97 protein-coding genes and 2 tRNA genes (1 of these 99 cut by a window edge) are annotated in these 114,446 nt (G+C 62.2%); 53 read left to right on the top strand and 46 right to left on the bottom strand.

Going from position 1 to position 114,446, the window contains the following annotated elements; genetic code table 11:
- Window positions 1-71: 71 nt before the first annotated feature.
- The gene (gene lysM / locus P0Y58_00990; protein WEK30795.1) at window positions 72-512 is read left to right on the top strand and encodes a peptidoglycan-binding protein LysM; all 441 of its coding nucleotides are present in this window, start codon (window positions 72-74) and stop codon (window positions 510-512) included.
- Between the two features lie 114 nt (window positions 513-626).
- On the opposite strand, the gene yrfG is transcribed toward lysM, so the two are convergent.
- The gene (gene yrfG, locus P0Y58_00985) at window positions 627-1,289 is read right to left on the bottom strand and encodes a GMP/IMP nucleotidase (protein ID WEK30794.1); all 663 of its coding nucleotides are present in this window, start codon (window positions 1,287-1,289) and stop codon (window positions 627-629) included.
- Between the two features lie 64 nt (window positions 1,290-1,353).
- Here yrfG and nudE point away from each other — a divergent pair, with 64 nt between their 5' ends.
- Both nudE and cysQ read left to right on the top strand, forming a co-directional pair.
- Window positions 1,354-1,920 (top strand): ADP compounds hydrolase NudE, encoded by a 567-nt coding sequence (nudE, locus tag P0Y58_00980; GenBank protein WEK30793.1) that lies wholly within the window; start codon window positions 1,354-1,356, stop codon window positions 1,918-1,920.
- Window positions 1,917-2,735: a 3'(2'),5'-bisphosphate nucleotidase CysQ gene (gene cysQ, locus P0Y58_00975; GenBank protein ID WEK30792.1), complete on the top strand. Its 819-nt coding sequence runs from the start codon at window positions 1,917-1,919 to the stop codon at window positions 2,733-2,735. Before nudE ends, cysQ begins: the two co-directional genes overlap by 4 nt.
- Window positions 2,736-2,885: 150 nt before the next feature.
- Here the strand turns inward: cysQ and P0Y58_00970 are convergent, their stop codons facing one another.
- From P0Y58_00970 to rfbC, 4 genes are read right to left on the bottom strand one after another with little or no spacing between them, the layout of a single operon-like run.
- Window positions 2,886-3,341 (bottom strand): YiiD C-terminal domain-containing protein, encoded by a 456-nt coding sequence (locus P0Y58_00970; protein WEK30791.1) that lies wholly within the window; start codon window positions 3,339-3,341, stop codon window positions 2,886-2,888.
- Window positions 3,341-4,747 carry a sigma-54 dependent transcriptional regulator gene (locus P0Y58_00965; GenBank protein WEK30790.1) on the bottom strand — a complete coding sequence of 469 codons (1,407 nt, stop codon included), beginning with the start codon at window positions 4,745-4,747 and terminating at the stop codon, window positions 3,341-3,343. Before P0Y58_00965 ends, P0Y58_00970 begins: the two co-directional genes overlap by 1 nt.
- On the bottom strand, window positions 4,744-6,558 hold the full coding sequence (locus tag P0Y58_00960; protein ID WEK33251.1) for an ATP-binding protein: 1,815 nt from the start codon (window positions 6,556-6,558) through the stop codon (window positions 4,744-4,746). Before P0Y58_00960 ends, P0Y58_00965 begins: the two co-directional genes overlap by 4 nt.
- A gap of 42 nt (window positions 6,559-6,600) precedes the next feature.
- On the bottom strand, window positions 6,601-7,146 hold the full coding sequence (gene rfbC, locus P0Y58_00955; GenBank protein ID WEK30789.1) for a dTDP-4-dehydrorhamnose 3,5-epimerase: 546 nt from the start codon (window positions 7,144-7,146) through the stop codon (window positions 6,601-6,603).
- Between the two features lie 278 nt (window positions 7,147-7,424).
- On the opposite strand from rfbC, the gene aguA reads away from it, so the two are divergent.
- Together aguA and P0Y58_00945 are read left to right on the top strand one after the other, a co-directional pair.
- The gene (aguA, locus tag P0Y58_00950) at window positions 7,425-8,531 is read left to right on the top strand and encodes an agmatine deiminase (protein WEK30788.1); all 1,107 of its coding nucleotides are present in this window, start codon (window positions 7,425-7,427) and stop codon (window positions 8,529-8,531) included.
- A gap of 184 nt (window positions 8,532-8,715) precedes the next feature.
- Window positions 8,716-8,913 (top strand): hypothetical protein, encoded by a 198-nt coding sequence (locus tag P0Y58_00945; GenBank protein ID WEK33250.1) that lies wholly within the window; start codon window positions 8,716-8,718, stop codon window positions 8,911-8,913.
- A 134-nt stretch (window positions 8,914-9,047) separates the two neighbouring features.
- On the opposite strand, the gene P0Y58_00940 is transcribed toward P0Y58_00945, so the two are convergent.
- Window positions 9,048-11,120: a TonB-dependent siderophore receptor gene (locus tag P0Y58_00940; protein ID WEK30787.1), complete on the bottom strand. Its 2,073-nt coding sequence runs from the start codon at window positions 11,118-11,120 to the stop codon at window positions 9,048-9,050.
- Window positions 11,121-11,548: 428 nt separating this feature from the next.
- Here P0Y58_00940 and P0Y58_00935 point away from each other — a divergent pair, with 428 nt between their 5' ends.
- Window positions 11,549-12,868, top strand: coding sequence for an OprD family porin (locus tag P0Y58_00935; GenBank protein WEK30786.1), 1,320 nt, complete (start codon window positions 11,549-11,551; stop codon window positions 12,866-12,868).
- A gap of 30 nt (window positions 12,869-12,898) precedes the next feature.
- Here P0Y58_00935 and P0Y58_00930 read toward each other — a convergent pair whose 3' ends face one another.
- From P0Y58_00930 to P0Y58_00920, 3 genes are all read right to left on the bottom strand, one after another.
- Window positions 12,899-14,566: an FMN-binding glutamate synthase family protein gene (locus tag P0Y58_00930; protein ID WEK30785.1), complete on the bottom strand. Its 1,668-nt coding sequence runs from the start codon at window positions 14,564-14,566 to the stop codon at window positions 12,899-12,901.
- Between the two features lie 89 nt (window positions 14,567-14,655).
- Window positions 14,656-16,032, bottom strand: a complete 1,377-nt coding sequence (locus tag P0Y58_00925) for an ATP-binding protein (GenBank protein ID WEK30784.1) — start codon at window positions 16,030-16,032, stop codon at window positions 14,656-14,658.
- The gene (locus tag P0Y58_00920; GenBank protein ID WEK30783.1) at window positions 16,025-16,744 is read right to left on the bottom strand and encodes a response regulator; all 720 of its coding nucleotides are present in this window, start codon (window positions 16,742-16,744) and stop codon (window positions 16,025-16,027) included. Before P0Y58_00920 ends, P0Y58_00925 begins: the two co-directional genes overlap by 8 nt.
- 140 nt (window positions 16,745-16,884) lie before the next feature.
- Between P0Y58_00920 and P0Y58_00915 the strand changes: the two genes are divergently transcribed.
- Window positions 16,885-19,182 (top strand): TonB-dependent receptor, encoded by a 2,298-nt coding sequence (locus tag P0Y58_00915; protein WEK30782.1) that lies wholly within the window; start codon window positions 16,885-16,887, stop codon window positions 19,180-19,182.
- Between the two features lie 229 nt (window positions 19,183-19,411).
- Here the strand turns inward: P0Y58_00915 and P0Y58_00910 are convergent, their stop codons facing one another.
- The 10 genes from P0Y58_00910 to P0Y58_00865 all read right to left on the bottom strand — a co-directional run bounded on the left by P0Y58_00910 (window position 19,412) and on the right by P0Y58_00865 (window position 26,306).
- Window positions 19,412-20,338: an ImmA/IrrE family metallo-endopeptidase gene (locus P0Y58_00910; protein WEK30781.1), complete on the bottom strand. Its 927-nt coding sequence runs from the start codon at window positions 20,336-20,338 to the stop codon at window positions 19,412-19,414.
- On the bottom strand, window positions 20,338-20,649 hold the full coding sequence (locus tag P0Y58_00905; protein WEK30780.1) for a hypothetical protein: 312 nt from the start codon (window positions 20,647-20,649) through the stop codon (window positions 20,338-20,340). Before P0Y58_00905 ends, P0Y58_00910 begins: the two co-directional genes overlap by 1 nt.
- 9 nt (window positions 20,650-20,658) lie before the next feature.
- A complete protein-coding gene (locus P0Y58_00900; GenBank protein ID WEK33249.1) occupies window positions 20,659-20,853 on the bottom strand; it encodes a colicin E3/pyocin S6 family cytotoxin in 195 nt (64 codons plus the stop codon).
- Between the two features lie 255 nt (window positions 20,854-21,108).
- Window positions 21,109-21,184 (bottom strand) — tRNA-Thr (locus P0Y58_00895).
- Window positions 21,185-21,282: 98 nt separating this feature from the next.
- Window positions 21,283-21,531 carry a hypothetical protein gene (locus P0Y58_00890; protein ID WEK30779.1) on the bottom strand — a complete coding sequence of 83 codons (249 nt, stop codon included), beginning with the start codon at window positions 21,529-21,531 and terminating at the stop codon, window positions 21,283-21,285.
- 461 nt (window positions 21,532-21,992) lie between these two features.
- Window positions 21,993-23,198 (bottom strand): methyltransferase, encoded by a 1,206-nt coding sequence (locus tag P0Y58_00885; GenBank protein WEK30778.1) that lies wholly within the window; start codon window positions 23,196-23,198, stop codon window positions 21,993-21,995.
- Between the two features lie 128 nt (window positions 23,199-23,326).
- Complete coding sequence (locus P0Y58_00880) at window positions 23,327-24,016, bottom strand: ABC transporter permease (protein WEK30777.1); 690 nt, start codon at window positions 24,014-24,016, stop codon at window positions 23,327-23,329.
- Window positions 24,016-24,708 carry an ABC transporter permease gene (locus tag P0Y58_00875; protein ID WEK30776.1) on the bottom strand — a complete coding sequence of 231 codons (693 nt, stop codon included), beginning with the start codon at window positions 24,706-24,708 and terminating at the stop codon, window positions 24,016-24,018. Before P0Y58_00875 ends, P0Y58_00880 begins: the two co-directional genes overlap by 1 nt.
- 54 nt (window positions 24,709-24,762) lie before the next feature.
- Window positions 24,763-25,521 (bottom strand): ABC transporter substrate-binding protein, encoded by a 759-nt coding sequence (locus P0Y58_00870; protein WEK30775.1) that lies wholly within the window; start codon window positions 25,519-25,521, stop codon window positions 24,763-24,765.
- Window positions 25,522-25,532: 11 nt separating this feature from the next.
- Window positions 25,533-26,306, bottom strand: coding sequence for an ABC transporter ATP-binding protein (locus P0Y58_00865; protein ID WEK30774.1), 774 nt, complete (start codon window positions 26,304-26,306; stop codon window positions 25,533-25,535).
- 640 nt (window positions 26,307-26,946) lie between these two features.
- On the opposite strand from P0Y58_00865, the gene gabP reads away from it, so the two are divergent.
- Window positions 26,947-28,332 (top strand): GABA permease, encoded by a 1,386-nt coding sequence (gene gabP, locus P0Y58_00860; protein ID WEK30773.1) that lies wholly within the window; start codon window positions 26,947-26,949, stop codon window positions 28,330-28,332.
- Window positions 28,333-28,513: 181 nt separating this feature from the next.
- Here the strand turns inward: gabP and P0Y58_00855 are convergent, their stop codons facing one another.
- Window positions 28,514-28,957 carry a hypothetical protein gene (locus P0Y58_00855; GenBank protein WEK30772.1) on the bottom strand — a complete coding sequence of 148 codons (444 nt, stop codon included), beginning with the start codon at window positions 28,955-28,957 and terminating at the stop codon, window positions 28,514-28,516.
- Window positions 28,958-29,086: 129 nt separating this feature from the next.
- Between P0Y58_00855 and P0Y58_00850 the strand changes: the two genes are divergently transcribed.
- The 3 genes from P0Y58_00850 (at window position 29,087) to P0Y58_00840 (ending at window position 30,331) form a co-directional block, all read left to right on the top strand.
- On the top strand, window positions 29,087-29,620 hold the full coding sequence (locus P0Y58_00850) for a hypothetical protein (protein ID WEK30771.1): 534 nt from the start codon (window positions 29,087-29,089) through the stop codon (window positions 29,618-29,620).
- A 105-nt stretch (window positions 29,621-29,725) separates the two neighbouring features.
- Window positions 29,726-30,016 (top strand): type II toxin-antitoxin system RelE/ParE family toxin, encoded by a 291-nt coding sequence (locus P0Y58_00845; GenBank protein ID WEK30770.1) that lies wholly within the window; start codon window positions 29,726-29,728, stop codon window positions 30,014-30,016.
- 9 nt (window positions 30,017-30,025) lie between these two features.
- The gene (locus P0Y58_00840) at window positions 30,026-30,331 is read left to right on the top strand and encodes a putative addiction module antidote protein (protein WEK30769.1); all 306 of its coding nucleotides are present in this window, start codon (window positions 30,026-30,028) and stop codon (window positions 30,329-30,331) included.
- A 139-nt stretch (window positions 30,332-30,470) separates the two neighbouring features.
- Here P0Y58_00840 and P0Y58_00835 read toward each other — a convergent pair.
- The 4 genes from P0Y58_00835 to P0Y58_00820 all read right to left on the bottom strand — a co-directional run bounded on the left by P0Y58_00835 (window position 30,471) and on the right by P0Y58_00820 (window position 34,228).
- Window positions 30,471-30,546 (bottom strand) — tRNA-Phe (locus P0Y58_00835).
- A 90-nt stretch (window positions 30,547-30,636) separates the two neighbouring features.
- Complete coding sequence (locus P0Y58_00830; GenBank protein WEK30768.1) at window positions 30,637-30,909, bottom strand: oxidative damage protection protein; 273 nt, start codon at window positions 30,907-30,909, stop codon at window positions 30,637-30,639.
- On the bottom strand, window positions 30,906-31,973 hold the full coding sequence (gene mutY / locus P0Y58_00825) for an A/G-specific adenine glycosylase (protein WEK30767.1): 1,068 nt from the start codon (window positions 31,971-31,973) through the stop codon (window positions 30,906-30,908). Before mutY ends, P0Y58_00830 begins: the two co-directional genes overlap by 4 nt.
- Window positions 31,970-34,228, bottom strand: coding sequence for an AsmA family protein (locus P0Y58_00820; GenBank protein ID WEK30766.1), 2,259 nt, complete (start codon window positions 34,226-34,228; stop codon window positions 31,970-31,972). The genes mutY and P0Y58_00820 overlap by 4 nt, the downstream gene beginning before the upstream one ends.
- A 249-nt stretch (window positions 34,229-34,477) precedes the next feature.
- Here P0Y58_00820 and P0Y58_00815 point away from each other — a divergent pair, with 249 nt between their 5' ends.
- The 6 genes from P0Y58_00815 (at window position 34,478) to hisF (ending at window position 39,349) form a co-directional block, all read left to right on the top strand.
- Complete coding sequence (locus tag P0Y58_00815) at window positions 34,478-36,139, top strand: OFA family MFS transporter (protein ID WEK30765.1); 1,662 nt, start codon at window positions 34,478-34,480, stop codon at window positions 36,137-36,139.
- Between the two features lie 170 nt (window positions 36,140-36,309).
- Window positions 36,310-36,903 (top strand): imidazoleglycerol-phosphate dehydratase HisB, encoded by a 594-nt coding sequence (gene hisB, locus P0Y58_00810; GenBank protein ID WEK30764.1) that lies wholly within the window; start codon window positions 36,310-36,312, stop codon window positions 36,901-36,903.
- Window positions 36,904-37,542: an imidazole glycerol phosphate synthase subunit HisH gene (gene hisH, locus P0Y58_00805; protein WEK30763.1), complete on the top strand. Its 639-nt coding sequence runs from the start codon at window positions 36,904-36,906 to the stop codon at window positions 37,540-37,542. It begins immediately after the preceding gene.
- Window positions 37,543-37,803, top strand: coding sequence for a DUF2164 domain-containing protein (locus tag P0Y58_00800; protein ID WEK30762.1), 261 nt, complete (start codon window positions 37,543-37,545; stop codon window positions 37,801-37,803). It begins immediately after the preceding gene.
- A 27-nt stretch (window positions 37,804-37,830) separates the two neighbouring features.
- A complete protein-coding gene (hisA, locus tag P0Y58_00795; GenBank protein ID WEK30761.1) occupies window positions 37,831-38,568 on the top strand; it encodes a 1-(5-phosphoribosyl)-5-[(5-phosphoribosylamino)methylideneamino]imidazole-4-carboxamide isomerase in 738 nt (245 codons plus the stop codon).
- Window positions 38,569-38,578: 10 nt separating this feature from the next.
- Window positions 38,579-39,349, top strand: a complete 771-nt coding sequence (hisF, locus tag P0Y58_00790; protein WEK30760.1) for an imidazole glycerol phosphate synthase subunit HisF — start codon at window positions 38,579-38,581, stop codon at window positions 39,347-39,349.
- A gap of 135 nt (window positions 39,350-39,484) precedes the next feature.
- Here hisF and choV read toward each other — a convergent pair whose 3' ends face one another.
- From choV to P0Y58_00775, 3 genes are all read right to left on the bottom strand, one after another.
- Window positions 39,485-40,663: a choline ABC transporter ATP-binding protein gene (gene choV / locus P0Y58_00785; protein WEK30759.1), complete on the bottom strand. Its 1,179-nt coding sequence runs from the start codon at window positions 40,661-40,663 to the stop codon at window positions 39,485-39,487.
- Window positions 40,660-41,508: a choline ABC transporter permease subunit gene (gene choW / locus P0Y58_00780; protein ID WEK33248.1), complete on the bottom strand. Its 849-nt coding sequence runs from the start codon at window positions 41,506-41,508 to the stop codon at window positions 40,660-40,662. Before choW ends, choV begins: the two co-directional genes overlap by 4 nt.
- 81 nt (window positions 41,509-41,589) lie before the next feature.
- Entirely contained in the window at window positions 41,590-42,537 is a 948-nt protein-coding gene (locus tag P0Y58_00775; GenBank protein ID WEK30758.1) for a choline ABC transporter substrate-binding protein, read from the bottom strand.
- 464 nt (window positions 42,538-43,001) lie between these two features.
- On the opposite strand from P0Y58_00775, the gene P0Y58_00770 reads away from it, so the two are divergent.
- The 7 genes from P0Y58_00770 (at window position 43,002) to P0Y58_00740 (ending at window position 55,203) form a co-directional block, all read left to right on the top strand.
- A complete protein-coding gene (locus P0Y58_00770) occupies window positions 43,002-44,378 on the top strand; it encodes an L-serine ammonia-lyase (protein ID WEK30757.1) in 1,377 nt (458 codons plus the stop codon).
- Between the two features lie 512 nt (window positions 44,379-44,890).
- A complete protein-coding gene (locus P0Y58_00765; protein WEK30756.1) occupies window positions 44,891-45,997 on the top strand; it encodes a GlxA family transcriptional regulator in 1,107 nt (368 codons plus the stop codon).
- Window positions 45,998-46,188: 191 nt separating this feature from the next.
- Window positions 46,189-46,689: a sigma-70 family RNA polymerase sigma factor gene (locus P0Y58_00760; GenBank protein ID WEK30755.1), complete on the top strand. Its 501-nt coding sequence runs from the start codon at window positions 46,189-46,191 to the stop codon at window positions 46,687-46,689.
- Between the two features lie 88 nt (window positions 46,690-46,777).
- Window positions 46,778-47,731 carry a FecR family protein gene (locus P0Y58_00755; protein WEK30754.1) on the top strand — a complete coding sequence of 318 codons (954 nt, stop codon included), beginning with the start codon at window positions 46,778-46,780 and terminating at the stop codon, window positions 47,729-47,731.
- 166 nt (window positions 47,732-47,897) lie between these two features.
- Entirely contained in the window at window positions 47,898-50,726 is a 2,829-nt protein-coding gene (locus P0Y58_00750; protein ID WEK30753.1) for a TonB-dependent receptor, read from the top strand.
- Between the two features lie 29 nt (window positions 50,727-50,755).
- Window positions 50,756-53,539, top strand: a complete 2,784-nt coding sequence (locus tag P0Y58_00745; protein ID WEK30752.1) for an insulinase family protein — start codon at window positions 50,756-50,758, stop codon at window positions 53,537-53,539.
- Complete coding sequence (locus P0Y58_00740) at window positions 53,536-55,203, top strand: ABC transporter ATP-binding protein/permease (protein WEK30751.1); 1,668 nt, start codon at window positions 53,536-53,538, stop codon at window positions 55,201-55,203. The genes P0Y58_00745 and P0Y58_00740 overlap by 4 nt, the downstream gene beginning before the upstream one ends.
- 66 nt (window positions 55,204-55,269) lie before the next feature.
- On the opposite strand, the gene P0Y58_00735 is transcribed toward P0Y58_00740, so the two are convergent.
- From P0Y58_00735 to choX, 5 genes are all read right to left on the bottom strand, one after another.
- Window positions 55,270-55,527, bottom strand: coding sequence for a hypothetical protein (locus P0Y58_00735; protein ID WEK30750.1), 258 nt, complete (start codon window positions 55,525-55,527; stop codon window positions 55,270-55,272).
- A gap of 255 nt (window positions 55,528-55,782) precedes the next feature.
- Window positions 55,783-56,259 (bottom strand): thioesterase family protein, encoded by a 477-nt coding sequence (locus tag P0Y58_00730; protein WEK30749.1) that lies wholly within the window; start codon window positions 56,257-56,259, stop codon window positions 55,783-55,785.
- A gap of 10 nt (window positions 56,260-56,269) precedes the next feature.
- On the bottom strand, window positions 56,270-57,235 hold the full coding sequence (locus P0Y58_00725; protein WEK30748.1) for an L-carnitine dehydrogenase: 966 nt from the start codon (window positions 57,233-57,235) through the stop codon (window positions 56,270-56,272).
- A gap of 18 nt (window positions 57,236-57,253) precedes the next feature.
- Window positions 57,254-58,138, bottom strand: a complete 885-nt coding sequence (locus tag P0Y58_00720) for a 3-keto-5-aminohexanoate cleavage protein (protein WEK30747.1) — start codon at window positions 58,136-58,138, stop codon at window positions 57,254-57,256.
- Window positions 58,139-58,258: 120 nt separating this feature from the next.
- The gene (gene choX, locus P0Y58_00715) at window positions 58,259-59,203 is read right to left on the bottom strand and encodes a choline ABC transporter substrate-binding protein (GenBank protein WEK30746.1); all 945 of its coding nucleotides are present in this window, start codon (window positions 59,201-59,203) and stop codon (window positions 58,259-58,261) included.
- Between the two features lie 147 nt (window positions 59,204-59,350).
- On the opposite strand from choX, the gene P0Y58_00710 reads away from it, so the two are divergent.
- On the top strand, window positions 59,351-60,295 hold the full coding sequence (locus tag P0Y58_00710; GenBank protein WEK30745.1) for a GlxA family transcriptional regulator: 945 nt from the start codon (window positions 59,351-59,353) through the stop codon (window positions 60,293-60,295).
- Window positions 60,296-60,411: 116 nt separating this feature from the next.
- Here the strand turns inward: P0Y58_00710 and P0Y58_00705 are convergent, their stop codons facing one another.
- Complete coding sequence (locus P0Y58_00705; protein ID WEK30744.1) at window positions 60,412-60,813, bottom strand: DUF1311 domain-containing protein; 402 nt, start codon at window positions 60,811-60,813, stop codon at window positions 60,412-60,414.
- A gap of 284 nt (window positions 60,814-61,097) precedes the next feature.
- On the opposite strand from P0Y58_00705, the gene P0Y58_00700 reads away from it, so the two are divergent.
- The 6 genes from P0Y58_00700 to P0Y58_00675 all read left to right on the top strand — a co-directional run bounded on the left by P0Y58_00700 (window position 61,098) and on the right by P0Y58_00675 (window position 68,898).
- A complete protein-coding gene (locus P0Y58_00700) occupies window positions 61,098-62,075 on the top strand; it encodes a dipeptidase (GenBank protein ID WEK30743.1) in 978 nt (325 codons plus the stop codon).
- A 77-nt stretch (window positions 62,076-62,152) separates the two neighbouring features.
- On the top strand, window positions 62,153-62,683 hold the full coding sequence (locus P0Y58_00695; protein ID WEK30742.1) for a DUF5943 domain-containing protein: 531 nt from the start codon (window positions 62,153-62,155) through the stop codon (window positions 62,681-62,683).
- Between the two features lie 15 nt (window positions 62,684-62,698).
- Window positions 62,699-64,759 (top strand): dimethylglycine demethylation protein DgcA, encoded by a 2,061-nt coding sequence (dgcA, locus tag P0Y58_00690; protein ID WEK30741.1) that lies wholly within the window; start codon window positions 62,699-62,701, stop codon window positions 64,757-64,759.
- A 173-nt stretch (window positions 64,760-64,932) separates the two neighbouring features.
- Window positions 64,933-66,885 carry a dimethylglycine demethylation protein DgcB gene (gene dgcB / locus P0Y58_00685; protein WEK30740.1) on the top strand — a complete coding sequence of 651 codons (1,953 nt, stop codon included), beginning with the start codon at window positions 64,933-64,935 and terminating at the stop codon, window positions 66,883-66,885.
- Window positions 66,885-68,117, top strand: a complete 1,233-nt coding sequence (locus P0Y58_00680; GenBank protein WEK30739.1) for an electron transfer flavoprotein subunit alpha/FixB family protein — start codon at window positions 66,885-66,887, stop codon at window positions 68,115-68,117. The genes dgcB and P0Y58_00680 overlap by 1 nt, the downstream gene beginning before the upstream one ends.
- A gap of 10 nt (window positions 68,118-68,127) precedes the next feature.
- The gene (locus tag P0Y58_00675; GenBank protein WEK30738.1) at window positions 68,128-68,898 is read left to right on the top strand and encodes an electron transfer flavoprotein subunit beta; all 771 of its coding nucleotides are present in this window, start codon (window positions 68,128-68,130) and stop codon (window positions 68,896-68,898) included.
- A gap of 60 nt (window positions 68,899-68,958) precedes the next feature.
- Here P0Y58_00675 and P0Y58_00670 read toward each other — a convergent pair whose 3' ends face one another.
- Window positions 68,959-69,174 (bottom strand): cold shock domain-containing protein, encoded by a 216-nt coding sequence (locus P0Y58_00670; protein ID WEK30737.1) that lies wholly within the window; start codon window positions 69,172-69,174, stop codon window positions 68,959-68,961.
- A gap of 612 nt (window positions 69,175-69,786) precedes the next feature.
- Here P0Y58_00670 and P0Y58_00665 point away from each other — a divergent pair.
- Window positions 69,787-70,617 carry an RHS repeat-associated core domain-containing protein gene (locus P0Y58_00665; GenBank protein WEK30736.1) on the top strand — a complete coding sequence of 277 codons (831 nt, stop codon included), beginning with the start codon at window positions 69,787-69,789 and terminating at the stop codon, window positions 70,615-70,617.
- 78 nt (window positions 70,618-70,695) lie between these two features.
- Here the strand turns inward: P0Y58_00665 and gbcA are convergent, their stop codons facing one another.
- Window positions 70,696-71,988 (bottom strand): glycine-betaine demethylase subunit GbcA, encoded by a 1,293-nt coding sequence (gene gbcA, locus P0Y58_00660; GenBank protein ID WEK30735.1) that lies wholly within the window; start codon window positions 71,986-71,988, stop codon window positions 70,696-70,698.
- 294 nt (window positions 71,989-72,282) lie between these two features.
- Between gbcA and gbcB the strand changes: the two genes are divergently transcribed.
- The gene (gene gbcB / locus P0Y58_00655; GenBank protein WEK30734.1) at window positions 72,283-73,383 is read left to right on the top strand and encodes a glycine-betaine demethylase subunit GbcB; all 1,101 of its coding nucleotides are present in this window, start codon (window positions 72,283-72,285) and stop codon (window positions 73,381-73,383) included.
- 146 nt (window positions 73,384-73,529) lie between these two features.
- Here gbcB and P0Y58_00650 read toward each other — a convergent pair whose 3' ends face one another.
- Complete coding sequence (locus tag P0Y58_00650; protein ID WEK30733.1) at window positions 73,530-75,155, bottom strand: methyl-accepting chemotaxis protein; 1,626 nt, start codon at window positions 75,153-75,155, stop codon at window positions 73,530-73,532.
- 275 nt (window positions 75,156-75,430) lie between these two features.
- Between P0Y58_00650 and P0Y58_00645 the strand changes: the two genes are divergently transcribed.
- From P0Y58_00645 to mcpH, 3 genes are all read left to right on the top strand, one after another.
- Entirely contained in the window at window positions 75,431-75,661 is a 231-nt protein-coding gene (locus P0Y58_00645; protein WEK30732.1) for a hypothetical protein, read from the top strand.
- Entirely contained in the window at window positions 75,658-75,960 is a 303-nt protein-coding gene (locus P0Y58_00640; GenBank protein ID WEK30731.1) for a cell division protein ZapA, read from the top strand. The genes P0Y58_00645 and P0Y58_00640 overlap by 4 nt, the downstream gene beginning before the upstream one ends.
- 136 nt (window positions 75,961-76,096) lie before the next feature.
- Window positions 76,097-78,034 (top strand): methyl-accepting chemotaxis protein McpH, encoded by a 1,938-nt coding sequence (gene mcpH / locus P0Y58_00635; GenBank protein WEK30730.1) that lies wholly within the window; start codon window positions 76,097-76,099, stop codon window positions 78,032-78,034.
- A gap of 137 nt (window positions 78,035-78,171) precedes the next feature.
- Here the strand turns inward: mcpH and P0Y58_00630 are convergent, their stop codons facing one another.
- Window positions 78,172-79,212 (bottom strand): low specificity L-threonine aldolase, encoded by a 1,041-nt coding sequence (locus P0Y58_00630; protein WEK30729.1) that lies wholly within the window; start codon window positions 79,210-79,212, stop codon window positions 78,172-78,174.
- A 327-nt stretch (window positions 79,213-79,539) separates the two neighbouring features.
- Between P0Y58_00630 and P0Y58_00625 the strand changes: the two genes are divergently transcribed.
- From P0Y58_00625 to fdhA, 7 genes are all read left to right on the top strand, one after another.
- Entirely contained in the window at window positions 79,540-80,793 is a 1,254-nt protein-coding gene (locus P0Y58_00625; GenBank protein WEK30728.1) for a serine hydroxymethyltransferase, read from the top strand.
- A gap of 15 nt (window positions 80,794-80,808) precedes the next feature.
- Complete coding sequence (locus tag P0Y58_00620; protein ID WEK30727.1) at window positions 80,809-82,059, top strand: sarcosine oxidase subunit beta family protein; 1,251 nt, start codon at window positions 80,809-80,811, stop codon at window positions 82,057-82,059.
- A gap of 14 nt (window positions 82,060-82,073) precedes the next feature.
- Window positions 82,074-82,409, top strand: coding sequence for a sarcosine oxidase subunit delta (locus P0Y58_00615; GenBank protein ID WEK30726.1), 336 nt, complete (start codon window positions 82,074-82,076; stop codon window positions 82,407-82,409).
- The gene (locus tag P0Y58_00610; protein WEK30725.1) at window positions 82,406-85,420 is read left to right on the top strand and encodes a sarcosine oxidase subunit alpha; all 3,015 of its coding nucleotides are present in this window, start codon (window positions 82,406-82,408) and stop codon (window positions 85,418-85,420) included. The genes P0Y58_00615 and P0Y58_00610 overlap by 4 nt, the downstream gene beginning before the upstream one ends.
- 74 nt (window positions 85,421-85,494) lie before the next feature.
- Window positions 85,495-86,127 carry a sarcosine oxidase subunit gamma family protein gene (gene soxG, locus P0Y58_00605; GenBank protein WEK30724.1) on the top strand — a complete coding sequence of 211 codons (633 nt, stop codon included), beginning with the start codon at window positions 85,495-85,497 and terminating at the stop codon, window positions 86,125-86,127.
- 12 nt (window positions 86,128-86,139) lie between these two features.
- On the top strand, window positions 86,140-86,997 hold the full coding sequence (purU, locus tag P0Y58_00600) for a formyltetrahydrofolate deformylase (GenBank protein WEK30723.1): 858 nt from the start codon (window positions 86,140-86,142) through the stop codon (window positions 86,995-86,997).
- 270 nt (window positions 86,998-87,267) lie between these two features.
- Complete coding sequence (gene fdhA / locus P0Y58_00595) at window positions 87,268-88,467, top strand: formaldehyde dehydrogenase, glutathione-independent (GenBank protein WEK30722.1); 1,200 nt, start codon at window positions 87,268-87,270, stop codon at window positions 88,465-88,467.
- A gap of 377 nt (window positions 88,468-88,844) precedes the next feature.
- Here the strand turns inward: fdhA and P0Y58_00590 are convergent, their stop codons facing one another.
- Window positions 88,845-89,285: an RHS repeat-associated core domain-containing protein gene (locus P0Y58_00590; GenBank protein WEK30721.1), complete on the bottom strand. Its 441-nt coding sequence runs from the start codon at window positions 89,283-89,285 to the stop codon at window positions 88,845-88,847.
- A gap of 203 nt (window positions 89,286-89,488) precedes the next feature.
- On the opposite strand from P0Y58_00590, the gene P0Y58_00585 reads away from it, so the two are divergent.
- Window positions 89,489-90,055: a DUF2780 domain-containing protein gene (locus P0Y58_00585; GenBank protein ID WEK30720.1), complete on the top strand. Its 567-nt coding sequence runs from the start codon at window positions 89,489-89,491 to the stop codon at window positions 90,053-90,055.
- A gap of 199 nt (window positions 90,056-90,254) precedes the next feature.
- On the opposite strand, the gene P0Y58_00580 is transcribed toward P0Y58_00585, so the two are convergent.
- The 3 genes from P0Y58_00580 to P0Y58_00570 form a co-directional block, all read right to left on the bottom strand.
- The gene (locus tag P0Y58_00580; GenBank protein ID WEK30719.1) at window positions 90,255-91,151 is read right to left on the bottom strand and encodes an RHS repeat-associated core domain-containing protein; all 897 of its coding nucleotides are present in this window, start codon (window positions 91,149-91,151) and stop codon (window positions 90,255-90,257) included.
- Window positions 91,152-91,269: 118 nt separating this feature from the next.
- Window positions 91,270-92,619: an APC family permease gene (locus P0Y58_00575; GenBank protein ID WEK30718.1), complete on the bottom strand. Its 1,350-nt coding sequence runs from the start codon at window positions 92,617-92,619 to the stop codon at window positions 91,270-91,272.
- A gap of 244 nt (window positions 92,620-92,863) precedes the next feature.
- Window positions 92,864-93,751: an acyltransferase gene (locus P0Y58_00570; GenBank protein WEK30717.1), complete on the bottom strand. Its 888-nt coding sequence runs from the start codon at window positions 93,749-93,751 to the stop codon at window positions 92,864-92,866.
- A 185-nt stretch (window positions 93,752-93,936) separates the two neighbouring features.
- On the opposite strand from P0Y58_00570, the gene P0Y58_00565 reads away from it, so the two are divergent.
- The 4 genes from P0Y58_00565 (at window position 93,937) to creD (ending at window position 98,267) form a co-directional block, all read left to right on the top strand.
- Window positions 93,937-94,437, top strand: coding sequence for an ATP-dependent zinc protease (locus P0Y58_00565; GenBank protein ID WEK30716.1), 501 nt, complete (start codon window positions 93,937-93,939; stop codon window positions 94,435-94,437).
- 182 nt (window positions 94,438-94,619) lie between these two features.
- Window positions 94,620-95,300 carry a two-component system response regulator CreB gene (gene creB, locus P0Y58_00560; protein ID WEK30715.1) on the top strand — a complete coding sequence of 227 codons (681 nt, stop codon included), beginning with the start codon at window positions 94,620-94,622 and terminating at the stop codon, window positions 95,298-95,300.
- On the top strand, window positions 95,300-96,733 hold the full coding sequence (gene creC / locus P0Y58_00555; GenBank protein WEK30714.1) for a two-component system sensor histidine kinase CreC: 1,434 nt from the start codon (window positions 95,300-95,302) through the stop codon (window positions 96,731-96,733). The genes creB and creC overlap by 1 nt, the downstream gene beginning before the upstream one ends.
- 205 nt (window positions 96,734-96,938) lie before the next feature.
- On the top strand, window positions 96,939-98,267 hold the full coding sequence (gene creD / locus P0Y58_00550; protein WEK30713.1) for a cell envelope integrity protein CreD: 1,329 nt from the start codon (window positions 96,939-96,941) through the stop codon (window positions 98,265-98,267).
- 187 nt (window positions 98,268-98,454) lie between these two features.
- On the opposite strand, the gene P0Y58_00545 is transcribed toward creD, so the two are convergent.
- From P0Y58_00545 to aceE, 5 genes are all read right to left on the bottom strand, one after another.
- Entirely contained in the window at window positions 98,455-99,078 is a 624-nt protein-coding gene (locus P0Y58_00545; GenBank protein WEK30712.1) for a glutathione S-transferase, read from the bottom strand.
- 3 nt (window positions 99,079-99,081) lie between these two features.
- Window positions 99,082-99,750 carry a peptide-methionine (S)-S-oxide reductase MsrA gene (gene msrA / locus P0Y58_00540; protein ID WEK30711.1) on the bottom strand — a complete coding sequence of 223 codons (669 nt, stop codon included), beginning with the start codon at window positions 99,748-99,750 and terminating at the stop codon, window positions 99,082-99,084.
- A gap of 167 nt (window positions 99,751-99,917) precedes the next feature.
- The gene (locus tag P0Y58_00535; protein ID WEK30710.1) at window positions 99,918-102,605 is read right to left on the bottom strand and encodes an EAL domain-containing protein; all 2,688 of its coding nucleotides are present in this window, start codon (window positions 102,603-102,605) and stop codon (window positions 99,918-99,920) included.
- 267 nt (window positions 102,606-102,872) lie between these two features.
- The gene (gene aceF, locus P0Y58_00530) at window positions 102,873-104,510 is read right to left on the bottom strand and encodes a dihydrolipoyllysine-residue acetyltransferase (protein ID WEK30709.1); all 1,638 of its coding nucleotides are present in this window, start codon (window positions 104,508-104,510) and stop codon (window positions 102,873-102,875) included.
- Window positions 104,511-104,523: 13 nt separating this feature from the next.
- Window positions 104,524-107,169: a pyruvate dehydrogenase (acetyl-transferring), homodimeric type gene (aceE, locus tag P0Y58_00525; protein WEK30708.1), complete on the bottom strand. Its 2,646-nt coding sequence runs from the start codon at window positions 107,167-107,169 to the stop codon at window positions 104,524-104,526.
- Window positions 107,170-107,552: 383 nt separating this feature from the next.
- Between aceE and glnE the strand changes: the two genes are divergently transcribed.
- The 5 genes from glnE to rfaP all read left to right on the top strand — a co-directional run.
- Complete coding sequence (glnE, locus tag P0Y58_00520; GenBank protein WEK30707.1) at window positions 107,553-110,486, top strand: bifunctional [glutamate--ammonia ligase]-adenylyl-L-tyrosine phosphorylase/[glutamate--ammonia-ligase] adenylyltransferase; 2,934 nt, start codon at window positions 107,553-107,555, stop codon at window positions 110,484-110,486.
- A 226-nt stretch (window positions 110,487-110,712) separates the two neighbouring features.
- Window positions 110,713-111,762: a lipopolysaccharide heptosyltransferase II gene (gene waaF, locus P0Y58_00515; protein ID WEK30706.1), complete on the top strand. Its 1,050-nt coding sequence runs from the start codon at window positions 110,713-110,715 to the stop codon at window positions 111,760-111,762.
- The gene (waaC, locus tag P0Y58_00510; protein ID WEK30705.1) at window positions 111,763-112,821 is read left to right on the top strand and encodes a lipopolysaccharide heptosyltransferase I; all 1,059 of its coding nucleotides are present in this window, start codon (window positions 111,763-111,765) and stop codon (window positions 112,819-112,821) included. It begins immediately after the preceding gene.
- Window positions 112,821-113,945: a glycosyltransferase family 4 protein gene (locus tag P0Y58_00505; protein WEK30704.1), complete on the top strand. Its 1,125-nt coding sequence runs from the start codon at window positions 112,821-112,823 to the stop codon at window positions 113,943-113,945. The genes waaC and P0Y58_00505 overlap by 1 nt, the downstream gene beginning before the upstream one ends.
- On the top strand, window positions 113,942-114,446 hold the 5' portion of the coding sequence (gene rfaP, locus P0Y58_00500) for a lipopolysaccharide core heptose(I) kinase RfaP (protein ID WEK30703.1). Its footprint extends 302 nt past the window's final position; the window shows 505 of its 807 coding nt (coding positions 1-505); the start codon lies at window positions 113,942-113,944; its stop codon lies beyond the right edge, outside the window. The genes P0Y58_00505 and rfaP overlap by 4 nt, the downstream gene beginning before the upstream one ends.

Here is a 114,446-nt window from a genome sequence, read left to right as displayed (position 1 = left end):
GCACAGGGGGCGCGGGTGGAAAAGCTGACCTAGACTCGTGTGTCCGAGGTTTCATCAACAAGGAGAACGCAATGAGCCTGTTCAGTTTCGTGAAAGAAGCCGGCGAGAAGTTGATCGACCTACTGACCCCCGGTAATGCCAATGCCGAGGAGCAACTGAAGAAACACGTGGAAAGTGTTGGCCTGGGCAACCCGAACATCACCGCCACTGTCGAGGGAGACAAGATCATCCTCAAGGGTGAAGTGGCCAGCCAGGAAGAGAAGGAAAAGATCATCCTTGCAGCGGGCAACATCAACGGTGTGGCCAGCGTCGATGACCAGATCACCGTGACCGGGCCGGTGGTGGCAGCGGCACGGTTCGTCACCGTGAAGAAGGGCGACACCCTGTCGGCCATCTCTGTGGTGGTTTACGGCAATGCCAACCAGTACAACAAGATTTTCGAGGCCAACAAACCGATGCTCTCGCACCCGGACAAGATCTATCCGGGGCAGGTGCTGCGTATTCCTGACTGATCTTCACAGCCTGTGCCGGCCTCTTCGCGGGACAAGCCCGCTCCCACAGATTTACCGCTGAACCAGAACCCAGCGGCCGACTTGTGGGAGCGGGCTTGTCCCGCGAAGAGGGCCTCACAGGCCTTCCAGTAACTCCCGGTAATCCTCGACCGCCGCAAACTCTTCGGTATCCCGCGGCCCGGCCTTGCTATCCGGCTGGCGCACCGCCAGCAAATGACCCACGCCAAACTCCCGCGCGCTGCGCAGAATCGCCAGCGTGTCATCGATAAACAAGCTGCGCCTCGGCTCAAAGCCGATGTCTGCCTGCAAGGCATCCCAGAACTGCGGGCTTTCCTTCGGGTAGCCATAGTCATGCGAGCTGATCAGCCGCTCGAAATACGGCGCCAGCTCTACCCGCTCCAGCTTCAACGACAGCGAGTCGCGGTGAGCATTGGTGATCATTATCACCCGTTTGCCCGCCTTGCGGATTGCCGCCAGGAACGTATCGGCGTCCGGGCGCAGGGCGATCAGGTCGGCGATTTCCTGTTTCAGCTCACGGATCGGCAGGCGCAACTCGCGGCTCCAGAAGTCCAGGCAATACCAGTTCAGGGTGCCGGCATTGCGCTCGAACAGCGGCTGCAGCTCCATTTCCGCCATGGCCCGGCTCACCCCGTGCAGCTCGGCATAGCGCTGGGGCAGGTGCTCCAGCCAGAAACGGTTGTCGTAATGCAGGTCGAGCAGGGTGCCGTCCATGTCCAGCAGGACGGTATCGATGGCAGACCAGGGAATAACAGGCATGGGAAACTCTCGATCAGTCGGCTAGCCACGGTATAGTAACCCGTTCACGCCAAGGAGCCGCCCCATGCGCCAGAAACCCACCGTCCTCAATCGCGAAATCGTCGCCAGCAGCCGCCTGTTCCGCGTCGAGGCCGTGCAATTGCGCTTCAGCAATGGTGCCGAGCGCACTTACGAGCGTCTGGTCGGCCGTGGCAATGGTTACGGGGCAGTGATGATCGTTGCCATGCTCGACAGCGAGCATGCTGTGCTGGTGGAGGAGTATTGCGGCGGCACCGATGAATACGAGCTGTCGTTGCCCAAGGGCCTGATCGAACCGGGCGAAGACGTGCTGGCGGCAGCCGACCGGGAGCTCAAGGAAGAAGCCGGTTTTGGTGCCCGCCAGCTGGAGCACCTGACCGAGCTGTCGCTGTCGCCGGGCTACATGAGCCAGAAGATCCAGGTCGTGCTGGCCACCGAGCTGTACGAAGAGCGCCTGGAAGGCGATGAGCCAGAACCGATGCGGGTCGACAAGGTCAACCTGCGCGAGTTGTCGGCATTGGCCATGCACCCGCAGTTCACCGAGGGTCGCGCCCTGGCGGCGCTTTACCTGACGCGTGACCTGCTGATCCAGCGGGGGCTGCTGGAGCTATGAACGACCTGCAACTGATGCACGAAGTGGTCAAGCTGGCTTTGACGGCGGGTGATGCGATCCTGCCGTTCTGGCGTGCCGATGTGGCCGTCACCAGCAAGGCTGACGATTCGCCGGTTACCGCCGCCGACCTGGCCGCGCACCGGGTGATTGCCGATGGCCTGCTGGCGCTGGCGCCGCACATTCCGGTGCTGTCTGAAGAGGACTGCAACATACCGCTGGCCGAGCGGCAGGGTTGGAGCCGCTGGTGGCTGGTCGACCCGCTGGATGGCACCAAGGAGTTCATTGCCGGCAGCGAAGAGTTCACGGTCAACATCGCCCTGATTGAGAACGGTGTGGTGGTGTTTGGCGTAGTGTCGATGCCGACCAACGGGCGCTGCTATTTCGGTGGGCGCGGTTTCGGGGCCTGGCGCGCGGATGCCGGTGAGGCAGCTCGACCGATCCAGGTCCGCAACGCGCCAGCAGAGGGCGAGCGGTTTACCGTGGTGGCCAGCCGTCGGCACTCCAGCCCGGAGCAGGAAGCAATGTTGGCTGGGTTGGGGGCTGCGGTGGGTGAGCTGGAGCTGGCCAATATCGGTAGCTCGTTGAAGTTCTGCCTGCTGGCTGAAGGTAGCGCCGATTGCTATCCGCGCCTGGCGCCGACCTCGCAGTGGGACACTGCGGCGGCGCAGGGTGTGGTGGAAGGGGCGGGTGGCGAGCTGATCGGGCTGGATCGTCTACCGTTCCGGTACCCGGCGCGGGAGTCGTTGCTTAACCCGTACTTCCTGGCGTTGCCCGCAAATGCTGCATGGCGTCAGGCCTTCCTGAAACTGATCTGACAGCTATCGCGGACCCTGTAGGAGCGGCCTTGTGTCGCGAAAGGGCTGCGAAGCGGCCCCAGTTCTCAGCTTCGCCGCATACATTGCCGGGGCCGCTTTGCGGCCCTTTCGCGACACAAGGCCGCTCCTACAGGAACCGCGATAACTATGTTAGCGGTGCAGGACGTACTGGCCGCTGAAGGTGACGGCAGGCTGTTCACTGCCGGCATTGCTCACGGTGGTCTCCAGCGTCAACCGCGCCCGGCCACGCCGCTGGTATAGGGTCAGGAATCGCTCCCAGGTTTTCTCGTCCGGTGCCGAACACCGCGCCACCGCCGTGCCGGTAACCGGCAGCGGATAACTGATCTGCCCTTCCTGAATGACGATGTGCCCGTCATCAATCCCCAGTTCGCGCAGGCGCAGGTGCAGCCAGCCCCAGCCCACCAGCACTGCCGCGCAGTACAGGCTTCCGCCGAACATGGTGCTCTTGTGGTTGACGTTGGCCGCCAGCGGCAGTTGCAGGCGTAGGGTGTGCTGTTGCCAATCGATCACCTCCAGGCCCATCTCACGGGTCAGGGGGATGTCGCCATGCAGTACGGACTGCAAGTACTGGCTATCGGTGTTCATCAACGGTGGTCCTCTTGATCGTCGTGCCCGCCGCTGGCGCCGTCAAAGCTCAAGCCGTGCTTGCGCAGCTTGTCGTGCAGGGTTTTGCGGGGGATGCCCAGCGCCTCGGCCAGGCTGCGCATGGAGCCGTGTGGCTGGGCCAGTTCGGCAGCGATCAGCGAGCGTTCGAAGTGTTCGACCTGGTCGCTGAGATTCCCACTCGGTACCGGCACTGCAGATGCTGTCGCAGGCGGCGCCTGGCCGTCCAGAGCCAGCTCCAGGCCGAGGGCGAAACGCTCGGCAGCATTTTGCAGCTCGCGTACGTTGCCTGGCCAGGCGTGGCGCAGCAGCATGGCTCGCTGGTCCGGTTGCAGGGTGTGCGGCGCCAAGCCATGGCGCTGGCTGGCGGCGTCGGCGAAGTGCTGGAACAGCACCAGGATGTCATCGCCTCGTTCGCGCAGCGGTGGAATACGCAGCGGCGCCACGTTCAGGCGGTAGTACAGGTCGGCACGGAAACGCCCCTGGTCGGCGGACTGGCGCAGGTCTTCCTTGGTCGCGGCAATGATGCGGATATCCAGCGGGATCAGCTGGTTGCCGCCCAGGCGCTCGACGACGCGCTCCTGCAACATGCGCAGCAGTTTGACCTGTACATCCAGGCTCATGCTTTCGATTTCGTCGAGGAACAGCGTGCCGCCGTTGGCGAACTCGAACTTGCCGATACGGCGTTTCTGCGCGCCGGTGAAAGCACCGGGCTCATGGCCGAACAGCTCGCTCTCGACAACCGATTCGGCCAGCGCGCCGGCGTTGATCGCCACGAACGGCCCGTCGCGACGGCTGGACAGGTCGTGCAGGGCCCGGGCCACCACCTCTTTGCCAGCGCCGGTTTCACCCAGAATCAGCACGTCGGCCCGGGTTCCAGCCAAGGCGCCAATCTGCTCGCGCAGGCGCTGCATGGCCGGTGAGTGGCCCACCAGGCGGGTGGTCAGCTGCTGGCGGTCGCTCAGCGCCAGGCGCAGGCTGCGGTTGTCCAGCACCAGGCGGCGCAGCGCCAGGGCCCGGCGCACGCTGTCGAGCAGGGCGTCTGTAGCAAAAGGTTTTTCCAGAAAGTCATAAGCCCCGGCGCGCATCGCCTGCACTGCCAGCGGCACATCGCCATGGCCGGTAATCAGCAGCACCGGCAGCTCGCTGTCGCGGCCGTGCAGTTGCTCCAACAGCTGCAGGCCATCGATGCCGGGCATGCGGATATCGCTGACCACCACACCGGGCCAGTCGGCCTCGATACGGTCTGCCAGGCCCTGGGCATCCGCCAGGGCGACCACCTTGAGCCCGGCCAGGTCGAGGGTCTGGCTCAGCGCCTGGCGCAGGTGCGGGTCATCGTCGACCAGGATGACCTGGGCTTGGCTGTCGATCGTTGTCTCGGTGGTCATGCCGAGGGGTCCTCCGAATTGGGCAAAGTAGCGCCAGGTGCGGCCACACGCAGCTGCAGGGTCAGCAGTGCGCCACCTTCCGGGTGGTTGGCCAGCAGCAACTCACCACCCAGGGCACGCATCAGGCTTTCGCAGATGGCCAGGCCCAGGCCCAGGCCCTGAGTGCGGGTCTTGGTGGTGAAGAATGGCTCCTTGGCATGCTCCAGAGCCTGGCGGCTGAAACCGGGGCCATTGTCGCGGATGTACAGGTAGACGCAGCCATCACGTTGCTCGGCACTTAGCCACAAGCGACGCGGGTTGGCCTTTTCGGTCAAGGCGTCGAGGGCATTGGCCAGCAGGTTGCCGAGCACCTGGCGCAGGCGGGTTTCACCGGCTTGTACCCACAAGGTTGCCTCCGGCAGGTCGCGGATCAGTTCCACGGCCATTGCCCGGCGGCGCTTGGCCAGCAGTGCCAGGGCATCGTCCAGTGCCGGCTGCAGGGCCACGCTTTCCGGGGCATGCCGGTCGCGGCGGGCAAAGGCGCGCAGGTGGGCGATGATTGAGGCCATGCGCCCGGTCAGCTCGCCGATCAGCTTGAGGTTGCCGCGGGCGTCATCGGTGCGCTGATGGTCCAGGAGGATTTCGGCGTTTTCTGCGTAGCTGCGGATGGCGGCCAGCGGCTGATTGAGTTCGTGGCTGATGCTGGCCGACATGGTGCCAAGCACCGACAGCTTGCCGGCCTGCACCAGTTCATCCTGGGCGCGCACCGCTTCTTGCTGGGCGTTCTCGCGTTCCAGCACGGCATTTTTCAGCCGGGTGTTCAGGCCTTCAAGGTCGGCGGTACGTTCGGCCACGCGATTTTCCAGCTGCTGGCGGCCACGGGCTTCGAAGTCGATGCGGTCGATGTAGTGGCGCCGCCGCTGCATGACCAGGCCGGCCAGCAGCATCAGTACCAGCAGCGTACCGGCACCGATGGCCATCACCGTTTGTACCGAGCGATCGACCAGCATGCGCGGGGCGAGGATGCTGACTTGCCAGCCGGTTTCCTTGATGTCGCGGGTCTGGCTGATCCAGGCGTCCGGGTTGAGCGCCAGCGGTTGCGGGGCCTGGGTCGGGTAGGGCTGGATAGCGATGATGGCCTGGCGCTCGGCCTCGGTCAGCGTGCGGGTAGCACGGAAGCGCCAGTCGGGACGCGAAGTGAGGATGACCACGCCATTGTGGTCGGTCAGCAGCAGCTGCTCGGGGGTGCGGCCCCAGAGGGTTTCGGTGTGGTCGAGGTCAACTTTCACCACCAGCACGCCGACGATCCGCTCGCGGTCCCGCACGGCTGCGGCAAAGAAGTAGCCGCGCTTGGCCGAGGTGGTGCCCTGGCCGAAGAAGCGCCCGAGGTGGCCGGCCATGGCTTCGTTGAAGTAGGGGCGGAAGGCAAAATTGCGGCCGACGAAGCTGTCGTGCTTGTCCCAGTTGGACGCGGCCAGGGTGTTGCCGCTGACGTCCATCAGGTACATCACCTCGGCACCGGTCTGCTGCACGATGTCCTTGAGCAGGCGGTTGGCGTTGGTCACCGCTTCCAGGCGCAACGGGTCGGCCAGCACGCCACGCAGTGCCGGCAGGTCGCCGAGGATCTGTGGCAAGGTTTCGTAGCGGTGCAGGGTGCCGAGCAGGTTGGCGACGTACAGGTCGAGGGTCTGGCGGTTCTGCGAGGCCAGCTCTTCCTGATAGTAGCGTTCGGCCAAGTGATGCAGCGGCCACAACAACGGGGCCAGGCACAGGGCCAACAAGGCCAGGCTGCGCCAGCGAGGACGGCGTGGGGGCGTGGGTTTTGCAATCATCACGTAAATGCGCCAGAAAAGTCTGGCGCAATTATGCGCTAGTTAAGGCAGCAGTTCCGCCTCTGCCAGTGGCACACCGACCTTGTCCTTGTCCGACAGCACCGGTGGTTGCTGCAGGCCCCAGTCGATTGCCAGCTGCGGGTCGTCCCAGCGGATGCAGCGGTCGGCGGCGGGGTTGTAGTAGTCGGTGGTCTTGTAGAGGAACTCGGCCGATTCGCTCATCACCGCAAAACCGTGGGCGAAACCGGGGGGTACCCACAGCTGGCGGTGGTTGTCGGCCGACAGGTGCACCGCGACCCATTGGCCGAACGTTGGCGAGCTTTTGCGCACGTCCACGGCAATGTCACGGATTTCCCCGTGCACCACCCGCACCAGCTTGCCTTGGGTGTTTGCCACCTGATAGTGCAGCCCGCGCAGTACACCCTTGATGGAGCGTGAGTGGTTGTCCTGGACGAACTCGGCCTTCACGCCTGTTTGCTGTGCGAACTCACGTGCGTTGAATGCCTCGAAGAAAAAACCACGGCTGTCACCGAAAACCTTCGGCTCGATGATCAGTACTTCAGGGATTGCGGTAGGAATGATGTTCATAGTGGCTCGCTGGCCCGTTGCCCAAGTATTGACCCTAGTCGGCCTTGCTGGAATTTTCCGCATGCCGATGCAACAGGATGCATAAGGTGTGGCTATGGTAGACGTCAGGCCGGTAGCGGCACCAGGCAAGGGTTCGCTCGGCTCGATTGTTATCGATTTAATTCGCCAGGTTGTGCGTGAAAATCCCGACTGTCGGGCTTCATATATCGATATATATCGGTTATAAATTGACAAACGCCCCAGCACACTCCGGCTCAGGGCCATCATAGAGGTCACCCATGAAAACCCTCAACTCCACGCCACGTGCCGATGGTTTCCACATGCCCGCCGAATGGGCGCCGCAAACCCAGGTGTGGATGGTCTGGCCGGAGCGCCCGGACAACTGGCGCCTGGGTGGCAAGCCGGCGCAGGCCGCACATGTGACCCTGGCCAAGGCCATTGCCCGCTTTGAACCTGTGACCGTCGCGGCCTCTGCTGGCCAGTACGAAAATGTCCGTCGCCAACTCGATCAGCCGAACATTCGTGTGGTTGAAATCAGCAACGATGACGCCTGGGTGCGTGACACCGGCCCAACCTTCGTCATCAACGACCAAGGTGAAGTACGTGGCGTGGACTGGGGCTTCAATGCCTGGGGCGGCTTCGACGGCGGCCTGTACGCGCCGTGGAACCGCGACGAGGAGTTGGCCGCCAAGGTGCTTGAAATGGAGCGCTGCCAGCGCTACCACACCGAAGGTTTCGTACTTGAGGGCGGTTCGATCCACGTGGACGGTGAAGGCACCGTGATCACCACTGAGGAATGCCTGCTCAACCGTAACCGCAACCCGCACCTGAACCGCGAGCAGATCGAAGCCGTGCTGCGTGATCATCTGGCGGTCGATACCGTGGTGTGGCTGCCGGATGGCCTGTTCAACGACGAAACCGACGGCCACGTCGACAACTTCTGCTGTTACGTGCGCCCGGGTGAAGTGTTACTGGCCTGGACCGATGATTCCAACGACCCCAACTATGCGCGTTGCCACGCGGCCATGGAGGTGTTGAAGAACACCCGCGATGCCAAGGGCCGTGAGTTCATCGTGCACAAGATGCCGATCCCTGGCCCGCTGTTCGCCACCGCCGAAGAGTGCGCCGGTGTCGATCAGGTGGCCGGCAGCCAGGAGCGCGACCCGTCGGTGCGCCTGGCCGGCTCGTACGTGAACTTCCTGATCGTCAATGGCGGCATCATCGCGCCAAGCTTCGACGACCCCGCAGATGCCCAAGCCAGAGCGATTCTGGCGAAGATCTTCCCTGATCACGAGGTGGTGATGATCCCTGGTCGCGAGTTGCTGCTCGGTGGCGGCAACATCCACTGCCTGACCCAGCAGCAGCCGGCGCCGGTCAAGCGCTGACAGCCTGCTGAATGAAAAAAGGCCCGTCTTGTGACGGGCCTTTTTTTCGCGCGACGCCCGGTGGCCCAGAATGGCATATGTTTTGTATTGTTTTTCAACAAGATAGCTCGGCCAGGCTGCGCTCTCCTATCTGTAACAATACTTACGTAAATTGCCGTTCACGGGCCAGGGAGTACGTGTGGAAATGAACGCAGCAAGTGAGTCGGCTTTGCGCCCATCGGCAGTGAATCACCAATCGCTCAGGGTTGTGGCGAATTGGTTGAGACACCATGGAAGCATCAGGGTCAGGATGACCGACCCGCGACGTCTGCTTGCCGGACGATACCCCCAAGGGCTGATCAGCGAAGCAGAGATGCAGGCGCTGATGGCGGTGTGGCACTGATCGAATCGGTTTTACCTGTGCCGGCCTCTTCGCGGGTAAACCCGCTCCCACAGGGAAATGCACAGTCCTGAGGGATTGCGCGGTCTCTGTGGGAGCGGGGTTACCCGCGAAAGGGCCGGTACAGGCAATAAAGATCAGAAGCTGTAACTACCCGTCACCACCAGGCTACGCGGGTCACCTACCATGATCTGCGCTGCACTGGTCGCCGAACTGTAATAGGTCTTGTCGGCAATGTTGCTCAATGCCGCCCGCACATCCCAGTCATGGGTGCGGTAACCCGCCAGCGCATCCCAACGGCCATACCCCGGCAACACCGTGGTGTTCTGGTTGTCCGCGTAACGCTCACCGACCAGCGTCAGGCCGGTTTCGGCGTACCAGCCCAGCTCCGGTTTCCAGGTCACGAACAGGCTGGCGTTGCGCTTGGCCACGTCGTTGATGCGGTTGCCTTCCTGGCCGTTGTTGTCCTTGACGATGATCGCGTCCTGCAAGCCGATGCCGCCGCGCACGTACCAGTTGCCGACGACATTGCCGGTAGCGGTCAACTCGATACCCCGCGAACGTTGCAAGCCGCTGAGCAAGATGACGTTCGGGTCGATCGGGTCGCGCGTACGGCGGTTGTACAACTCCAGCTCGTAGATGGCCAGCGTGGTGGTCAGACGCTGGTCGAGCCAGTCGCTTTTCACCCCGATTTCCTTTTGCCGGGTCTCTTCCGGGTCGGTTTCATTGCTGTTGCCCGGCGCACCAGGGGTAATGCCGATCAGGCCACCGCCCACCGGCGAGAAGGTCTTGCTCCACGAGGCGTAGAACGAATGGTCGCGCCACGGGGTGTAAACCACGCCCAGGCGTGGGCTGGTGCTGTTGCTGTCCTGTGTTTCGGACAGGCTGCGCACCTTGTTGGTGGTTTCCACTTCGAACTGGTCGAAGCGCACGCCGGCGAGAATCTGCCATTGATCGTTGAGGCGGATCTGGTCCTGCAGATAAACGCCGCGGCTGTCGACCACGGTGTGGTTGTTGCTCGATACCGCCAACGTACCATTGTGCGGCCGGCTGGGCTTGCCCAGGCCTGTCAGGTTTTGACTGCCGGCGCTGTACAACAGTGGGTCACGCTTCTGATTGCCAAACTCCAGGCCCAGCAGCAGCTTGTGTTCAAGGCCCAGGGTGTTCAAGTCGCCCTCGGCCTCCAGGTTGTTGAACAGGTTGCGGGTGTTCAGGTCTTGCTGCCAGCGCTGGCGGGTCAGGGTATTGGTGCCGGCGTTGTAGCCCGTGACATAGGTGTTGTCGAACTCGCTGTCGAGCTTGAACAGGCCCAGGGTGTGGCGCAGCTGCCAGGTTTCATTGAGCTGGTAGTTCAAGCGTGAGCGCAGGGACTGGGCGCGATCGTCGATGTAGTCGCGCTGGTCGCCATAGGTGGTGCTGCGACTTACGTCGGCCGGGCGGCCGTTGACCCCTGGGATGCCACGGTCCGGCGTGCGGTTGTAGCGGCTGTATTCGTACTGCACCAGCCAGTTCAGGTCAGGGTTGATCTGCCAACTGACCGATGGGGCGAACAACTGCCGGCTGCCGTCGATGCCGTCGCGGAAGTTGTTGTTGTCCTGGTTGCCCATGTTCAGGCGCAGGCTGACGGTGTCGCTGGGGTCGGCGCTGAGGTCGGCATACAGGCTGCGCAGGTCTTCACTTCCGGCTTGCGCTTCGATGCTGGAGCGGCGGCCCGGTTCTGGCGCCTTGCTGACCCGGTTGACGATACCGCCTTGGCTGCCACGGCCATACAGCACCGCCGCAGGCCCCTTCAGTACTTCTACCCGCTCGATGTTGTGCAGGTCGCGGATGTACTGGCTGTCGTCGCGAATGCCGTCCAGGTAGAAGTCGTTGCTGGCCTCGAAGCCGCGGATGCGTACGCTGTCGAAGCGGGTATCGGCACCGCTGCTGACGTTGGGAATGCCCTCCAGTGCCTTGCCCAGGGTGTTGCTGCCGTAATCCAGCACGTTGGCAGTTTTCACCGTGTCGATGGCCTGGGGTACATAGCGCACCGGCGTCGAGGTGCGGGTGGCGGTGCTCACCTCTTTGACTCGCGGGTTGTCTTTCTCGCGCTCGCTGTCGGCGGTAACCGACGACTCTGGCAGCGTGGTGGTGGCGGCACTGGCCAGGCTGGCGCTGAACAGCAGCGACAAACCAAGCGTTAAAGGGGAAAGGCGGCAGGGTACAAGCATGAGCACATCCGGACCGGGCAGGTGAAAAGAAGGTGCGAATGGTAATGCTTGCTATTTACTCTTGCTTGAGTATTTGTAAAGGGTTGTCTTTACATATGTGTCCGTTTGTAACAGCCTCTGCCCCCACGCGTTTGCGTGCTCAGGGAAACTGTCCGTTCGATCAAAAGGCAATTTCCTACATAAGATAAATTGCCCACTGATGGCGCCAGCCTGCATGGAAATGCACCAGACACGCCGGTGATTTTGGTTATATCAACCTGCATTTCACGTTTTTTTGACATTTGTAATCGCGCGCGGCTAGGATTCGGCCACGGCCTGCCGTGCAGGCCCGCCAGTCTGGATCCGCATAGCGTCGAACCTACGAAGGGGCGTTGGTTCCTGGCGTCATAATTGCGCAGCGTTTTTGATTAAGAAATAAGGAAAACAACATGTTGAAAACCAGGATCAGCCTGGTCGCTCTGGCGATGATCGCCGCGACCCAGGCCCAGGCCAATGACCAGGCCGACAGCAAGGGCTTCATCGAGGACAGCCACGCCAACGTCCTTCTGCGCAACGCCTACATCAACCGTGACAAGAAGCACGGCACCGACGACCAGATCGAATGGGGCCAGGCGTTCATCGCCAACTTCAACTCCGGCTTCACCCAGGGCACCGTCGGTGTCGGCGTTGACGCATTCGGCCTCTACGCCGTGCGTCTGGACGGCGGCAAAGGCCACAACGGTGGTGGCGGCGTCGACTTCTTCAAACCGCACGAAACCACCAATGCCGAAGGCAACGCCAGCTCGCCGCACAACCTGGCCCGTGGTGGTGCTGCAGTGAAATTCCGCATCTCCAACACCGTGCTGAAGTACGGCGACCAGATGCCAGCACTGCCAGTGCTGCAGTACGACGACGCGCGTCTGCTGCCAGAAAGCTTCACCGGTACCCTGATCACCTCGAAAGAGATCGAGGGCCTGGAGCTGAACGCCGGCCGCTTCACCCAGGAAGCGCGCAAAAGCGCCGAGCGCCGTGACGGTGGCGGCCTGAAGTCGATCAACGTCTTCGGTGGTAGCTACAAGTTCACCGACAACTTCACCGCTTCGCTGTACACCGCCGACAACGAAGACGTGATGAAGAAGCACTACCTGGGCTTGAACTACGTCTTCCCGATCGCCAGCGACCAGTCCCTGACCCTGGACTTCAACGGCTACAAGTCGGACATCGACCGCAAGTACGTAGAAGCTGCTGGCCTGAACGGCGACTCCAACACCATCTGGAGCCTGGCAGCCACTTACGCGTACGGTGCGCACTCGTTCACCCTCGCGCATCAGCGCAGCACCGGCAGCACCGGCTACAACTACGGCTTCTACCAGAACGCTGGCGGCGTGGGTGACGGTGGTTCGACCATCTACCTGGCCAACTCGTACTGGTCCGACTTCAACGCCGAAGACGAGCGTTCCTGGCAGCTGGGCTACGGCCTGGACTTCGGTGCCTACGGCATCCCGGGCCTGACCTACAAGCTGGCTTACGTGGTGGGTGACAACATCAATACCCGTAACGTTGCCAACCCGCAGGGCTTCGGCGAAGGTAAAGAGCGCGAGATCTTCAACCAGATCCGTTACGTGGTGCAGGACGGCCCGGCCAAGGACCTGTCCATCAAGCTGCGTAGCTCGTTCCTGCGTACCAACAACGCCGTGCAGCAGAACGGTTACAACGACGACGGCAACGAAGTCCGCGTATTCGTCGAGTACCCGATCAGCATCTTCTGATTCTGGTCTGATGTATCGAACAGCCCTGGCTTATGCCGGGGCTGTTTCTTTTCGGGGTACAGTTTTTGCCAATACGGGCATCATGTCTCCACTCTCCGGCGCAAAACTGTCACTACGTGCCATCCGCCACATCCGCGCATAGAACTCGCTTTCAATCGAGCCGCTGAGCAACTCGCCTGGCTTGAGGAACGTGTGCAGGTCCGAGAACAGCCCGATTTCGCTGGGGCTGATGCGCCGCGCCAGGTGCTTGGGCTTAAGCTCCGAAGGGTGCTCCAGGCCCGCAGCCGCCAGCATTTCGGCCAGTGCGTGCAGCGTGTTGCGATGGAAGCTGGCCACCCGCTCGGCCTTGTCAGGCACCACCAGGGCGCGCTGGCGCAGTGGGTCTTGCGTGGCCACGCCGGTCGGGCATTTATTGGTGTGGCAGCTCTGCGACTGAATGCAGCCAATGGCAAACATGAAGCCGCGTGCCGAGTTGACCCAATCCGCGCCGATAGCCAGTACGCTGGCGATGTCGAAGGCACTGACGATCTTGCCCGCAGCGCCGATCCGGATGCTGGAGCGCAGGTTCAGGCCCACCAGGGTGTTGTGCACGAACATCAAGCCTTCGCGCATGGGCACGCCCATGTTGTCGCTGAATTCGCGTGGTGCCGCGCCGGTACCGCCTTCCTTGCCATCGACCACGATGAAGTCCGGGGTGATGCCGGTGGCCAGCATGGCCTTGGCAATGCCCATGAACTCCCACGGGTGGCCCAGGCAGAATTTGAAGCCCACAGGCTTGCCGCCCGACAGTTCGCGCAGGCTGGCGACGAAATGCAGCAACTCGACCGGCGTGCGGAAGGCGCTGTGGGCGGCCGGCGAGATGCAGTCCTCGCCTGCGCGTACGCCACGGGTCTCGGCAATTTCGGCGCTCACCTTGTGCCCCGGCAAGATGCCGCCGTGGCCCGGCTTGGCGCCCTGGCTGAGCTTGATCTCGATCATTTTCACCTGTGGCGCGCGGGCCTGTTCGGCGAAGCGATGCATGTCGAAACGACCGTCTGCGGTACGGCAACCGAAGTAGCCACTGCCGATTTCCCAGATCAGGTCACCACCCTGTTCGCGGTGGTACGGGCTGATGCTGCCCTCACCGGTGTCATGGGCAAAACGCCCCATGCGCGCGCCGCGGTTGAGGGCGGCGATGGCATTGGCGCTGAGGGCACCAAAGCTCATGGCCGAGATGTTGAAGATCGAGGCCGAATAGGGCTGACGGCATTGTGGCCCGCCAATGGCGATGCGAAACGATGCCGGGTCTGGCGTGGCCACTGGCAGCATTGAATGGCTGATGAATTCGAAACCGGGCTTGTAGGCGTCGTTCAGGGTGCCGAAGGCTTTCTCGGCGCTTTCGTTCTTGGCGCGGGCGTACACCAGCGAGCGCTGCGAACGGGAGAACGGCAGCTTGTCGTCGTCACCTTCGATCAGGTACTGGCGGATTTCCGGGCGTATGGTTTCGATCAGGTAGCGGATATTGCCCAGGATCGGGTAGTTGCGGCGCACGGCGTGGTGGCTCTGACGCAGGTCGTTGAGCCCGACCAGGCTGAGCAGTGCAGTGACCAGTGTTATTGGCCATAGCCAGGCATGCTGGGGCAGCAGCGGCAGGCTGGCGAAGGTGAACAGCAGGCAGATGGCGAGGCAGGCGTAGCGGCTGGGCAGAGAGTGATTCATGGGTCCATCGCAGGCAGGATGACCGGGCATAGGATAGGCAAAGGCGGGGGAGGGAAAACCTGGGTAATCGGTAAAAGACTCTTACCTGATCAGAGAGGGAGCAGCACGCTGACCCTCAATCCGCCGCCTTCGCGGTTCAACAGTACTAGATCCCCGCCATGGCTTGCGGCGATCCGCTGAGCAATGCTCAACCCCAACCCATACCCGCCAGATGACTGATTACGCGACCCTTCACCGCGCACGAACGGGTCGGTGATTGTCGCCAGCAGCTCCGGCGCAATCCCGGGCCCGCGGTCGTCGATGTGGATGAATACGCCCGTGGTTGCGCGCTCCAGTGTGACCGAAACGTCCTTGGCATAACGCAACGCATTGACCAGCAGGTTCTGCAGGCAGCGCTGCAGCAGCAGGGCATCGACCTGCGAACAACCCGCCTGGCCATGCACCGGTAGTGGTTCTTCAGCGCTAGCCAGTTCGGCGCACTGGCGTGCCACCAGCCGGTCCAGGTCCACCTGCTGCAAATTCAGTTGCTCCCCCGCGCGCAGGTAATCGAGCACCTGGCCGATCATGTCGTCCATCTGCGCAATGTTCTGCCGCAGGCGCTGGCGGTGTTCGTCGTCCGGCAAGCGCTCCAGGCGCAGGCGCATGCGCGTTAGCGGGGTGCGCAGGTCGTGGGATACGGCGGCCAGGAAGTAGGCCTTGTCATTGACCATGGCAATCAGCCGCTGCTGCATGGCGTTGAACGCCTGGGCGGCCTGGCGCACTTCCTCCGGGCCATCCAGTGCCAAAGGCGGTTGTTCGAGGTTGCCACCCAGGCCCCGTGCGGCATCGGCCAGCCGCCGCAAAGGGCGCAGACACAGGCGCACGGCAACCAGGCACACCAGCAGCACCGCGAAGATGCGCAGCGCATACACCCGCAGCAGGTAATCGCTGATCAGCACCCAGGCCGACTCGCCGCTCCAGCCCTGCAGTTCCTGGCCATCGATGGTCAGCCAGTGGCCATCGGCCAACGGCACCGCGAACTGGATATGCGCCTGGGCCGTGCGCAGGCCGAACAGGCTGCGCCACACGATCGGCTGGCCCAGTTCATTGGTCAGTTGCACCTTCATCAGGCGCACTTCCCGCGCCTGCCCCAATTCATACGTGAGGGCCTGCTGCAACAGCAGTTCGACGCGCCTGCGCCCGCGAGGCTCGTCATCCTCAGGCGTGGGCAGCGTTTCGGCGCAGCGCAGCTGGTAGTGGGCTGGCACTTTCAGCGTACCGGCGTGGCAGCTGGCCTGGGCAATCAGTGGTGCACTGCGCGCGGCGATCAACCGAACGGGTGCCTCTAGTACCTGGGCGAAACGCACATCGAACCAGATGCTGCTCGACATCAACTGGATCACCAACGTGCCGCTGACCATGATCAGCAGCAGCTGACCAAACAAGGTGCGCGGCCACAGCCGGCGAAGCCAGCGCAAGTCAGGCATCCGTCTCGCGGCTGGCGATGCTCAGCAGGTAGCCTTCGTTGCGGATGGTGAGGATTTGCGCCGCACCCGCCGGCGCACGTCGTAGTTGCTGGCGCAGGCGGCTGACGCACATGTCCACCGAACGGTCGTCGGGCAGGTGGTCGCGGCCGAACGCACTGCGGGTCAGCTGGTCGCGTGAAACCACCCGGTTGTTGGCTTCCAGCAGTTCGCGCAGCACGCGGTAGTCGGAGCGCGGCAGGGTCAGGGTTTCGCCATCAGGGCGGGTGAGCAGGCGTTTCACGTGTTCCAGGCGAAAGCCCGCGAACAGCTGGGCATTCGCAGCCGGTTCCTCGGCCGGTGTCTCCAGGCGTTGCGGGCGACGCAGCACGGCCTTGATCCGGGCGATCAGCTCGCGTGGCTCGAAAGGCTTGGCCAGGTAGTCGTCGGCACCCACTTCCAGGCCGATGATGCGGTCCAGCGTGCTGCCCTTGGCCGACAGCATGATCACTGCCAGCCCTGGCGTCGCTTGTAACTGGCGGCACAGGCTAAGACCATCTTCACCCGGCAGCATCAGGTCGAGCACCACCAGGTCCACTTTCTGCCGCGCCAGCTGTTCGCGCATTTGCTCGCCGTCGGCAGCAGCCAGCACGATATAGCCGGCATCTGTCAGGTAATCACAAAGAAGTTCGCGGATCTCGTCGTCATCGTCGACAACCAGCAGGGTCGTGCTCATGCGGAAAAAACACCTGTGCGGTGAGGGCCGGGGCGCTCATTACGTTCAATTACATCCCCGTACATGTCGGGTCTGGAGCTTGGAGGGCCGATCCATAGAATCCTAACAAAAAATCATCTGCAAATACGAAGTCTTCCCAAATGAATCCAATAAGCATCCCGAACGCCTTCACCTCTAACAGCCAAAATGGCAATCGCCTCAAGCCGTTGGCCTTCTTCGTTGCCGTCGCTATCAGTGGCGGGGCCATGGCTGCCGACGGCCAAACCCTGGAGCTGGATGCCACCCAGATCGAGGACAGTGCGCTGCTTTCCGCCGACGACGCCGGCCAGTTGGGCTACACGGTCGAGAGCACCCGCAGCTCTACCGGCCTGGCGCTGACGCCACGGCAGACGCCGCAATCGGTCACCACCATCACCCGCCAGCAGATGGATGACCGCGACATCCACACCATCGAGCAGGCGCTGGAAACCGCCCCGGGCGTGACAGCGAGCAAATCCGAGGTGGGCGGGCGTACCGATTACCGTGCCCGTGGCTACTCCATCACCAACTGGAAGATCGACGGCCTGCAGACTCAGGGCGGCTCCGATTTCAGCGGCAGCGGCAACGCGCTCAACATGGACCTGTACGAGCGCATCGATATCGTGCGTGGCGCCAACGGCCTGCTGGGTGGCACCGGCGACCCTTCGGCCACCGTCAACCTGATCCGCAAGGCCCCAACCAAAACCTTCGGCGGCAGCGCCTATGCCACCTACGGCAGCTGGGACAAACGCCGGCTGGGTGCCGACCTGAACCTGCCGTTGTCCGAAGACGGCCGCCTGCGCTCGCGTTTCGTGATGACCCAGCAGGACGCCAACTCGTTCCGCGACAACCAGTCCGAGCGCTCCCGCGCCGCGCTGGCCAATTTCGAATTCGACCTGGACGACGCCACCACCCTCGGTGCCGGCTATCAGTACGAGTACAACAAGGTGGTGGGTGGCGGCTGGGGTGCGAACATCCCGCTGTGGTACCGCGACGGCAGCAAGACCGACCTGCCGCGCAGCACCAACGTGGTGCCCAGTTGGAGCTTTGGCGAGTACACCACCCGCACCGCATTCGGCTCGCTGCAGCACCGCTTCGACAACGACTGGGCTTTGGACCTGAAAGCAGCTCAAAGCACCACCGAAACCCTCAATCACCGCGGCCTGGCCAAGGTCAACTCGGCCGGGCGCGGCACCTATGGCGGCTACTGGGACCAGGACGGCAGCGGTGCTGTGCTGAACGGCCTGCACAGCTCCAGCGACACCACCCAGCAATCGGCGCAAATTGACCTGTCAGGCCCGTTCCAGATGTTCGGCCGCACCCACCAGGCGATGGTCGGCTACAACGACAGCCGTACCGTGGGCTGGTCACCTGAATACAGCTGCACCATGGTTGGCGACGGCCTGGCCAGTGCGCCCTCGGTGGGCTGCCTGTTCCGCGCCAACAACGGCTTGCCGGTGACGGACTGGCGTAACGGTGTGGACGACGATTACAACATGCTCGCCTCGCGTACCGGCCGCCACAGCAAGACCACCACTCGCCTGCAGGGCATGTACGCCGCTACCCGCCTGAGCATCACCGACCCGCTGTCGGTGATCGTCGGCGTGCGCACCAGCAACTACTCCACCACCACCCGCAGCGTGGCAGGCGCGCGTACCAGCCAGGAAGAGAACGGCATCGTCACCCCATACCTGGGCGCGATCTACGACCTCAACGACAACTACTCGCTGTACGCCAGCTACACCGACATCTTCACCCCACAAACCTCTGAAACCAGCAGCGGCAGCAAGGTTGAGCCAATTCGCGGGCAAAGTTACGAGACGGGTATCAAGGGTGAGTGGTTCGACGGCCGCCTGAATGCCTCGGCGGCGTACTTCCGCACCAAGCAGGAAAACAAGGCGGTGCTGGACGGCGACCTGACCACACCGACCGGTGGCGACGCCTACAAGGCCGGCTCCGGCCAGGAGACTGACGGTATCGACCTGGAAGTCGCCGGTGCGTTGACCCCCAACTGGAACGTGTACGCCGGTTATACCTACCTGCACTTCCGTCGCGTCGACAGCGATGGCCGCAGCGACCCGTCGCACCTGTTCAAGGCTTCGACCACCTACCGCCTGAGCGGCCCGCTCGACCGCCTGACCCTGGGTGCAGGTGTGACGGCGCAGACCAACATCCGCGCAATTTCCAGCCCGGCAGGCCAGCCCACCAATGGTGTGAGCAATGGTGCCACCGATGTGAACTGGTCCGGTTATGCCATCTGGAATGCCATGGCCAAGTACCAGTTGACCGACGACACCAGCGTCAGCCTCAACGCCAACAACCTGTTCGACAAGCACTACTACACCCAGTACGGGTTCTATGCCGGGGGCATCTATGGAGACCCGCGTAACCTGTCGTTGACGGTGAGTACCGCGTTCTGATCAAGGCCGCCGAGGGGCTGCTTTGCAGTCCATCGGCGGCAAGCCGGGCTCCCACAGGTACAGCTCAGGCCTCAGAGACACCGGCTTCTATTGGGAGCTGCTGTCATGTATAAAATCCAGAAACTACGCAATCACTGTGGGAGCGGCTTCAGCCGCGAACACCGGGACAGGTCATCTGGGTTATCCCCGAGCCTCGCTCGCTCCCATAGGATGAGGGTGATGAATCGAATCAATCACGTAACTTCAATTCCCTGACTCGTTTGATCACGTATTGCTCAAACAGCGGATGTTTCACTACCGGTCCGTACCGCTCATAATTAGCGAAAGCCCGAAATACCGCGCCGCAGGTATCGTGCTCGCTTTGCGCTCGGTTCTTGTTGCACGCACTGGCCAATATCGCGGTGATGCTCTGAAAGTTTGCTTGCATCCCGGTGTCATCCAGAATTTCCTGGTAAATCGCGCGCCAAGGGCGAGGGTCGATTTCTTCAATCTCCCGGCCGATGAAAGACCAGCTGATGTAGCGCTGCCCATCTATATCGAATTCTTCGTAGCGGTTGTCTGCGTGGAAGTATTCCCGGTCGACGTGGGTACCTCTATGAGGGAGTGAAGGTGCGGAAGGGGAGCGTTTCCCGTTCAACACGTGGTTGCTGATATCGACCTGAACGCAAATGATGGGGCTGGGTAATGAGCTAAAGAGCTTGTAGAAGGTAGCCTCCCTTGATGCACCCACTGTGCTCTGTACTGCACGAAAGTAGGCTTCCACGGTACCTGCGCCTTCGTACTGATCGGCCAGCCAGTCGGACGGCATAAGTAGCTCGGCGGCAAAACGATTAGCTTCGGCCTCCATTTGCATGTACGCCGTGTCGGCCTGGTGTGGGCTGAGATGGGAGATGATGGTGCCGGTGTGCCAAGGAATGACGATGTGGCCGAGCTCATGGGCCAAGGTGAATTTGCGACGGGTGGCCGGAGCTGAGGCGTTAACCAGTACTCGGGGCCTTTGGCTGCCTCCTATCCCGATGGTGATGCCGTCAACGTCGTAGGGGAGGTTGAGGTATTCGAGTTCGCCGTATTCGGTTGCCAACGAGTCGAGGTCAAAGGGAGGAAGCAAATTGCGAATGGCGAGCACGCGGCGTGCCATTTTTTCCTCAGGTGCCATCAGATCTTGCCGACGCTGCGCAACCAGGCTTCTACTTTGGTCGCTTCAGCGATTGACCCTGCGCGAGCCGCCATTGCGTGTCTGTCCTGCGCCAACTCCTGGTCAAGCGTGATGCCGCGTTTCCTGGCTGTAAGCACGAACGGAAGTACGGAGGGGGTGGTTGCCCAAAGTTGGTATTCTTCCCAGCTCATGCCGAGGTACTCGTGCAGCTCCATGTCTAAACCTTGGCGCCCTTCGTGCCAGTCCTCGACAAAACGCTCGATTTCTTCTTCCAGCACGCTGCCTTCCAGGCATAGCTCGACAAAACTCATGTGAACCTCTCAGTTCGGTTTGATCCGTCGCCCGCGGACCGGGGGCTTCAGTGCAATGCCAGTATCAGGGCAGACCGAGCCTAGATGAAAGCCGCGTCGGTCGAAGACTTCGAATTCACCGTGTAGCGAGTCCCATGAATAGTATCGTTGCGCCACGGTATCAAAGTAGTACTTGCGGCCGCCCTCTACAAACGCGACGGTCATACCGCTGACGATAGAGGGATTGGGCCTGGGTTTGCCGCCCATCCAGCATTCCTTATCCAGATTTGAAATCGGCATCACTGCCGTTGAGGGGCAAAAGTCTACAACAATTACTTTCGGTGTATGCGCAACCGCCGGGCACAATTCGTATCAGGCTATGGCAGCCTGATTTTTGCCGCTGTATAACGAAAAAACCCGCCAGAAGGCGGGTTTTTTGGGGGTTCCAGAGATTTTGAAAACTTTCTATGGAACCTTGAATGGTGCCGGCACCAGGAATCGAACCCGGGACCTACTGATTACAAGTCAGTTGCTCTACCATCTGAGCTATACCGGCAATGGGGCGTCATTATAACGATCGTTTGACGCCTGTAAACCACTTCTTTTCAAATCTTTGAAAATGACCTAAGTCACCGGCCCAAAAGAAGAATTTTCTTACCAGCCGCGGTGGATGGTGTTGACGTTTGGCTCGCTTTTGCTCGGGTTGAAGAACAGCTTGTCGTTGTCGCAGCCCCGCTTGCGGCAAGGGCTTTCGGTGCGCAGGGGCAGGCCGTTGTCGCCGCCCAGTTGCATGCCGGGGTGGTTCCAGCCCAGGTTGCGGTTGGGGTGGGGCGCGGTGTTGCTGGCGCAGGCGGTCAGGCCCAGGGCGAGGGTCAACAGGGCGAGGGTTTTGGCTTGGGTCACGATGGTTGGGTCCGTTAGTCCATTGTCGGTTCTGGCGCGACGCCAGAAGGTCGCGGGGCTGGCGGGCAGCGCGCGACGTCACTTTTTAATGATTTGGGGGTGGATGATACACCGTTGCGGAGGTTGCGCATTAGCCTTGTGTTGGCTGATAGGCTCTCTTCGCGGGTAAACCCGTTTCCACAGGGATAGCGTCAGCTTTTAGATTTTGAGCAAGACAGTTGCTTCCACAAGGCACGCATAAAGGCCTATTGCACCAACCACAAGAAATGTTTATGCACAAGTGGCATTACCCTCTTGCGCGAAAGGCATGCCGGAACGCTACGCCGCTGGTCTTTGCGCAAATGCCTGTTTTTACTGGCGTGTAGCTGCGGGCAGGCATAAGCCAAGCGTTTGAAATAGCGCTCGGATCCAACAGGTAATCAAAAGCTTGTTCACAGACTTATCCACAGGTTGTGCTGCGGCTAACCGTCGCGTTCTGCGAGGATGAGCAGGTTGCGCGGGGTGAGTGGATAGTCACAAAACAGGCCCAGGCGCACTTCGTAGCCTTGTTCTTCGAGGAACAGGGCGCGATCGAGCACCAGCCACAGCTCCAGCGGCCGGCGGAACAGGTTGCGTACGCGCTCCAGGTTGCGTACCTCGGCCAGGCGTTGCCAGCCGGCAGCTTCCAGTGCAGCCCAGTCCGGGTTGCCGCTCAGGGGCAGTTGCTTGAGTTCGGCCAAGTCGCGGCAGTACTGCGCGAAGGGCTTCTCCAGCCAGGCTACCGGCAGCGATGGCGTTGGCAGGTATTCGCTGCTCTGGCGTTGCTGGCGTTGCAGCAGGTCGAAGCCCAGGCGTCGGGCCATCGAGGTGTCGCGCTGACGTCGCACACGGGCGCCTGCGGTGACGGTTTCGCTCAGGGACAGGCCCAGGTCATCCAGCGACAATTGTAAGCTGGACGCTTGCCCCTTTGTGGATAACGCCTGGTACTGCTGCGCCGCAATGCGGTTGTAGCAGCAAGGTGCAACGGCCAGTTGCCGGCAACCTTGCTCGCTGGCCAGTTGCATCAGGCGCACATGCAGATCGCCACAGGCATGCAGGGCAACCACGCTTTTCTCACCAACCAGGTGGCGGGCGCTGTCGCTGGCCATTACATCCTGATGTACGTGCTGCGCTGACAAGTGATGGTGGGCGCTCAGGGCTTGGCCGGCAGCGACCAGTTCGGCGTCGTACTCCAGGCAGGTCAGTTGCTGGCCGGGTTGCAGCAGGCGGCGGCCGAGGTGGCCTTTGCCAGCGCACCAGTCCAGCCAGTGGTGCGGCTGGGTACGGAAAGCCAGGTGGCTGGCGAAGGCTTCGATCTGCTGCCATTTGCGGCCGGGGACGGCGACGTCCAGGCGATGGGGGGCGGCAGGGAGCTCAGTTTCCGGGAGGTTGCCCAGGGCGGATAGCTGTTGGGCTTGCTGGGCCAGTTGCGGGAACGGGGCCGGCAACGAATCAGCAGCGTCGGGGTTTTCTGCATCTGCCAGGGAGGCTTGGCGCAAGTGAGCGGCGAGCTCGGGGTGTGTGGTTTCCCAGTCCAGTTGCAGGGTGGTGAAGGGGCGCGGTTTCCACAGCTGTTGGTGCTCGATCAGGAACTGGTCGAGGGCCTGGAAGCGGGTGCTTAGTTGGTGGCTGTGGAGATGGCTGGGCATGAGAAGGATGTGTGTCGAGTTTGAGGGCCTCTTCGCGGGTGAACCCGCTCCCACAGGATTAGCACAGGTTTCAAGGCTTGTGATGTACCTGTGGGAGCGGGTTTACCCGCGAAATGGCCAGTAAGGTCTCAGCGACCCTGGCAGGCGTCTACGCGCAGCCAGCGTTCCAGCAGCTTGAAGCCCTGTACCAGCATGAACGAGATCACCAGGTAGAACACGCCTGCAGCAAAGAAGATCTCCACCGGCAGGTAGGTACGGGCAATGATGGTACGGGCCATGCCGGTCAGTTCCAGCAGGGTCACGGTACTGGCCAGGGCGCTGGCCTTGAGCATCAGGATCACTTCGTTGCTGTACGCCGGCAGACCGATGCGCGCAGCGCGCGGCAGCATGATGTAGAACAGCGCCTTGCCCCGCGACATGCCCAGCGCCCGTGCTGCTTCGATCTCACCTTTGGGGATCGACTGCAGCGCGCCGCGCAGGATCTCGGCAATGTAGGCGGCGGTGTGCAGGGTCATGGTCAGTACCGTGCACCAGAACGGATCGCGCAGGTACGGCCACAGCGCGCTGGCGCGCACTGCATCGAACTGCGCCAGGCCGTAGTAGACCAGAAACAGCTGCACCAGCAGCGGCGTACCACGGAAGAAGAAAATGTAGCTGAATGGCACCGCGCGCACGTACCAGTGGCGCGAAGAGCGGGCGATGCCCAGCGGGATGGCCAGGATCAACCCGGCAACCACCGCAATGGCCACCAGCTCCAGGGTCAGGACCGCGCCCTCGGCCAGGCGTGGCAGCCATTTGAAGATGACTTCCCAATTCATTATTCAGCCCTCGCAAAGCCGCGAGCGGCGCGTTTTTCCATGAAGTACATGCCGGTCATGGCAACGACGGTCAGGCTCAGGTAAATACAGGCGGCGACCATGTAGAAAGTGAACGGCTCTTTGGTCACGGTCACACCGATTTGCGAGTGACGCATGATTTCTTCCAGGCCGATCACCGATACCAGCGCGGTGTCTTTCATCAGGATCATGAACAGGTTGCCAAGGCCGGGCAGGGCGATGCGCCACATCTGCGGGAGGATGATCCGCGACAGGATGCGGCCTTTGGACAGGCCCAGCGCCATGCCCGCTTCACGGTGGCCCTTGGGGATCGCCAGGATAGCGCCACGGAACACTTCGGTGGCGTATGCGCCAAAGCACAGGCCCAGGGCAATTACGCCCGCAGCGAAGGCGCTGAGCTCCAGGCCCGGCATGTTCAGGGCTTCGCCGAGGCTGTTCATCAGCCCGACGGTGCCGAAGTAGATAAGCAGCACCCACAGCAGTTCGGGCACGCCGCGAACCAGGGTCGAGTAAAAGCCGCCAAGCCATTGCAGCGGCTTGGCCGGGGAGGTCTTGGCCAGGGCGCCGAGCAAGCCCAGCACCAGCCCCAGCAGCAAGGCGCAAAGCGCCAGTTTTACGGTCATCAGGGTGCCGGCCATCATGGCCGGACCGAATCCGTGCAGGTCGATATTCATGGGCAGGTCATTCTAGGGACTGGCGCGCCGCAAGGGCGCGCCAATCGGGGCGGGTCATTCGATGCTGAACGGGAAGTACTTGTCGTTGATTTTTTTGTACGTGCCGTCGGCTTTGATTTCGGCCAGGGCTTTGTTCAGGTCATCGCGCAGCTTGGTGTCACCTTTGCGCACGGCAATGCCGATCTTGTCGCTGTCTACTACAGGCTCGCCCTTGAACTCATAATTCTTGCCTGCGTCGGACTTGAGCCATTCGTACTGCACGTACTTATCGGCCAAGATGCCGTCAACTCGGCCTGAGGTCAGGTCCAGATAGGCGTTTTCCTGAGTGTCATAAAGCTGGATGGACTTCAGGATGTCCTTGTAGTTGTCTTCAAGCCAGGTGCCGGCCAGCGTGGCACGTTGAGTGCCGATGACCTTACCCTTCAAGTAGTCCTTGTCGGTCTTGAAGTCGACGTTTTTCGGCGCAATGAACTGCAGCTTGTTGGAGTAGTACGGGTCGGTGAAGTCCACGGCCTGCTTGCGCTCGTCGGTGATCGACAGCGACGACACCAGGAAGTCGAACTTCTTGGCGTTCAGGGCCGGGATGATGCCGTCCCAGTCGGAGGTAACAACCGAGCACTCGACCTTCATCTTGGCGCACAGGGCGTCGCCGATGTCTTTGTCGAAACCAACCACGTTACCGCTGGCATCCTTGTTGTTGAACGGTGGGTAGGCGGCTTCGATGCCCATGCGCAGTTTTTCTGCGGCCATGGCGTTTGCCGACATCACCAGCGTGGCAGCAGCTGCCAGGAGAAACTTCTTGTAAGTGTGCATGTATTGCTCCGTTAGCGGTGGCTTGACATGAATTGCTTGCAACGCGCCGAGGTCGGGTTTTCGAAGACCTGCTGCGGCGATCCCTGCTCTTCGACCAGGCCCTGGTGCAGGAAGACGACTTCACTGGACACATGGCGGGCAAAGCTCATCTCGTGCGTTACCAGCAGCATGGTACGGCCTTCATCGGCCAATGCGCGGATAACGTTTAGCACTTCCTGGACCATTTCCGGGTCGAGCGCCGAAGTAGGCTCGTCGAACAGGATGACTTTAGGCTTCATGGCCAGGGTACGGGCAATGGCGGCACGCTGTTGCTGGCCACCGGATAGTTGGGCGGGGTAGCTGTGGCGTTTGTCGTAGATGCCCACCTTGTTCAGCAGCGCTTCGGCGGCTTCTGTTGCTTCGGCTTTGCTTTGGCCAAGCACGCGGCGTGGCGCCTCGATGATGTTGTCGAGGACCGACATGTGCGGCCACAGGTTGAAGTTCTGGAAGACAAAGCCGATTTCGCTGCGCAGGCGGTTGATCTGGCGGTTGTCGGCGGCAATCAGGTCGCCGTTTTTGGCAGCCTTGAGCTTGAGCGCTTCGCCGGCAACCAGGATTTCGCCCTGGTGCGGGTTTTCTAGCAGGTTGATGCAACGCAGCAAGGTGGACTTGCCGGAGCCGGACGACCCCAGGATGGAGATCACGTCACCGTCGCGTGCGGTCAGCGAAATGCCCTTGAGAATTTCCTGCTCGCCGTAGCGTTTGTGCAAGTTGCGGATTTCCAGCGCGGGCGTGGCCTGAGCCATGTGCGGTCCTCTTGTGTTCGGGTGCGTTCCCAGCTGTTGGCGGCCTTCCTGGCGTGCGCCAAGCTAGCATAGCGGCATTATGACGGCCAACAGGCTCGCCGGGGACTGTGGGCACTGGTGGGGCAGTTTGTCGCATCGCTACAGCGTAACGTCGCGCAGATGTCCGCGAAGGTGTCGCCCAGCACCAGAGCCTTGATGAAAAAAGGCGCGATGGTGCCAGCTTTAGCCCGCTCATGGAAGCGGTTTTGGCCCATCCGCGGGGTAAACCCGACCTTTAGGTCAAACGTCTTCAATGTGAGCGGGGTTACCCACAAATACGTCAGCGGGTTAAAAGGTTGTACCTCAAGGTTGCACTTTTCTGCATTGCGCTGGTGCACAGGTGTTACCGGGGAGCACCTTTGGTGCGTTTGTAAGTGGGTATTTCAGTAATCCGATGTTTTGGCGTCCATTCGGTCAAGGCTTGGCCGAAAGCCCTCCAAACCGCGTCCTGAAAGGCCCGCAGAATTTTCTGACGAATGCATTCAGCACATGGCGCGCTAATTGCCATAGGAAACCGCCGATTGCAGCGACGCCTAGGTCAACCCCAGGCGCGCTCCGTACCCGCAGTCGGCGTGGTCCACTCCTTACAAAGGTAGTTTTAATGAGCGGTAACAATTCCAATGACCTCGCTCAGGGGCTCAAACAACGGCATGTGACCATGCTGTCCATCGCTGGCGTCATCGGTGCCGGCCTGTTCGTAGGCTCCGGCCACGCCATCGCCGCTGCCGGCCCGGCCGTGCTGCTGGCTTACGCCGCCGCCGGTACGCTGGTCGTGCTGGTGATGCGCATGCTGGGTGAAATGGCGGTCGCCTCGCCTGACACTGGTTCTTTCTCTACTTATGCCGACCGCGCCATCGGGCGTTGGGCCGGTTTTACCATTGGCTGGCTGTACTGGTGGTTCTGGGTGCTGGTGATTCCGCTGGAGGCCAACGCCGCCGCGGCCATTCTGCATGCCTGGTTCCCTGCGGTTGACCTGTGGGCGTTCTCTCTGATCATTACCTTGGCGCTGACCCTGACCAACCTGTGCAGCGTGAAGAACTACGGTGAGTTCGAGTTCTGGTTCGCCCTGCTCAAGGTGCTGGCGATCATCGGCTTCATCGCCGTGGGTTGTGCTGCGCTGTTCGGCTTTGTGCCAAACAGCCAGGTAAGCGGTGCCAGCCACCTGTTCGATACCCAAGGTTTCATGCCTAACGGCTTGGGCGCAGTGCTGGCAGCCATGCTGACCACCATGTTCTCGTTCATGGGTACCGAAATTGTCACCATCGCCGCTGCCGAGTCGAAGGACCCGGGCAAGCAGATCAGCCGCGCGACCAACTCGGTCATCTGGCGTATCTGCCTGTTCTACCTGGTGTCGATCTTCCTGGTCGTGGCCCTGGTGCCGTGGAACGACCCGGCCCTGGCTGAGCTGGGCTCCTACCAGACCGTGCTGAGTCGTATCGGTGTGCCGAATGCCAAGCTGATCGTCGACATCGTCGTGCTGATTGCCGTGACCAGCTGCCTGAACTCGGCGCTGTACACCTCTTCGCGCATGCTGTTCTCGTTGAGCAAGCGTGGCGACGCCCCGGCTATTGCCCAGCGCACCACCAAGGCGGCGACCCCGCATGTGGCGGTACTGATGTCCACCGCAGCGGCGTTCCTCTGCGTGTTCGCCAACTTCCTGGCTCCGGCCCAGGTGTTCGAGTTCCTGCTGGCAAGCTCTGGCGCCATTGCGCTGCTGGTTTATCTGGTGATTGCCGTGTCGCAACTGCGCATGCGTGCCCAGCGTGAAGCCCGCGGCGAGAAGATCTCGTTCAAGATGTGGCTGTTCCCGGGCCTGACCTGGGCGACCATTGCCTTCATCGTCGCCGTGTTGGTGGTGATGGCGCTGGGTGAAGATCACCGCGTCGAAATCATGGCGACCGCGCTGTTGAGCATTGGTGTGGTGGCGGCTGGCTTGCTGGTGCACCGCAAGCGTGAGGCTGCAGGGCGGGTGGCGCTGGATAACTGATCCGCGCTGGCTGCAATGAAAAGGCCGCGTCCTGAGAGGGGCGCGGCCTTTTTTGTTGCCTGTACCGGCCTCTTCGCGGGTGAACCCGCTCCCACAGGGATGTCACAGCACTTGAGGTGTGTGGTGTCTCTGTGGGAGCGGGTTCACCCGCGAAAGGGCCGGCACAGGTTAGATCTACCTGTCAGCCAAACTGCTTCTGCAGTTGCTGTTGCTTGGCCACCACTTCGGACGCGGCAACATAGGCTTCCTGGAACTCATCGCTTTCCAGCCAGGCCATGGTGGCCTCTTCGTCGGCGCCATCGAGCCAGCTGCGGTAGGCGTTGAACACCAGCACGATGTAGTCGGTGGCGTGCTCTTCGTTATGCCCTTTCAGTACCAGTGCCAGCAGTGGTTCGGCCAGGAACACCGAAATCATCGCGACCAGGCCGGTTTCCTGTGCGGCTTTCATTCTTTCAAACAGATCGTCGTAGCTGTTCGATTCCAGTGCCTTGTTGAACACCTGCTCGATGCTGGCGCTGTCGCCTGCACTGGCCTTGACTGCCTGGCCGCTGCGTACCATGCGGTTCTGCTTGGCCTTGCTGGCGGCGCGCTTGGCGCGTTTTTGTTGCTTGGTTGGGGTGGCCATCGAGTGAGTCCTTGGGTGTGTCTGAAAAGTGCGTGCATTGAATCGCACTTGCCTGCGAAACCCAAGCGGCATGCGACGGTCTCAGTCACGCTGCCGGATGCCCGGTACCTGCTCATGAGGAATTCACGGATGAAAACATCGCTCGCGCTTTGCCTGCTGACTGTGGCGCTAGGCGGCTGCGGCAACATCGCCGCAGTCAAGTCGTTCAACACCCCGTATGGCTCTCCGACCTCTGGTGATACCGCGCGTCTGCGGGTCATCGCCGATGGGATGGTACGTGCCGTACCGGGCAAGGACTGCGTCGACTGGTACAGCCCGGGGGCAGGGGTGATTGCCGTTCCGCAAAAGGGCTTCGCCGACCGTAATGGCGAAAGCCTGGGTATGCCCGAGGGCGCTAGTGCCATGCAGGGTGATGTGGTCAGTGAGGTGCTTGTCCCGGCCGGCAAGCCGTTCACCCTGCACTTTCTTGATGGCGGCCGTGGCAGCTACAACAGCGTCACCAACTGCCTGGGCATGTTCTACTTCGTGCCGCAGAAGGGCGCCGACTACGAAGTGGTGGTCCATGGCTACAGTGCCTGCGGCGTGAAGCTACAGCAACTGGGGGCAGAGGCGCCGGTGCAGGTCACAAAAGCTGAATACTGCAGCGTCATGGCCAACTTCTGATGCCTCCTGCCTGGCTGGTTCGTGCCTGCGGCTGAGCAGGGTTGGTTCAACAGTTTGAAACAGGTGCAAATTGATGTAATGTGAACTGTGGTTTACATTTTTCTAATGCCCACAATCATTCAAACTGAGACATATAGAAGGTGGTTCGCTGCACTGCGGGATGATCGCGCGCGGGCTCGAATCAATGTGAGGTTGCGTCGAATCGAGCTTGGGGCGTTGGGTGACTGTAAGCCGATCGGTGAAGGAGTATCCGAGGCTCGGATCGACTTTGGTCCAGGCTATCGGGTTTATTTCGTTCGACGTGGCTATGAAGTGATCATTCTGTTAGCAGGTGGCGACAAAGCCACGCAGGCCAGAGATATCAAATCTGCGCTCAAATTGGCACGCGATCTTTAGGAGGCCGCCATGACGGGTAACAAACTCACCAAATGGGACGTTGTTGACCATTTGAAGACCGAGCAAGACATGCTCTTGTACCTTGAGGCCTGTCTTGAGGAGAACGACCCAACGCTGCTTGCAGCCGCTTTGGGAGATATCGCTCGGGCCCGTGGTATGGCTCAGCTGGCTCGCGACACGGGTCTCACTCGAGAAGGCTTGTACAAGGCCTTGTCCGCAGAGGGTAACCCCAGCCTGGCGACCATCATGAAGGTCATGGCGGCGCTAGGCATAAGGCTTCATGCTGAAGCAGTGCCCCCTCAGGCCGCTGGGTAGCGGTATGGGTTGTCGGTAAAACGCAAGGGGCAGCTTGATGCTGCCTCAGACAGAGAAATCACAGACAACAAAAAACCCGCACTAGGCGGGTTTCTTGTTGTCGCTTCGGGTAACTTTGCAACCACCAGAAGCTTGAAGGTGGTGCCCAGAGACGGAGTCGAACCGCCGACACGAGGATTTTCAATCCTCTGCTCTACCGACTGAGCTATCTGGGCGACGAGGTGAATTAAATAGATTTCCGGACCGCTCGTCAACGACTTTTTGAAAAAATTTTAAATTAATTCCGTCGCTTACGATTTTTGGGGTCATTCGGCCGGTGGAACGTAGCCGTCTGCCTGGGCGTAGTCTTCGCCAGCGAAAAACTTGTCCATCTCGCCCTGGATGAACCTGCGGTCCTCGGCGTTCATCATGTTCAGGCGTTTTTCGTTGATCAGCAGTGTCTGGTGCTTCTGCCAGTCGGCCCAGGCTTTCTGCGAGACGTGTTCGAAGATTTCCAGGCCCTTGGCGCCGGGGTAGGGCGGGCGCTCCAGGCCTGGCAGTTCTTCTTTGTACTTGCGGCACATCACGGTGCGGGTCATCGGGCGTCTCCTGCAATCAGTTCGTCGGCCGCGCGTTCAAGCAGCTTTTTCACCGGGGCGGCAAGGCCCAGGCGCGGCGGGGTGGCGAGGTTATACCAGAGCCAGTCGGCCTCGGCCACGTGCTCGCCGACCAAGTCGACGTGCACCAGCCAGGGCTCGATTGCCAGCTGGAAGTGGCTGAAGGTATGGGTCAGGCCGTCCATGGCGCGCCTGTCAGCCAGGCGCAGGCCGTGCTGGTAGGCCAGGTCGTCGAGCTGGGCGATGTCGTCCAGTTCCGGCAGGCTCCACAAACCACCCCACAGGCCGCTGGAAGGGCGGCGATAAAGCAAGATGGCGCCTTCGTGGTTGGCCAGCAGTGGCATCAGCGTGCGCCGTTGCGGCAGCGCCTTGCGCGGTTTGGGCTCCGGGTAGCGGGTTTCTTCACCGTGCAGGTGCGCCTCGCAGCCGCGCTGCAATGGGCAGATCAGGCAACTGGGCTTGCTGCGGGTGCACAGCGTGGCACCCATGTCCATCATGGCCTGGGTGTAGTGGTTGGCGCGTTGCTGCGGGGTAAAACGCTCGGCCGTGGCCCACAGCTGGTTGGCCACCTTGGGCTCGCCGGGGTAGCCGGCCTGGGCGGTGTAGCGGGCCAGCACGCGCTTGACGTTACCGTCGAGGATCGGCGCGCGAATGCCCATGCTGATGCTGGCAATGGCGCCGGCCGTGGAGCGGCCGATGCCGGGCAGCTCGGTAAGCTGCTCGACACTGCGCGGAAACTCGCCGCCATGTTGCTCGACGACGATCTTTGCGGCCTTTTGCAGGTTACGTGCGCGGGTGTAGTAGCCCAGCCCCGTCCACAAGTGCAGCACTTCGTCCTCCGGCGCCTCGGCCAGGGCCTGCACGGTCGGCAGGGCCTGCATGAACCGGTCGAAGTAGTTGAGCACGGTGCTGACCTGGGTCTGCTGCAACATGATTTCCGACACCCACACCCGGTATGGGGTAATGCCCTGTTGCCAGGGCAGTTCGTGCCGGCCGTGCTCGTCATACCAGTCCAGCACAGCGCTGGAGAACTGCTCGGGGCTCATCGCTTGAACAGCCCCTTGAGTGCGTCTTTTACTTCCGGGCTCACTTTGTCTCCGAGTTTCTCTTCAAGCTTTTCATCAATCTTGTCTTTCAGGCGGTTGCCGGCCAGCTTCGCGGCTACCTTGCCCATGCCGCCCTGGTCCAGGCGACAGGCCTTGGCGCCGAGTTCCAGCGGGCCGCGGCAGCGCAGCGGCACTTCAACGCCCACATAGCGTTCGTTGACCTGGCAGGCCGGGTCCGGCATGGCGCGCTGGTCGCCTTCGACAATCACGCCGACGTTGTAGTCCATGCCCAGCACGCGCAGGTCGAGGTCGCCGTGGCCGTTGACGGTCAGGCCCGGGATGCGCGCCTTGAGGTCCGGGTTGCTGGCAACGCCATTGCGCACCACCAGGCTGCCGCGCAGTTCCTGGAACGGGGTGTCCTTGCCACGTGGCTCGCCGCTCAAGGTTTTGCGGTTGAGTGTGGCGATGGCCTGGCACAGCTGCTGTTCCAGATTGGCGTTGACCAGCACGCCATCATTGATGGTGAAGTTGGCGCTGCCGTTGAGGGTGTCGACCAGGGCTTTCTGGCTGTTGCCAGTAGCGGTGAGGTCGCTGGTCAGGGTCAGCAGGCCTTTGACCGGTGGCACCTGGTCCTTCCCTTCGGTCTTGATGAAGTGCTCTACCGGCACCCGCTGGATGTTGGTGTTCACACCCAACTGCGGTACGGCAGGGCGCACGTCGACCGTGCCTTTGGCTTCGAAGGTGCCGTTGTACAGCTCGCCACGCAAGGTTTGCAGGGTCAGCAGGCCGCCTTGGCCGATGGCCTTGAGCTGGGCATCTTCGATCGGCAGCTTGTCGACGGTCAGCGAGCCAAAGGCCAGGTCGGCCTGCAGGTCGAGGGCACGCAGGCGGTCGACCGGCAGCAGCTTGTCGTCGCTCCAGGCTACCTGGGTCGGGGCGTTGGGCAGTGGTGTGGTACCGGCACCGGCTACGGCGCTGGCTTCTTGCTGCTTGACCTCGGCCTGGCGCGCGGCAGTGGCGCCCTTGGCCTCTTCGCTCTTGGCTGGCAGGTAGCGGTCAGCGTCGAAGGTGTCGCCCTTGAGCTGCAGGCGCAGGGCCTGCTTGGCGAAGTCTTCCACGGCCACACGGCCACTGAAGGTACTGTCATCCAGCTTCACCGCCAGGTCTTCCAGGGCCAGGCTGTTTGCTGTGCCCTGCAGGCGGGTGACCAGCTCCAGTTTGGCGAAGGCTGCCGAGTCGTTGGTGGCCGGCAGCGGGCGGCCAATGCTGTCGAGGAAGGTGCGCAGGTTGAACTGCGCGATGGAAAGGCCACCGCTCAGTTGTGGCGCCTTGTCCAGGTCACGCACATTCAGCTCGCCCAGGGCACGCAGCTGGTTGGCCGAAACTTTCAGGCCGTTCCACGAAGCGACATTGGCGGCCATGTCGACCAGTAGTTGGCCCTGGGCGGCGAAGGTCACGGTCTTGCCGCCGGTTGGCTCACCCGAGGTTTCGCCTGACAGGCGCATGTCCTCGAAGTTGTAGCGCTTGAGCTTGCGGTCGAAGCGCAGTTCGCCGGCCAGCTCGGTGCGGGCCTTGATGTTCGGCTCGCTGGCGCTGATAAAGGCACTGGCCTTGAGCGGAATGTTCGCGCCTTCGTGAACCGGGCCGGTGCTCAGCTGGATGCTCTCGGCGCTGTAGGTCTGGCCAGTCTTGGCATCGGTGTACTGCACGCGGGCGTTGTTCACGGTCAGGCTGTCGATGTCCAGCTTGACGGCACGCTCGTTGCCATCGGCAGGCGCCGGCTTCGGTTCGGCGGGGGCCTGAGCGGGGGCATTCGCTTGCGCATCGGCAGGGGTGCCGTTCTGCGCGGGCAGCGGCTTGCCGATGTCTTCCCAGTTGCCATGGCCGTGTTCGTCGCGGGCCAGGGTCAGATTAAGGCCTTCGACGCGCACGTCGCTCATCTGCACTTCGCGGCGCAGCAACGGCAGCACGCGCACGGACAGGCCGAGCATTTGCAGGTCGGCGAACGGCTCCTTGGGTTTGGCCAAGGTGGCGATGCTTGCTTCGTGCAGCTCCAGGCCCAGCCACGGGAACAGGCTCCAGCCAATGTCACCGTTGAGGGTCAGCTCGACGTGAGCCTTGTCGCGCGCCAGCTGGCGAATCTCGTCTTTGTAGTCGTTGGGATCAAAGAGGTGGGTCAGGGCGAAGCCCAGCGCCACGATGATCAGCAGCAACCCGAGAAGCCCCAGTCCCAGGATTTTGCCGAACGCTTTCATGGGCGAGTCCTTGTAGTCCGTTAGTGAATTCAGGCGGCAGAGTATAACGCCGCGGTGGTTGTCCCTGCTTATTCGGCTAGAGATACAGGGCATTTCCTACACTTGCAGCAGATGGTACGGCTTTCCACAGGCAAACAGGACCGTTTCAGCAGAGCAAAAAATCACGATATCAGATTGCTTTCACGCCACTTGGCTCTGCTAATCTTGCGCCGCTTTGCGAGCACCCACCCTATAAGAAGGATCAGATCCATGACCAGTACCGTCGCGGCAGGGACCTCGGCCACTGCGCCAGGCTTCCTGACCAAGGAACGCATCATCGCCCGCCCGGGCTTCAACCGCTGGCTGGTCCCGCCCGCGGCCCTTGCCATTCATCTGTGCATCGGCATGGCCTATGGTTTCTCGGTGTTCTGGCTGCCCCTGTCGCAAGCACTTGGGATCACCGCCCCTGTCGCCTGCGCGGCGGACATGGGCTTTGTTGCCCGCCTGTTCAGCGCTGAGTGCGACTGGCCTATCTCGATGTTGAGCTGGATCTACACCCTGTTCTTCGTCTTCCTCGGATGCTCGGCGGCAGTGCTTGGCGGTTGGCTGGAGCACGCTGGCCCACGCAAGGCCGGGCTTGTATCGGCACTGTGCTGGTGCGGTGGCATGCTGATCTCGGCCATTGGCGTGAAAACCCACCAGCTTTGGTTGATGTGGCTGGGCTCCGGGGTGATCGGCGGTATCGGCCTGGGCCTGGGCTATATTTCGCCCGTGTCGACCCTGATCAAATGGTTCCCGGACAAACGTGGCATGGCCACCGGTATGGCAATCATGGGTTTCGGCGGCGGGGCCATGGTGGGTGCGCCGCTGGCCACCGCGCTGATGGGGCACTTTGGCAACGAGCACGAAGTGGGCGTATGGCAGAGCTTTGTCGCGATGGCGGCGATCTACTTCGTGTTCATGACGGCTGGCGCGCTGGCTTACCGTGTGCCGCCGACCGGCTGGAAGCCTGAAGGCTGGACCGCCCCGGCGAAGAAAGCCGGCAACGCCATGGTGACCGACCGCCATGTGCACGTCAGCGTGGCCTGGAAAACCCCTCAGTTCGCCCTGATCTGGCTGGTGCTGTGCCTGAATGTGTCGGCGGGCATCGGTATTCTGGGCATGGCTTCGCCCCTGCTGCAGGAAGTATTCGCCGGCAAATTGCTGGGCAACGAACTGACCTTCAACCAGCTGAACGCTGCCCAGCTGGCGCAGATTGCCGCGATCGCCGCCGGCTTCACCGGCCTGCTGAGCCTGTTCAACATCGGTGGGCGGTTCTTCTGGGCGTCGTTCTCCGACTACATCGGCCGCAAGAACACCTACTTCGCCTTCTTCGCCTTGGGTGTTGGCCTGTACAGCCTGGTGCCGAACATGGGGCACCTGGGGAATGTGGCGCTGTTCGTGGCCGCGTTCTGCATCATCCTTTCGATGTATGGCGGCGGTTTCGCGACCGTGCCGGCCTACCTGGCTGACCTGTTTGGCACTCAGATGGTCGGCGCAATTCATGGTCGCCTGCTGACCGCTTGGGCGGCTGCCGGGGTACTTGGGCCGGTGCTGATCACCTACCTGCGCGAGTCTCAGTTGGCAGCGGGCGTGGAGCGTGCGGCAGCTTATGACATGACCTTGTACATCCTCGCCGGCCTGCTGGTGCTGGGCTTTATCTGCAACATGCTGGTTCGTCCGGTGGCCGACAAGCACTTCATGAGCGATGCCGAGCTGGCTGCCGAACGGGCCTTGAGCCATGACAAGGGTGCTGATGAGGCGCGCTCGCTGGAGTGGAAGGCCGCGCCGGGTAGCCTGCCGCTGGTGGTGTTGGCCTGGGCAGTGGTGGTCGTGCCGTTGGCCTGGGGGGTCTGGGTTACCTTGCAAAAGACCGCAGTACTGTTCCATTGATCCAAGTGCCGGGGCTGCAACGCGGCCCCGGCATGTTCGGTTGTATAGACCTGTAGCAGCATCCCACCCCCGTAATTGCTTGCGTTGCCATATGTCATCCGCGTTTCAAGCTGGCGCGTTCTGGGCCTATAATGGAGCCCTTTTCGCCCAATGATTTTGCGGAGCTGGTGATGGTCGAACGTAAGGCTTCCGTCGAGCGCAATACCCTGGAAACCCAGGTCAAGTGCTCGATCAACCTCGATGGCAGTGGCAAGGCCCGATTCGATATCGGTGTGCCTTTCCTTGAACACATGCTGGACCAGATTGCCCGCCATGGGCTGATCGACCTGGATATCGAGTGCAAGGGTGACACGCATATCGACGATCACCATACCGTCGAAGACGTCGGTATCACCCTGGGCATGGCATTCGCCCAAGCCATCGGTGACAAGAAAGGCATCTTCCGCTACGGCCACGCCTATGTGCCGCTGGACGAAGCGCTGTCGCGCGTGGTCATCGACTTCTCCGGCCGCCCAGGCCTGCAGATGCATGTGCCGTATACCCGTGCCAGCGTTGGCGGCTTTGATGTCGACCTGTTCCAGGAGTTCTTCCAAGGCTTCGTCAACCACGCCCTGGTAACCCTGCACATCGACAACCTGCGTGGCCACAACACCCACCACCAGATCGAAACCGTGTTCAAGGCTTTCGGCCGCGCCCTGCGCATGGCCACCACCCTCGACGAGCGCATGGCAGGCCAGATGCCGTCTACCAAAGGGTGCCTGTAAATGCAGACGGTAGCCGTAATCGACTATGGCATGGGCAACCTGCACTCGGTGGCCAAGGCGCTTGAGCATGTGGGCGCCGGCAAGGTGCTGGTCACCAGCGATGCCGCAGTGATCCGTGAGGCCGACCGCGTGGTGTTCCCGGGCGTAGGCGCGATTCGCGACTGCATGGCCGAAATCCGCCGCCTGGGCTTCGACAGCCTGGTGCGTGAGGTCAGCCAGGACCGCCCGTTCCTCGGCATCTGCGTTGGCATGCAGGCGCTGCTGGACAGCAGCGAAGAAAACAACGGCGTTGACTGCATCGGCCTGTTCCCCGGCCAGGTGCGTTTCTTCGGCAAAGGCCTGCAAGAAGACGGCGAGCACCTGAAGGTGCCGCACATGGGCTGGAATGAAGTAAGCCAGACCATCCACCACCCGTTGTGGCACGACATCCCTGATCTTGCCCGCTTCTACTTCGTGCACAGCTACTACATCAATGCCGGCAAGCCGGGCCAGGTCGTGGGTCGCGGTCATTACGGTGTCGATTTCGCCGCCGCGCTGGCCGAAGGCTCGCGCTTTGCCGTGCAGTTCCACCCGGAGAAGAGCCATACCCATGGCCTGCAGTTGCTGCAGAACTTCGTCGCCTGGGACGGGCGCTGGTAAATGAGCAGGTCGAAGGCCAAGGCCCCGGTCATCACGCTGGCCCCCGAGCAGGAGCGCGATGCGCTCGACACGCTCAAGCGCTTTCTCGAAGACCGTTTCGAGCTGGAGCTGGGCTCGTTCGAGGTGGCCGAAGTCCTTGAGCTGTTCAGCAAAGAAATTGCACCCCTTTACTACAACAGGGCGATTGCCGATGTTCAACTGCACCTCAAGGAGCGGTTCGAGAGCATTGAAAGCGATCTGTGGGCGCTAGAGAAGCCCTGAAACCCCAAGAACAGACAGGTTCCCAAGATGCTGATTATCCCCGCTATCGATCTGAAGGACGGTGCCTGCGTGCGCCTGCGCCAGGGCCGTATGGAAGACTCCACGGTATTTTCCGACGACCCGGTGAGCATGGCCGCCAAGTGGGTCGAGGGTGGCTGCCGCCGCCTGCACCTGGTCGACCTTAACGGTGCCTTTGAAGGCCAGCCGGTCAACGGTGAAGTGGTGACCGCCATCGCCAGGCGCTACCCGACCCTGCCGATCCAGATCGGCGGTGGCATCCGTTCGCTGGAAACCATCGAGCACTACGTCAAGGCTGGCGTCAGCTACGTGATCATCGGCACGAAGGCGGTCAAAGAGCCTGAGTTCGTGGCCGAGGCGTGCAAAGCCTTCCCGGGCAAGGTCATCGTTGGCCTGGATGCCAAGGACGGCTTCGTGGCCACCGATGGCTGGGCCGAAGTCAGCGCGGTACAGGTCATCGATCTGGCCAGGCGTTTCGAAGCGGATGGCGTGTCGTCGATCGTCTACACCGACATCGCCAAGGACGGCATGATGCAGGGCTGCAACGTGCCGTTCACCCAGGCACTGGCTGAAGCCACCCGCATCCCGGTGATCGCTTCGGGCGGCATCCACAACCTGGGCGACATCAAGGCCCTGCTGGACGCCAAGGCCCCCGGCATCATCGGCGCCATCACCGGCCGTGCCATCTACGAAGGCACCCTCGATGTTGCCGAGGCCCAGGCCTTCTGCGACAACTACCAAGGCTGAGGACTGAACCATGGCACTGGCCAAGCGCATCATCCCCTGCCTGGACGTGGACAACGGCCGGGTGGTCAAGGGCGTCAAGTTCGAGAACATCCGTGATGCCGGCGACCCGGTGGAAATCGCCCGTCGCTACAACGAGCAGGGTGCCGACGAAATCACCTTCCTCGACATCACCGCCAGCGTCGATGGCCGCGACACTACCCTGCATACCGTCGAGCGCATGGCCAGCCAGGTGTTCATCCCGCTGACCGTCGGCGGTGGCGTGCGCACCGTGCAGGACATCCGCAACCTGCTCAATGCCGGTGCCGACAAGGTTTCGATCAACACGGCTGCGGTGTTCAACCCGGAGTTCGTGGGTGAGGCGGCGGACCGTTTTGGCTCGCAGTGCATCGTTGTTGCCATCGATGCCAAGAAAGTCTCCGGGCCCGGCGAAACGCCGCGCTGGGAAATCTTCACCCACGGCGGGCGCAAGCCGACCGGGCTGGATGCTGTCGAGTGGGCGAAGAAGATGGAAGGCCTGGGCGCTGGCGAGATCCTGCTGACCAGCATGGACCAGGACGGCATGAAGAACGGTTTCGACCTGGGTGTTACCCGCGCCATCAGCGATGCGCTGGGTATTCCGGTGATTGCCTCGGGTGGGGTGGGTAACCTGCAGCACCTGGCCGACGGCATTCTGGAAGGGCATGCCAGCGCGGTGCTGGCGGCCAGTATCTTCCACTTTGGCGAGTACACGGTGCCTGAGGCCAAGGCCTACATGGCTTCGCGCGGCATCGTCGTTCGCTGATAGCTTGATTGGGGCTGCTTTGCAGCCCTTCGCGGGCACGCCCGCTCCCACAGGGATAGCGTATAGCCCAGGGCTTGCGCGGTACCTGTGGGAGCGGGCGTGCCCGCGAAGGGCCGCAAGGCGGCCCCAGTTGCGTCACCCGTGATTTTTGCCGAGCAGCGCGTGATAAAGCTCGGTATCCCCAAGAATCCCCACCACCCGGTCGTTATCCTGCAACACCAGCTTGTTGCCGGTCTGGTAACGAATCTGCAGCGCCTCGCGCATGCCGATGTCGGCGTGCACCACGGTCGGCCTGCGCTCCAGCAGCTCCACATTTTGCCCCGGTGCCCAGTTCTGCATGTCCAGCCCGTTCTGGCCTTGGCGTGCACGCTTGAGCGCGCCACCTTCGCCAAGGTCCAGCCACGAGTCGATACCCGGGTCCAGGCACACCGAGCCATTCACTCGCTTGCAGTTGTCCAGGCTGCGCATCAGGCTGCGGCCGCACAGCACGTTCAGCGGGTTGGTGTGGGCGACGAAGGTCCGCACGTATTCGTCTGCCGGGTTCAGCACGATCTCTTCCGGCTTGCTGTACTGAATGATCCGCCCGTCTTTCATGATCGCAATGCGGCTACCCAGTTTCAGTGCCTCGTCCAGGTCGTGGCTGACGAACACGATGGTCTTGCTCAGCTTGGCCTGCAGGCCCAGCAGCTCGTCTTGCAGGCCCTGGCGGATCAGCGGGTCGAGGGCCGAGAACGGTTCGTCCATCAGCAGGATGTCGGCATCCATCGCCAGCGCCCGGGCCAGGCCCACGCGCTGCTGCATGCCGCCAGACAGCTCGTCCGGCTTCTTGTTGCGCCATTGGGTCAGGCCCACCAGCTCAAGCTTCTCGTCGACCAGCTTGCGCCGTTCCTTTTCCGGGCGGCCCTGCATTTCCAGGCCAAAGCTGATGTTCTCGCGCACCGTCAGCCAAGGCATCAGGGCGAACTTCTGGAATACCATGGCAATGCGCTTGGTGCGCATCATCTTCAGCTCGGCCGGGGTGCAGTGGGCAATGTCGATGTGCTTGCCTTCGTGCTCGACAAACAGCTTGCCGCGGCTGACGGTGTTCAGGCCATTGATGCAGCGCAGCAGGCTCGACTTGCCCGAACCGGACAGGCCCATCAGCACGCAGATTTCGCCTTTCTCGATATCCAGGTTGGCCTTTTCAACGCCGACCACCAGGCCGGTCTGCTTGAGGATCTGCTCGCGGGTCTGGCCTTTGTCCAGCAGCGACAGCGCCTCGCGTGGCTTGTTGGAGAAAATGACGTCGACGTCTTCAAAACGAATGATGCTCATGCCTCACCCCTTACCGGCAGTTCCGGTTGCTTGCAGATACGGTCGAGCATGATTGCCAGCAACACGATCGCCAGGCCCGCTTCGAAGCCCAGGGAAATATCGGCGGTGTTCAGTGCGTTGACCACAGGTTTGCCCAGGCCGTCAGCGCCCACCAGGGCGGCGATCACCACCATCGACAGCGACAGCATGATGCACTGGGTGACGCCGGCAGCGATGCTTGGCATGGCATGCGGCAGTTCGATACGGGTGAGCAGCTGGCGCCGCGAGCAGCCAAAGGCCTTGCCGGCGTCCATCAACTCCTGCGGAACGTCGCAGATGCCCAGGTAGGTGAGGCGGATTGGCGCCGCGATGGCGAACACCACGGTAGAGATCAGCCCCGGTACCACGCCCAGGCCGAACAGGGTCAGGGTAGGGATCAGGTAGACGAAAGTGGGCACCGTCTGCATCAGGTCAAGTACCGGGCGCATGGCGGTATAGAACATCGGTTTGTGCGCAGCAAGAATGCCCAGCGGCACGCCGATCACCACACACACCACCGTGGCGAAGGTCACCTGCGCCAGGGTTTCCATGGTTTCTTGCCAATAACCCAGGTTGAAAATCAGTAGGAACGACAGGGCAACGAACGCGGTCAGGCCTACTTTGCGCTGAATAAAGTGCGCCAGGGCGGCGAACAGGGCGATGAGGACGAACGGGTTGAACCAGGTCAGGGCGCTGGTGACGCCATGGATCATGAACTCCAGGCCTTGCGCGATGGCGTCGAAGTAATTCGCGCCGTTCTGGGTCAGCCACTCGACGAACGACGCGATGTACTGCCCCAGGGGTATTTTCTGATCGATAAGCATGATAGCGAGCTTCCACCTGCATAGATTGAAATCAACCCGGGGCAGGCACGGTCCTGCCCCGAGGTAGCGCTATTGCGTATTTCGTTATTGCGCCAGCTTCGCCTTGGCCGCCTCCAGGCCTGGTTTGCCGTCCACAGTGCTAACGCCAGCCAGCCAGGCGTCCAGTTTGCCTGGGTTGTCCTTGAGCCATTTCTTGGCGGCGGCCTCGGGCTTCATCTTGTCGTCCAGGACATAGCCCATCATGGTGCTTTCATCCTTGAGCTCGAACGACAGGTTCTTCAACAGCTGGCCAACGTTGCTGCACTCCTGCGCATAGCCCTTGCGGGTGTTGGTCAATACGGTCGCCTTGCCGAAGTCGGGGCCGAAGTAATCGTCCCCGCCGGTCAGGTACTGCATTTTGAAGCGGGTGTTCATCGGGTGTGGTTCCCAGCCCAGGAACACCAGCGCCTCACCACGCTTCTGCGCGCGGTCGACCTGCGACAGCATGCCGGCCTCGCTCGATTGCACGATCTTGAAACCGGCGTCCTTCAGGCCGAAGGCGTTCTTGTCGATCATGCTCTGGATGGTGCGGTTGCCATCGTTGCCGGGCTCGATGCCGTAGATCTTGCTGTCCAGTTCCTTCTTGAACTTGGGAATGTCGGCGAAATCTTTCAGGCCCTTGTCGTACAGCGCCTGGGGCACGGCCAAGGTGTACTTGGCGTTTTCCAGGTTGGCGCGCACCGTTTCCACGGTGCCGGCGTCGCGGTACTGCTTGATGTCGTTCTCCATGGTCGGCATCCAGTTGCCGAGAAACACGTCCAGGTCCTTGCCGGTGGCCAGCGACTTGTAGGTCACCGGTACCGAGATCATGGTGGTGTGGGTTTTGTAACCCAGGGCTTCGAGCACAACGCTGGTGGTCGCAGTCGTGACTGTGATGTCGGTCCAGCCGACATCGGAGAAACGTACCGTCTGACACTGCTCGGGTTCGGCGGCCTGGGCCAGCAAGGGCGTGGACAGCAACGCAACCAGCAACAGCGAGGGTGAACCTTTCATGGATGGACTCCTGAGATTTTGTCTTCGGGTTCGCGTGGGTCGCCGGGCTTTCTGAAGGTCCGGTCGACCAGGCCTGCAGAGGGCAGGATGCGTGGCCGTGCTTTACGAGTCGCTTTCGATAATCCTCCAGCGCCGGGCAATCGCCTACTGGTAGGGTCGTATCCAGTACGGAACGGGTCGCATCCAGTAAGGGCGATGTCGCTTATGGGTTTATCCACCCCCTCGGCCGCATTTTTGCGTCACCAGGCCGCTGGAAAGCGGCGTGGTGAGGGCCGCTCCCAGGTAGCACCTGAGGTAAAAACCGCGCGGCGCTGCTGGACAAAAGTACGTCGGTTGCAGACGGCGAAGGGTGCGGTAAAAGCCCGATGATGCTGGCATTCAAGGCGGCCCGCTGTTTGAGCCTAGCAGTTGCCCCGCCCTGCGCATGGCGCGCAGAGACAAGCCCAGCAAGAGGTGATTCGACAATGGCCATCAGCGTGTTCGACCTGTTCAAGATTGGTGTCGGCCCCTCCAGTTCCCACACCGTCGGCCCCATGCGTGCGGGCGCCCTGTTCGTTCAGGGCCTGCGCGAACGTGGCGAGCTGGAGCGTGTAAAACGGATCGAAGTGCGCCTGTATGGCTCGCTGTCGGCCACCGGTATCGGTCACGGCACCGACAACGCCACCATCATGGGCCTGATGGGTGAGTGGCCTGACGCCATTGACCCGACCCGGATCGTGCCGCGTATCGCCGACCTGCGCGAAACCAACACCCTGCAGCTCGATAGTCGCCTGCCCATCGAGTTCGTCTGGGCCCGCGACATGTTGCTGCTGGACGAGAACCTGCCGTACCACCCCAACGCCATGACCCTGATTGCCGAAGGCGAGCAGGGCGAGTTGCACCGCGACACCTATTACTCGGTGGGTGGCGGCTTTGTGGTCGATGCCGCCCAGGCCGCCAGCGGTGTGCTGGATGCCGACCAGACGGTGCTGCCGTACGACTTCAACAGCGCTGCCGAACTGCTGCGCCTGTGCAAGCAAAACGACCTCAGCGTGTCGCAATTGATGATGGCCAACGAGAGGGTCTGGCGCAGCGACGAAGAGATCCGCGCCGGCCTGTACAAGCTCTGGGAAGCCATGCAGGAATGCGTCAACAATGGCCTTAAATACGAAGGCACGTTACCCGGCGGTCTGAACGTGCGCCGACGCGCTGCCAAGCTGCACCGCAGCCTGCAGGAAATCGGCAAGCCCAACGTGATCGGCTCGACCATGAGCGCCATGGAGTGGGTCAACCTGTTCGCCCTGGCGGTCAACGAAGAGAACGCTGCTGGCGGACGCATGGTCACGGCGCCCACCAATGGCGCGGCCGGTATCATCCCTGCCGTGTTGCACTACTACATGCGCTTCAGCGATGAAGTGAATGAGTCCAACGTGGTCGACTACTTCCTGGCGGCTGCTGCAGTGGGCATCTTGTGCAAGAAGAACGCTTCCATCTCCGGTGCCGAAGTCGGCTGCCAGGGTGAAGTCGGCTCGGCTTGCGCCATGGCCGCTGCGGGCCTTGCCGAAGTGCTCGGTGCCACCCCGCCGCAGGTGGAGAACGCTGCCGAAATCGCCCTGGAGCACAACCTTGGCCTGACCTGCGACCCGGTGGGCGGGTTGGTGCAGGTGCCGTGCATCGAGCGCAACGCGATTGCGGCAGTAAAGGCCATCAACGCGGTGCAGATGGCCCTGCGCGGTGACGGCGAGCATTTCATTTCCCTCGACCAGGTGATCCGCACCATGCGTGATACCGGGGCTGACATGCACGACAAATACAAAGAGACCTCGCGCGGTGGCCTAGCGGTCAGCGCCATCGAATGCTGAGGTTCTAGGCTGGCTTCAAGGGCCTCTTCGCGGGCTCGCCCGCTCCCACAGGTATTGCGTTGCTCTTAAGGGCAGCGCTGTACCTGTGGGAGCGGGCGAGCCCGCGAAGAGGCCCTTGAGTTTGAAGCAGGTGCAACTGAGCTGTCGGTGCACTCTTGTGGTGCGGCTGGGCGCCTACCGATCGTCGGGTGTCGTTATCAGTGCAGGCATTGTCGGTGACACTCAAGAGTGTCGTTTCTGGGCAACCTACACTGCACCTGTCACCAAATTGCTCAGCCGTTACACGCACTGCGCCTAGCACGGCGGTTTTGCGATGTTTGGCCAACTCTACCGAAGCACCTGATTTGCCGAACAAAGGCGTCGTTTTCAGGTTTTTTTGGACAGCCGTTCAATTTCAGGCACGGCGTTTGCGTAGAGATTGGCAACCAAGCCCCGGCACATGAACCGGGGCAATAACAATAAATCAGTGCCCGCCTGAGGCACGCCCTGCATTTGTGTGAGGAGAAATCGCGATGACGTCGTACACCTCCGGGACCCCAACCCAGAACCGCACAGCACCCCAGTCCATCGGGTTTCTTCTACTGGACAACTTCACCCTGATTTCCCTGGCATCGGCCGTCGAGCCGCTGCGCATGGCCAACCAGCTGTCCGGCCGTGAGCTGTACCGCTGGCACACCCTGACCGTCGACGGCGGCCAGGTCTGGGCCAGCGACGGCCTGCAGATCACCCCGGACGCCGCCATGCACAGCGCTCCGCCCATCGATACCGTGATTGTCTGCGGTGGCGTCGGCATCCAGCGTACCGTTACTCGTGAACATGTCACCTGGCTACAGGCCCAGGCGCGTCAGTCGCGCCGCCTGGGTGCCGTGTGCACCGGCAGCTGGGCCCTGGCCTGCGCCGGCCTGCTCGATGGCTTCGATTGCAGCGTGCACTGGGAATGCCTGGCGGCCATGCAAGAGGCGTATCCGCGGGTCAATATGAGCACCCGCCTGTTCACCCTCGACCGTAACCGCTTCACCAGCTCCGGGGGCACTGCGCCGCTGGACATGATGCTGCACCTGATCAGCCGCGACCACGGCCGTGAACTGTCGGCGGCGATCTCCGAAATGTTCGTTTATGAGCGCATCCGCAACGAGCAAGACCATCAGCGCGTGCCACTCAAGCACATGCTCGGCACCAACCAGCCGAAGCTGCAGGAAATCGTCGCGCTGATGGAGGCCAACCTCGAAGAGCCGATCGACCTCGACGAACTGGCGGTGTACGTGGCGGTATCGCGACGTCAGCTCGAACGGCTGTTCCAGAAGTACCTGCACTGCTCGCCGTCGCGCTATTACCTGAAGCTTCGCCTGATCCGCGCGCGGCAGCTGTTGAAGCAGACACCGATGTCGATCATCGAAGTGGCTTCGGTGTGCGGATTTGTGTCGACCCCGCACTTCTCCAAGTGCTACCGCGAGTACTTTGGCATTCCACCGCGTGACGAGCGTGTTGGTTCCAACACCGCGCAGCAGGTGGCGATGTTGCCGATCCCGCAGGCCATGACCTTGTCGCCGCACAGCGGGCCGATGGCGGCCCTGAGCCAGGCGCGCAACGAATCGACCTTTGCCAGTGTAAGGCTCTGACACCGCGTCGCCTGCTTCGCGGCTAAAGCCGCTCCCACAGGTACGGCGCAGCCCTTTAAGTTTGCGCATTCCCTGTGGGAGCGGGTTCACCCGCGAAGAGGCCAGCACAAGTAACACACTTGCAATGGTTGATAATGATTCTCGACAACAGGTAACATCGCCGCCCCCGAAACACTCTGGCATTCCACCCCGTGGCGGACGACAAACTCCAGCTCTACCTGGCCCACCGGGCGGCATTGCTTGACTATGCCGCGCCGATCGTTGGCTGCCGCGCGCGCGCCGAGGATGTGGTGCAGGAAGCCTGGCTGCGCTTCAGCCGCCAGCAGGACGATGCCGACATCCGCCACCCGGCCAGCTACCTGTACCGCATCGTGCGCAACCTGGCACTCGACCAGACCCGCCGCACTGCCACTGAAAAAGTCCAACCCGGCGGTGACGAAATACTCGCCGAGCTGCCCTCCAGCAGCGCCTCTCCCGAGCAGGCAGTCACCCAGCAAGATGAACTCAGCGCCATCAACCGTGCGCTTGAGGAATTGCCCCTGCGCACGCGCACCGCATTCGAGATGCATCGCCTGGGCGGCCACACTCTGCAAGAGGTAGCCACCCACCTGAATGTTTCCGTGAGCCTGGTGCACCAGCTGGTGCGCGACGCGCTCAGCCATTGCATGGCGCGCCTGGAGGACAACCTGTGAAAATTCGCCAGGCTGCTGCGTCTTTTGCCGAACAGGGCGACATTGTGCGACCCTTCGCGCCCCCGATTTACCAGGAACCATGCCCGACATGACGTCAGCAGACCTCATCAGCCGCCGCCGCGAGCAGGCCATGGACTGGCTCCTGCGCCTGCAGCAGGCCCCGCACGACGCGCAGTTGCGTGACGCGTTCGAGCAGTGGTGCGCCTGCGATTCGGCCAACGCCGATGCCTATGGCAAGGCGCAGCGGGTGTGGCAGCTGACGGGGCAGCTGGCGCCGACCACCACCGAGCTCTGGCCCAAGGCCGCTGTGGTGCAACTGCCTGTGCGCCGTCGCCGCTGGTGGCTGGGCGCTGCTGTGGCCGCCTGCCTGATGATTGCGGTGGCCCCGTCCTTGAGCGTGCGCCTGCAGGCCGACTACCGGACTGCCCAAGGTGAGACCCGCGACATCACCCTGGCCGATGGCAGCGTGGTGCAGATGGACAGCGATACCGCGATTGCCGTGGACTACAGCGGCGAGCACCGGGATGTGAAGCTGCTGGTTGGCCAAGCGTTTTTCGAGGTCAAGCCAGACAAGGCCAAGCCCTTCCACGTGCGTGCCGATGACGTGAAGGTCACGGTGACCGGCACCGCGTTCAACGTCGAGTTGCGCCCAGGCAGGGTAGGGGTGGATGTGCAGCATGGTTCGGTACGGGTCGAGGACACTGCCGATGCGCAGGTGCTGGCCAATGCACTGACGGCTGGGCAGCGCTTGCGATATGCCGATGGGCAGGTGCAGCTGCGCGCCTTTGTGCCGTCGCAAGCGGCTGCCTGGCGGCAGGGGCAGTTGATTGCAGACGACCAGACGGTGGCCGAGGTGGTGCAGGCGCTGGCGCGCTATGTACCGGGCAAGGTGGTACTGCGTGACGATGCCCTGGGTGCCAAGCGGGTGACCGGTGTATATGACCTGCGTCGGCCCGAGGCGGCCGTGCGTGCGGTGATCCGGCCGCATGGTGGTGAGGTGCGCAGTTATGGGCCGTGGCTGCTGGTACTGAGTAAGCCTTGAAATCGCTGGGGCTGCGCAGCAGCCCCAAAATCCCCGCCCCAAAAATAATTTCAGAATTTTCTGAAAAATCCCCGCACTGCCCCGTCTTCTCCCCCGCGCGCATCAACTGATACCGATTCTTATTAAAATTTGCATCCCGGCGATTGCCCGGGGGCGGGGATGTGGGATGACTGAAACATCAAGCCGAAAGCCGCGCAGCGCGCGGGGTTGGTCGTTGCGCCTGAAAAACGTACTGGGCTGCGGCCTGCTGGGCCTGGGCTGCGTGCTGCCGGCGCCATTGCTGTGGGCCGCCGAGGCACCCGCGCAAACGGCCCAGGTGCATGCCTTCAGCATCCCGGCGCAAAGCCTGGCAGCCGCGCTGATCGCCTTCGGCCAACAGAGCGGCTTGCAGGTCAGTGTCGATGCGCAAATGCTCGAGGGCGCCCAGAGCAACCCGGTACAAGGCAACTTCAGCAGCGAGGCGGCACTGTCGCGTCTGCTTTCCGGCAGCGGCCTTACCTGGGACGCAGACGGCGAGGTGATCAGCCTGCGCCTGCTGCACAGCGAAGCCGATGCCGGCCCGCTGGAATTGCACGACACCCTGGTGCTGGGCGATACCGAAGGCAACGGCTACCTGGGCGCCACGGTCATCAGCGGCAAGGCCATCCGTGCGTTTCCCGGTGCCAACGGCGACATCACCACGCTGTTGCAGATGCACCCCAGCGTGCAGTTCTCCGGGTCGCAGAAAAGCTCCAACACCCCGGGCGAGATCGACCCGGCCGACATCAGCATCAACGGCGCCAAGTTCTACCAGAACAACTTCATGATCGACGGTATCTCGATCAACAACGACCTCGACCCCGGCGCCCACGGCTACAGCCAGAACCGCCAGTTCGACGCCGCGCCCAGCAACCCCCACGGCATTGCCCTGGATGCCGACCTGCTGCAGGAAGTGAAGGTCTACGACAGCAACGTGCCGGTCGAATACGGCGGTTTCAACGGTGGTGTGATCGATGCCATCACCCGCCGCCCGAGCAACGATTTTCACGGCAAGTTCTCTTACGGCATCAGCCGTTCGGAATGGACCCGCTACCACATAACCCAGTACGACCAGGAAAGCTTCGCTAACTCGTCCTCCGAGCAGTACCAGCCCGAGTTCGAGAAAACCACCCTGCGTGGCATGCTCGAAGGCCACCTGACCGACAACTTCGGCGCGATCCTGAGCTTTTCCCAGCGCCGCTCGGTGATTCCGCTCAACCGCTACGAGAACGGTTACACCAGCCCCAACAACGACAGCCGCGAAGACCAGACTCGCCAGCTCGACAACTACATGCTCAAGACCTACTGGGACGTCAACGACCGGCTCACCCTGGAAGGCTCGTTCATCAAGGCGCCGCAGGAGAACGTGTTCTTCCGCGAGAACTTCCTCAACTCGGGTTTCACCAACACCAACGGCGGCTGGCAGGGCTCGCTGAAGGCGATTTGGGAAGGTGACCAGGCGCGCTGGACCCATACGCTGGCGCTGACCAACCTTTACAGCTCACGCGAGTCCGATGAAACCGACACCGTGCTGTGGTGGTACTCCGACGCCAAGAACTGGGGTAACCCCAGCAGCAACACCGCAAAAAGCGGCGAGGGCGCGTTCGGCAACCTCGACCAGACCCAGCGCGGCATCGACTACACCCTCAAGGGTGAGTGGCAGACCTTCGATTTCGCCGGTATCAGTCACGGTTTCACCACCGGCCTTGAGCTGTCCCGGCAGCGCGCGGTGTGGGAGCGTGAGGAAGGCGCGCAGAGCGTGACCACGTTCACCCGCGACAACGGCACAAGCTGCGCAGGCAGTGACCCCTGGTGCTCGGTCAGCCCGTTGCTCAACGGCGACAGCCGCCAGTGGGGCAGAACCCGTACCCAGTACAACGCCGGCAAGATCGACCTGACCGAAAACGCCTACGCCTTCTTCATCGACGACCAGATGCAGATCGGCAAGCTCAGCCTGCGCCCAGGCCTGCGCTTCGAGGGCGACGACTACATGAAGCAGAAGACCGTGTCCCCGCGTTTTGCCGGTGACTACGACTTCTTTGGTGACCGCAGCACCGTGCTGGTGTTCGGCGCCAACCGCTACTACGGCCGCAACCTGTTCAAGTACCGCCTCGCCGACGGCCGCCAGGCCCTCAACACCACCTACACCCGCGCCAGCCAGACCAGCGAATGGGTGGGGCGCCAGCAACTGGACACCAACCGCCTCGCGGACATGAACATCCCCTACGACGACGAACTGATGCTGGGCCTCGAGCAGCGCTGGCTGAACACCGACTTCCGCCTCAAGTACGTGCACCGTAAAGGCAACGACCAAGTGGTGCGCGCCTCGTCGCGGGTGTTGGGTCTCGACCCGGCCGAGGGTTACCAGGCCATTTACTACAACTACGTCAATGCCGGCTCCAGCGAGAGCGACAACGTGTCCCTCACCATCACCCCCAACCAGTCGTTTCGCGTGCTTGGCAGCGTCACCAGCCTGCAGCTGGCGCTGGACTGGTCGCGCAGCAAGAATGCTTACAGCACCTATGAAGCAGGCTTCAACGAAACCGAGTATGCCGATGGCGATGTGCTGTACGACGGCAAACGCCTGGCCTACAGCGAGTTGCCCGCCAGTGATTTCAACCGCCCGTGGACCGCACGCCTGACCACCATCACCGAGATCCCCAGCTGGCACCTGAGCATCAGCAACTTCTTCCGCTACCGCGGCGCTTACCAGCAGATCATCGACACGGGCCGTACCGAGGACGTCGATGGCGAAACCTTGCAGGTATACGACACCGCCTCGGTGGCCGCCGCGCCGACCTGGGACATGCGCGTCAAGTGGGAGGTCCCCACGGCCCGCGACCAGGCGCTGTTCGTGGCGGTGGACGTGACCAATGTCACCGACAAGGTCAACCCCATCGTCAGCAACAGCAGCAGCGCCCGCACCACCTACGAAATCGGCCGCCAATACTGGCTGGAAGTCGGCTACCGCTTCTAAAACCCTATAAAAAAACCGTGGATACCCTGATGAAAAAGCTCGTCGCGGGCCTGCTCGGCCCGCTGTTGCTCGGCGCCTGCGCGTCGATACCCGAACCCGACTCGCCGTTGCCCTGGGACAGCCAGGTGGTTCATGGCCACCTGGCCAACGGCCTGGCCTACCGGATGGTGCGCGATACCTCGCAGCCCGGCCGCCTGGACCTGCGCTTAACGGTGAAGGCAGGTTCGGTGGACGAAGCCGACGACCAGGTCGGCGTGGCCCACATGGTCGAGCACATGACCTTCCACAGCCGGGCCGGTGGCGAGCAGAAGCTGCGCCAGCGCATGACCGACCTGGGCTGGGTACAGGGGCGTAACTTCAATGCCGTGACCAATTACGAACGCACCCAGTACATGATCGGCCCGCCTGCCGGAGTACGCCAGGCACCACAAGCGCTGCAGGCCCTTGCCGACCTGGCGTTCGCCCGCGACTACAACGTCCAGGACCTTGAGTACGAGCGGCCAATCGTGATCGAGGAATGGCGCGGTGGCCTGGGCGTGGCCCAGCGCATGAACCAGCAACGCACCGCTTCGCAGCGGGTGGGTTCGCGTTACCCCGAACACCGCACCATCGGCAACGAGGCGGCAATCCGCTCCGCCAGCCTGGCCAGCCTGCAAACCTTCCAGAGCCGCTGGTACCTGCCGAACAACATGGTGCTGTCGGCGGTTGGCGATTTCGATCCAGAGGCCCTGCGCGAGCAGATCGACCAGGCGTTCGGCAAGGCCAAGGCGGGTGAGTTGCCAGGGCGTGAGCAGCGCGAGCTGCCGCTGGACGACAAGCTGAAAGTGTTCCGCCTGCAGGACGCGCAGTCTGGCAGCAACCAGGTGGCGATGCTGCTGCGCTCCCACGAGCCGGACAGCCGCGGCACCACCCGCGCTGCGCTGCGTGAGCGGCTGATCGACCGCATGACCCTCGCCGCCATGCTCGACAGCCTGCGGCGCCAGCCGCTGCAACCAGGGGTGCGCAGCCTGATCGTGCAGAAGACCCTGATCGGTGAACACTCCACCGTGCTCGGCATTGCCGCAGGTGTCGAAGGCCAGGCCCACGAGCAGGCACTGGAGCAATTGCTGACCGAGGCCGAGCGCCTGCGCCAGCACGGTTTCAGCGAAACGGACCTGCAACGTGAGCGCGAACACATTCGTGCACTGGGCGACAAGACCCTGGCCAAACAGGCACCGCGAACCTTCGAACAATCGGTGGAGCAACTCAACAATGCCGCCGTGCAGGGCAATGCCGTCACTGACCGGCATGCTACCGCTGCGCGCTATCTGGAGGTGCTGGGCGATATTACACGCGATGACCTCAACGACCGCCTGCGGCGTTGGCTCGCCAGCCCTGACCGGGTATTGCAGGTGAGTGCGGCGGGTAGCTCCACGGTTGCCCTGCCAAGCGTTGCGCAGGTCGAGGCACGTCAGGCAGAGCTGGCCGCAACGGCGCTGCCGGCGCCCGTGCAAGTGGCACCGGCAACCGCCTCGGCACCGCCCCTGGAAATGCCTGCTGCGCCGCCAGCGGCCGCTATCGCCGAGCGCAAGGCCTTCCCGGAGCAAAGCGTGGAACACTGGCGCCTGGCCAATGGTGATCGTTTGGTCTGGCTCAAGCGCAATGGCCCGGAAGGCAAGTGGCTGCTGCAGGCCGATTCGTCCGCTGGGTATCACGTTGCCGGCGCCCCGGCCTGGCGCTTGCAGATGGCCGCACAGTTGGCCATGCACAGCGGCCTGCCGGGAATGGATCGGCAGGCCCTCGCTATCTGGCGCCAGGAGCACCGCGCCACACTCGGTTTCGACCAGCAGCCCCAGCGCCTGCAGCTCAACCTTGGCGCAGCGCCGGAACAACTGCTGGCGCTGATGCAGAGCTATCGGGTAAGCCAGCTGGCCAGTATCGACCAGGATACGTTCGGCACCACACGCGACGTATTGCTGCAACGCCTGCGCAGCCGCCCGGATGACGTACGTGGGCAGCAGGAAAACCGCCAGCGTGTGCTCAAGTACGGTGTGGACCACTGGCAGCAGCCGGACATCAGCGCCCTTGAACAACTGACTGTCGAGCAGCTGAATGCCGACTGGAAGCGCTTGGCGGCTGCGCCGGTGACCTATTACCTGATGGCGGATGTGACGCCGCAATCGCTGGAAAAAATGGTCGGTGAATTGCTTGCGACCCTCCCGCGTGCGACACCGCTGGCCAGCCAGGCGGCCCTGCAACAGCCTGGCCAGCGCCGCGATGACCTGGCGATCGCCCCGGAACCACGTGCGGTGCTGCAGGCCAGCAGCTATCAGCCCCAGGCCTGGAGCCCTGAAGCGGCAGCACAGGTTGCGGTGTTGCGTGACCTGGCCAACCAGCGGCTGAAGGCACAGCTGCGTGGCGAGGCTGCCGGCGTGTATCGCCTGCGCTTCGAGAGTGAACTGAATGCCGACACCCAGCGCATCGAAAGCAGCTTGAACTTCACCTGCGACCCGGCGCGGGTCGACGAGCTGTGGACCATGGCCCAGCAGACGCTGGCCAGCCTGCAGCCCGACGCCCAGTGGCTGGCGACCGAGCGTGCCGAGTTCCAGCGCCAGGAGAGCAAACGCCGCGTCGATCCGCAAACCCAGTTCAAACGCCTGATCCTCAGCGACCGCAAGTGGCACGACCCACGCTACCTGCAGACCCAGGCGCAACTGCCCCAGGCCCTGACCCTGCCGGCGCTGCAGCAGCAGGCCGCACAGCTGTTCCCGCGCGCCAACCAGGTGCAACTGCGGCTGCTGCCGTCGGCGTCGGCACTGGAGCAGGCCCTGTGAAAACCCTGCGGACCTTCTACCGCCTCAGCCAACCGTTCTGGCGTAGCCGTCAGCAGTGGCCCGCTTGGCTGATGCTGGCGGCGGTGATCGGCCTGGGGCTGCTGGTGGTACAGATCAATGTGCTGATCAACAGCTGGAGCAAGACCTTCTACGACACCTTGGCCGCGTTCGACACTGCAGGGTTGTACGGGCTGGTTGGCGAGTACGCGCTGTACCTGGGCAGCTATGTGCTGATCGTGGTGGCCATGGATTACCTGCGCAAAGGGCTGGAGCTGCGTTGGCGCCAGGCGATGACCGGCCGCCTGACCGACGCCTGGCTGGCAGACCAGGCCTTCTACCGCCTGGGGCTGACGGGCGAGCCAGACAACCCGGACCAGCGCATCGCCCAGGACATTGACCTGATGGTCGGCCTGAGCATTGAGCTGGTGGCGTCGTTGGTGATCAACCTGGCGCAGGTCGGCGCGTTTGTGGTGATCTTGTGGAATCTGTCGGGCGTGCAGACGTTCAGCCTGTTTGGCGACACCTACATCGTGCATGGCTACCTGGTGTGGATCGTGCTGGTCTACACCTTGGTTGCGAGCTTGCTGACGCACTTGATCGGCAAACCGCTGCATGCGTTGAACTATGACCGGGAGCACCGCGAGGCAGACTTTCGCGCGAGCCTGCTGCGCAAGCTCGACCATGCCGAACAGATTGCGCTGTACCGGGGCGAGGCCGTGGAGCGCGAGCATCTGGCAGAGCGTTTTCGCGCCATTGCCGACAACTGGCGGCTGTTGATGGGGCGTGAGCGCAACCTCAGCTTGTTCACTGTTTCCTACGAGCGCTTGAGCCTGATCATTCCCGTGTTTGCCGCGTTGCCGGCGTTCATGGCCAAGACCATTACCTTGGGCGGGCTGATGCAGATCCGCAGCGCCTTCAACGCCGTGCATGGTTCGCTGAGCTGGTTCATCAAGCTCTATAACAAGCTGGTGCGCTGGAGTGCGGCGTTGCAGCGGCTGGAGCAGTTCGAGCAGGCCATTGCCAGCAGCCGGCAACAGGCCACCGCCGCTGCGCGGGGTGACTGCCTGTGCACACGCGGCCTGACGCTCTGCCGGCCAGATGGCAGCGCCATGCTGCGCGACCTGAACCTACAGGCAGAGCAGGGGCAGTGGTTGCGCCTGGGCGGGCGCAGCGGGCTGGGCAAGTCGACCTTGCTGCGTACCTTGCAGGGACTCTGGCCTTACTGCCTGGGTGACTGGCAGTTACCGCCAGGGCGCAGCCTGCTGTTGCCGCAGAAACCTTACATGCCGCACATGAGCTTGCGAAGGCTGTTGGCCTATCCACAGGTAGAGTCGATCGACGATGTGCAGCTGATCGATGTGCTGGGCAAGGTGGGGCTGGGTGGACTGATCGGGCAGCTGGACAAGCTGGCAGAGTGGGAGCGGGTGCTCTCTGGTGGTGAACAGCAGCGGCTTAGCCTGGCACGGGCATTGTTATACCGGCCGGATACGTTGTACCTGGATGAGGCGACCAGCCAGCTGGACAGCGCCAGTGCACAGGGTTTGCTGGAGATGCTGAGACGCGAGCTACCCCGCTGCACGGTGGTGGGGGTTACCCACCAGGAAAGGCTGGTCAAGTTGTTTGACCAGACCATTGAACTGGAGAAACAGGCCGAACCTGTGTAAGACAGTGCCGGCCTCTTCGCGGGTGAACCCGCGAAGAGGCCGGGTCAGGCTGCACAAGGCCTGGCTTCAGGCGCGTTTGCTGAAACTCGCCAACGCCGGCAGCAGCTGTTTGTCGATTGCCTGACGCACCGCCGGCAAGATCGTGGCACTACCGGTATACATCTGCTCCACCATCCCCTTCAGCGCCCGCGCATTGGGCTCGGTCAGCCCCCGCACCACCGCCTCGCAGGCCTGTTCGGCACTGGCCCCGGCCGGTATCTCGAACCCGCGCGCGCGCAGGTGGCCTGCCAGGTCGTCCTGATCAATCAAATCCGCATGCATCATGGCTGTTGTCCCTTTTATCGCTAAGAGAGTGCTGCTGTGATTTACGACCGATTCTGTGACGCCTGCGACATACCCGCAACAACAGAATGGCGGCATGGCTGGTTTGGCTAAGAACAGGTCGTTTACGGCTAAATCGACTGATCTGGAAGTGCGCACACTCAGGCCATCTACCCGCAACGGAGGGTTTGGTCACCCTCGTTCATGCACAGTGGATGTTGCTCGCTCTTGGCCCCGGATGCTCACGGCTTTCCGGGGTTATTTTTTTCCAGGCAGGGATATCACCCGGCCCAGGTACCCGGCTGGGGGCAGATCTTGCTGCTGCTCCACCAACGCTTGTAGCAACTCGATACTGTGCACACTGAACGGCGCCGACTTCGGCCCTGCCAAGTCCACATGCAGCAGCATCTGCTCACTGGCTGCCAATACCTCGTCGGAGCCCTTGCGGTGCAGGCTGTGGTAGACGTGCAGGCGCTTTTGATCAAAACCGATGATCTGCGTCTGCACCCATACCTCAGTACCCAGCTTCACTTCGTGCAGGTAGTTGATGTGCGCCTCCAGGGTGAACAGTGAGTTGCCGCTTTGCCCACGGCTGTCGGCATCCAGGCCAATGCGCTCCATCAGCGCATCGGTGGCGTAGCTGAAAATCAGCAGGTAGAAGGCATCGCGCAGATGCCCGTTGTAGTCGACCCAGTCCTCCTGGACTGGGGTGCGGTAGGTGATCAGTGCGGGCATCGTGGCCTCCTCAATCGCTGAACGACATGCCGTGCTTTTCCTTGCTGCTCTTCACGGCTTCAAGCACTGCCAGCAGGGTGTCATCACGATAGCGTTCCAGTGCGGCGATGCTACGGTCATCCAGCTGCTCAGAGGTGCCGTCCACCACATCGTCGATCAGCTTGTCGGTCAGCTCCGGTGCTGGCAGGTAGGTCCAGGGCAGTTTCAGCGCCGGGCCGAACTGCGACATGAAATGGCGCATGCCTGCATCGCCACCGGCCAGTGTGTAAGTGAGGAATGTACCCATGAACGACCAGCGCAGGCCGGCGCCAAAGCGGATGGCGTCGTCGATCTCGCCGGTAGTCGCAACGCCGTCGTTGACCAGGTGCAACGCTTCGCGCCACAGCGCTTCGAGTAGACGGTCAGCAATGAAGCCTGGCACTTCCTTGCGTACGTGAAGCGGGCGCATGCCCAGTGCTGTGTAGATGGCCTTGGCGGCTTCGATGGCCTCGGGAGCGGTGCGGTTGCCGCCGACGATCTCGACCAGTGGCAGCAGGTACACCGGGTTGAACGGGTGGCCGACCACACAGCGCTCGGGGTGAGTGGATGATTCGTAGAACTCGCTGGGCAGCAGGCCTGAGGTACTGCTGCCGATGATCGCGTCTGGCTTGGCTGCGGCGCTGATCTTGGCATGCAGGTCGAGCTTGAGGTCAAGGCGTTCCGGTGCGCTTTCCTGGATGAAGTCGGCGTCGCCCACGCATTCCTCGATGGTGCTGACAAACTTCAGGCGATCTTGCGCTGCGCCGGTTGCCAGGCCCTGTTTCTCCAGGGCGGGCCAGGCGTTGGCGATGCGCTTGCGCAGGGCTTGCTCTGCACCCGGCGCCGGGTCCCAGGCGACCACGTCCAGGCCATGGGCCAAGGCACGGGCTACCCAGCCGCTGCCGATTACGCCGCTACCCAAGGCAGCAAAGGTCTTGATTTCGGTGATGAAGGTCATGTGGAGCTCCTGGAAAGATCAGCGGCGTTTGAGGTTCATCTTTTCCCGGCCTTCCGCCGGCGTCAGCACACGGGCACCAAGACGCGAAATGATCTCTGCCGCACGCTCGACCAGTTGGCCGTTACTGGCCAGCACCCCCTTGTCCAGGTACAGGTTGTCCTCAAGGCCTACCCGCACGTTGCCGCCCAGCAGTACCGCTTGTGCCGCCATCGGCATCTGCATGCGGCCGATGCCGAAGCCGGCCCAGGTCACGTTGGCCGGCAGGTTATCGACCATCGCTTTCATGGTGGTGGTGTCGGCTGGCGCGCCCCATGGGATGCCCAGGCACAGCTGGAACAGCGGGTCTTCGAGCAAGCCTTCCTTGATCATCTGTTTGGCGAACCACAGGTGACCGGTGTCGAAGATTTCCAGCTCGGCCTTCACCCCCAGTTCGGTGATGCGCTTGGCACCGGCGCGCAACTGCGCCGGGGTGGACACGTAGATCGAGTTGCCGTCGCCGAAGTTGAGCGTGCCGCAGTCGAGGGTGCAGATTTCCGGCAGCAGCGCTTCGACATGAGCCAGGCGTTCCAGCGGGCCGATCAGGTCGGTGCCTGGGCCGAACTCCAGTGGCGTTTCACCCGGGCCTATTTCGAGGTCGCCACCCATGCCGGCAGTAAGGTTGACGATGATGTCCACATCGGCTTCGCGGATGCGTTCCATGACTTCGCGGTACAGCGCAACGTCACGGCTGAAGCGGCCGGTTTGCGGGTCTCGGACATGGCAGTGGACCACGGTGGCGCCGGCCTTGGCGGCTTCTACGGCGGCTTCGGCGATTTGTTTGGGCGTGACCGGGACCAGGTGGCTTTTGGAGGCAGTGTCGCCGGCACCGGTGAGGGCGCAGGTGATGATGACGTCGTGGTTCATGGCTGTTCCTTGTGTGGTCTTCAGGGCTTTATCGCGAGCAAGCTCGCTCCTACAGGGGACCTGATGGCCCCTGGCGTGCGCGTAACCTGTAGGAGCGAGCTTGCTCGCGATAGGGCCGGATCAGTTGGCGGTGAGCTTGAGGTTGTCCGCAGCCGGCTTGCCATCGAAGGTGGTCACACCTTCAAGCCAGCGGGCCTTGTCCTCGGGGTGATCCTTGAGCCACTGGCGGGCCGACTCCAGCGCGTCCTTGTGATCGAGCAGCGGCTGCATCATGCGGCTCTCGTCCTCGGCGCTGAAGTTCAGGTTGGCCAGCAGGCGGTGGGCATTGGGGCAGCGTTCGGCATAGTCGGGCGCGGTCACAGTCCATACCGTCGCACGCCCTTCGTCAGGCCCCAGGGCGTCCTGGCTGTCGCCCAGGTAGGCCATGTCGATGTTCACGTTCATCGGGTGTGGCGCCCAACCGAAGAACACCACGGCCTCTTTGCGCCGTACCGCACGGTCGACGGCGGCGAGCATGCCGGCCTCGCTGGACTCGACCAGCTGGAACTTGCCCAGGCCGAACTGGTTCTTGGTGATCATTGCCTTGATTTGGGTGTTGGCGCCGGAGCCCGGCTCGATGCCGTAGATTTTCCCGCCCAGTTCCTTTTCGAACTTGTGGATGTCGGCAAAGGTCTTCAAACCCTTGTCAGCCAGGTACCTGGGCACTGCCAGTGTGGCGCGGGCATCTTCCAGGCTGGGCTTGTCGAGCACCTTGACCTGTTTGCCGTCGACGAACGGGGTAATGGTCTGGGTCATGATCGGGTTCCAGTAACCGAGGAACATGTCCAGGCGTTTGTCGCGGATGCCGGCAAAGATGATCTGCTGTGAGGCGCTGGTCTGTTTGGTCTGGTAGCCCAGCCCGTCGAGTAGCACCTGGGCCATGGCGCTGGTGGCGATGACGTCGGTCCAGTTGACCACGCCCAGGCGGACGTTCTTGCAGGCCGCGGGCTCGGCGGCATAAAGCGGGGAAGAGGCGAGGCTGCTCAGGGCAAGGGTCAACAGGCTGCGGCGGATCAAGCTGTGCATGGTGGCTCTCCATCGGCAGTGCATATTGTTATTGGGGGGCGGTCTCTGCGGACCGTGTGGATACGCTACGCTGGCGGCAGGGTGGGGAATCGCACCCTGGCGACCAACACTTGCACGGAGGCGACCACCTTTGCCGTGGAGCATGCAATGCCGCAAATCATTCATTTCCTGCTGTTGCCCGGGTTCTCGGCCATGGGCTTCATCAGTGCCCTGGAGCCGCTGCGGGTAGCCAACCGCTTCAAAGGCCCGTCGTACCGCTGGCAGGTACTGAGCCTGGATGGCGGCGCGGTGCAGGCCAGTAATGGCATGTCGGTGAACGCCGATGCGGCGCTGGCGGCGGGTGGGCCCTGTGGCATTCTGTTGATCGTGGCCGGTTTCGAACCACTGGCCTGTTTTGGTCCGGCGCTGCAGCAGGCGTTACGCCGGCTGGATCATGAAGGGGTGATTCTGGGCGGCATCGACACCGGCGCGGTGGTATTGGCGCAGGCCGGCCTGCTCGACGGCCACCGCGCCACCGTGCACTGGGAGGCACTGGAGGCGTTCAAGGAAAACTACCCGAGCCTGCAGGCCACCCAGGAGCTGTTCGAGATCGACCGGCGGCGCATTACCTGCGCTGGCGGTACGGCGTCGATCGACTTGATGCTTGACCTGATTGCCCAGGCGCATGGTAGTGAGCTGGCGGTGCAGGTGTCGGAGCAGTTCGTGCTTGGCCGTATCCGCCAGCGACAGGACCACCAGCGCATGCAGATCGCCAGCCGTTATGGCATCAGCAACAAGAAACTGGTGAAGGTGATTGGCGAAATGGAGCGCAATACCGAACAGCCGCTTAATACCCAGGTGCTGGCCGAAGGGGTACAGGTGACCCGACGGCAGCTGGAGCGGTTGTTTCGTGTGCATCTGGAGGACACGCCCAGTGGCTTCTATTTGCGACTGCGGCTGGATAAAGCCAGGCAGTTGTTGCGCCAGACCGACATGAGTGTGCTGGAGGTGGGGGTGGCGTGCGGGTTTGAATCGGCTTCGTATTTTACCCGCTGTTATCGGGCCCGATACCAGCGTTGCCCGCGGGAGGATCGTTTGGCCAGAGCTGTGTAGTTTTGCCTGTGCTGGCCTCTTCGCGGGCACGCCCGCTCCCACAGGTACTGCGCATTACTCACGACCAGCGCGGTCCCTGTGGGAGCGGGCGCGCCCGCGAAGAGGCCGGTACAGGTTTACTGCTGGCCAATGCTCTGCAAATACTCCGAGCGGTCATCACTGCGCTGCGCCACGCAGGTATCCCACGCCGCCTGGAACGCTTTGCTGCCGGGCTTCTCGGCATAGGTCTCGACCTTGCAATCAGCATCGCGCAGCTGCGTCCACAGCTTCTCGGCCGCGTCCATGCGCCCGACCAACGCGGTGGCCTGGTCACCCTCGTCGGCATACTGATCGCGGATGCGCTGGATCAGGTCGTCATACGCCGCTTTCAGTTCGCGCTCGGCGGTCTGTTTGTTGTAAGCCGCGCAGGCGTAAGTCTGCTGGTCGGTCTCGACGTTGTCGCACGGGGTGCTTTCTTCCTCGCCGGCCTGCGCGCCCGATACAACGGCCAGCAGTACCAGCCATGCCAATGATTTCATCCCTTATCTCCTCAACAGGCTGACGAATCGCAGGGATTCTCGCTCAGACGAAGGCGCGGCGGTAGCTACCTGTCCAAATGTTCATAAACCAGCCAGAAACGTCGTTATCGAGACTGTCTCTCATCGCCAACCAGCGTGCCAGAGGCCGTGTTGTCGCGCATTGACGCTTTCGGCAAACCCCCTGTCGTTTTTGCATCGGGGCGCCTTTGGGCACAGGCATATGCTGGCCCCAAAGCGCCGGCACAAGGTTTGGCGCCAACCATTCAATAAAAGGGGACAGCCTGATGAGCCCAGCCGAACTTCACGCCGACAGCATCGTCATCGACGGCCTGATCATTGCCAAATGGAACCGCGAGCTGTTCGAAGACATGCGCAAAGGCGGGCTGACTGCGGCCAACTGCACGGTGTCGGTTTGGGAAGGCTTCAAGGCCACGGTCGACCAGATCGCCGCCAGCCAGAAGCTCATCCGCGACAACAGCGACCTGGTCATGCCGGTACGCACCACCGCCGACATCCGCAAGGCCAAGGAACTGGGCAAGACCGGCATCCTGTTCGGCTTCCAGAACGCCCATGCCTTTGAAGATCAGATTGCCTACGTCGATGTGTTCAAGCAGCTGGGCGTGGGCATCGTGCAGATGTGCTACAACACCCAGAACCTGGTGGGCACCGGTTGCTACGAGCGTGACGGCGGCCTGTCCGGTTTCGGCCGCGAGATCGTGGCGGAAATGAACCGCGTCGGCATCATGTGCGACCTGTCCCATGTCGGCTCCAAGACTTCCGAAGAAGTCATCCTCGAATCGAAAAAACCGGTGTGCTACTCCCACTGCCTGCCGTCGGGCCTGAAAGAGCACCCGCGCAACAAGTCGGACGAAGAGCTGAAGTTCATCGCCGACCACGGCGGCTTTGTCGGTGTGACCATGTTCGCACCGTTCCTGGCCAAGGGCATCGACTCGACTATCGACGACTACGCCGAAGCCATCGAATACACCATGAACATCGTTGGTGAAGACGCCATCGGTATCGGCACCGACTTCACCCAGGGCCACGGCCAGGACTTCTTCGAGTACCTGACCCACGACAAGGGCTATGCCCGTCGCCTGACCAGCTTCGGCAAGATCATCAACCCGCTGGGCATCCGCACCGTGGGCGAATTCCCCAACCTCACCGAAACCTTGCTCAAGCGCGGCCATTCCGAGCGCGTGGTGCGCAAGATCATGGGCGAGAACTGGGTCAACGTCCTCAAGGACGTCTGGGGCGAATAAGCCGCTCTCCAAGCCTGATAGCCCCTGCCAGCAACGCCGGGGCACCTAAATAAAAATTTTTCTGGAGTTCAGTTTCCATGGCCAAGATCGCCCCGCAATTGCCAATCGAAGTCGACAGCGAGACCGGTGTCTGGACCAGCGACGCCTTGCCGATGCTGTATGTGCCGCGCCATTTCTTCGTCAACAACCACATTGGCATCGAGGAAGTGCTGGGCGCCGACGCCTATGCCGAGATCCTCTACAAGGCCGGCTACAAGTCCGCCTGGCACTGGTGTGAAAAAGAAGCCGAGTGCCATGGCCTGGAAGGCGTGGCGGTGTTCGAGCACTACATGAAGCGCCTGTCCCAGCGTGGCTGGGGCCTGTTCGAAATCCAGGACATCGACCTGGACAAAGGCACCTGCAGCGTCAAGCTCAAGCATTCCGCCTTCGTGTACGTGTACGGCAAGGTTGGCCGCAAGGTCGACTACATGTTCACCGGCTGGTTCGCCGGCGCGATGGACCAGATTCTCGCTGCCCGCGGCAGCTCGATCCGCACCGTGGCCGAACAGGTCTACGGCGGGTCGGAAGAAGGCCACGAAGATGGCCTGTTCGTTACAAAGCCGTTGTAAGCCGGAGATAGCGTCATGGCATTCGAAGCAATGTTCCAGCCGATCCAGATCGGCAAACTGACCATCCGCAACCGTGTGCTCAGCACCGCGCACGCCGAGGTCTACGCCACTGACGGCGGCATGACGACCGACCGCTACGTGAAGTACTACGAAGAGAAGGCCAAGGGCGGCATCGGCCTGGCGATCTGCGGCGGCTCGTCTGTCGTCGCCATCGACAGCCCGCAGGAGTGGTGGGCGTCGGTCAACCTGTCGACCGACCGCATCATCCCGCACTTCCAGAACCTGGCCGACGCCATGCACAAGCATGGCGCCAAGATCATGATCCAGATTACCCACATGGGCCGGCGCTCGCGCTGGGACGGCTTCAACTGGCCGACCCTGATGTCGCCGTCGGGTATCCGTGAACCGGTGCACCGCGCCACCTGCAAAACCATCGAGGTGGAAGAGATCTGGCGTGTCATCGGCAACTACGCGCAAGCCGCGCGTCGGGCCAAAGAGGGCGGCCTGGACGGCGTCGAACTGTCGGCGGTGCACCAGCACATGATCGACCAGTTCTGGAGCCCGCGGGTCAACAAGCGTACCGACGAGTGGGGCGGCAGCTTCGAAGGCCGTATGAAGTTCGGTATGGAAGTGCTGAAGGCCGTTCGTGCCGAGGTGGGTGACGACTTCTGCGTGGGCATGCGTATCTGTGGTGACGAGTTCCACCCCGATGGCCTCAGCCACGAGGACATGAAACAGATCGCCGCCTACTACGACGCCACCGGCATGCTCGACTTCATCGGCGTGGTCGGCTCGGGTTGTGACACCCACAACACCCTGGCCAACGTCATCCCCAACATGAGCTACCCGCCGGAGCCGTTCCTGCACCTGGCGGCCGGCATCAAGGAAGTGGTCAAGGTCCCTGTGCTGCACGCGCAGAACATCAAGGACCCGAACCAGGCCACGCGTATTCTCGAAGGCGGCTACGTGGACATGGTCGGCATGACCCGTGCGCACATGGCCGACCCGCACCTGATCGCCAAGATCAAGATGGGCCAGATCGACCAGATCAAGCAGTGCGTCGGTGCCAACTACTGCATCGACCGCCAGTACCAGGGCCTGGATGTGCTGTGCATCCAGAACGCCGCGACCTCCCGTGAATACATGGGCGTGCCGCACATCATCGAGAAGACTACCGGCGTCAAACGCAAGGTAGTGGTGGTTGGTGCCGGCCCGGCCGGCATGGAAGCGGCCCGCGTGGCTGCCGAACGTGGCCACGACGTGACCTTGTTCGAGAAAAAAGACCAGATCGGCGGGCAGATCACTATCGCCGCCAAGGCCCCGCAGCGTGACCAGATTGCCGGTATCACCCGCTGGTACCAACTGGAGCTGGCGCGGCTGAAGGTCGACCTGCGCCTGGGCACTGCCGCTGACGTGGAGACCATCCAGGACCTGCGCCCCGATGTGATCGTGCTGGCAGTGGGCGGCCATCCGTTCGTTGAGCAGAACGAGCACTGGGGCGCTGCCGAGGGGCTGGTGGTCAGCAGCTGGGACGTGCTCGACGGCAAGGTCGCGCCGGGCAAGAACGTGCTGGTGTACGACACCATCTGTGAATTCACCGGCATGTCCACGGCCGACTTCATCGCCGACAAGGGCAGCCAGGTCGAGATCGTGACCGACGACATCAAGCCGGGCGTGGCCATGGGCGGTACTACCTTCCCGACTTACTACCGCAGCATGTACCCGAAAGAAGTGATCATGACCGGCGACATGATGCTGGAAAAGGTCTACCGCGAAGGCGACAAGCTGGTGGCGGTGCTGGAAAACGAATACACCGGTGCGAAAGAAGAGCGCGTAGTCGACCAGGTGGTGATCGAGAACGGTGTGCGCCCTGACGAAGAGCTCTACTACGCGTTCAAGGAAGGCTCGCGCAACAAGGGCCAGATCGACGTGGAGGCGCTGTTCGCCATCAAGCCACAGCCGATCCTCAGCCAGCCGGGCGAGGGCTACCTGCTGTACCGCATCGGCGACTGCGTGGCCCAGCGCAACGTGCATGCGGCGATCTACGACGCCTTGCGCCTTTGCAAGGACTTCTGATCGCACTGTCGGCACACACCGGCCCCTGTGGGAGCGGGCGCGCCCGCGAAAGCGTCAGCATGAACAACAGAGTTGTCTGATCTGACGCATTCGCGGGCACGCCCGCTCCCACAGGGCCGGTGCAGGATTCCAGGGGCCTGAACCCCTTGCAACCGTTGTTGTGGGAGCCTCCCATGTTGAACACCCTTCTACCCATCCTGCTGTTCGCGGCCCTAGGCCTGGCAGTGCTCGGCGCCCTGCGCCGGGTGCGCATGTGGTGCCGTGGCCGGGCCGCCAAGGTCGACCTGATCGGCGGCTTGCTGGCCATGCCGCGCCGTTACCTGGTGGACCTGCACCACGTGGTCGAGCGCGACAAATACATGTCCAAGACCCACGTGGCCACCGCCGGCGGCTTCGTGCTGTCGGCTGCCTTGGCGATTCTGGTGCACGGCTTCGGCCTGCAGAGCAAAATCCTCGGCTACGCCTTGCTGGTGGCCACGGTGATCATGTTCACCGGCGCCCTCTTTGTCTTCAAGCGCCGCCTCAACCCGCCTGCGCGCCTGTCCAAGGGCCCGTGGATGCGCCTGCCGAAGAGCCTGCTGGCATTCGCCATGAGCTTCTTTATTGCCACCCTGCCGGTCGCCGGCATCCTGCCTGCCAACACCGGTGGCTGGGTGATGGTCGCTGTTCTGGGCCTGGGCGTGCTGTGGGGCGTGTCGGAGCTGTTCTTCGGCATGACCTGGGGCGGCCCGATGAAGCACGCCTTCGCCGGTGCCCTGCATCTGGCATGGCACCGCCGTGCCGAGCGCTTCGGCGGCGGTCGCTCCACCGGCCTCAAACCGCTGGACCTGGAAGACCCGAACGCGCCGCTGGGCGTGGAAAAGCCGGTGGACTTCACCTGGAACCAGCTGCTGGGCTTCGATGCCTGCGTACAGTGCGGCAAGTGCGAAGCCATGTGCCCGGCCTTTGCCGCCGGCCAGCCGCTGAACCCGAAAAAGCTGATTCAGGACATGGTCATCGGCCTGGCCGGTGGCACCGACGCCAAGTTCGCCGGTAGCCCGTACCCTGGCAAGCCGGTTGGTGAACACGGCGGCCACCCGCACCAACCGATCGTCAATGGCCTGGTCGACGCCGAAACGCTGTGGTCGTGCACCACCTGCCGCGCCTGCGTCGAGGAATGCCCGATGATGATCGAGCACGTCGATGCCATCGTCGACATGCGCCGGCACCTTACCCTGGAAAAAGGCGCCACCCCGAACAAGGGCGCCGAAGTGCTGGACAACCTGATCGCTACCGACAACCCGGGCGGCTTCGCCCCGGGTGGGCGCATGAACTGGGCTGCCGACCTCAACCTGCAACTGCTGTCGGAGGTGAAAACCACCGAGGTGCTGTTCTGGGTGGGCGATGGTGCTTTCGACATGCGCAACCAGCGTACCTTGCGCTCGTTCGTCAAGGTGCTGAAGGCCTCGGGCGTGGACTTTGCCGTGCTCGGCCTGGAAGAGCGCGACAGCGGCGACGTGGCGCGTCGCCTGGGCGACGAAGCGACCTTCCAGCAATTGGCCAAGCGCAACATCCAGACCCTGGCCAAGTACAAGTTCCAGCGCATCGTCACCTGCGACCCGCACAGCTTCCATGTGCTGAAAAACGAGTACGGCGCATTGGGCGGCGAGTACCAGGTGCAGCACCACAGCACATACATCGCAGAATTGATCGCGGCGAAAAAACTTAATCTGGGCCAGCACAAGGGCGGCAGCGTCACCTACCACGACCCGTGCTACCTGGGCCGTTACAACGGCGAGTATGAAGCGCCGCGTGAAGTGCTCAAGGCGCTGGGCATCGAAGTGCGCGAGATGCAGCGCTCGGGCTTCCGTTCCCGTTGCTGCGGCGGTGGCGGCGGCGCGCCGATCACCGACATCCCGGGCAAACAGCGTATCCCCGACATGCGCATGGACGACATTCGCGAAACCGAGGCCGAGCTGGTGGCCGTGGGTTGCCCGCAGTGCACCGCCATGCTCGAGGGTGTGGTCGAACCGCGCCCGCAGATCAAGGACCTGGCCGAGCTGGTAGCCGACGTACTGATCGAAGAAGACGCGCCGGCTGCCGCAAAGCCGCAAACGGCCAAACGTGAACCTGCGGAGGTGCACTGATGAGCGACATTATCCGCCGCGACCCACGCGCCGAGTGGATCGCCCGTAACCGCCTGCACCCGCTGCATGCAGCCATGCAGACGCAACAGACCAGCTGGATGGGGCCCAACGGCCTCATCCGCAAGAACCCCCATGCGATTGCCGCAGGCTTTGTCGGCCCGGCCGGCATCAAGCGCATCGACCGCAGCGGCGCTCAGCAGGGCACCGGTGTGGGCGGGCGGCGCACGGCGGCAGCCGAAGTCAAGTTGCCACTGCACCAGGTGCCTATGCCTGCGTTCTACATTGCCGTGGTGCCGGACATGGTCGGTGGCCGCCTGAGCAGCCACGACCGCGACCTGCTCGGCCTGGCCCACAGCCTGGCCGGCGGCGAGGGCGCGGTGCTGGCGGTGGTGTTTGGCGAGCACAAGGAAAGCAACTTTTCCACAGCCGGCGTCGACCGCCTGCTGGTCATCGAGGGCGAAGCCTTCGAGGGGTATGTGCCGGAGCAGCTGGTGCAAGGCCTGCGCGCTGTGGATAACCAGTTCACCCCGCGCCACTGGCTGCTGCCTGACAGCCGCAGCGGTGGCGGCGAGTTGGGCCGGCGCCTGGGCGCCGCGCTGGGCGAACGCCCGGCGACGCGGGTATGGCAAGTCAAGGACGGTCAGTGCATCGGCCGTGCCGGTGCTGGCCAGCAAGACCTGCAACGCGCCGTGCCACGCCTGATCCTGGCGGCGGCCGAGTGCGCCGAGCCGGTCAGCGAAACCCGTCACGAAGCGTTGCCGGTGGAGTTGTCCACAAGCGTGGCGCGCAGCTTGTCGCGTATCGAAGACCTGGGTTCGGTGGCCGTGGACCCGGCGACCATTGCCATGGCCGAGGCCGAGTTCATTGTCTCGGGCGGTAACGGGGTCAAGGACTGGGACTTGTACCACCAGGCCACGGCGGCCCTCGGCGCCACCGAAGGCGCGTCGCGTGTGGCGGTGGACGACGGTTTCATGCCACGCAACCGCCAGGTCGGTGCCACTGGTACCTGGGTCACCGCGCGCGTGTACATGGCAGTGGGTATCTCGGGCGCAATCCAGCACCTGCAGGGCATCGGCGCCTGCGACAAGGTGGTGGCGATCAACATGGACCCAGGCTGCGACATGATCAAACGGGCTGACCTGTCGGTGATTGGCGACAGCTCGGCGATTCTCAAGGCACTGATCGAGGCTGTGGAAAACTACCGCAGCGGCGGCCAGCGCGACGCGGCATAAGGGCACGAGCATGAGTACGAAAGTGATCAGCCTGGTTTCCATCGGTGCCCACCCAAGCTCCGGTCGCGCCCGCCGCGCCGAGCAGGATGCGCGCGCCGTGGAACTGGGTTTGCAACTGGCTGGGGATAACTTGCAGGTGGTACACGCGGGTGACCCGCACGAGGAAGCGCTGCGTGCTTACCTGGGCATGGGCCTTGAGCACCTGGACGTGCTGGAGCAACCGGCCGGTGCCGATGTGCTGGCCGTGCTGGGCGATTACCTGCGCGACGCCGGGGCGCAGCTGGTGCTGACCGGCAGCCAGGCCGAAACCGGCGAGGGGTCGGGCATGTTGCCGTTCCTGCTGGCCGAAAAACTTGGCTGGCCGTTGATCGTGGGGTTGGCCGAGGTAGAGTCGATCGACAATGGCACTGCCCAGGTATTGCAAGCCCTGCCGCGTGGTCAGCGGCGCCGGCTGAAGGTGCGCCTGCCGTTGCTGGCAACTGTGGATAACGCTGCGCCCAAGCCTCGGCAGAGCGCCTTCGGACCTGCGCGCCGGGGTGTGTTGGCGGCGCGAAACGTGGCCATTGTCGATGATGAACTGCTGGCCGATGCCGAGCTTCAACCGGCTCGCCCACGGCCCAAGCGGCTGAAGGTGATCAAGGCCAAGAGCGGTGCCGACCGCATGAAGGCGGCGACGGCCAAAGCCAGCGGCGGTGGCGGCAAGGTGCTGAAGGATGTTTCGCCCCAGGAAGGCGCCGAGGCCATCCTCAAGCTGCTGGTGGAAGAGGGCGTGCTGCGTTAGGACCGCACGCGATCGAGTTTAGGAGCGGCCTTGCGCCGCGATGGGCCGCTCCTACCGGTTTCAAGCGCTTCTGATGACATTGAAGGCCCAAAAGGCCAGGCCCTCCACCACCGGCTCGAAGGTCACCCGCTCCCCCTCCTGCAGCGTTGCTCTGCCAAGTATCAAGATCGCACTGCGCGCCACGAAGTAGTCGCCACTACCGTCATCAGCCCTGATCACCCCTAATCCGTTTACCGCATGGAACCACTTCACAGAGCCAGTCAGGCGCCTGTGCATAAGTGACCTCTTGCTAATGCCATAGTAGTGGCACTCAATCAAACACGAAGCGCGCTTCAGCGAAACTGGCAAAAATGTCAGGTCCTCGAATTATTGCCCACCGAATCTGTTCGCCAAGGTGTGGATAAAGTGTTGGTGCATGGCTGGGGGCTATATATGGCGAGGCTTACAGGGTTTTGATCATAAAGTGATCAGTCTGCGTTGGACGGATGCTGAGCAGATAGCGATGGCGCTGTCAGGTTTTGCCCACAATTGCTGTTGGCTGCTCTGTGGATAATCTGTTTGATACTATCTGGAACCCGCGCAGGTCGTGGCCTGTGAAGAATTGATCAAAAAACAATCAAATTGAATCGGTAGTCTTCTGATCCATGATTATCAGGGCCTTGAATCGCTTATCCACAACCCAATCGCTGCACGTTCGCGTTTTGCTCACAAACTCTGTTGGTGTTTCTGTGGGTAAGGTGTAGGGAGTCTTCTGTAGCCCAACATTTACGGTGCCTTGCTGTATTTGACCAAAAAATGATCAGCCATTCGTCCTGACATTTATGCCAGTAGGCTAACCTTCCAGTCCCCGCTACGGTATTCCTGACAGCTCATACTTGTGGATAACCTATGGCGACTCATTTATTGACGACAGATCTACAGCGCTCCGTGTTGCCAGGTCTGCACGCTTATTCACCTTACGGCTTCAGGAAAACCAGCCCAGCACGGGCGCTGGCTTTTGGTGGACAGCATCGCGATCCGCACACGGGCAACTATCCGTTGGGCAATGGCCGTCGTTTCTATAGCCCGACCCTGATGCGCTTCACGGCATGCGACTCGCTCAGTCCGTTTTCCAAGGGCGGCATCAATGGATACGTCTACTGTGGCGGCGATCCGGTAAACCGGCATGACCCAAGCGGCGCATTCTGGGGCGCCATACTCAGGGGCGTTGGCTTGCTCTCCAGCGGAGCCACCTTCTCGGGCGCGGTCGTTCGAACAATGAAGAATGTGGTCGGGAACAGGATGGCCAAGGCGGCTAACAGCGGGGCGAATTCCTCTCCTGCTCCTCATGAGGACCTACCGACGCTATCCAGAGCTTCGAACCAGCAGTTCAGCATGACCGGCGCTTTTGGCGTAGCAGGGCAGGTGGTCGCCGCCGCCAACGGGGTGACCCCAGGTGTTCAGAACGCCGTGGATCTATTGGCTCTAGGAAATACGGTCACGAACTTTAGCGGCGGTTTGACAGGGAATTTTGCCGCAGGACGTGAAGTGGTCAGCTACTTGCGGGCTAATCCCCGTGAGACTCCAGGGGTATTGTGGGAGACCTTCATGGATTTGACGATGCTGGACGAGATGCTCTCTACCGTAGGCCGTGGGCTTACATACGCAGGCAGAGGATTTGTAGCTGCTGCGAACTGGATCAGGTCGCCACGACCGGTCCCTCATGATGTCCAGGTATAAGGAGATCTCCGAGCATACGGTTTGCCTGGCGCGCTCAAGCGGTTGAGTCCGAAGCGCTGCCAGGTCACCGATGATGGTCTACTGCGCCTGCACTTCCCTCAGATAAGGCGCCGGCTCCGCCCCCAGGTTCTCCAGCACCCGCTGGCTGTACCAGTCAATGAAGTTCACAACACCAAACTCGTAGGTTTTCGAGTACGGCCCAGGCTGGTAAGCCGTTGAGTTGATGCCGCGCTGGTTCTCTTCCGCCAACCGGCGATCCTGGTCGTTGGTGGCGTCCCATACCTTGCGCATGCGCTCCGGGTCGTAATCCACGCCTTCCACAGCATCCTTGTGCACCAGCCACTTGGTGGTGACCATGGTTTCTTGCGCACTGATCGGCCACACGGTGAACACGATGATGTGGTCGCCCATGCAGTGGTTCCACGAGTGCGGCAGGTGCAGGATGCGCATCGAGCCCAGGTCCGGGTTCTTGATGCGGCCCATCAGCTTCTGGCAGGCCTGCTTGCCGTCCATGGTCATCGACACCGTGCCCTTGAGCAGCGGCATACGCACGATACGGTTACGCAGGCCGTGGCTCTTGTGCAGGTACGGGATTTTCTCGGCGTCCCAGGCGGCAGCGGAACTGGCCACGTGGTCCTTGAATTCCTGGCTGGCGCGCGGGTCGTTGGTGTCGTCCCACTCCAGCAGGGTTTGCAGCAGTTCCGGGTGTGAGCCGGAGCAGTGGTAGCACTCGCGGTTGTTTTCCAGCACCAGCTTCCAGTTGGCCTTTTCCATCAAGGTGGTGTGCACCGCCACCTTGGTGTTCTCCATGTCGTACGGTTCCATGTAGTGGTCCAATGTGGCCAGGAACTCGTCGATAGCAGGTGGGTTTTCTGCGAGGCTGATGAAGATGTAGCCGCCGGCTACCTTCACATTCACCGGCTTCAGGCCGTATTCCTTCATGTCGAAGTCCGCGCCCATTTCGGTGCCGGCGAACAGCAGGCGGCCGTCCAGTTCATACGTCCACTGGTGGTAATGGCAGACCAGCTTTGCCACTTTGCCTTTGTCGCTGACGCACAAACGCGAACCGCGGTGGCGGCAGACGTTATGGAAGGCGTGAATCTTGCCTTCGGTACCACGCACCACCAGAATCGGGTTCTTGCCGATCTGCAGGGTGATGTAGTTGCCTTTCGCCGGAATCTCGCAAGTCATGCCGGCGATCAGCCATTCTTTATGGAAGATCTCCTGCATGTCGATCTGGAACAGACGCTCGTCGGTGTAGAAAGGCTGAGGCAGCGAGTAGGTTCGCTCGCGGGTCTGCAACATCTCGGCGGTGGCCTTGCGTGCAGGTTCCAGTGGATCGCCCAGGCTCAGGGTTGCGGTGACGTCCATCGTGTATTCCTCGGGGCCGTGTGCGGCCGGCAAAAGGTGGCTAATCATTGTTTTGGTGCCGCAAGGCTGCCTACAAAAAGTGGCAGGTTCTTTTGCCGTGGAGTGTGCGTCCGAAGCTGCCGCGAACCGTATCCATGGGCGACATGGCCGATGTGAATTACGACGCGCCAGCCCTTGTAGTGCGGGGCTGGTCGCGATAAGCACGCCGATGTCGCTGGCAGGAATGTACGCCGCCCTCAGCTTGCGCATTATCCAAGCCATAAAAAGCCCGATAGTCGGCTGCTGGAGATGAACATGTCCGATACCTTCCTCAATCCGGTCACCACCCAGACCTGGGCCAACGGCCGCCACATCGTGCGCTGCGTCAAGGTCATCCAGGAGACCTGGGATGTGCGCACCTTCTGCTTCATGGCCGACCAGCCGATCATGTTCTTCTTCAAGCCCGGGCAGTTCGTAACCCTGGAGTTGGAGATCGAAGGCAAGCCGGTGATGCGTTCCTACACCATCTCCAGTTCGCCGTCGGTGCCCTACAGCTTTTCGATCACCGTCAAGCGCGTGCCGGGCGGCCTGGTGTCGAACTTTCTGCATGACACCATGCACGAGGGCGCCGAGTTGCCGGTGCACGGCCCGGTGGGGCTGTTCAACGCCATCGACTTCCCGGCCGGCAAGGCGCTGTACTTGTCGGGCGGCGTGGGCATTACCCCGGTCATGTCGATGGCGCGCTGGTTCTACGACACCAACGCCAATGTCGACATGGTGTTCGTACACAGTGCCCGTTCGCCGAAGGACATCATCTACCACCGCGAGCTGGAACAAATGGCCTCGCGCATTCCCAACTTCAGCCTGCACATCATCTGTGAGAAGCACGGGCTGGGTGAGCCATGGGCGGGTTATCGCGGCTACCTTAACCAGCGTTTGATGGAGCTGATCGCGCCGGACTACATGGAGCGCACGGTGTTCTGCTGCGGCCCGACGCCGTACATGACCGCCGTCAAACGCATGCTCGAAGCGGTCGGCTTCGACATGAAGAACTACCACGAGGAATCGTTCGGCGCGACTCCGCCAGAGGCCAAGGCCGATGCGGTGGAACATGCCGAGCAGGCGGCAGATGCGCCGGAGCTGGATGTATCTGACCTCAATCTGGTGGAGTTCATCGGCAGCGAGAAGAGCATCCGCATCGCCCCGGGCGAGACCGTGCACGCGGCGGCTGCCAAGGTCGGGCTGATGATCCCGAAAGCCTGCGGCATGGGCATCTGCGGCACCTGCAAGGTGCTCAAGCTGGGCGGCGAAGTGGAGATGGATCACAACGGTGGTATTACTGAAGAGGATGAAGCCGAGGGCTACATCCTGTCGTGCTGCAGCGTGCCGAAAGGGGATGTGCGGATCGATTACTGATCCGAAACTGCAGGGGGCTGCTGCGCAGCCCATTCGCGGGACAAGCCCGCTCCCACAAGTACCCCGCTGCCTCAGGCTGAGTAGAGAACCTGTGGGAGCGGGCTTGTCCCGCGAATGGGCCGCAAAGCGGCCCCGGTTTTCTGAAGTCAGGTACGGAAGCGTGCCACCAACCCATTCAAGTCCACGGCAAGGCGCGACAACTCTGCACTCGCCGCGCTGGTCTGATGCGCCCCGGTAGCGCTCTGCACCGACAGGTCGTTGATGTTCACCAGGTTGCGGTCCACTTCCCGCGCCACCTGCGCCTGCTCTTCCGCCGCGCTGGCAATTACCAGGTTACGTTCGTTGATCTGCGCCACTGCCCCGGCAATGGTATCCAGCGCCATGCCTGCGCCCTTGGCGATATTCAGTGTGGACTCGGCGCGTTCGGTGCTGGTGCGCATCGACTCCACTGCTTGCTGGGTGCCGCCCTGGATGGTGCCGATCATGCGCTCGATCTCGCTGGTCGACTGTTGGGTGCGATGGGCCAGTGCCCGCACTTCATCCGCCACCACGGCAAAACCACGGCCCGCTTCACCCGCACGCGCCGCTTCGATGGCAGCATTCAGTGCCAGCAGGTTGGTCTGGTCGGCCAGGCCGCGGATCACATCCAGCACCTTGCCGATATCACGCGACTGCTCGGCCAGGTGGGTGATCAATTTGGCAGTGGCCTGCACATCACCGCTCATACGCTCGATGGCGCCTACGGTCTCCATCACCAGGTCACGACCGTCGCCAGTCGAACGGCTGGCTTCACTGGACGCTTCGGAAGTGCTCACGGCATTGCGCGCCACTTCTTCCACCGCACTGGTCATTTCCGTAACGGCAGTGGCAGCTTGTTCGATTTCGTTGTTCTGTTGCTGTAAGCCACGGGCGCTTTCGTCGGTGACGGCATTCAGCTCTTCGGCCGCTGAGGCCAGCTGGGTCGCGGAGCCGGCGATCAGTTGCAGCGTGTCGCGCAGCTTGTCTTGCATACGGGCCATGGCGCGCAGCAAGCGGGCGGCTTCGTCGGTGCCTTCGGCACGGATGACGTGGGTCAGGTCACCGTCGGCAACCTGCTCGGCGCTCTTGAGCGCTTCCTCGATCGGCTTGACGATGCTGCGGGTCAGCAGGAAGGCGCAGGCGAACGTCAGCACGGTGGCCGCGACCAACAGGCCAATGACCAAGGCGAATGCCGCGGCGTACTGGTTGGCGGCCTTCTCGTTGGTGGCACGGGTCTGGTCGGTGTTGATGCGCACCAGGTTGTCCATGACCTTGTTGATCTGCTCGGAGTTGGCCAGCAGGTCACGGTTGAGCAGGTCGCGCAGTTCGTCGGTGCGGTCCGCCTGGCTCAGCGTGCGCATGCGCGATTCCAGCTGGCGGTATTGGTTGAGCAACTGGCCATACTCGTCGAACGCGGCCTGTTCGTCGGCGGCGCTGATCATCGGCAGATAAGCCTGGCGCGCACGGTCGATCTGGCTGTTGCGCTGGTCTAGCAGGTTGAGGGTGTCGCGCTGGGTTTCCGGCTCACGGTTGAGCAGCAGCCGGTAGGAGAGGGTGCGCATGCGCAGGTTCAGCGCGGTGAGCTCGTCGAGGGTCTTGATGCTGGGCACGCTGACCTGTTCGATGACCACGCCGGCCTGGCGGATGTTACCCATTTGTACCAGCGAGAAGGTACCGAGGCCGAGCATCAGCAGGCCGATCAGCGCGAAACCGAGCAGCGCGCGCGGGGCGATATTCATGTTGCGTAAAGACATGGAGGGGAGGGTCCAGGCAAGGGGGAAGGGTGCGCAAGGTGCGACAAAACAAGACTTGTCGGGCTATCGGTCGTGACTGATCAGTCTTGAGTGCGACCCGCTCATTTTGTGAGCTGGCTAACCTTTTCCTGACCGGCGGTTGATCCAGGTCGGAACAAGGGGGTGGTTACCCTGTCAATCTGCGGGTTAGACACCTTATGAATCCGATATTTAATGGCGATGGGCCGCAGTTTTCTTTATCGTGTGCGCCCCTCGCAACAACCTGAGATAGACCCATGCTGGAAGCTTCCCTGAATCAAATCGAGCAACTGGTCAGCGACCTGATGCAGAAAAACGCTCAACTCACCGAGCAGAACACCACCCTTGGTACGCAACTGGCCCAGGCCAAAGAAGAGAACGAAACCCTGCAGCTGTCGCTGATGGAGCAGGAAGAGAAGAACGGCAGCACCGCCGCCCGCCTGCAGGCCCTGGTTGATCGCGCCAGCGCTGGCGTTGTTGGCGCATGAGATTGCAAGAGCAGCCGGTCAATGTGGTGTCGATTCTCGGCATCGACTATTCGATCAAGGCGCCCGAAGGCCAGGAAGAAACCCTGGCCCAGGCGGTGCGGATGCTCAACACCGCCCTGAACGAAACCAAGCGTCAGTACCCGACCCTGATCGGTGACAAACTGCTGGTGCTGGCTGCCCTTAACCTGTGCTCCAAACAGGTTGAACTGCAGAAAGAACACCAGCAGACCCTGGCGCGCACCCAGGCGCAGATCGACGCTACCGTGGATGCGATCGTTCGGACCATCGCAGAGCAGTAAGATCCTGCACCGTCCCCTGTGGGAGCGGGTGAACCCGCTCCCACAGGGTGCATATGATTGCTTCAGATCACTGGATTAACTGGATACGCGAGTGTATACACTTTCCGCAAAACAATAATGTTGCGGGGAGTAGGGCATGGGTATCTTGCGCAAGAGCATCCAGTGGCAATTGATCACCAGCATGGGCGCCGCCCTGCTGGCGAGCATCCTTGTCGTGGTCATCATCTTCACCGTGGCGCTGAACCGCCTCACCGAACGCTATCTGGTCGACACTGCTCTGCCAGCCAGTATCGAAGCCATTCGCAATGACATTGAGCGCATGCTCGGCCAGCCACTCACGGCGGCTGCGGACATTGCTGGCAATACCCTGCTGCGCGACTGGCTCGCGACGGGCGAAGACCCCGCCCAAGCCCCTCATTTTCTCGAATACCTGCAAGCAGCCAAACAGCGCAATCACGCCTTCACCACGCTGTTCGTCTCAACTGAAACCGGCCATTACTACAACGAGAATGGACTGGACCGCACCCTCAGCCGCAGCAACCCCAAAGACAAGTGGTTCTACGGCTACATCGACAGCGGCGCCGAGCGCCTGATCAACATCGATATCGATGGGGCCACCGGTGAGCTGGCGCTGTTCATCGACTACCGCGTGGAGAAGAATGGCCAACTGGTCGGCGTGGCCGGCATGGGCCTGCTGATGACCGAACTGTCGAAATTGATCCACGACTTCAGCTTCGGCGAGCATGGCAAGGTGTTCCTGGTGCGTAACGACGGCTTGATCCAGGTGCACCCGGACGCAGCCTTCAGTGGCAAGCGCCAGCTCACCGAGCAGCTCGGCGCAGAGGCTGCCAAGGCAGTGATGAGCGGTGGCGTGAGCCTGATCAGCAGCCGCTTCAATCGTGACGGCGAAAGCTATCTGGCACTTGGCCTGCCTTTGCGCGACCTCAATTGGACCCTGGTGGCTGAGGTGCCGGAAGCGGAAATTTACGCACAAATGCATCAGGCGGTATGGCTGACCAGCCTGATCGGTGGCGGCGTGGCCCTGGTGTCGTTGCTGCTGGTGGTGCTGCTGGCGCGCGGCCTGGTACGGCCGATCCGCCGCGTTACCGCCGCCCTGGTACAGATTGGCAGCGGTGCGGGCGACCTCAGCCACCGTCTGGATGATACGCGCCAGGACGAACTGGGCGACCTGGCCCGGGGCTTCAACCGCTTTCTCGACAGCCAGCGCAGCCTGATTGGCGAGGTGTTGCAGACTTCCGAAAGGCTACATCGGGCGGTTGAGCAAGTGACCCAAGTGGTGGACAACACCGCCGAGCGCTCAGGGCGGCAACAGGAAATGACCGAAATGGTTGCCACTGCCGTACACGAAATGGGCCTGACCGTGCAGGATATTGCTCGCAATGCCGGGGATGCGGCGCAGGCCTCGCAGTCGGCACGGGATGAGGCCATGCAGGCGCGTGAGGTGGTGCGGCGTTCGATTCAGGGCATCGAAGGCATGTCGGGCGACATCGGCAAAGCGGCTGATGCTGTTAGCCAGTTGGCGGACGAAGTAGCCTCTATCGATGAAGTTTTAGCGGTGATCCGTAGTATTTCCGAACAGACCAATTTGCTGGCGCTGAACGCTGCCATTGAAGCGGCGCGGGCAGGGGAGATGGGGCGTGGGTTTGCCGTGGTGGCGGACGAAGTGCGCACGCTGGCACGGCGTACCCAGCTGTCCACCGACGAAGTGCAGCAGATGATCCAGCGCCTGAAGCAGGGCGCAGGGTCAGCGGTAAGTTCGATGCATGCGGGGCAGCAGGCGACCGGCAGTGGCGTGGAATCGAGCCAGCGCACCGGGGCGTCACTGGGGGCGATTACCGACCAGGTGGAGCACATCAGCGACATGAACCACCAGGTGGCTACGGCGACTGAAGAGCAGTCGGCGGTGACCGAGGAGATCAACCGCACGGTGCAGGGGATTTCCGATCTGGCGCGGGAGACGGCGGCGGAGGTGCAAGGCTGCCGTGAGGAGTGCCAGGCGTTGCGTGGCTTGGCAGATGACCTGGCGCGGCAGATGGGCGGGTTCAGGCTTTAGATTGCCGGGGCCGCTTCGCGGCCCATCGCGACACAAGGCCGCTCCTACAAGGGACCGCATTCCCAGGCCGGCAACGGGGTCCTTTGTAGGAGCGGCCTTGTGTCGCGAAAGGAGGGCAAAGCCCTCCCGGCAATCTGTCAGGCAGTAATGATGCTGCGGATATCCGCAGCCAGCTCGCGCACCCGCTCTTCCTCGGTATCCCACGAGCACATGAACCGCGCCCCACCGCTGCCAATAAAGGTATAGAACCGCCACCCCTTGCCCCGCAGCGCTTCAATCGCATGCTCGGGCATTTGCAGAAACACCCCGTTGGCCTCCACCGGGAACATCAGCTCCACCCCCGGCAAATCACTCACCAACGACGCCAGCAACTGCGCGCAATGGTTGGCGTGCTTGCCATGGCGCAACCAGGCGCCATCTTCCAGCAGGCCCACCCACGGCGCCGACAGGAAGCGCATTTTCGACGCCAGTTGCCCGGCCTGCTTGCAGCGGTAGTCGAAGTCTTCGGCCAACTGGCGGTTGAAGAACAGGATCGCCTCGCCCACTGCCATGCCGTTCTTGGTGCCGCCAAAGCACAGTACATCGACGCCGGCCTTCCAGGTCAGCTCGGCCGGGCTGCAGCCCAGAAATGCGCAGGCATTGGTAAAGCGCGCGCCGTCCATGTGCAGGTTCAGGCCCAGCTCCTTGCACGTGGCGCTGATCGCCTTGAGCTCGTCGGGGCGGTACACGGTACCCACTTCAGTAGCCTGGGTGATGGTCACCACGCGCGGCTTGGGGTAGTGGATGTCCTGGCGCTTGAGCGCCACTTCGCGGATCGACTCGGGCGTCAGCTTGCCGTTGACGCTGGCCGCCGTCAGCAGTTTGGAACCGTTGGAGAAGAACTCCGGCGCGCCGCACTCGTCGGTTTCGACGTGGGCGGTCTCGGAGCAGATCACGCTGTGGTAGCTCTGGCACAGCGAGGCCAGGGCCAGGGAGTTGGCGGCGGTGCCGTTGAAAGCGAAAAACACCTCGCAGTCGGTTTCGAACAGGTTGCGGAAGTATTCCGAGGCGTGCTCGGTCCACTGATCGTCGCCGTAGGCGCGGTCGTGGCCCTGGTTGGCCTTTTCCATCGCCGCCCAGGCTTCTGGGCAGATACCGGAATAGTTGTCGCTGGCGAATTGTTGGCTCTTATCTGTCATGACACGGTCCTGTGAACGACGCAGAACAGCACTCTAAACCATCGATTCAGCGGTTGCCTATACAACCCGTGCATCGGCTGATTTCTGTTCATCCTGTGCCGGCCTCTTCGCGGGCACGCCCGCTCCCACAATGGTCCTGCACACGCCAATCACTGTGGGAGCGGGCGTGCCCGCGAAGAGGCCGGCATGGGCGACACAAAGACAATGTCGTAAACGCGCCATTGCAAGGCGTGCGCAGGCATCTGACTCGCCCCGCCCAGTCATAACATCGCCACAAAGGGCCACAGTGCCCCACGACAAAAAACGATCGCTGCCGGGAGATACATGATGTTCAGCAAGCAAGACCAGATCCAGGGTTACGACGACGCACTGCTGGCGGCGATGAATGCCGAAGAACAGCGCCAGGAAGATCACATCGAACTGATCGCCTCGGAGAACTACACCAGCAAGCGCGTCATGCAGGCCCAAGGCAGCGGCCTGACCAACAAATACGCCGAAGGCTACCCAGGCAAGCGCTACTACGGTGGCTGCGAGCACGTGGACAAGGTAGAAGCCCTGGCCATCGAGCGCGCCAAGCAGCTGTTCGGTGCCGACTACGCCAACGTCCAGCCGCACTCCGGTTCTTCGGCCAACGGTGCTGTGTACCTGGCCCTGCTGCAGGCTGGTGACACCATTCTTGGCATGAGCCTGGCTCACGGTGGCCACCTGACCCACGGCGCCAAGGTGTCGTCCTCGGGCAAGCTGTATAACGCTGTTCAATACGGCATCAACACCGACACCGGCCTGATCGACTACGACGAAGTCGAGCGCCTGGCCGTCGAGCACAAGCCGAAAATGATCGTTGCCGGTTTCTCGGCCTACTCCAAGACCCTCGACTTCCCACGCTTCCGCGCCATCGCCGACAAGGTCGGTGCGCTGCTGTTCGTCGACATGGCCCACGTTGCTGGCCTGGTTGCCGCTGGCCTGTACCCGAACCCGATCCCGTTCGCCGATGTGGTGACCACTACCACCCACAAGACCCTGCGCGGCCCGCGTGGCGGCCTGATCCTGGCCAGGTCGAACGAAGAGATCGAGAAAAAGCTGAACGCCGCTGTATTCCCGGGCGCCCAGGGCGGTCCGCTGATGCACGTCATCGCCGCCAAGGCAGTGTGCTTCAAAGAGGCACTGGAGCCTGAGTTCAAGAGCTACCAGAAGCAGGTCATCGAAAACGCCCAGGCCATGGCCCAGGTGTTCATCGACCGTGGCTACGACGTTGTTTCCGATGGCACCGACAACCACCTGTTCCTGGTCAGCCTGATTCGTCAGGGCCTTACCGGTAAAGATGCCGACGCCGCCCTGGGCCGCGCGCACATCACCGTCAACAAGAACGCCGTGCCGAACGACCCACAGTCGCCGTTCGTCACCTCGGGCCTGCGCATCGGCACCCCGGCCGTCACCACCCGTGGCTTCAAGGTTGCCCAGTGCGTGGCCCTGGCCGGCTGGATCTGCGACATCCTCGACAACCTCGGTGACGCAGACGTCGAAGCCGATGTGGCGAAGAACGTCGCGGCGCTGTGCGCAGACTTCCCTGTTTACCGCTGAGTGGAGTAAACGACCATGCAACGCTACTCGGGCTTCGGCCTCTTCAAACACTCCCTCAGCCACCACGAAAACTGGCAGCGCATGTGGCGCACGCCGACCCCTAAAAAGGTCTATGACGTGGTTATCGTTGGCGGTGGCGGCCATGGCCTGGCCACGGCCTACTACCTGGCCAAAGAGCACGGCATCACCAACGTTGCCGTGATCGAGAAAGGTTACCTGGGCGGCGGCAACACCGCCCGTAACACCACCATCGTGCGTTCCAACTACCTGTGGGACGAGTCGGCGCAGCTGTACGAGCACGCCATGAAACTGTGGGAAGGCCTGTCGCAGGACATCAACTACAACGTGATGTTCTCCCAGCGTGGCGTGTACAACCTGTGCCACACCCTGCAGGACATTCGTGACTCCGAGCGCCGCGTCAGCGCCAACCGCCTCAACGGCGTGGACGGCGAGCTGCTGAACACTGCTCAGGTTGCGGCTGAAATCCCGTACCTGGATTGCTCGAAGAACACCCGTTACCCGATCCTTGGCGCAACCGTTCAGCGCCGTGGTGGCGTGGCTCGTCACGACGCCGTGGCCTGGGGCTATGCCCGTGCCGCTGACGCCCTGGGCGTGGACCTGATCCAGCAGACCGAAGTGATCGGTTTCCGCAAGGAAAACGGCGCGGTCATCGGTGTGGAAACCAACAAAGGCTTCATCGGCGCCAAGCGCGTCGGTGTGGTCACTGCCGGTAACTCCGGGCACATGGCCAAGCTGGCCGGTTTCCGACTGCCGCTGGAATCGCACCCGCTGCAGGCGCTGGTATCCGAGCCGATCAAGCCGATCATCGACAGCGTGATCATGTCCAACGCAGTACACGGCTACATCAGCCAGTCCGACAAGGGCGACCTGGTGATCGGTGCGGGTATCGACGGCTGGGTCGGCTACGGCCAGCGCGGTTCGTACCCGGTGATCGAGCACACCCTGCAGGCCATCGTCGAGATGTTCCCCAACCTCTCGCGCGTGCGCATGAACCGTCAGTGGGGCGGCATCGTGGATACCTCGCCAGACGCCTGCCCGATCATCACCAAGACCCCGGTCAAGAACATGTTCTTCAACTGCGGTTGGGGCACGGGCGGCTTCAAGGCGACCCCGGGTTCGGGCAACGTCTTCGCCGCGAGCCTGGCCAAGGGCGAAATGCACCCACTGGCCGCGCCGTTCTCCATGGACCGTTTCTACAACGGCGCACTGATCGACGAACACGGCGCTGCCGCCGTCGCCCACTAACCGGAGACACCGTCATGTTGCATATTTTCTGTCCCCACTGCGGCGAGCTGCGCTCCGAAGAAGAGTTTCACGCCTCTGGCCAGGCGCATATCGCCCGCCCGCTGGACCCAGCCGCCTGCTCCGACGAGGAGTGGGGTACCTACATGTTCTACCGTGACAACCCGCGCGGTATTCACCATGAACTGTGGGACCACGTTGCCGGTTGCCGCCAGTACTTCAACGTCACCCGCAACACCGTGACCTACGAAATTCTGGAAACCTACAAGATTGGCGAGAAACCGCAAGTGACTGAAGGCGGCAAGCAGAACAGCGTACCGTCGACCGTCAAAGGCCAAGGGGAAAAAGTATGAGCCAGACCTATCGCCTCGCCAGCGGCGGCCGTATCGACCGCAGCAAGGTCCTGAACTTCACCTTCAACGGCAAGACCTACCAGGGTTATGCCGGTGACAGCCTGGCCGCCGCGTTGCTGGCCAATGGCGTCGACATCGTGGGCCGCAGCTTCAAATACTCGCGCCCACGCGGCATCATCGCAGCCGGTACCGAAGAGCCGAACGCCATCCTGCAGATCGGCTCCAGCGAAGCCACCCAGATCCCTAACGTGCGTGCTACCCAGCAGGCGCTTTACGCAGGCCTGGTCGCCACCAGCACCAACGGCTGGCCGAACGTCAACAATGACGTCATGGGCATCCTCGGCAAGGTGGGCGGCAGCATGATGCCGCCGGGCTTCTACTACAAAACCTTCATGTACCCGAAATCGTTCTGGATGACTTACGAGAAGTACATCCGCAAAGCAGCCGGCCTTGGCCGTGCACCGCTGCAGAACGACCCGGACAGCTACGACTACATGAACCAGCACTGCGACGTGCTGATCGTTGGCGCCGGCCCTGCTGGCCTGGCCGCTGCACTGGCTGCAGCACGCAGCGGCGCCCGTGTGATCCTGGCTGACGAGCAGGAAGAGTTTGGCGGCAGCCTGCTCGATTCGCGTGAAACCCTCGACGGCAAGCCTGCCGCCGACTGGGTCAACGCTGTGATCAAAGAGCTGGAAAGCCTGCCGGACGTGACCCTGCTGCCACGCGCCACGGTCAACGGCTACCACGACCATAACTTCCTGACCATTCACGAGCGCCTCACCGACCACCTCGGCGACCGCGCCCCGATCGGCCAGGTACGCCACCGTGTGCACCGTGTACGCGCCAAGCGCGTGGTACTGGCGCCGGGCGCCCACGAGCGCCCGCTGGTGTACGGCAACAACGATGTGCCGGGCAACATGTTGGCCGGTGCTGTTTCCACCTACGTTCGCCGCTACGGTGTGGCCCCTGGCCGCAAGTTGGTGCTGTCGACCAACAACGACCACGCCTACCGCGCTGCGCTGGACTGGCACGACGCCGGCCTGCAAGTGGTCGCCATCGCCGACGCCCGTCACAACCCGCGTGGCTCGCTGGTTGAAGAGGCGCGTGCCAAAGGCATTCGCATCCTCACCTCCAGCGCCGTGGTAGAGGCCAAAGGCAGCAAGCACGTGACCGGCGCCCGCGTGGCAGCCATCGACGTGCAAGCGCACAAAGTCACCAGCCCAGGCGAAACCCTGGAGTGCGACCTGATCGCAACTTCCGGCGGCTACAGCCCGATCGTCCACCTGGCGTCGCACCTGGGCGGTCGCCCGGTGTGGCGTGACGACATCCTCGGCTTCGTGCCGGGCGATGCACCGCAGAAACGCGAGTGCGTGGGTGGCATCATCGGCGTCTATGCCCTTGGCGACGTGATTGCCGATGGCTTCGAAGGCGGCGTGCGCGCAGCTACCGAAGCCGGCTTCAAGGCTACCGTTGGCACCCTGCCGAAAACCGTTGCCCGCAAGGAAGAGGCCACCGTGGCACTGTTCCAGGTGCCGCACGACAAAGGCACTAAAGGGCCTAAGCAGTTCGTCGACCAACAGAACGACGTGACCGCCGCCGGTATCGAGCTGGCCACCCGCGAAGGCTTCGAGTCGGTCGAGCACGTAAAACGCTACACCGCACTGGGCTTCGGTACCGATCAGGGCAAACTGGGCAACATCAACGGCCTGGCCATCGCCGCCCGTTCGATCGGCATCACCATCCCGGAAATGGGCACCACCATGTTCCGCCCCAACTACACGCCGGTGACGTTCGGTGCGGTAGCGGGCCGTCACTGTGGTCACCTGTTCGAGCCCGTGCGCTTCACCGCCCTGCATGCCTGGCACGTGAAGAACGGCGCCGAATTCGAGGACGTCGGCCAGTGGAAGCGCCCTTGGTACTTCCCGAAAGCCGGTGAAGACATCCATGCTGCCGTGGCCCGCGAATGCAAGGCGGTGCGTGACAGCGTCGGCCTGCTGGACGCTTCGACCCTGGGCAAGATCGACATCCAGGGCCCGGACGCGCGCGAGTTCCTCAACCGCATCTACACCAACGCCTGGACCAAGCTCGACGTGGGCAAGGCCCGCTACGGCCTGATGTGCAAGGAAGATGGCATGGTCTTCGACGACGGCGTAACTGCCTGCGTCGGCGACAACCACTTCATCATGACCACCACCACTGGCGGCGCAGCGCGCGTACTGCAGTGGATGGAGCTGTACCTGCAAACCGAATGGCCGGAACTGAAGGTGTACTTCACCTCGGTCACCGACCACTGGGCGACCATGACCCTGTCCGGCCCCAACAGCCGCAAGCTGCTGAGCGAGCTGACCGACATCGACATGGACAAGGAAGCCTTCCCGTTCATGACCTGGAAGGAAGGCAACGTCGGCGGCGTACCGGCCCGCGTGTTCCGTATCTCCTTCACCGGTGAGCTGTCGTACGAAGTCAACGTGCAGGCCAACTACGCCATGGGCGTGCTGGAAAAAATCATCGAGGCCGGCAAGAAGTACAACCTGACCCCGTACGGTACCGAGACCATGCACGTACTGCGTGCCGAGAAGGGCTTCATCATCGTTGGCCAGGATACCGATGGTTCGATGAACCCGGACGACCTGAACATGAGCTGGTGTGTGGGCCGCAACAAGCCGTACTCGTGGATTGGCCTGCGTGGCATGAACCGCGAAGACTGCGTGCGCGAAAACCGCAAGCAGCTGGTAGGCCTGAAGCCGGTCGACCCGACCAAATGGCTGCCGGAAGGTGCCCAGCTGGTCTTCGATCCGAAGCAGCCGATCCCGATGGACATGGTTGGCCACGTCACCTCCAGCTACGCCTCCAACTCCCTGGGCTATTCGTTCGCCATGGGTGTGGTCAAAGGCGGCCTGAAGCGCATGGGCGAGCGGGTTTACTCACCGCAGGCTGACGGCAGTGTGATCGAGGCGGAGATCGTGTCTTCGGTGTTCTTCGATCCGAAGGGTGAGCGGCAGAACGTCTAAGGCCCCGGATGGCGGCGCAGCCTGATCGCCCGGCTGCGCTGCCCTGATGAACAAGAATTCAAGGCAGGTAAGAAATGAGCGCTATCAACGTCTACCAGCAAAACCCCGGCGCCGAGGCCAAGGCCCAGTCGCCACTGCACCACGCCGACCTGGCCAGCCTGGTTGGCAAAGGCCGCAAGAACGCAGGCGTAACCCTGCGTGAAAAGAAATTCCTCGGCCACCTGACCCTCCGTGGCGATGGCCACAACCCGGAATTCGCCGCCGGCGTGCACAAGGCCCTGGGCCTGGAGCTGCCAGTAGCCCTGACCGTGGTCGCCAACGGTGACACCTCGCTGCAATGGGTCGGCCCCGACGAGTGGCTGCTGATCGTGCCTGGTGGCCAGGAACTGGCGGTCGAGCAAAAGCTGCGTGCGGCCCTTGAAGGCCAGCACATCCAGGTGGTCAACGTCAGCGGCGGGCAGAGCCTGCTGGAACTGCGCGGCCCGAACGTGCGCGAAGTGCTGATGAAGTCCACCAGCTATGATGTTCACCCAAACAACTTCCCGGTGGGCAAGGCTGTCGGCACCGTGTTCGCCAAGTCGCAACTGGTGATCCGCCGCACTGCCGAAGACACCTGGGAACTGGTGATTCGCCGCAGCTTCTCCGACTACTGGTGGCTGTGGCTGCAGGACGCTTCGGCCGAATACGGCCTGAGCATCGAGGCTTAAGGAGAGCAGAACATGAGTCGGGCACCGGATACCTGGATTCTCACCGCCGACTGCCCGAGCATGCTCGGCACCGTCGACGTGGTGACGCGTTACCTCTTCGAGCAGCGCTGCTACGTGACGGAGCACCACTCCTTCGATGACCGGCAGTCGGGGCGTTTCTTCATTCGCGTGGAGTTCCGCCAGCCGGACGATTTCGACGAGGCAGGCTTTCGCGCCGGCCTCGCCGAGCGCAGCGATGCGTTCGGCATGACGTTCGAGCTGACCGCACCCAATCACCGCCCCAAGGTGGTGATCATGGTGTCCAAGGCTGACCACTGCCTGAACGACTTGCTGTATCGCCAGCGCATTGGCCAGTTGGGCATGGACGTGGTTGCGGTGGTGTCCAACCATCCCGATCTCGAACCATTGGCGCAATGGCACAAGATTCCGTACTACCACTTCGCCCTCGATCCCAATGACAAGCCTGCGCAAGAGCGCAAGGTGATTCAGGTGATCGAGGAGACCGGAGCCGAGCTGGTGATCCTCGCCCGTTACATGCAGGTGCTGTCGCCCGAGTTGTGCCGGCGCCTGGATGGCTGGGCGATCAACATTCACCACTCGCTGTTGCCAGGTTTCAAGGGCGCCAAGCCTTACCACCAGGCTTACAACAAGGGCGTGAAGATGGTCGGTGCCACGGCGCACTACATCAACAACGACCTGGATGAAGGGCCGATCATTGCCCAGGGCGTCGAGGTGGTGGACCACAGTCATTACCCGGAAGATTTGATTGCCAAGGGCCGCGACATTGAAGGCCTGACCCTGGCGCGGGCGGTGGGTTATCACATTGAGCGGCGGGTGTTCCTCAACGCCAACCGGACTGTAGTTCTCTAATTCCTGTACCGGCCTCTTCGCGGGACAAGCCCGCTCCCACAGGATCATCGCTACCTTCAAAAAAGCGGTGAGCCTGTGGGAGCGGGCTTGTCCCGCGAATGGCCTCACACAATTCCACCTGCCGCTAAAAGGCATCTCTCTGTCGCTCCCAGTCAGTGCATCCGGCCCCATCAGGCCCACAATCTCCTGCATTCCAGTAACACAAGCCGCCCACGGAAGGCGGCGCGTTCAACCACCGCTGCATAAATACAAATCAAGCGAGGTAAGAGCATGTCTGGCAATCGTGGAGTGGTGTATCTCGGCGCTGGCAAGGTCGAAGTACAGAAAATCGACTACCCGAAAATGCAGGACCCGCGCGGCAAGAAGATCGAGCACGGCGTCATCCTCAAGGTGGTCTCCACCAACATCTGCGGCTCCGACCAGCACATGGTCCGCGGCCGCACCACTGCCCAGGTCGGCCTGGTTCTGGGCCACGAAATCACCGGTGAAATCGTCGAGCTCGGCCGTGACGTCGAGCGCCTGAAAATCGGCGACCTGGTGTCGGTACCGTTCAACGTTGCCTGCGGCCGCTGCCGCTCCTGCAAAGAGATGCACACCGGCGTGTGTCTCACCGTCAACCCGGCCCGTGCGGGCGGTGCCTACGGCTACGTCGACATGGGTGACTGGACCGGCGGCCAGGCCGAATACGTGCTGGTGCCATACGCGGACTTCAACCTGCTGAAACTGCCTGACCGCGACAAGGCCATGGAAAAGATCCGTGACCTGACCTGCCTGTCCGACATCCTGCCAACGGGCTTCCACGGTGCCGTGACTGCCGGCGTAGGCCCAGGCAGCACCGTTTATGTCGCTGGTGCCGGCCCGGTCGGCCTGGCCGCCGCTGCCTCGGCGCGCCTGCTGGGCGCTGCTTGCGTCATCGTCGGCGACCTTAACCAGGCCCGTCTGGCCCACGCCAAGTCGCAGGGCTTCGAAGTGGTCGACCTGTCCAAAGACACCCCGCTGCACGAGCAGATCATCGACATCCTCGGCGAGCCGGAAGTGGACTGCGCCGTCGACGCCGTCGGCTTCGAAGCCCGTGGCCATGGCCATGAAGGCGCCAAGCACGAGGCCCCGGCCACCGTGCTGAATTCGCTGATGCAGGTTACCCGTGTTGCCGGCAGCATTGGTATCCCGGGCCTGTACGTAACCGAAGACCCAGGTGCATCGGACGCCGCTGCCAAAATCGGCGCACTGAGCATCCGCTTTGGCCTCGGCTGGGCCAAGTCGCACAGCTTCCACACCGGCCAGACCCCGACCATGAAGTACAACCGCCAGCTGATGCAGGCGATCATGTGGGACCGCATCAACATTGCCGAAGTAGTTGGCGTGCAGGTGATCAACCTGGATCAGGCGCCGGAAGGGTATGGCGAGTTTGATGCGGGTGTGCCGAAGAAGTTTGTGATCGACCCGCACAAGATGTGGGGCGCGGCGTGATTTAGTTTAACCGAATAGAAAGCCCCTCCTTAGAGGGGCTTTTGACAATAATATTCAGTGGTGCTGGAATTAATAGGCTATCAACTTTTTGGGTCGCGTATGGCCCCGGGGGCAGCAGACATGAAATTATAGTTGAACGTTTTCTTGTCTTCATTGTAGGACGGCAATTTTGATATGACGCGGCTTGTGACTTGTCTGGTGCCTCCTGACACAGCTCCGAACGTGTTGCGTGCGTAGACAACGCCCGAATAACCATACGCTTTGCGGCCGGTTAGGTTTGATATATTTTGTATAAAAGAATCACCCTTTGGCGAAGGGTCGGCAGAGTAGCATGCGATTAAGTGAATGTCATACTTTCCAGTGTCAAATCCTTGATTTTAAATTGCGCGAATCCACCGCTCAGGTGAAAGCGTTTTGTTTTCGTTTGATAGCCCACCTGTGCTTCCATGATTAACCGCAGTGATGGCAAGTTTGCCCTTTTCGGTCGGGTGTTTGGCCATGTAGACAAAGCCGCCGCCTACTACATTTGCCCGACCGCTATAGGATTTTCCTCGTTCGAAGAACCGGTAGTGTCCGCTGGGGTCGGAGTAATTGACAGGATCGTTTCCTGCATACGCGTAGCTGTTTATCCCACCATCCCTAAAAGGGCTCAGGCTATCAGGTTGGCAAAATTTCATCAGCATGGGTTGATATGATCTATATCCGTTCCCGAGCAAATAACTCTGCGTCATCTCTTCCAAGTGCTCACCATTGAAAGCAAGTGTACTCACCATTGGCGTTGGTTTTGCTAAGTATCCGTAAGGCGTATATAAATTCATTGGTGTCGTCCCGAATTGATTAATCTGACTCTGCCACGTTGTAAATTTAAGTCTCTCTCTATCGTGTCTGCGCGGCTACTGGTAGAAATGTCAGGTCGACACCGGCAGCGGCTGGCCCTTTAAAGATGGTTAGGAACAAATGCCTTGCCAATGAGTCAAATGACCCGTTTCCCAGGCCATCCCGGCCAACGAGGTCCCTCCCGATGAAAGCATTCACCCTGGCAACCCTGATGACCCTGGCCGCAAGCCCGGTGTTCGCCTTCAACCTCAGCGACGCTGCCAACGCCGTGTCCGCCATGCAGAACCAGAAGCAACAAGGCCAGGTACAGGCGCCCGAGGCGCAGGCCAATCTGCTCAACACCCTGGGCAGCGAATTGAAGATCACCCCCGAACAGGCCGTGGGCGGGGCGGGGGCGATGTTGGGGCTGGCGCGTAACAACCTCAGCAGTGATGACTATGGCCAGCTGACCAAAGCGGTGCCGGGGCTGGACTTGCTCGCCGGGGCCAATGCGCTGGGCGGGTTGGGTGAAATGCTGGGCAAGAACAGTGATAGCCAATCGGCGTTGAGCAATGCGCTGGGGAACAACGTAGAAAACCGCAGCGACCTGGACACTGCGTTCAAGGCGCTGGGGATGGATAGCGGGATGATCGGGCAGTTTGCGCCGCTGATTCTGCAGTATCTGGGGCAACAGGGTATTGCCGGGTCGTTGCTGCAGAACCTGGGAAGCCTTTGGACTACGCCGGTACCGGTGAGCACACCTTCGGTCTGAATGAGCTGATTCTTCAGCCATTGGCAAGAAGCGTTGGTTTGGCGAGCATAATCAAGTCGTTGGCGCACGTAGCCAAGCGGTCAAGTCACGTTGCACTTTCGCTGCTCTGAGAAACAGCTTTCTGTTTGTGGCCTGAGTTGCTCAATCGGCATATGACGAAGCCGCTAGTTGGTCTCGTTTATCGGAAGTGCCTCGACCGTTATTCGTTACGTATTGTGATGGCGGAAATCGCCATTGTTGGCATATATTCGTTGTGCATTTCAGTTAATCTGGTGAGGAAATAATCAATTTTATTTATTCTTTCAACGTTTTCTGGTGAGATGGGTGTTCCTTGACGTTGTTTGTATTCCACATATTTTGTAGCGTTAAGTCTCCGGTTGTAGTGTTTCATGTATGTATCGAGGATTACTCGGTGCTTTTTAGGATGAAATTGAATAGGAGTAGGAATGGGTGGCTCAAATGGGATAAAAGTATTTGAGCTGAAGGTCGGTCTCGTATGTGGCTTTTTTTCGTGCAGGCGCGCGTTGAGCTGTGAGTAAGCAAGTTTACCCTCTGAAGTCGCCAGTGCAAATCTCACTTCCTTAATGGGCTTTTTTGGCCCAGGGGCACTGCGTCCTAGCATTCGATTGAGCAGCCCCATCAACCTGTTGTGCCCTGTTGGGTCTGAATAGTTGATGGGATCACCCGTGCAATAACCGTAGGCATTCAGGCCACCCTCATCAAATGGACTAAGACTGTCAGGTGCCAGGAAACGCATCAGTGTCGGCCCATAGGCGCGATACCCTTGACCCAGCAGATACATCCCGGTCAGTTGCTCACGGGCCTCTCCGTTAAACCCCAGCCGGGGCGCCGCGGCTGCTGAGCGTGGGTCATGCCCATAGGTTGAGTAGGCATACGCGATCCGTGCCTGCCCGATATGCGCCTGCAGCAATGATTTCTGCACATCTGTAATCAACAACCGGCTTTCAGCCCCCGAGTTGTTGCAGCGCCGTTCAGCCAATGGCTGATCCGCACCCCGCAGCAGGGTCAGACTTTGAGCACCCTCGATCTCAAGCGTGAGCTGTTCACTGTGGTAGAAATAAAGGCGTTGATTCACGATGGCGGGCTCGCGTGGGGGACTGGGTTCCGTTCAGTTTCCCCTTCAGGTGCGTCCGCCACAACTGGCATAAATACCAGGCAGACGCCCCGGCCGACCAGACTACGGCACTGATGGCTCAGCCTGCTTCGGAGAAGTCCACCAGGCGCACTGGCCGGCGGAAACCGGCAGTCAGTGTCGCCAGATAAGCCAACCCCAGGGCAAACCAGCACAATCCGATCACCAGCGTCAGCGCCGACAGGCTGGTCCACAGCCAAAGCGTCAGCCCCAACCCCACCAGCGGCACCACGCCATAGCTCAGCAGCCCCTTGGCGTTACGCTGGCTGGCATCGTCCATCAGGTGCGTCTTCACCACCGCCAGGTTCACCGCCGAGAACGCCACCAACGCACCAAAGCTGATCAGCGAGGCGAGGGTAGTCAGGTCAATCACCAACGCCAGCAGCGAAAACGCTGACACCAGCAAGATAGCGAACACCGGCGTGCCGAAGCGCGGCGACAGGTAACCGAAGCTGCGGCGCGGCAGTACGTTGTCACGGCCCATGGTGAACAGGATGCGCGACACCGCCGCCTGCGAGGCCAGTGCCGAACCCAGGCTGCCTGCCACATATGCGGCGGTGAAGAAGTTGGTGAGGAACTGCCCGCCCGCCTTGAACATCACTTCGTTGGCCGCTGCATCGGCATTGGCGAAGCTGCTGCCCGGTAGCACCAACTGGCTGACGTAGGCCAGCAGGGTGAACAGCAAGCCGGCGAACAGGGTGGTGAGGATGATCGCCCTTGGAACATCACGGCGGGCATCGCGGCATTCTTCGGCCAGGGTCGAGACCGCATCGAAGCCGAGGAACGACAGGCACAGTACAGCGGCGCCAGCCATGATCGGGCCGAAGCCAGGCTGTGAGCCATCGCCCAGCAACGGCGACAGCAGGTCGAGCGGCTGGCCAGCCAATGTCTGGCAGGCCAGCGCGACAAACACGCCGATAAACACGATTTGCGCGCCGACGATCAGGTTGCTGGTCTTGGCCACCGAGTTGATGCCGACCACGTTCAGTACGGTCACCAGGGCGATACAGGCGAGCACGAAGGCCCAGGCCGGCACTGCCGGGAAGGCGATGTTGAGGAACAGGCCGATCAGCAAGTAGTTGATCATCGGCAGGAACAGGTAATCCAGCAGCAGCGACCAGCCGGCCAGGAAGCCGACGTTGGGGCCGAAGGCCATGTTGGTGTAGGAGTACGCCGAGCCCGCGACCGGGAAGCGCTTGACCATGAAGCTGTAGGACGCGGCGGTGAACAGCATGGCCACCAGCGTGACCATGTAGGCGCCAACGGTTCGACCGCCGGTGAGTTCGGTCACTATTCCATAAGTGGTGAAGATGGTCAGCGGGACCATGTACACGAGGCCGAAGAACACCAGGGCGGGCAGGCCGAGGACGCGGCGGAGCTGGGCGGGGGCGGAGCTAGGTTGGGTGGCCATTGATCGATCCAGGCATTTTTGTAGTTGTGCTTTGGTCGATTTTTATCCACTTAGGTGGTGGAAGACAAAAAAGTAATCCTAATGATGATTATTAGTCTGGGTTTTAATCAGGTTTATGTACTGACTGAACTGGCCTCTTCGCGGGCACGCCCGCTCCCACAGGTATCGCGCAGAGTTCAAAGACGGTGGAGATCATGTGGGAGCGGGCGAGCCCGCGAAGAGGCCAGTTCAGGCAGCAAAACCCTCAGCCCATCTCCGCCCGCAACTGCTCGATCCGCTGGTCCTTTTCCAGCCACAGCTGGTTCACCCAGGCTTGCACGGTCTGGCGGAAGGCCGGGTCATTCTCGTAATCTCCCGCCCACAGCTCAGGGTCCAGCTCCCGCACCTGAATGTCGATAATCACCCGGCTAATGCTGCCATTGAGCAACGCCCAGAACCCTGGCGCCTTGTTGCCGGGGTAGACGATGGTTACATCCAGCAAGGCATCCAGTTGCTCACCCAACGCTGCAAGCACGAACGCCACACCACCCGCCTTGGGCTTGAGCAGGTAGCGGTACGGCGACTGCTGTTCCTGGCGCTTGGCCTCGGTGAACCGCGTGCCTTCCAGGTAGTTCACAACGGTCACCGGCTGGCGCTTGAACAGCTCACATGCCGCCTTGGTGATTTCCAGGTCCTTGCCCTTTAGCTCCGGGTGCTTCTCTAACAACGCCTTGCTGTAGCGTTTCATGAACGGGTAGTCGAGGCCCCACCAGGCCAGGCCCAGCAGCGGCACCCAGATCAGCTCCTTCTTCAGGAAGAACTTGAAAAACGGTGTACGGCGGTTGAGGCTTTCGATCAGCGCCGGGATGTCGACCCAGGTCTGGTGGTTGCTTACAGCCAGGTAGGAGGTGTCCTTGCGAAGGCTCTCGACACCGCGGATATCCCACTGCGTAGGGATGCACAGGGCAAAGATGGCCTTGTCGATCTCGGACCAGGCTTCGGCGACCCACATCACGGCGGCGGAGGCATAGTCGCGGCCACTGCCCGGCAGCACCAGTTTGAGCAGGGCGAAGGCCAGTAGCGGGCAAATCATCACCACGGTGTTGATCAGTAGCAGGGTGGTTGTAAGAATGCCGGTCAGCAGGCGACGCATAAAGGTACTCGTGTTGTGGGCTGTAAGCAGTCAGCAATGATAAGCAGCGTTGCGGCCTACGCCAAATGCCCAATGCCCTGCGGCGGGCACAAATGTTTCACATTATGTTGATTACCCTGTGACGACGAACCTATTCAACGGGTGCAGTCTAAGCACTGTCCTCAATCAAGGAAGGAAGCTAACCGGTGAAATCACTGCTTGCCCTGTTGTCGCTGTGCGCCTTGCCGGCCCTGGCCGCCGAGCCGACCATTTATGGCCGTTACGAGAATATTGCCCTGCCGGAGATTGGCGAAACCCTGAAAGCCAAGATGGACACCGGTGCCTTCACCGCGTCGCTGTCGGCCAAGGACATCGAGCTGTTCACCCGTGATGGTGACGAGTGGGTGCGCTTCCGCCTGGCAACCAAAGAGTCGGACGGCAAAGTTTACGAACACAAGGTTTCGCGTATCAGCAAGATCAAAGGCCGTGCCGATGAGGAGGAGGAAGGCGATGCGCCAGAAATCTCCAAGCGCCCAGTGGTTGACCTGGAGCTGTGCCTGGGTGATGTGAAACGCACCGTGGAAGTGAACCTGGTGGACCGCAGCAGCTTCAACTACCCGCTGCTGATCGGCTCCAAGGCGCTGCGCGAGTTCAAGGCCGCCGTTAACCCGGCCAAGAAGTTCACCGCTGGCAAGCCTGACTGCTGACTCCAAAACCAGACTGGCCCTCCGTTGTAGGAGCGGCCTTGTGTCGCGATCGGGCCGCAAAGCGGCCCCAGCAACCTCTGCATCACGCCGAAATCCTGGGGCCGCTTCGCGCCCCTTTCGCGACACAAGGCCGCTCCTACACAATAGTGCATCGCCATTGAGATCTGCACAGGCCGCACGCCATGCCCCACATCCTCATCGTCGAAGACGAAGCCGCCATCGCCGATACCTTGATCTACGCCCTGCAGGCCGATGGCCACAGCACCGAATGGGTAACCCTGGGCAGCGCCGCCCTCGAACAGCAGCGCCAGCGCCCGGCCGACCTGATCATCCTCGACATAGGCCTGCCCGACATCACGGGTTTCGAAACCTGCCGCCAACTGCGCCGTTTCAGCGAAGTGCCGGTAATGTTCCTCAGCGCCCGTGACGGCGAAATCGACCGGGTGGTAGGCCTGGAAATCGGTGCCGACGACTACGTGGTCAAACCCTTCAGCCCGCGTGAAGTGGCCGCGCGGGTACGGGCGATCCTCAAACGCATGGTGCCCAGAGCCGAGCCTGCCGGCGAAGCTACCCTGTTTCAGCTCGACACCCTGCGCATGCAGATCACCTATCGCAGCCAGCCACTCACCCTGACGCGCCACGAATTCCGCCTGCTGCAGTGCCTGCTGGAGCAACCGCAACGGGTCTTCAGCCGCGAGCAGCTGCTGGACGCTCTGGGCGTGGCCTCTGACGTTGGCTACGAGCGCACCATCGACAGCCATATCAAAAGCCTGCGCGCCAAGCTGCGCCAGGTAGTCAGCGACGCCGAGCCGATCCAGACTCATCGCGGCCTTGGCTACAGCTACAGCCCGGACCATGCCTGATGCGCCTGGGCATCCGGATTTTTCTGGTGTACTTCCTGTTCGTCGGGTTGGCGGGCTACTTTCTGCTCAACACGGTGCGTGAACAGATCCGCCCGGTGGTGCGCCAGTCTTCGGAAGAGACGCTGGTGGACACAGCCAACTTGCTGGCCGAGATCCTGCGCGATGACGTCAAGGCCGGTACCCTGAGCCAAAGCCGGCTGCCAGAAGTGCTCAAGGCCTACGGCTCGCGCAGCCCGGGTGCGCAGATCTGGGGCCTGGCCAAGAATCAGGTCAGCCACCGCATCTATGTCACCGACGCCAAAGGCACCGTGCTGCTGGACTCCAGCGGTGAGGCGCTGGGCAAGGATTACTCGCAGTGGAACGACGTACTGCTGACCCTGCGTGGCGAGTACGGTGCCCGCTCCACCCGCAGCGACCCGAACGATGAAAGCACCTCGGTGATGCACGTTGCGGCACCGATCATGGATGCCAGCAAGATCATCGGCGTTGTCACTGTCGCCAAGCCCAACAGCTCACTGCAACCGTATATCGACCGCTCCGAGCAGCGCCTGCTCACCCTCGGCCTGGGGTTGATTGGCCTGGGCTTGCTGATCGGCGCGGCGTTGTCGTGGTGGCTGGCGCGCTCGCTGCGCAAATTGGCCGCTTATGCCCAGGCGGTCAGCGAAGGTGAGCGTGCGGAGCTCCCGCATTACAAGGGCGGTGAGCTGGCGAATCTGGCCCAGGCGGTAGAGCGCATGCGCACGCAACTGGAGGGCAAGGCGTATGTCGAGCGCTATGTGCATACCCTTACCCATGAGCTGAAAAGCCCACTGGCTGCCATTCGCGGGGCCTCAGAACTGTTGCAGGATGACATGCCGGCCGAGCAGCGGGCACGCTTTGCCGGCAATATCGAACGTGAGAGCGAGCGCTTGCAGCAAATGATCGAGCGCCTGCTGAACCTGGCCAGGGTCGAGCAGATGCAGGCGCTGGAGGATGAACAGCAGGTGGCGCTGGCGGCGCTGGTGGACGAATTGCTGCTGGCCCATGTTGCGCGTATCGAAGGCGCCAGTTTGCACGTGCGTCAGCGGGTACCAGCCGGTTTGCGCTTGTTGTGCGACCCGTTCCTGATGCGCCAGGCGCTGGCCAACCTGCTGGATAACGCGCTGGATTTCACCCCCGAGGGTGGCGCGCTGCTGTTTGACCTGGAGCGCGATGGCGAGCGGGTGGCGTTGAGCCTGTTCAACCAGGGGCAGGCGATACCCGCGTATGCCATCGGGCGAGTCAGCGAGCGGTTCTACTCGCTGCCACGGCCGGGGAGTGGGCGCAAGAGTACCGGGCTGGGGCTGAACTTTGTGGCGGAGGTGATGCAGTTGCATGGCGGGGCATTGGCGGTGGATAACGTCGATGGCGGGGTGCGGGTGAGGTTGTGGCTGCCGGTGCGGCGTATCAGCTGAAATTGCCGGGGCTGCTGTGCAGCCCTTCGCGGGCCCGCCCGCTCCCACAGTTACCGCGCATGGCCGAAGTATGTGAAATACCTGTGGGAGCGGGCATGCCCGCGAAGGGGCGCGCAGCGGCCCCAAAAACACACAATCTCCACACAGTTTCCCCAAGGCCTCCACGCAAGGCGCAGACACTGCGCCCATTGCCACAGGAGGCCCCATGAACAAGACCCTCGGTTACAAACTCGGCATGATCGCCGTGCTGATGTTACTGCTGCTCATCCCGCTGCTGCTGATCAACGGCCTGATCGATGAGCGCCAGGCCCTGCGCGACAACGTACTGCGCGACATCGCCCAAAGTGCCAGCTTCGACCAGCAGCTCAGCGGCCCGCTGTTGGTGGTGCCGTATCGCAAGTACCAGCGCCGCTGGATCGAAAAAGACGGCGAGCGTACCCAGGAAACCAGCACCATCGCCGGTCACCTGTACTTTCTGCCGGAAACTTTCGACGCCGACTTGGGCGTAGAGACCGAACTGCGCGCCCGCGGTATCTACCAGGCCCGGCTGTTCCACGCGAAAGGGCGTATCAGCGGCCGTTTCAAGCTCCCGGAGCGCTGGGGCATAGACAAGGACTTCGACGACTACCGTTTCGACAAACCGTTCCTGGTGGTGGGCATCAGCGATATCCGTGGCATCGAGAATGGCCTGGAACTGAGTATGGATGAGCAAAAGGTGCCATTCGAGGCAGGCACCCAGCTCGACTGGATGCGCGGTGGCGTGCATGCCAGCCTGCCGAGGCTGGACGGCCTGCAGGCGCGGGAGTTCAGTTACGGCTTCGACCTTGCATTGCAGGGCACCGGCCAGTTGCACATTTTGCCGGTGGGCCGCACCAGCAGCGTGGCCATGCGTGCCAACTGGCCGCACCCAAGCTTCGTCGGCAGCTACCTGCCCAACCGTCGCGACATCGACGCCCAGGGCTTCAGTGCGCATTGGCAGACTTCGTTCTTTGCCACCAACCTTGAAGATGCCCTGCGCCAGTGCGCCACCGCCGGGCAGTGCGCAGACTTCAGCGAGCGCAGCTTCGGCGTGAGCTTTGTCGACCCGGTGGACCAGTACCTGAAAAGTGAGCGGGCGATCAAATATGCGTTGCTGTTCATCGCGCTGACCTTTGCCGGTTTCTTCCTGTTCGAAGTGCTGAAAAACCTGAGCGTGCACCCGGTGCAGTACATCCTGGTCGGCGTGGCGCTGGCGTTCTTCTACCTGCTGCTGCTGTCGTTGTCCGAGCACATCGGCTTTGGCCTGGCGTATGGGCTGTCGGCCTCGGCGTGTGTACTGCTGATTGGCTTCTACCTGAGCCATGTGCTGCGCAGCCTGGGGCGAGGCATCGGATTTGCGGCGGGGTTGGCGGCGCTGTATGCGCTGCTCTACGGGCTGCTGAGTGCCGAGGACTATGCGCTGCTGATGGGGTCGTTGCTGTGCTTTGGCTTGCTGGGGGTGTTTATGGTGCTGACCCGGCGGCTGGACTGGGCGCGGGTGGGGAGAGCGGCATGAGGGAGGACAAAGAAATTGGGCGGTGGTTGGCCTACAGAATTGGGAAGCTATTTCCTGTAGTGCCCAGGTAAGGCTTGGGGCTGCTCTGCAGCCCATTCGCGGGGCAAGCCCGCTCCCACAAGATTTCACAGGACTCAAGGTCTGTGGAGGACTTGTGGGAGCGGGCTTGCCCCGCGAAGAGGCCCTGTCAGGCCGCTGGAGATGTGGCGACCATCGAAGGCCGCTGGGCCACATCGGCATACCACGCTGCCAACCCAGGCTGGCGCTCACGCCAGCCAAACTCGGGCTGACGCAGATCTAGATAGCCCAGCGCACACGCCACGCCAATCGCTGCCAGGTCGAACCCGGACATCAATTCGGGCAGGTGCTCCTGCTCAAGGTTAGCCAGGCTACGGCGAATCTTGTCCCCCTGAGCCTGCAACCAACCCTCCCAGCGCTTGTCTTCTGGCCGCAGGAAGCTCTCATAACGCGACGACACCGCCGCATCCATGATCGCATCAGCCTGCGATACCAGCGTCATGCGCCGCCAGCGCGCCGAGCCCTCACGGGGCAGCAGCGGCAGGCCGACGTGTTGCAGGTCAAGGTATTCGCAGATCACCCGGCTGTCATGCAGCACGGTGCCATCGTCCAGTCGCAGGGCCGGGATCTTGCCGATCGGATTGTCCTGGTTGAGCTGCGGGTCGCCGCTCACCGGGGTGATGTTCACCGGTTTCAGCTGCACACGCTCAAGCTGGCCGGTTTCGTGCAGTACCACCATGACCTTGCGCACGAAAGGCGACAATGGCGAGTGGAACAGGGTCATCGTGGCCATGGTTCAGTTGCCCTGCAGGCTGGGTGGCAAACATACACCGGTGCCGCCGATGCCGCAGTAGCCCTGCGGGTTCTTGGCCAGGTACTGCTGGTGGTAGGCCTCGGCAAAGTACACCGTCGGTGCCTGGTCGATCTCGGTGGAAATTTCGCCGAAGCCGGCCTTTTGCAGTTCAGCCTGGTAATCGGCTTTGCTGGCTTGCGCTTCTTTCAGCTGCTCCGGGCTGGTGCAGTAGATGGCCGAGCGGTACTGGGTGCCGATGTCGTTGCCCTGGCGCATGCCCTGGGTCGGGTTGTGCAGCTCCCAGAACATTGCCAGCAACTCGCGGTAGGTGACCTTGTCTTTGTCGAACACCACCAGCACCACTTCGGTGTGGCCGGTCAGGCCCGAGCAGACTTCCTCGTAGGTAGGGTTGGGGGTGAAGCCACCCGCGTAGCCGACTACGGTGCTGACCACGCCTTCACGCTGCCAGAAGCGCCGCTCCGCGCCCCAGAAGCAGCCCAGGCCGAAGATGGCGAAGTCGATGGCGCCTTCGAAGAACGGGCCGAGCAGCGGGGTGCCCTCGAACACGTAATGGAACTCGGGCAGGCTCATTGGCGTTTCGCGGCCAGGCAGCGCCTGTTCCGCGGTTGGCAGGACGTTTTTGTTCACCAGGATTTCCGAACGCAGGACCATGGCCGTTCCTCTGTATGTCAGATAGATATGTGCTGGCCTCTTCGCGGGACAAGCCCGCTCCCACAGGTACTGTACTGACCTCAATGACGGTGGGGTACCTGTGGGAGCGGGCTTGTCCCGCGAAAGGGCCCGAATGGCCTCTATAGTGCCCGAGGATTACGCTGCTGTCAGGCCACTGGTCCGCGCGGATAGCGCTTCAACCGTTCAGCCAGCTCGCGCCCCGGAATCGGCCGGTCGAACAGGTAACCCTGGCCCACATCACAGCGGTGCCGACGCAGGAAGGCCAGCTGGGCCGGCGTCTCGATACCCTCGGCCACCACTTTCAGCTTGAGGTTATGGGCCATGGCCACCACCGCCGAGGTGATTTCCATGTCGTCCTGGTTGTCCGGAATCTCATTGATGAAGCTGCGGTCGATCTTGAGGATGTCGATCGGAAACTTCTTCAGGTAACTCAGCGACGAATAGCCCGTGCCGAAGTCGTCCATGGCCAAGGTCAGGCCCAAGGCCTTCAGCTCGTCCAGCTGGCGATGGGTATCTTCGCTGGCTTCCAGCAGCAGGCCTTCGGTCAGCTCCAGCTCCAGCAGGTGCGGGGACAGGGCTTCTTCCTTGAGGATGGTGCTGATCGACGCCACCAGGTCAGGGTCGGAAAACTGCTTGGGCGACAGGTTGATGGCCACATGCAGATCGCCCAGGCCGGCTTCGCGCAACTCCAGGCTCATGCGGCACGACTGGCGCACCACCCACTTGCCGATGGGGATGATCAGGCCGGTCTCTTCCGCCACGCTGATGAACTGGTCCGGGCGGATCATGCCGCGCTCGGGGTGGTTCCAGCGCAACAGTGCTTCCAGCCCCAGCAGGCGGCCGCTGCGCAGGCAGATCTTGGGCTGGTAGAACACCTCCAGCTCGTTCTGGGTCAGGGCGCGGCGCAGGTTGTTCTCGACGAACAGCTTGTAGCTGGCCTCGGCGTTGAGCACTTCGGTAAACACCTGCACCTGATGCTTGCCGTTGGCCTTGGCCTTGTGCAGCGCAAGGCCCGCGTTTTTCATCAGGCTGGCGGGGTCGGTGCCGTGCAGCGGCGCGCAGGCCAGGCCTACCGAGGCGGTGACGTTGATCAGCTGGTTATCGACGAACATCGGTTTGTCGAGGGTGCGCAGCAATTGCTGGGCAACACCTTGCCCCTCTTCAAGGCCGGTGTCGTCCAGCAGCACGGCGAACTCGTTGCTGGCGAAGCGGGCCAGGATGCCGCCGGTGTGCAGGCTGTTGCGCAGGCGCCGGGCCAGGCTGATCAGCAGCTTGTCACCGGTCTGGTGGCCGAGGCTGTCGTTGATGCGTTTGAAGTTGTCGATGTCCACCAGCAGCAGGCACATCGAGTTTTCGCCATCACGGGCAAAGCGCTCGTCCAGGCTGCGGATGAACGCCGGTCGGTTGCCCAGGTTGGTCAGGTTGTCGGTGTAGGCCAGGCGCTCGATGCGCTGTTGCGCCAGCTTGGTCTGAGTGACGTCTTCGTAGATGCCGATGTAATGGGTTAGCTCACGGTTGTCGCCGTACACCTTGGAAATCGACAACTGGCCCCAGTAGGGCTCCAGGTTCTTGCGCCGGCTTTTGAACTCGCCTTGCCAGCTATTGCCCATGGCCAGGCTGGAAGGTGAGTCGAACAGCAGTTCGCTGAGGTTTTCCAGTGCCGGCAGCTCGCCCAGGTGGCGACCCTGCACTTCGTCGGTGCTGTACTGGGTGATGGCGGTGAAGCTTGGGTTGACGTACTCCACCCGGCCATCGCGGTTCACCAGCAGGAAGGCGCTGGCACTTTGCTCCACCGCACGCTGGAACAGGTGCAGTGCGCTGGCCGCAGCGCGCCGGTTGTGGTTGGTGATGACCTGGGCGAACTGGTCGGCCAGCTCGCCGGCAAAGGCAATTTCATCCGACTGCCAGGCCCGCGGCTGGCCGGTCTGCTCCAGGCACAGCACGCCGACTACCTGGCCATCAACGCGGATACTGGCATCGAGCATGGCCTTGTTTTCCGGTCGCAGGCTTTGTGCCAGGGCGCGGGTACGGGGGTCGTGGCCGGCATTGTGGGCGTCGATGGCGCGGCTGGCGTGCAGCGCTTCGAGGTAGTCGGGGAAGCGGCTGGCATCGATGGCTTCGGGCTGGCGATGCTCCTGGGCGTCGCGGTACCAGGCGGTGATTGGTTCCAGGCGCTGGTCGTCCAGGTGCCAGATGCTTGCGCTGTCGACCTTGTAGATTTCGCAGGCACTCTGGGTGATCAGCTGGGCGGCTTCCAGCAGGGAGTTCTCGGCGCTGTAGCGCTGGCGGGCCAGGCGCAGGATCAGGTCCTGCTGGCCGCGCACTCGCTCCAGGTGTTCCAGTTGCTCTTGCTGGGCGCGCTGGTTCAGCTGCAGGGCCAGTTGCAGGCGGTTGTTGCGCGACTCCAGGTCGCTGGCACTCTCGCCCGGGTCGTCAGGCTGGTCGTCGAGCACACTCAGGTAACCGCGCAATAGCTGGCGGTTGTGCTGCTTGTAGGCTTCACCGGTTTCCAGCAGGCGCAGCAAGGTGCCTGGCGTGTGCAGTGAGTAACGCACACGGTAGTAGCCGCGCTGGGCCAGTTGCAGCTGGATTTCGTCGTGCAGCCGGTAGCGGGCCTCGGGCTCCATCAGGCTGGCGTAGGGCGCGTCTACCAGGGCGCACAGGTCGGCGGCGTGCAGCCCAAACTGGCGCTCGCAGGCCGGGTCCAGGTAGAGCATGGCCCAGGTGGCTTCGTTGAGCCTTTCGAAACGCAGCATGCCGAGCCGCGAGGGCACGGGTAACGGCGTGACGACCTCGGCCGCCACACGGCTGGCGGCATCGGGTTGGCTTTTCATCGAAGACTCGCTTGAAGAGGGAACGCTTTGTAGGACCGCAGCGGGTCTGGCAAGGTTGCATCATGTGCCGAGGGCTGGCAAGCGGCCATGTGTGATGCTGTGTGCGGGTTATCGGCTATTGGGCAGGAATCTGTAGTTCGCCTCGATCTCACAGGCGCAAAATCTTGTCGGCGGACAAAAAAAGCCCCGCCAATTGACGGGGTTGAGGTACGAGCGTGGCAGCTCGAAAAGGGTGCTGCCCCTCGCAAGGAGGGGCAGTGTGCCGCTTTACAGCAGCATGGTGCGGATATCGCCCAGCACGTCGCCCAGGCGCTTGGTGAAGCGCGCGGCGGCAGCGCCATTGATCACACGGTGATCGTAGGACAGCGACAGCGGCAGCATCAGCTTCGGCTGGAAGGCCTTGCCATCCCACACTGGCTGCATGGTCGCTTTCGAGACGCCCAGGATAGCCACTTCCGGCGCGTTGACGATCGGCGTGAAGCCGGTGCCGCCAATGTGGCCGAGGCTGGAGATGGTGAAGCAGGCACCTTGCATGTCGTCGGCCGACAGCTTTTTGGTGCGCGCTTTCTCGGCCAGTGCAGCGGCTTCGGCAGCCAGTTGCAGCAGGCTCTTCTGGTCGACGTTCTTGATCACAGGGACCAGCAGGCCGTCCGGGGTGTCCACGGCAAAGCCGATGTTCACGTACTTCTTGCGGATGATGGCTTTGCCGCTTGGCGCCAGCGAGCTGTTGAAGTCCGGCAGTTCCTTGAGCAGGAAGGCGCAGGCCTTGAGCAGCAGTGGCAGCACGGTCAGCTTCACGCCGGCTTTCTCGGCCACGGCCTTCTGCGCAACGCGGAAGGCTTCCAGCTCGGTGATGTCGGCGGAATCGAACTGGGTCACGTGCGGCACGTTCAGCCAGCTGCGGTGCAGGTTGGCGGCACCGACCTGCATCAGGCGGGTCAGGGCCACTTCTTCCACTTCACCGAACTTGCTGAAGTCCACAACCGGAATCGGCGGGATGCCAGCGCCGCCGGTTGCGCCGGCGGCTGCCGGTGCGCCCGATGCCTTTTGCATCATCGCTTTGACGTAAACCTGAACGTCTTCTTTCAGGATGCGGCCGTGCGGGCCGGTGGCAGCAACTGCGCCCAGCTCGACACCGAATTCACGGGCCAGCTGACGAACGGCAGGGCCGGCATGGACCTTGGCGTTGCTGCCGGCGGCCGGTGCGGTGGCGACCGGGGCTTGTGCAGGCGCAGCAGCCGGAGCGGCGGCGGCAGGTGCAGCAGCTGGGGCAGGAGCGGCAGCCGGTGCGGCAGCGGCCGGAGCCGGTGCAGCAGCAGGAGCGGCGCCTGCGGCTTTGATCTTGAAGATCAGGTCGCCGGTGCCCACTTCGTCTTCGAGCTTGCACAGCACGGCTTCGATCACGCCAGCGCTAGGCGACGGGATTTCCATGGAGGCCTTGTCGGACTCCAGGGTAATCAGCGACTGGTCGGCTTCGACGGTGTCGCCGACCTTGACCAGCACTTCGATGATCTTGGCCTTGCCCGACGAGCCGATGTCCGGCACGTGGATGTCCTGCACGCTGACAGCAGCCGGGGCTGCTGCCTGCGCAGGGGCGGCTTCAGCGGCCGGAGCCGGTGCAGCAGCCTGGGCCGGAGCAGCGGCCGGAGCCTCAGGCGCCGCAGCAGCGGCACCCTCGACTTCCAGTACCAGCAGCTCGTCGCCTTCTTTCAGGCGGTCGCCCAGCTTGACCTTCAGTTCCTTGACGATACCGGCCTTGGGGGCAGGGATCTCCATGGAGGCCTTGTCGGACTCCAGGGTCAGCAGGCTCTGGTCAGCCTCGATACGGTCACCGACCTTGACGAACAGCTCGATGATTTCACCTTCACCGCTGCCGATGTCAGGTACGCGAATGAGTTCGCTCACTTAAAAATACTCCTCAGCAGTCCAGTGGGTTGCGCTTGTCCGGGTCGATACCGAACTTGACGATGGCGTCAGCCACAACCTTGGGTTCGATCTCGCCACGGTCAGCCAGGGCTTCCAGGGCAGCCAGCACCACGAAGTGGCGGTCGACTTCAAAGAAGTGACGCAGCTTCTTGCGGCTGTCGCTGCGACCGTAACCGTCGGTACCCAGGACTTTGAACTCTTTGCTCGGTACCCACTGGCGAATCTGTTCGGCGAACAGCTTCATGTAGTCGGTAGAGGCGATGACCGGGCCTTTGCGGCCGTTCAGGCACTGCTCGACGTAGGTCAGTTCTGGCTTCTGGCCAGGCTTCAGGCGGTTGGCGCGCTCTACGGCCAGGCCGTCGCGACGCAGTTCGTTGAAGCTGGTGACGCTCCACACGTCGGCACCGACGTTGAACTCTTCACGCAGGATCTTCGCTGCTTCGCGGACTTCGCGCAGGATGGTGCCGGAGCCCATCAGCTGTACGTGGTGCGCGGCTTCGCGGGTGTCTTCTTCGAGCAGGTACATGCCCTTGATGATGCCTTCCTCGACACCGGACGGCATGGCTGGCTGCTGGTAGGATTCGTTCATCACGGTGATGTAGTAGAAGATGTCCTGTTGCTCTTCGGTCATCTTCTTCATGCCGTCCTGGATGATCACCGCCAGCTCGTAGCCGTAGGTCGGATCAAAGGTGCGGCAGTTCGGGATGGTGCCCGCCATCAGGTGGCTGTGACCGTCTTCGTGCTGCAGGCCTTCACCGTTCAGGGTGGTACGGCCGGCGGTACCGCCGATCAGGAAGCCACGGGTACGGCTGTCGCCAGCGGCCCAGGCCAGGTCGCCAATACGCTGGAAGCCGAACATCGAGTAGAAGATGTAGAACGGCAGCATCGGCTGGTTGTGGCAGCTGTACGAAGTACCGGCAGCGATGAACGACGACATGGCGCCGGCTTCGTTGATGCCTTCTTCGAGGATCTGGCCCTTCTTGTCTTCGCGGTAGAACATCACCTGGTCTTTATCGACTGGCTCGTAGAGCTGGCCGACCGACGAGTAGATGCCCAGCTGGCGGAACATGCCTTCCATACCGAAGGTACGGGCTTCGTCCGGGATGATCGGCACGATGCGCTGGCCGATTTCCTTGTCCTTGACCAGCTGCGCGAGAATACGCACGAAGGCCATGGTGGTGGAGATTTCGCGGTCGCCCGAACCGTCCAGGATCGCTTTCAGCGTTTCCAGGGATGGGGTCGGTACGCTGAAGCTCTTGGCACGGCGCTGTGGTACGAAGCCGCCCAGGGCTGCGCGGCGCTCGGCCAGGTACTTGGCTTCGGCGGAACCTTCTTCCGGCTTGAAGAACGGCAGGTTCTCAAGATCGGCATCCTTGACCGGGATGTCGAAACGGTCACGGAAGTGACGCAGGCTGTCGACGTCGACCTTCTTGGTGTTGTGCGCGGTGTTCTTGGCTTCGCCAGCACCGGTGCCGTAACCCTTGATGGTCTTGGCCAGGATGACGGTTGGCTGCTCTTTGTGGTTCACAGCCTGGTGGTACGCCGCGTAGACCTTGTACGGGTCGTGGCCGCCACGGTTGAGCTTCCAGATCTCGTCGTCGGACAGGTCTTCGACCATGGCCTTGAGCTCTGGAGTGTTGAAGAAGTTTTCACGAACGTACGCGCCGTCTTTGGCTTTGTAGTTCTGGTACTCGCCGTCGATGACCTCGTCCATGCGGCGCTGCAGGGCACCGTTGGTGTCCTTGGCCAGCAGTGGGTCCCAGAAACGGCCCCAGACCACTTTGTTGACGTTCCAGCCACCGCCACGGAACACGCCTTCGAGTTCCTGGATGATCTTGCCGTTGCCGCGAACCGGGCCGTCGAGGCGCTGCAGGTTGCAGTTGATGACGAAGATCAGGTTGTCCAGCTTCTCGCGGCCGGCCAGGGCGATTGCGCCCAGGGATTCCGGCTCGTCGCACTCGCCGTCGCCCATGAAGCACCAGACCTTCTGCTTGCCGGCCGGGATGAAACCACGGGCTTCCAGGTACTTCATGAAGCGCGCCTGGTAGATCGCCTGGATCGGGCCCAGACCCATCGAAACGGTCGGGAACTGCCAGAAGTCAGGCATCAGCCATGGGTGCGGGTACGAAGACAGGCCTTGGCCGTCCACTTCCTGGCGGAAGTTGTTCATCTGGTCTTCGGTGATGCGGCCTTCCATGAAGGCACGGGCGTAAACGCCTGGCGAAGCGTGGCCCTGGAAGAACACCAGGTCGCCGCCGTGTTCTTCGGTGGGGGCCTGGAAGAAGTAGTTGAAGCCGATGTCGTACAGGGTGGCGCTGGAGGCGAAGCTGGAGATGTGGCCGCCCAGGTCCGAGTCCTTCAGGTTGGTGCGCATCACCATGGCCAGCGCGTTCCAACGCACCAACGAGCGAATGCGGCGTTCCATGAACAGGTCGCCAGGCATGCGTGCTTCGTGGGTGACAGGGATGGTGTTGCGGTATGGCGTGGTGATCGCATACGGCAGCTGGGAGCCACTGCGGGTGGCCAGCTCGCCCATACGGGTCATCAGGTAATGAGCGCGGTCTTCGCCTTCTTTGTCGAGGACCGACTCCAGGGCATCCAGCCATTCCTGGGTTTCGATTGGATCGAGGTCTTGCATGGCTTGCTCCAGGGCGGAAAGGCAACCAGAATCGATTGCCTGAGATTGCGACTGGCCTTATGGGCAGACGTCGTGAATTCTTGGATTACCGGGGTGTCTTCCGGCGCCGTGTAGTTTTACTACATTTGCTTGCGCATTTCATGCTTTTACACGACATGAGTAGTAGTAAAACTACATTTCTGCGACGTTTGGTCGCACCTTGGCTTGTGAGGAAAAACGTTCATGGTGGTTGGCATTGTGATGCGAACGGGTACTTCTTGATGTTTGTTGCCAAGTTTTCGTTTTTTTCAGCTATTTCCAACTTTTGTACGACAGTCCAACCGTGGTCCGGCTTCCCCTTGGCCGCTTTTTCCCTTCTATTTCACGCCGATCAAGGATAGACCATGCGCCTGCCTTTGCCGTCCGATCTGCCTGCCACCCTCCAGCCATTGGTCGCTCGCAACCAGCAATTCCTCAGCGATGCGGCGGCCGCGCACCCCGACCTCGACCTGAATGCCTGGCGCCCGCTGCACCGGCAACAATTCGACCAGGTTGCCGCTGCCAGTGACTTCGTTCTGGGCCTGGCCCAGCGCGAGCCGGCCATGCTGTTCGATCTGCTGGCCAGTGGCGAGCTGGAACGGCGTTATGCGCCGGGTGAGCTGCGCGGGCAAATCGCAGCCACTGCCCTGGCGGCGCAGAGCGACGACGAGCTGGCGCGTAACCTGCGCCGCGCGCGCAACCGCCAGCAGCTGCGCATCATCTGGCGGGACATCACCCGTCAGGCGGAGCTTGGCGAAACCTGCCGTGACTTGTCGGACCTTGCCGATGCCGCCATCGACGAAGCCTACCAATGGCTGTACCCGCGCCATTGCCAGCAGTTCGGCACGCCCATCGGCAACCGCAGCGGCCAACCGCAGCACATGGTGGTGCTGGGCATGGGCAAGCTGGGGGCGGTGGAGCTGAACCTGTCGTCGGACATCGACCTGATCTTCGGCTTCCCCGAAGGGGGTGAAACCGAAGGGGTAAAACGCTCGCTGGAAAATCAGGAGTTCTTCACCCGCCTTGGCCAGCGGCTGATCAAGGCGCTGGACCCGGTGACTGTCGACGGCTTCGTGTTCCGCGTCGACATGCGCCTGCGTCCCTACGGCTCGGCCGGTGCACTGGTGCTCAGCTTCAATGCCCTGGAGCAGTATTACCAGGACCAGGGGCGCGACTGGGAGCGCTACGCGATGATCAAGGCGCGGGTGGTGGCCGGCGATCAGGCGGCCGGCGCGCAGTTGCAGGAGATGCTGCGGCCGTTCGTGTACCGCCGCTACCTGGACTTTTCCGCGATCGAAGCGCTGCGCACCATGAAGCAGCTGATCCAACAGGAGGTGCGGCGCAAGGGCATGGCCGACAACATCAAGCTGGGTGCCGGTGGCATCCGCGAAGTGGAGTTCATCGCCCAGGCCTTCCAGCTGATCCACGGCGGGCGCGACCTCAGCTTGCAGCAGCGGCCGCTGCTCAAGGTACTGGCCACGCTGGAGGGCCAGGGTTATCTGCCGCCAGCGGTGGTGGCCGAGTTGCGCGAGGGTTATGAATTCCTGCGTTATACCGAGCACGCCATCCAGGCCATTGCCGACCGCCAGACGCAGATGTTGCCCGAAGATGAGACCGACAAGGCGCGGGTGGCGTACATCCTTGGCTTTGCCGACTGGCAGAGCTTCCACGACCAGCTGATGTACTGGCGTGGCCGTATCGACTGGCACTTCCGCCAGGTGATCGCCGACCCGGATGATGAAGACGGTGAAGGCGAACTGGTGGTGGGCGGCGAATGGTCGCCGCTGTGGGAGCAGGCGCAGGACGAGGAAGCCGCTGGCCGGCAGCTGGAGGAGGCCGGTTTCAAACAGCCCGTCGAAGCCCTGCGGCGCCTGGCCGGGCTGCGCTCCAGCCCGCAGCTGCGCTCGATGCAGCGTATCGGGCGTGAGCGCCTGGATGCCTTCATCCCGCGGCTGCTGGCCCAGGCGGTGGAGCATGACAACCCGGACCTGGTGCTTGAGCGTGTGTTGCCGCTGGTCGAGGCCGTGGCGCGGCGTTCTGCCTACCTGGTACTGCTCACCGAAAACCCAGGCGCCTTGCGCCGTCTGCTGACGTTGTGCGCTGCCAGCCCTTGGATTGCCGAGCAGATTGCGCACTACCCGCTGCTGCTCGACGAACTGCTCAATGAAGGCCGCCTGTTCAGCCCGCCACTGGCCCCAGAGCTGGCCAGCGAGTTGCGCGAACGCCTGACGCGCATTCCCGAGGACGATCTGGAGCAGCAGATGGAGGCGCTGCGCCACTTCAAGCTGGCGCACAGCCTGCGTGTAGCTGCTTCGGAAATCAGCGGCAACCTGCCGTTGATGAAGGTCAGCGACTACCTGACCTGGCTGGCCGAAGCCATCCTTGATCAGGTGCTGGCCCTCGCCTGGCGCCAGACTGTGGCTCGCCACGGCCAGCCCAAACGCAGCGACGGCAGCCTGTGCGACCCGGGCTTCATCATCATTGGTTACGGCAAGGTCGGCGGCCTGGAGCTGGGCCATGGCTCGGACCTGGACCTGGTGTTCATCCACGACGGCGACCCGCAAGCGGAAACTGACGGCACCAAGCCCATCGACAGTGCGCAGTTCTTCACCCGCCTGGGCCAGCGCATCATTCATTTGCTGACCACCCAGACCAACTCGGGCCAGTTGTATGACGTGGACATGCGCCTGCGCCCGTCCGGCGCTTCCGGCTTGTTGGTCAGTTCGCTGGGCGCCTTCGAGCGATACCAGCAGAACGAAGCCTGGACCTGGGAGCATCAGGCGCTGGTGCGGGCCCGCGTGCTGGTGGGTTGCAAGCAGGTGGGCACGGCGTTCGAAGGCGTGCGCGCCAAGGTGCTGGGCCAGGCCCGCGACCTGGAAAAACTGCGCACCGAAGTGAGTGAAATGCGCGCCAAGATGCGCGGAAATCTCGGGACCAAGGCCACGGCTGCCGGTACGGCGGCCAACGCCTTCGAGGCCGGTGTGCCCTTCGATATCAAGCAGGATGCGGGCGGTATCGTCGATATCGAATTTATGGTGCAATACGCCGCTTTGGCCTGGTCCCACGACCACCCGGCCATACTCCGATGGACCGATAACATCCGCATTCTGGAGGAGCTGGAACAGGCGAATTTGATGCCGGCCAGTGACGCGGTGCTGTTGCGTGAAGTGTACAAGGCGTTCCGCTCGGCCTCGCACCGCCAGGCCCTGCAGAAGCAGGCCGGGGTGATTGACGCGGCGCAGTTTGCCGATGAACGCCGCCAAGTGCGGCGGATCTGGGGCGAATTGGGTTTGACTTGAGAATGTTGGGGCCGCTTTGCGGCCCATCGCCGGCAAGCCAGCTCCCACAAGTACTGCGCACGCGGTCGAGGTGGGAGCTGGCTTGCCGGCGATGGGCTGCAAAGCAGCCCCAAAGGTCCATGTCCCACCACCGGTGGTACACTGTCCGCCACATAGCCTGAATATAAAGAGGGGAGGCCAGGCTGTACCGCAGTCTGTAGCCTCCCCGAGCGTTTCTGGACTAAGCATGAGAATACTGATCATTGGCCCCAGCTGGGTCGGCGACATGGTGATGGCGCAGACCTTGTTCCAGTGCCTGAAACAGCAGCACCCCGACTGCGTGATCGACGTGCTGGCCCCCGAGTGGAGCCGGCCGATCCTCGAACGCATGCCCGAAGTGCGCCAGGCCTTGAGCTTCCCGCTCGGCCACGGCGCGCTGGAGCTGGCCACGCGGCGGCGCATCGGCAAGTCCCTGGTCGGCCAGTACGACCAGGCCATCCTGCTGCCCAACTCGCTGAAATCGGCGCTGGTACCGTTCTTCGCTGGCATTCCCAAGCGTACCGGCTGGCGCGGCGAACTGCGCTTTGGCCTGCTGAACGATGTGCGCAAGCTGGACAAGGCCCGCTACCCGCTGATGATCGAGCGCTTCATGGCCTTGGCCTACGCGCCCGGTGCCGAGCTGCCGCAGCCGTACCCGCGCCCCAGTCTGCAGATTGAGGCGCAAAGCCGCGATGCTGCACTGGCCAAGTTCGGCCTGGAGCTGGACCGCCCGGTACTGGCGCTGTGCCCTGGCGCCGAGTTCGGGGAGGCCAAGCGTTGGCCGGTCGAGCATTACGCTGCCGTGGCCGATGCAATGGTCCGCCAGGGCTGGCAGGTGTGGCTGTTCGGCTCGAAGAACGACCACCCGGTCGGTGAGCAGATCCGCGATCGGCTGATCCCGGGTTTGCGTGAAGAGTCGTCCAACCTGGCCGGCGAAACCTCGCTGGCCGAGGCCATCGACCTGATGTCCTGTGCCCACGCGGTGGTGTCCAACGACTCCGGCCTGATGCACGTTGCCGCTGCGCTGAACCGCCCGCTGGTGGCGGTGTACGGCTCGACGTCGCCCGGCTTCACCCCGCCGCTGGCCGATCAGGTGGAGGTGGTGCGCACCGGTATCGAGTGCAGCCCATGCTTTGACCGTACCTGCCGCTTTGGCCACTACAACTGCCTGCGCCTGCTGGACCCGGGCAAAGTCATCGCCGCCCTGCACAGCCTGAGCGGGCCGGACCTGATCGATACCGTGGCCGAGGTCGACTAAGTGCGGGTACTGATCATCAAGACCTCGTCGCTGGGTGACGTTATCCACACCCTGCCGGCGCTCACCGATGCCGCCCATGCCATCCCGGGCATCCGTTTCGACTGGGTGGTGGAGGAAGGTTTTGCCGAAATCCCCAGCTGGCACCCGGCGGTCGACCAGGTTATCCCGGTGGCCATCCGCCGCTGGCGCAAGAACCTTTGGCAAACCCTGAAGAGTGGCGAGTGGAAGGCCTTCAAACAGCGTGTGCGCGAGCGCAAGTACGACCTGGTGATTGACGCCCAGGGCCTGGTCAAGTCGGCTTGGCTGACCCGCTACGTGAAGGCTCCGGTCGCCGGCCTGGACCGCTACTCGGCCCGCGAAGGTTTCGCTAGCCGCTTCTATGACCGGCCGCTGTCGGTTGCCACCGGCCAGCACGCGGTCGAGCGGGTGCGCCAACTGTTTGCCATGGCCCTGGCCTATGACCTGCCGGAAGGCATCGGCAATTACGGCCTGGACCTCGACCGCCTGCAACTGCCGCCGGCTGCGCCCTATGTGGTGTTCCTGCATGGCACCACCTGGGCCACCAAGCACTGGCCCGAAGCCTACTGGCGCGAACTGGCCGAACGCATGGGCCGGCGCAAGCTGGAAGTGCGCCTGCCATGGGGCAACCCGGCCGAGAAGGCGCGGGCCGAGCGCATTGCACAGGGCTTGAACAACTGCCAGGTGCTCCCCAAATTGAACCTTGCCGGCGTTGCCCGTGTGTTGGCGGCGGCAAAAGCCTGTGTGGCGGTCGATACCGGCCTTGGTCACCTGGCGGCAGCACTCGATGTACCCACCATATCGCTGTTTGGCCCGACCAACCCGGGCCTGACTGGTGCCTACGGACGGACCCAGATTCACCAGGCCAGTGACTGGCCTTGCGCTCCCTGCCTGCAGAAGAAGTGCACCTATAAACCGAGCGCCGATGACCTGCGCCGGTTTGATCTGAAACGCGAGTGGCCGCTGTGCTTCACTCGCCTGAATCCCGAGCATGTGGCGGGCCGCTTGAGCGCGCTGCTGCTGGCTGAGGATGTCCGTTGATGCAACTGGCTTTCGTGCTTTACAAATATTTCCCCTTCGGCGGGCTGCAGCGCGATTTCATGCGCATTGCCCTGGAGTGTCAGAAGCGGGGCCATCAGATCCGTGTGTACACGTTGATCTGGGAAGGTGACATTCCACCGGGCTTCGAAGTGCTGGTGGCGCCGGTGAAGGCGATTTTCAACCACCGTCGCAACGAGAAGCTCAGCGCCTGGATGGCTGCCGACCTGGCCAAGCGCCCGGTTGACCGCCTGATTGGCTTCAACAAGATGCCGGGGCTGGACGTGTACTACGCCGCCGACGGCTGCTTCGAAGACAAGGCGCAGACCCTGCGTGGCGGCCTGTACCGCCGCTGGGGCCGCTACCGGCACTTTGCCGAGTACGAGCGTGCGGTGTTCGCCAAGGACGCCCATACCGAAGTGCTGATGATTTCCGAGGTGCAGCAGCCGCTGTTCATCAAGCATTACGGCACCCCGGTGGAACGCTTCCACCTGCTGCCGCCGGGCATTTCCCAGGATCGCCGCGCGCCGGCCAATGCCGCCGAGATCCGCGCCGAGTTCCGCAAGGAATTCAACCTGGGTGATGACGACCTGCTGCTGGTACAGATTGGTTCGGGCTTCAAGACCAAGGGCGTGGACCGCAGCCTCAAGGCACTCGCCGCGCTGCCGTCGGCCCTGCGCAAACGCACGAAGCTGATGGTGATCGGCCAGGACGACCCCAAGGTGTTCCAGCTGCAGAGCGCTACCTTGGGCCTGGGCGACCAGGTGCAGTTCCTCAAGGGCCGCAGCGACATCCCGCGCTTCCTGCTGGGTGCTGACCTGCTCATTCACCCGGCGTACAACGAAAACACCGGCACCGTGCTGCTTGAAGCGCTGGTGGCTGGCTTGCCGGTGCTGGTGTCCAAGGTGTGCGGCTATGCCCACTACATTGCCGAGGCCGATTGTGGTCTGGTGCTCGATGAGCCGTTCGAGCAAGAGCAACTGAACAGCTGCCTGCAGCGCATGCTTGAAGATGGCCAAGCCCGTGCCGACTGGTCGCGCAACGGTTTGGCGTTTGCCGACACGGCTGACCTGTACAGCATGCCGCAGCATGCCGCTGACGTTATCCTGGGGCAGGAGACTGCATGAAGCTGATACTGGCCGAACCGTTCAAACGCCTGTGGGCCGGGCGCGATGCCTTCGAGGCCGTGGAAGCGCTGCAAGGCGAGGTGTACCGCGAGCTGGAAGGCCGCCGTACGCTGCGTACCGAGGTCGCTGGCGAGGGCTTTTTCGTCAAGATCCACCGCGGTATCGGTTGGGGCGAGGTGTTCAAGAACCTGCTCACCGCCAAGCTGCCGGTGCTCGGTGCCGGCCAGGAGTGGCGGGCTATCCAGCGCCTGCACGAAGTCGGCGTGCCAACCATGACTGCCGTTGCCTATGGCGAGCGCGGCTGCAACCCGGCCACCCAGCACTCGTTCATTGTCACCGAAGAGCTGGCGCCGACCGTCAGCCTGGAAGACTTCAGCATCGACTGGGTCAAGCAGCCGCCCGAGCCGCGCCTCAAGCGAGCGCTGATCGCCGAAGTGGCGAAAATGACCGGTGGCATGCACCGCGCCGGGGTCAACCACCGTGACTGCTACATCTGCCATT

Origin of the sequence: Candidatus Pseudomonas phytovorans (assembly GCA_029202525.1) — a bacterium.
In the GTDB taxonomy this organism is placed as follows: domain Bacteria; phylum Pseudomonadota; class Gammaproteobacteria; order Pseudomonadales; family Pseudomonadaceae; genus Aquipseudomonas; species Aquipseudomonas phytovorans.
The sequence above is the reverse complement of the archived record's forward strand: the minus strand, read 5'-3'. Positions and strand labels throughout refer to the sequence as shown.

What these genes read in the sequence shown, in the direction of transcription:
- hisB (WEK30764.1), top strand. Translation starts at nt 36,310, where the DNA reads ATGGTCGAACGTAAGGCTTCCGTCGAGCGCAATACCCTGGAAACCCAG.
- P0Y58_00905 (WEK30780.1), bottom strand. Translation starts at nt 20,649, where the DNA reads ATGAGTTTTGTCGAGCTATGCCTGGAAGGCAGCGTGCTGGAAGAAGAA.
- P0Y58_00710 (WEK30745.1), top strand. Translation starts at nt 59,351, where the DNA reads ATGCCGCAAATCATTCATTTCCTGCTGTTGCCCGGGTTCTCGGCCATG.
- P0Y58_00865 (WEK30774.1), bottom strand. Translation starts at nt 26,306, where the DNA reads ATGGCTCAGGCCACGCCCGCGCTGGAAATCCGCAACTTGCACAAACGC.
- P0Y58_00920 (WEK30783.1), bottom strand. Translation starts at nt 16,744, where the DNA reads ATGAGCACGACCCTGCTGGTTGTCGACGATGACGACGAGATCCGCGAA.
- P0Y58_00730 (WEK30749.1), bottom strand. Translation starts at nt 56,259, where the DNA reads ATGCCCGCACTGATCACCTACCGCACCCCAGTCCAGGAGGACTGGGTC.
- P0Y58_00970 (WEK30791.1), bottom strand. Translation starts at nt 3,341, where the DNA reads ATGAACACCGATAGCCAGTACTTGCAGTCCGTACTGCATGGCGACATC.
- P0Y58_00575 (WEK30718.1), bottom strand. Translation starts at nt 92,619, where the DNA reads ATGGCCACCCAACCTAGCTCCGCCCCCGCCCAGCTCCGCCGCGTCCTC.
- yrfG (WEK30794.1), bottom strand. Translation starts at nt 1,289, where the DNA reads ATGCCTGTTATTCCCTGGTCTGCCATCGATACCGTCCTGCTGGACATG.
- P0Y58_00930 (WEK30785.1), bottom strand. Translation starts at nt 14,566, where the DNA reads ATGAATCACTCTCTGCCCAGCCGCTACGCCTGCCTCGCCATCTGCCTG.
- P0Y58_00505 (WEK30704.1), top strand. Translation starts at nt 112,821, where the DNA reads ATGCAACTGGCTTTCGTGCTTTACAAATATTTCCCCTTCGGCGGGCTG.
- P0Y58_00695 (WEK30742.1), top strand. Translation starts at nt 62,153, where the DNA reads ATGGCCAAGATCGCCCCGCAATTGCCAATCGAAGTCGACAGCGAGACC.
- P0Y58_00585 (WEK30720.1), top strand. Translation starts at nt 89,489, where the DNA reads ATGAAAGCATTCACCCTGGCAACCCTGATGACCCTGGCCGCAAGCCCG.
- P0Y58_00590 (WEK30721.1), bottom strand. Translation starts at nt 89,285, where the DNA reads ATGAATTTATATACGCCTTACGGATACTTAGCAAAACCAACGCCAATG.
- glnE (WEK30707.1), top strand. Translation starts at nt 107,553, where the DNA reads ATGCGCCTGCCTTTGCCGTCCGATCTGCCTGCCACCCTCCAGCCATTG.
- fdhA (WEK30722.1), top strand. Translation starts at nt 87,268, where the DNA reads ATGTCTGGCAATCGTGGAGTGGTGTATCTCGGCGCTGGCAAGGTCGAA.
- P0Y58_00735 (WEK30750.1), bottom strand. Translation starts at nt 55,527, where the DNA reads ATGATGCATGCGGATTTGATTGATCAGGACGACCTGGCAGGCCACCTG.
- P0Y58_00845 (WEK30770.1), top strand. Translation starts at nt 29,726, where the DNA reads ATGCCCACAATCATTCAAACTGAGACATATAGAAGGTGGTTCGCTGCA.
- P0Y58_00960 (WEK33251.1), bottom strand. Translation starts at nt 6,558, where the DNA reads ATGATTGCAAAACCCACGCCCCCACGCCGTCCTCGCTGGCGCAGCCTG.
- P0Y58_00915 (WEK30782.1), top strand. Translation starts at nt 16,885, where the DNA reads ATGAATCCAATAAGCATCCCGAACGCCTTCACCTCTAACAGCCAAAAT.
- P0Y58_00675 (WEK30738.1), top strand. Translation starts at nt 68,128, where the DNA reads ATGAGTACGAAAGTGATCAGCCTGGTTTCCATCGGTGCCCACCCAAGC.
- P0Y58_00815 (WEK30765.1), top strand. Translation starts at nt 34,478, where the DNA reads ATGACCAGTACCGTCGCGGCAGGGACCTCGGCCACTGCGCCAGGCTTC.
- P0Y58_00700 (WEK30743.1), top strand. Translation starts at nt 61,098, where the DNA reads ATGAGCCCAGCCGAACTTCACGCCGACAGCATCGTCATCGACGGCCTG.
- P0Y58_00650 (WEK30733.1), bottom strand. Translation starts at nt 75,155, where the DNA reads ATGTCTTTACGCAACATGAATATCGCCCCGCGCGCGCTGCTCGGTTTC.
- P0Y58_00830 (WEK30768.1), bottom strand. Translation starts at nt 30,909, where the DNA reads ATGACCCGCACCGTGATGTGCCGCAAGTACAAAGAAGAACTGCCAGGC.
- P0Y58_00665 (WEK30736.1), top strand. Translation starts at nt 69,787, where the DNA reads ATGGCGACTCATTTATTGACGACAGATCTACAGCGCTCCGTGTTGCCA.
- P0Y58_00965 (WEK30790.1), bottom strand. Translation starts at nt 4,747, where the DNA reads ATGACCACCGAGACAACGATCGACAGCCAAGCCCAGGTCATCCTGGTC.
- P0Y58_00765 (WEK30756.1), top strand. Translation starts at nt 44,891, where the DNA reads ATGACGTCGTACACCTCCGGGACCCCAACCCAGAACCGCACAGCACCC.
- P0Y58_00855 (WEK30772.1), bottom strand. Translation starts at nt 28,957, where the DNA reads ATGGCCACCCCAACCAAGCAACAAAAACGCGCCAAGCGCGCCGCCAGC.
- creC (WEK30714.1), top strand. Translation starts at nt 95,300, where the DNA reads ATGCGCCTGGGCATCCGGATTTTTCTGGTGTACTTCCTGTTCGTCGGG.
- P0Y58_00945 (WEK33250.1), top strand. Translation starts at nt 8,716, where the DNA reads ATGAACGCAGCAAGTGAGTCGGCTTTGCGCCCATCGGCAGTGAATCAC.
- gbcA (WEK30735.1), bottom strand. Translation starts at nt 71,988, where the DNA reads ATGGACGTCACCGCAACCCTGAGCCTGGGCGATCCACTGGAACCTGCA.
- P0Y58_00800 (WEK30762.1), top strand. Translation starts at nt 37,543, where the DNA reads ATGAGCAGGTCGAAGGCCAAGGCCCCGGTCATCACGCTGGCCCCCGAG.
- P0Y58_00535 (WEK30710.1), bottom strand. Translation starts at nt 102,605, where the DNA reads ATGAAAAGCCAACCCGATGCCGCCAGCCGTGTGGCGGCCGAGGTCGTC.
- P0Y58_00935 (WEK30786.1), top strand. Translation starts at nt 11,549, where the DNA reads ATGTTGAAAACCAGGATCAGCCTGGTCGCTCTGGCGATGATCGCCGCG.
- creD (WEK30713.1), top strand. Translation starts at nt 96,939, where the DNA reads ATGAACAAGACCCTCGGTTACAAACTCGGCATGATCGCCGTGCTGATG.
- choV (WEK30759.1), bottom strand. Translation starts at nt 40,663, where the DNA reads ATGAGCATCATTCGTTTTGAAGACGTCGACGTCATTTTCTCCAACAAG.
- P0Y58_00670 (WEK30737.1), bottom strand. Translation starts at nt 69,174, where the DNA reads ATGCACAGGCGCCTGACTGGCTCTGTGAAGTGGTTCCATGCGGTAAAC.
- P0Y58_00850 (WEK30771.1), top strand. Translation starts at nt 29,087, where the DNA reads ATGAAAACATCGCTCGCGCTTTGCCTGCTGACTGTGGCGCTAGGCGGC.
- choX (WEK30746.1), bottom strand. Translation starts at nt 59,203, where the DNA reads ATGCACAGCTTGATCCGCCGCAGCCTGTTGACCCTTGCCCTGAGCAGC.
- hisA (WEK30761.1), top strand. Translation starts at nt 37,831, where the DNA reads ATGCTGATTATCCCCGCTATCGATCTGAAGGACGGTGCCTGCGTGCGC.
- lysM (WEK30795.1), top strand. Translation starts at nt 72, where the DNA reads ATGAGCCTGTTCAGTTTCGTGAAAGAAGCCGGCGAGAAGTTGATCGAC.
- hisH (WEK30763.1), top strand. Translation starts at nt 36,904, where the DNA reads ATGCAGACGGTAGCCGTAATCGACTATGGCATGGGCAACCTGCACTCG.
- purU (WEK30723.1), top strand. Translation starts at nt 86,140, where the DNA reads ATGAGTCGGGCACCGGATACCTGGATTCTCACCGCCGACTGCCCGAGC.
- P0Y58_00640 (WEK30731.1), top strand. Translation starts at nt 75,658, where the DNA reads ATGAGATTGCAAGAGCAGCCGGTCAATGTGGTGTCGATTCTCGGCATC.
- soxG (WEK30724.1), top strand. Translation starts at nt 85,495, where the DNA reads ATGAGCGCTATCAACGTCTACCAGCAAAACCCCGGCGCCGAGGCCAAG.
- P0Y58_00750 (WEK30753.1), top strand. Translation starts at nt 47,898, where the DNA reads ATGACTGAAACATCAAGCCGAAAGCCGCGCAGCGCGCGGGGTTGGTCG.
- P0Y58_00620 (WEK30727.1), top strand. Translation starts at nt 80,809, where the DNA reads ATGCAACGCTACTCGGGCTTCGGCCTCTTCAAACACTCCCTCAGCCAC.
- P0Y58_00880 (WEK30777.1), bottom strand. Translation starts at nt 24,016, where the DNA reads ATGAATTGGGAAGTCATCTTCAAATGGCTGCCACGCCTGGCCGAGGGC.
- aguA (WEK30788.1), top strand. Translation starts at nt 7,425, where the DNA reads ATGAAAACCCTCAACTCCACGCCACGTGCCGATGGTTTCCACATGCCC.
- dgcA (WEK30741.1), top strand. Translation starts at nt 62,699, where the DNA reads ATGGCATTCGAAGCAATGTTCCAGCCGATCCAGATCGGCAAACTGACC.
- gbcB (WEK30734.1), top strand. Translation starts at nt 72,283, where the DNA reads ATGTCCGATACCTTCCTCAATCCGGTCACCACCCAGACCTGGGCCAAC.
- P0Y58_00875 (WEK30776.1), bottom strand. Translation starts at nt 24,708, where the DNA reads ATGAATATCGACCTGCACGGATTCGGTCCGGCCATGATGGCCGGCACC.
- P0Y58_00770 (WEK30757.1), top strand. Translation starts at nt 43,002, where the DNA reads ATGGCCATCAGCGTGTTCGACCTGTTCAAGATTGGTGTCGGCCCCTCC.
- aceE (WEK30708.1), bottom strand. Translation starts at nt 107,169, where the DNA reads ATGCAAGACCTCGATCCAATCGAAACCCAGGAATGGCTGGATGCCCTG.
- P0Y58_00680 (WEK30739.1), top strand. Translation starts at nt 66,885, where the DNA reads ATGAGCGACATTATCCGCCGCGACCCACGCGCCGAGTGGATCGCCCGT.
- P0Y58_00615 (WEK30726.1), top strand. Translation starts at nt 82,074, where the DNA reads ATGTTGCATATTTTCTGTCCCCACTGCGGCGAGCTGCGCTCCGAAGAA.
- P0Y58_00705 (WEK30744.1), bottom strand. Translation starts at nt 60,813, where the DNA reads ATGAAATCATTGGCATGGCTGGTACTGCTGGCCGTTGTATCGGGCGCG.
- mutY (WEK30767.1), bottom strand. Translation starts at nt 31,973, where the DNA reads ATGAGCCCCGAGCAGTTCTCCAGCGCTGTGCTGGACTGGTATGACGAG.
- nudE (WEK30793.1), top strand. Translation starts at nt 1,354, where the DNA reads ATGCGCCAGAAACCCACCGTCCTCAATCGCGAAATCGTCGCCAGCAGC.
- P0Y58_00885 (WEK30778.1), bottom strand. Translation starts at nt 23,198, where the DNA reads ATGCCCAGCCATCTCCACAGCCACCAACTAAGCACCCGCTTCCAGGCC.
- P0Y58_00840 (WEK30769.1), top strand. Translation starts at nt 30,026, where the DNA reads ATGACGGGTAACAAACTCACCAAATGGGACGTTGTTGACCATTTGAAG.
- P0Y58_00720 (WEK30747.1), bottom strand. Translation starts at nt 58,138, where the DNA reads ATGAACCACGACGTCATCATCACCTGCGCCCTCACCGGTGCCGGCGAC.
- P0Y58_00745 (WEK30752.1), top strand. Translation starts at nt 50,756, where the DNA reads ATGAAAAAGCTCGTCGCGGGCCTGCTCGGCCCGCTGTTGCTCGGCGCC.
- P0Y58_00755 (WEK30754.1), top strand. Translation starts at nt 46,778, where the DNA reads ATGACGTCAGCAGACCTCATCAGCCGCCGCCGCGAGCAGGCCATGGAC.
- P0Y58_00940 (WEK30787.1), bottom strand. Translation starts at nt 11,120, where the DNA reads ATGCTTGTACCCTGCCGCCTTTCCCCTTTAACGCTTGGTTTGTCGCTG.
- dgcB (WEK30740.1), top strand. Translation starts at nt 64,933, where the DNA reads ATGTTGAACACCCTTCTACCCATCCTGCTGTTCGCGGCCCTAGGCCTG.
- P0Y58_00570 (WEK30717.1), bottom strand. Translation starts at nt 93,751, where the DNA reads ATGCGTCGCCTGCTGACCGGCATTCTTACAACCACCCTGCTACTGATC.
- P0Y58_00870 (WEK30775.1), bottom strand. Translation starts at nt 25,521, where the DNA reads ATGCACACTTACAAGAAGTTTCTCCTGGCAGCTGCTGCCACGCTGGTG.
- P0Y58_00625 (WEK30728.1), top strand. Translation starts at nt 79,540, where the DNA reads ATGTTCAGCAAGCAAGACCAGATCCAGGGTTACGACGACGCACTGCTG.
- P0Y58_00925 (WEK30784.1), bottom strand. Translation starts at nt 16,032, where the DNA reads ATGCCTGACTTGCGCTGGCTTCGCCGGCTGTGGCCGCGCACCTTGTTT.
- P0Y58_00725 (WEK30748.1), bottom strand. Translation starts at nt 57,235, where the DNA reads ATGACCTTCATCACCGAAATCAAGACCTTTGCTGCCTTGGGTAGCGGC.
- P0Y58_00630 (WEK30729.1), bottom strand. Translation starts at nt 79,212, where the DNA reads ATGACAGATAAGAGCCAACAATTCGCCAGCGACAACTATTCCGGTATC.
- cysQ (WEK30792.1), top strand. Translation starts at nt 1,917, where the DNA reads ATGAACGACCTGCAACTGATGCACGAAGTGGTCAAGCTGGCTTTGACG.
- rfbC (WEK30789.1), bottom strand. Translation starts at nt 7,146, where the DNA reads ATGAACATCATTCCTACCGCAATCCCTGAAGTACTGATCATCGAGCCG.
- hisF (WEK30760.1), top strand. Translation starts at nt 38,579, where the DNA reads ATGGCACTGGCCAAGCGCATCATCCCCTGCCTGGACGTGGACAACGGC.
- P0Y58_00775 (WEK30758.1), bottom strand. Translation starts at nt 42,537, where the DNA reads ATGAAAGGTTCACCCTCGCTGTTGCTGGTTGCGTTGCTGTCCACGCCC.
- mcpH (WEK30730.1), top strand. Translation starts at nt 76,097, where the DNA reads ATGGGTATCTTGCGCAAGAGCATCCAGTGGCAATTGATCACCAGCATG.
- P0Y58_00610 (WEK30725.1), top strand. Translation starts at nt 82,406, where the DNA reads ATGAGCCAGACCTATCGCCTCGCCAGCGGCGGCCGTATCGACCGCAGC.
- creB (WEK30715.1), top strand. Translation starts at nt 94,620, where the DNA reads ATGCCCCACATCCTCATCGTCGAAGACGAAGCCGCCATCGCCGATACC.
- waaF (WEK30706.1), top strand. Translation starts at nt 110,713, where the DNA reads ATGAGAATACTGATCATTGGCCCCAGCTGGGTCGGCGACATGGTGATG.
- msrA (WEK30711.1), bottom strand. Translation starts at nt 99,750, where the DNA reads ATGGTCCTGCGTTCGGAAATCCTGGTGAACAAAAACGTCCTGCCAACC.
- P0Y58_00545 (WEK30712.1), bottom strand. Translation starts at nt 99,078, where the DNA reads ATGGCCACGATGACCCTGTTCCACTCGCCATTGTCGCCTTTCGTGCGC.
- P0Y58_00820 (WEK30766.1), bottom strand. Translation starts at nt 34,228, where the DNA reads ATGAAAGCGTTCGGCAAAATCCTGGGACTGGGGCTTCTCGGGTTGCTG.
- gabP (WEK30773.1), top strand. Translation starts at nt 26,947, where the DNA reads ATGAGCGGTAACAATTCCAATGACCTCGCTCAGGGGCTCAAACAACGG.
- P0Y58_00910 (WEK30781.1), bottom strand. Translation starts at nt 20,338, where the DNA reads ATGGCACCTGAGGAAAAAATGGCACGCCGCGTGCTCGCCATTCGCAAT.
- P0Y58_00645 (WEK30732.1), top strand. Translation starts at nt 75,431, where the DNA reads ATGCTGGAAGCTTCCCTGAATCAAATCGAGCAACTGGTCAGCGACCTG.
- P0Y58_00900 (WEK33249.1), bottom strand. Translation starts at nt 20,853, where the DNA reads ATGACCGTCGCGTTTGTAGAGGGCGGCCGCAAGTACTACTTTGATACC.